Annotated in this window: 110 protein-coding genes, 3 tRNA genes and 1 pseudogene (1 of these 114 only partly in view); 58 read left to right on the top strand and 56 right to left on the bottom strand. The window is 65.6% G+C overall.

Annotation, left to right across the window (positions count from 1 at the left end):
* The 3 genes from OG326_RS10015 to OG326_RS10025 all read left to right on the top strand — a co-directional run.
* Positions 1–262: the final stretch of an HD domain-containing protein gene (locus OG326_RS10015; protein WP_327146428.1), read on the top strand. 281 nt of this gene lie to the left of the window's left edge; only the last 262 of its 543 coding nucleotides appear in the window; its start codon lies beyond the left edge, outside the window; it ends in the stop codon at positions 260–262.
* Between the two features lie 401 nt (positions 263–663).
* On the top strand, positions 664–1,572 hold the full coding sequence (locus OG326_RS10020) for a LysR family transcriptional regulator (protein ID WP_327144343.1): 909 nt from the start codon (positions 664–666) through the stop codon (positions 1,570–1,572).
* A gap of 93 nt (positions 1,573–1,665) precedes the next feature.
* Positions 1,666–1,932 (top strand): hypothetical protein, encoded by a 267-nt coding sequence (locus OG326_RS10025; protein WP_327144344.1) that lies wholly within the window; start codon positions 1,666–1,668, stop codon positions 1,930–1,932.
* A 31-nt stretch (positions 1,933–1,963) separates the two neighbouring features.
* Here OG326_RS10025 and OG326_RS10030 read toward each other — a convergent pair whose 3' ends face one another.
* Complete coding sequence (locus OG326_RS10030) at positions 1,964–2,536, bottom strand: hypothetical protein (RefSeq protein ID WP_327144345.1); 573 nt, start codon at positions 2,534–2,536, stop codon at positions 1,964–1,966.
* Between the two features lie 322 nt (positions 2,537–2,858).
* Here OG326_RS10030 and OG326_RS10035 point away from each other — a divergent pair, with 322 nt between their 5' ends.
* The 4 genes from OG326_RS10035 (at position 2,859) to OG326_RS10050 (ending at position 5,493) form a co-directional block, all read left to right on the top strand.
* Positions 2,859–3,368, top strand: coding sequence for a hypothetical protein (locus OG326_RS10035; RefSeq protein ID WP_327144346.1), 510 nt, complete (start codon positions 2,859–2,861; stop codon positions 3,366–3,368).
* Between the two features lie 46 nt (positions 3,369–3,414).
* Positions 3,415–4,185: an ANTAR domain-containing protein gene (locus tag OG326_RS10040; protein ID WP_327144347.1), complete on the top strand. Its 771-nt coding sequence runs from the start codon at positions 3,415–3,417 to the stop codon at positions 4,183–4,185.
* Positions 4,186–4,237: 52 nt separating this feature from the next.
* On the top strand, positions 4,238–4,975 hold the full coding sequence (locus OG326_RS10045) for a GAF and ANTAR domain-containing protein (protein ID WP_327144348.1): 738 nt from the start codon (positions 4,238–4,240) through the stop codon (positions 4,973–4,975).
* Between the two features lie 236 nt (positions 4,976–5,211).
* On the top strand, positions 5,212–5,493 hold the full coding sequence (locus OG326_RS10050; RefSeq protein WP_327144349.1) for a hypothetical protein: 282 nt from the start codon (positions 5,212–5,214) through the stop codon (positions 5,491–5,493).
* A 24-nt stretch (positions 5,494–5,517) separates the two neighbouring features.
* Here OG326_RS10050 and OG326_RS10055 read toward each other — a convergent pair whose 3' ends face one another.
* A complete protein-coding gene (locus OG326_RS10055; RefSeq protein ID WP_327144350.1) occupies positions 5,518–5,874 on the bottom strand; it encodes a hypothetical protein in 357 nt (118 codons plus the stop codon).
* Positions 5,875–6,087: 213 nt separating this feature from the next.
* Between OG326_RS10055 and OG326_RS10060 the strand changes: the two genes are divergently transcribed.
* Positions 6,088–6,720, top strand: coding sequence for a TetR/AcrR family transcriptional regulator (locus OG326_RS10060; RefSeq protein ID WP_327144351.1), 633 nt, complete (start codon positions 6,088–6,090; stop codon positions 6,718–6,720).
* Between the two features lie 3 nt (positions 6,721–6,723).
* Here OG326_RS10060 and OG326_RS10065 read toward each other — a convergent pair whose 3' ends face one another.
* Positions 6,724–7,305 (bottom strand): TetR/AcrR family transcriptional regulator, encoded by a 582-nt coding sequence (locus OG326_RS10065; protein ID WP_327144352.1) that lies wholly within the window; start codon positions 7,303–7,305, stop codon positions 6,724–6,726.
* Between the two features lie 101 nt (positions 7,306–7,406).
* Between OG326_RS10065 and OG326_RS10070 the strand changes: the two genes are divergently transcribed.
* Positions 7,407–8,444, top strand: a complete 1,038-nt coding sequence (locus tag OG326_RS10070) for a beta-ketoacyl-ACP synthase III (RefSeq protein WP_327144353.1) — start codon at positions 7,407–7,409, stop codon at positions 8,442–8,444.
* A 55-nt stretch (positions 8,445–8,499) separates the two neighbouring features.
* Here the strand turns inward: OG326_RS10070 and OG326_RS10075 are convergent, their stop codons facing one another.
* From OG326_RS10075 to OG326_RS10095, 5 genes are all read right to left on the bottom strand, one after another.
* Entirely contained in the window at positions 8,500–9,114 is a 615-nt protein-coding gene (locus tag OG326_RS10075; RefSeq protein ID WP_327144354.1) for a dihydrofolate reductase family protein, read from the bottom strand.
* A 32-nt stretch (positions 9,115–9,146) separates the two neighbouring features.
* Positions 9,147–10,046 (bottom strand): NmrA family NAD(P)-binding protein, encoded by a 900-nt coding sequence (locus tag OG326_RS10080; protein WP_327144355.1) that lies wholly within the window; start codon positions 10,044–10,046, stop codon positions 9,147–9,149.
* Complete coding sequence (locus OG326_RS10085; RefSeq protein ID WP_327144356.1) at positions 10,043–10,498, bottom strand: hypothetical protein; 456 nt, start codon at positions 10,496–10,498, stop codon at positions 10,043–10,045. Before OG326_RS10085 ends, OG326_RS10080 begins: the two co-directional genes overlap by 4 nt.
* An 81-nt stretch (positions 10,499–10,579) precedes the next feature.
* Positions 10,580–11,104 carry a MarR family winged helix-turn-helix transcriptional regulator gene (locus OG326_RS10090; protein ID WP_327144357.1) on the bottom strand — a complete coding sequence of 175 codons (525 nt, stop codon included), beginning with the start codon at positions 11,102–11,104 and terminating at the stop codon, positions 10,580–10,582.
* Positions 11,105–11,135: 31 nt separating this feature from the next.
* Positions 11,136–12,653 (bottom strand): ammonium transporter, encoded by a 1,518-nt coding sequence (locus tag OG326_RS10095; RefSeq protein WP_327144358.1) that lies wholly within the window; start codon positions 12,651–12,653, stop codon positions 11,136–11,138.
* A gap of 194 nt (positions 12,654–12,847) precedes the next feature.
* Between OG326_RS10095 and OG326_RS10100 the strand changes: the two genes are divergently transcribed.
* Positions 12,848–13,435 (top strand): SbtR family transcriptional regulator, encoded by a 588-nt coding sequence (locus OG326_RS10100; RefSeq protein WP_327144359.1) that lies wholly within the window; start codon positions 12,848–12,850, stop codon positions 13,433–13,435.
* 52 nt (positions 13,436–13,487) lie between these two features.
* On the opposite strand, the gene OG326_RS10105 is transcribed toward OG326_RS10100, so the two are convergent.
* Positions 13,488–13,751, bottom strand: a complete 264-nt coding sequence (locus OG326_RS10105) for a hypothetical protein (protein WP_442790936.1) — start codon at positions 13,749–13,751, stop codon at positions 13,488–13,490.
* Positions 13,752–14,094: 343 nt separating this feature from the next.
* On the opposite strand from OG326_RS10105, the gene OG326_RS10110 reads away from it, so the two are divergent.
* Genes OG326_RS10110 through OG326_RS10120 form a run of 3 tightly spaced genes read left to right on the top strand, consistent with a single transcriptional unit; the run spans position 14,095 to position 16,769 of the window.
* Positions 14,095–14,913, top strand: coding sequence for a SigB/SigF/SigG family RNA polymerase sigma factor (locus tag OG326_RS10110; protein WP_327144360.1), 819 nt, complete (start codon positions 14,095–14,097; stop codon positions 14,911–14,913).
* Positions 14,914–14,918: 5 nt separating this feature from the next.
* A complete protein-coding gene (locus tag OG326_RS10115) occupies positions 14,919–15,617 on the top strand; it encodes a DUF998 domain-containing protein (RefSeq protein ID WP_327144361.1) in 699 nt (232 codons plus the stop codon).
* 9 nt (positions 15,618–15,626) lie between these two features.
* Entirely contained in the window at positions 15,627–16,769 is a 1,143-nt protein-coding gene (locus OG326_RS10120; RefSeq protein WP_327144362.1) for a N(5)-(carboxyethyl)ornithine synthase, read from the top strand.
* Positions 16,770–16,772: 3 nt separating this feature from the next.
* Here the strand turns inward: OG326_RS10120 and OG326_RS10125 are convergent, their stop codons facing one another.
* A complete protein-coding gene (locus OG326_RS10125) occupies positions 16,773–17,741 on the bottom strand; it encodes a helix-turn-helix transcriptional regulator (protein ID WP_327144363.1) in 969 nt (322 codons plus the stop codon).
* A 62-nt stretch (positions 17,742–17,803) separates the two neighbouring features.
* On the opposite strand from OG326_RS10125, the gene OG326_RS10130 reads away from it, so the two are divergent.
* Positions 17,804–18,391 (top strand): DinB family protein, encoded by a 588-nt coding sequence (locus tag OG326_RS10130; RefSeq protein ID WP_327144364.1) that lies wholly within the window; start codon positions 17,804–17,806, stop codon positions 18,389–18,391.
* Entirely contained in the window at positions 18,388–18,780 is a 393-nt protein-coding gene (locus OG326_RS10135; RefSeq protein ID WP_327144365.1) for a RidA family protein, read from the top strand. The genes OG326_RS10130 and OG326_RS10135 overlap by 4 nt, the downstream gene beginning before the upstream one ends.
* 865 nt (positions 18,781–19,645) lie before the next feature.
* Here OG326_RS10135 and OG326_RS10140 read toward each other — a convergent pair.
* The 16 genes from OG326_RS10140 to OG326_RS10215 all read right to left on the bottom strand — a co-directional run bounded on the left by OG326_RS10140 (position 19,646) and on the right by OG326_RS10215 (position 32,985).
* Positions 19,646–22,114: a DEAD/DEAH box helicase family protein gene (locus tag OG326_RS10140; protein WP_327144366.1), complete on the bottom strand. Its 2,469-nt coding sequence runs from the start codon at positions 22,112–22,114 to the stop codon at positions 19,646–19,648.
* A gap of 612 nt (positions 22,115–22,726) precedes the next feature.
* Positions 22,727–23,410, bottom strand: coding sequence for a hypothetical protein (locus OG326_RS10145; RefSeq protein WP_327144367.1), 684 nt, complete (start codon positions 23,408–23,410; stop codon positions 22,727–22,729).
* 1,290 nt (positions 23,411–24,700) lie between these two features.
* Entirely contained in the window at positions 24,701–24,904 is a 204-nt protein-coding gene (locus OG326_RS10150; RefSeq protein ID WP_327144368.1) for a hypothetical protein, read from the bottom strand.
* 249 nt (positions 24,905–25,153) lie between these two features.
* On the bottom strand, positions 25,154–25,378 hold the full coding sequence (locus OG326_RS10155) for a hypothetical protein (RefSeq protein ID WP_327144369.1): 225 nt from the start codon (positions 25,376–25,378) through the stop codon (positions 25,154–25,156).
* Positions 25,378–25,767 carry a hypothetical protein gene (locus OG326_RS10160; protein ID WP_327144370.1) on the bottom strand — a complete coding sequence of 130 codons (390 nt, stop codon included), beginning with the start codon at positions 25,765–25,767 and terminating at the stop codon, positions 25,378–25,380. The genes OG326_RS10155 and OG326_RS10160 overlap by 1 nt, the downstream gene beginning before the upstream one ends.
* On the bottom strand, positions 25,767–26,201 hold the full coding sequence (locus tag OG326_RS10165; RefSeq protein WP_327144371.1) for a hypothetical protein: 435 nt from the start codon (positions 26,199–26,201) through the stop codon (positions 25,767–25,769). Before OG326_RS10165 ends, OG326_RS10160 begins: the two co-directional genes overlap by 1 nt.
* Before the next feature lie 2 nt (positions 26,202–26,203).
* Positions 26,204–26,461 (bottom strand): hypothetical protein, encoded by a 258-nt coding sequence (locus OG326_RS10170; protein ID WP_327144372.1) that lies wholly within the window; start codon positions 26,459–26,461, stop codon positions 26,204–26,206.
* Positions 26,458–26,934, bottom strand: a complete 477-nt coding sequence (locus OG326_RS10175) for a single-stranded DNA-binding protein (protein WP_327144373.1) — start codon at positions 26,932–26,934, stop codon at positions 26,458–26,460. Before OG326_RS10175 ends, OG326_RS10170 begins: the two co-directional genes overlap by 4 nt.
* A 193-nt stretch (positions 26,935–27,127) precedes the next feature.
* Positions 27,128–28,099, bottom strand: a complete 972-nt coding sequence (locus OG326_RS10180; protein WP_327144374.1) for a hypothetical protein — start codon at positions 28,097–28,099, stop codon at positions 27,128–27,130.
* A gap of 25 nt (positions 28,100–28,124) precedes the next feature.
* Complete coding sequence (locus tag OG326_RS10185) at positions 28,125–28,562, bottom strand: hypothetical protein (protein ID WP_327144375.1); 438 nt, start codon at positions 28,560–28,562, stop codon at positions 28,125–28,127.
* Positions 28,559–29,437, bottom strand: coding sequence for a terminase gpP N-terminus-related DNA-binding protein (locus OG326_RS10190; protein ID WP_327144376.1), 879 nt, complete (start codon positions 29,435–29,437; stop codon positions 28,559–28,561). Before OG326_RS10190 ends, OG326_RS10185 begins: the two co-directional genes overlap by 4 nt.
* Positions 29,438–29,487: 50 nt before the next feature.
* Positions 29,488–29,673 (bottom strand): hypothetical protein, encoded by a 186-nt coding sequence (locus tag OG326_RS10195; RefSeq protein WP_327144377.1) that lies wholly within the window; start codon positions 29,671–29,673, stop codon positions 29,488–29,490.
* Positions 29,670–30,017 (bottom strand): hypothetical protein, encoded by a 348-nt coding sequence (locus OG326_RS10200; protein WP_327144378.1) that lies wholly within the window; start codon positions 30,015–30,017, stop codon positions 29,670–29,672. Before OG326_RS10200 ends, OG326_RS10195 begins: the two co-directional genes overlap by 4 nt.
* 32 nt (positions 30,018–30,049) lie before the next feature.
* Positions 30,050–31,738 carry a hypothetical protein gene (locus OG326_RS10205; RefSeq protein WP_327144379.1) on the bottom strand — a complete coding sequence of 563 codons (1,689 nt, stop codon included), beginning with the start codon at positions 31,736–31,738 and terminating at the stop codon, positions 30,050–30,052.
* A 255-nt stretch (positions 31,739–31,993) separates the two neighbouring features.
* Positions 31,994–32,677 carry a hypothetical protein gene (locus OG326_RS10210; protein WP_327144380.1) on the bottom strand — a complete coding sequence of 228 codons (684 nt, stop codon included), beginning with the start codon at positions 32,675–32,677 and terminating at the stop codon, positions 31,994–31,996.
* A gap of 68 nt (positions 32,678–32,745) precedes the next feature.
* Positions 32,746–32,985, bottom strand: coding sequence for a hypothetical protein (locus OG326_RS10215; protein WP_327144381.1), 240 nt, complete (start codon positions 32,983–32,985; stop codon positions 32,746–32,748).
* Positions 32,986–33,601: 616 nt separating this feature from the next.
* On the opposite strand from OG326_RS10215, the gene OG326_RS10220 reads away from it, so the two are divergent.
* Together OG326_RS10220 and OG326_RS10225 are read left to right on the top strand one after the other, a co-directional pair.
* The gene (locus OG326_RS10220; protein WP_327144382.1) at positions 33,602–34,360 is read left to right on the top strand and encodes an XRE family transcriptional regulator; all 759 of its coding nucleotides are present in this window, start codon (positions 33,602–33,604) and stop codon (positions 34,358–34,360) included.
* Positions 34,357–34,827, top strand: a complete 471-nt coding sequence (locus OG326_RS10225) for an NUDIX hydrolase (RefSeq protein ID WP_327144383.1) — start codon at positions 34,357–34,359, stop codon at positions 34,825–34,827. The genes OG326_RS10220 and OG326_RS10225 overlap by 4 nt, the downstream gene beginning before the upstream one ends.
* On the opposite strand, the gene OG326_RS43000 is transcribed toward OG326_RS10225, so the two are convergent.
* The 3 genes from OG326_RS43000 to OG326_RS10235 all read right to left on the bottom strand — a co-directional run bounded on the left by OG326_RS43000 (position 34,815) and on the right by OG326_RS10235 (position 36,494).
* The gene (locus OG326_RS43000; protein ID WP_442790937.1) at positions 34,815–35,366 is read right to left on the bottom strand and encodes an HD domain-containing protein; all 552 of its coding nucleotides are present in this window, start codon (positions 35,364–35,366) and stop codon (positions 34,815–34,817) included. The genes OG326_RS10225 and OG326_RS43000 overlap by 13 nt on opposite strands.
* A gap of 23 nt (positions 35,367–35,389) precedes the next feature.
* The gene (locus OG326_RS10230) at positions 35,390–36,322 is read right to left on the bottom strand and encodes a tyrosine-type recombinase/integrase (RefSeq protein ID WP_327144384.1); all 933 of its coding nucleotides are present in this window, start codon (positions 36,320–36,322) and stop codon (positions 35,390–35,392) included.
* 98 nt (positions 36,323–36,420) lie between these two features.
* Positions 36,421–36,494 (bottom strand) — tRNA-Arg (locus OG326_RS10235).
* A 204-nt stretch (positions 36,495–36,698) separates the two neighbouring features.
* On the opposite strand from OG326_RS10235, the gene OG326_RS10240 reads away from it, so the two are divergent.
* The 8 genes from OG326_RS10240 to OG326_RS10275 all read left to right on the top strand — a co-directional run bounded on the left by OG326_RS10240 (position 36,699) and on the right by OG326_RS10275 (position 50,069).
* Complete coding sequence (locus OG326_RS10240) at positions 36,699–38,738, top strand: cytochrome c oxidase assembly protein (protein WP_327144385.1); 2,040 nt, start codon at positions 36,699–36,701, stop codon at positions 38,736–38,738.
* Positions 38,735–39,694, top strand: coding sequence for a threonine/serine dehydratase (locus OG326_RS10245; RefSeq protein ID WP_327144387.1), 960 nt, complete (start codon positions 38,735–38,737; stop codon positions 39,692–39,694). Before OG326_RS10240 ends, OG326_RS10245 begins: the two co-directional genes overlap by 4 nt.
* A gap of 122 nt (positions 39,695–39,816) precedes the next feature.
* Positions 39,817–40,263 carry a single-stranded DNA-binding protein gene (locus OG326_RS10250; RefSeq protein WP_405132827.1) on the top strand — a complete coding sequence of 149 codons (447 nt, stop codon included), beginning with the start codon at positions 39,817–39,819 and terminating at the stop codon, positions 40,261–40,263.
* A gap of 10 nt (positions 40,264–40,273) precedes the next feature.
* A complete protein-coding gene (ettA, locus tag OG326_RS10255; RefSeq protein ID WP_327144389.1) occupies positions 40,274–41,950 on the top strand; it encodes an energy-dependent translational throttle protein EttA in 1,677 nt (558 codons plus the stop codon).
* A gap of 370 nt (positions 41,951–42,320) precedes the next feature.
* Positions 42,321–47,222 carry an NAD-glutamate dehydrogenase gene (locus OG326_RS10260; protein WP_327144391.1) on the top strand — a complete coding sequence of 1,634 codons (4,902 nt, stop codon included), beginning with the start codon at positions 42,321–42,323 and terminating at the stop codon, positions 47,220–47,222.
* Between the two features lie 38 nt (positions 47,223–47,260).
* Entirely contained in the window at positions 47,261–47,710 is a 450-nt protein-coding gene (locus OG326_RS10265) for an acyl-CoA thioesterase (protein ID WP_297613057.1), read from the top strand.
* 16 nt (positions 47,711–47,726) lie between these two features.
* Positions 47,727–48,404 carry a hypothetical protein gene (locus OG326_RS10270; RefSeq protein WP_327144392.1) on the top strand — a complete coding sequence of 226 codons (678 nt, stop codon included), beginning with the start codon at positions 47,727–47,729 and terminating at the stop codon, positions 48,402–48,404.
* A gap of 87 nt (positions 48,405–48,491) precedes the next feature.
* Entirely contained in the window at positions 48,492–50,069 is a 1,578-nt protein-coding gene (locus OG326_RS10275) for an LCP family protein (RefSeq protein ID WP_327144393.1), read from the top strand.
* Between the two features lie 40 nt (positions 50,070–50,109).
* Here OG326_RS10275 and OG326_RS10280 read toward each other — a convergent pair whose 3' ends face one another.
* Positions 50,110–50,427 carry an AzlD domain-containing protein gene (locus OG326_RS10280; protein ID WP_327144394.1) on the bottom strand — a complete coding sequence of 106 codons (318 nt, stop codon included), beginning with the start codon at positions 50,425–50,427 and terminating at the stop codon, positions 50,110–50,112.
* Complete coding sequence (locus OG326_RS10285) at positions 50,428–51,135, bottom strand: AzlC family ABC transporter permease (RefSeq protein ID WP_327144395.1); 708 nt, start codon at positions 51,133–51,135, stop codon at positions 50,428–50,430.
* A gap of 75 nt (positions 51,136–51,210) precedes the next feature.
* Here OG326_RS10285 and OG326_RS10290 point away from each other — a divergent pair, with 75 nt between their 5' ends.
* Positions 51,211–51,783: a helix-turn-helix domain-containing protein gene (locus tag OG326_RS10290; RefSeq protein WP_327144396.1), complete on the top strand. Its 573-nt coding sequence runs from the start codon at positions 51,211–51,213 to the stop codon at positions 51,781–51,783.
* A 15-nt stretch (positions 51,784–51,798) separates the two neighbouring features.
* Here OG326_RS10290 and OG326_RS10295 read toward each other — a convergent pair whose 3' ends face one another.
* Complete coding sequence (locus OG326_RS10295) at positions 51,799–52,488, bottom strand: HNH endonuclease (RefSeq protein WP_327144397.1); 690 nt, start codon at positions 52,486–52,488, stop codon at positions 51,799–51,801.
* Between the two features lie 191 nt (positions 52,489–52,679).
* Between OG326_RS10295 and OG326_RS10300 the strand changes: the two genes are divergently transcribed.
* The 5 genes from OG326_RS10300 (at position 52,680) to OG326_RS10320 (ending at position 56,213) form a co-directional block, all read left to right on the top strand.
* Positions 52,680–53,093: a globin gene (locus tag OG326_RS10300; protein ID WP_327144398.1), complete on the top strand. Its 414-nt coding sequence runs from the start codon at positions 52,680–52,682 to the stop codon at positions 53,091–53,093.
* A gap of 166 nt (positions 53,094–53,259) precedes the next feature.
* Entirely contained in the window at positions 53,260–54,870 is a 1,611-nt protein-coding gene (locus tag OG326_RS10305; RefSeq protein ID WP_327146430.1) for a glycoside hydrolase family 13 protein, read from the top strand.
* Between the two features lie 74 nt (positions 54,871–54,944).
* Complete coding sequence (ctaJ, locus tag OG326_RS10310) at positions 54,945–55,223, top strand: aa3-type cytochrome oxidase subunit CtaJ (RefSeq protein WP_327144399.1); 279 nt, start codon at positions 54,945–54,947, stop codon at positions 55,221–55,223.
* A complete protein-coding gene (locus OG326_RS10315) occupies positions 55,210–55,677 on the top strand; it encodes a DUF5130 domain-containing protein (protein ID WP_327144400.1) in 468 nt (155 codons plus the stop codon). Before ctaJ ends, OG326_RS10315 begins: the two co-directional genes overlap by 14 nt.
* Before the next feature lie 89 nt (positions 55,678–55,766).
* A complete protein-coding gene (locus OG326_RS10320; protein ID WP_327144401.1) occupies positions 55,767–56,213 on the top strand; it encodes a helix-turn-helix domain-containing protein in 447 nt (148 codons plus the stop codon).
* Between the two features lie 21 nt (positions 56,214–56,234).
* On the opposite strand, the gene OG326_RS10325 is transcribed toward OG326_RS10320, so the two are convergent.
* The 3 genes from OG326_RS10325 to pepN form a co-directional block, all read right to left on the bottom strand.
* Positions 56,235–56,825 carry a ClpP family protease gene (locus tag OG326_RS10325; RefSeq protein ID WP_327144402.1) on the bottom strand — a complete coding sequence of 197 codons (591 nt, stop codon included), beginning with the start codon at positions 56,823–56,825 and terminating at the stop codon, positions 56,235–56,237.
* A complete protein-coding gene (locus OG326_RS10330; RefSeq protein WP_327144403.1) occupies positions 56,822–57,427 on the bottom strand; it encodes a ClpP family protease in 606 nt (201 codons plus the stop codon). Before OG326_RS10330 ends, OG326_RS10325 begins: the two co-directional genes overlap by 4 nt.
* A gap of 571 nt (positions 57,428–57,998) precedes the next feature.
* A complete protein-coding gene (gene pepN / locus OG326_RS10335; protein ID WP_327144404.1) occupies positions 57,999–60,590 on the bottom strand; it encodes an aminopeptidase N in 2,592 nt (863 codons plus the stop codon).
* A gap of 163 nt (positions 60,591–60,753) precedes the next feature.
* On the opposite strand from pepN, the gene OG326_RS10340 reads away from it, so the two are divergent.
* Positions 60,754–61,590: a phosphoribosylaminoimidazolesuccinocarboxamide synthase gene (locus OG326_RS10340; RefSeq protein WP_327144405.1), complete on the top strand. Its 837-nt coding sequence runs from the start codon at positions 60,754–60,756 to the stop codon at positions 61,588–61,590.
* Between the two features lie 7 nt (positions 61,591–61,597).
* Here OG326_RS10340 and OG326_RS10345 read toward each other — a convergent pair whose 3' ends face one another.
* A complete protein-coding gene (locus tag OG326_RS10345; RefSeq protein WP_327144406.1) occupies positions 61,598–62,275 on the bottom strand; it encodes an NAD(P)H oxidoreductase in 678 nt (225 codons plus the stop codon).
* A gap of 118 nt (positions 62,276–62,393) precedes the next feature.
* Here OG326_RS10345 and OG326_RS10350 point away from each other — a divergent pair, with 118 nt between their 5' ends.
* Positions 62,394–63,359, top strand: a complete 966-nt coding sequence (locus OG326_RS10350; RefSeq protein ID WP_327144407.1) for an AraC family transcriptional regulator — start codon at positions 62,394–62,396, stop codon at positions 63,357–63,359.
* A 48-nt stretch (positions 63,360–63,407) separates the two neighbouring features.
* Here the strand turns inward: OG326_RS10350 and OG326_RS10355 are convergent, their stop codons facing one another.
* The 3 genes from OG326_RS10355 to OG326_RS10365 all read right to left on the bottom strand — a co-directional run bounded on the left by OG326_RS10355 (position 63,408) and on the right by OG326_RS10365 (position 66,439).
* Positions 63,408–64,682, bottom strand: coding sequence for an RNA polymerase sigma factor (locus OG326_RS10355; protein ID WP_327144408.1), 1,275 nt, complete (start codon positions 64,680–64,682; stop codon positions 63,408–63,410).
* A 29-nt stretch (positions 64,683–64,711) separates the two neighbouring features.
* The gene (locus tag OG326_RS10360) at positions 64,712–65,113 is read right to left on the bottom strand and encodes a YciI family protein (RefSeq protein ID WP_327144409.1); all 402 of its coding nucleotides are present in this window, start codon (positions 65,111–65,113) and stop codon (positions 64,712–64,714) included.
* Positions 65,114–65,218: 105 nt separating this feature from the next.
* Entirely contained in the window at positions 65,219–66,439 is a 1,221-nt protein-coding gene (locus tag OG326_RS10365) for an NAD(P)/FAD-dependent oxidoreductase (protein WP_327144410.1), read from the bottom strand.
* A gap of 165 nt (positions 66,440–66,604) precedes the next feature.
* On the opposite strand from OG326_RS10365, the gene OG326_RS10370 reads away from it, so the two are divergent.
* The gene (locus OG326_RS10370) at positions 66,605–67,240 is read left to right on the top strand and encodes a mycothiol-dependent nitroreductase Rv2466c family protein (RefSeq protein ID WP_327144411.1); all 636 of its coding nucleotides are present in this window, start codon (positions 66,605–66,607) and stop codon (positions 67,238–67,240) included.
* A 76-nt stretch (positions 67,241–67,316) separates the two neighbouring features.
* On the opposite strand, the gene OG326_RS10375 is transcribed toward OG326_RS10370, so the two are convergent.
* Entirely contained in the window at positions 67,317–68,354 is a 1,038-nt protein-coding gene (locus OG326_RS10375) for a M48 family metallopeptidase (RefSeq protein WP_442791018.1), read from the bottom strand.
* Between the two features lie 164 nt (positions 68,355–68,518).
* Between OG326_RS10375 and OG326_RS10380 the strand changes: the two genes are divergently transcribed.
* From OG326_RS10380 to OG326_RS10405, 6 genes and pseudogenes are all read left to right on the top strand, one after another.
* Positions 68,519–68,989: a ribose-5-phosphate isomerase gene (locus OG326_RS10380; RefSeq protein ID WP_327144413.1), complete on the top strand. Its 471-nt coding sequence runs from the start codon at positions 68,519–68,521 to the stop codon at positions 68,987–68,989.
* Positions 68,990–68,992: 3 nt separating this feature from the next.
* Entirely contained in the window at positions 68,993–69,805 is an 813-nt protein-coding gene (locus OG326_RS10385; protein WP_327144414.1) for an Fpg/Nei family DNA glycosylase, read from the top strand.
* A gap of 335 nt (positions 69,806–70,140) precedes the next feature.
* Complete coding sequence (locus OG326_RS10390) at positions 70,141–73,743, top strand: hypothetical protein (protein WP_327144415.1); 3,603 nt, start codon at positions 70,141–70,143, stop codon at positions 73,741–73,743.
* Positions 73,740–74,510: a hypothetical protein gene (locus tag OG326_RS10395; protein ID WP_327144416.1), complete on the top strand. Its 771-nt coding sequence runs from the start codon at positions 73,740–73,742 to the stop codon at positions 74,508–74,510. The genes OG326_RS10390 and OG326_RS10395 overlap by 4 nt, the downstream gene beginning before the upstream one ends.
* 442 nt (positions 74,511–74,952) lie before the next feature.
* Positions 74,953–75,420 carry a DUF6301 family protein gene (locus OG326_RS10400; protein WP_327144417.1) on the top strand — a complete coding sequence of 156 codons (468 nt, stop codon included), beginning with the start codon at positions 74,953–74,955 and terminating at the stop codon, positions 75,418–75,420.
* Positions 75,421–75,690: 270 nt separating this feature from the next.
* Positions 75,691–76,014 (top strand): annotated as a pseudogene (locus tag OG326_RS10405) (zinc finger domain-containing protein); the annotation flags it as partial.
* Positions 76,015–76,078: 64 nt separating this feature from the next.
* Here OG326_RS10405 and OG326_RS10410 read toward each other — a convergent pair.
* Positions 76,079–76,423: a hypothetical protein gene (locus OG326_RS10410; protein WP_327146431.1), complete on the bottom strand. Its 345-nt coding sequence runs from the start codon at positions 76,421–76,423 to the stop codon at positions 76,079–76,081.
* A 332-nt stretch (positions 76,424–76,755) separates the two neighbouring features.
* On the opposite strand from OG326_RS10410, the gene OG326_RS10415 reads away from it, so the two are divergent.
* The 4 genes from OG326_RS10415 to OG326_RS10430 all read left to right on the top strand — a co-directional run bounded on the left by OG326_RS10415 (position 76,756) and on the right by OG326_RS10430 (position 80,914).
* Complete coding sequence (locus OG326_RS10415) at positions 76,756–78,159, top strand: hypothetical protein (RefSeq protein WP_327144418.1); 1,404 nt, start codon at positions 76,756–76,758, stop codon at positions 78,157–78,159.
* A gap of 8 nt (positions 78,160–78,167) precedes the next feature.
* A complete protein-coding gene (locus OG326_RS10420; RefSeq protein WP_327144419.1) occupies positions 78,168–78,650 on the top strand; it encodes a hypothetical protein in 483 nt (160 codons plus the stop codon).
* A 900-nt stretch (positions 78,651–79,550) separates the two neighbouring features.
* Positions 79,551–80,069, top strand: coding sequence for a hypothetical protein (locus OG326_RS10425; RefSeq protein ID WP_327144420.1), 519 nt, complete (start codon positions 79,551–79,553; stop codon positions 80,067–80,069).
* Between the two features lie 173 nt (positions 80,070–80,242).
* Positions 80,243–80,914, top strand: a complete 672-nt coding sequence (locus OG326_RS10430) for a carbohydrate-binding protein (RefSeq protein ID WP_327144421.1) — start codon at positions 80,243–80,245, stop codon at positions 80,912–80,914.
* 93 nt (positions 80,915–81,007) lie between these two features.
* On the opposite strand, the gene OG326_RS10435 is transcribed toward OG326_RS10430, so the two are convergent.
* On the bottom strand, positions 81,008–82,510 hold the full coding sequence (locus OG326_RS10435) for an MFS transporter (protein WP_327144422.1): 1,503 nt from the start codon (positions 82,508–82,510) through the stop codon (positions 81,008–81,010).
* A 90-nt stretch (positions 82,511–82,600) separates the two neighbouring features.
* Between OG326_RS10435 and OG326_RS10440 the strand changes: the two genes are divergently transcribed.
* Positions 82,601–83,257 carry a TetR/AcrR family transcriptional regulator gene (locus OG326_RS10440; RefSeq protein WP_327144423.1) on the top strand — a complete coding sequence of 219 codons (657 nt, stop codon included), beginning with the start codon at positions 82,601–82,603 and terminating at the stop codon, positions 83,255–83,257.
* A gap of 251 nt (positions 83,258–83,508) precedes the next feature.
* Here the strand turns inward: OG326_RS10440 and OG326_RS10445 are convergent, their stop codons facing one another.
* From OG326_RS10445 to OG326_RS10460, 4 genes are read right to left on the bottom strand one after another with little or no spacing between them, the layout of a single operon-like run.
* The gene (locus tag OG326_RS10445; protein WP_327144424.1) at positions 83,509–84,366 is read right to left on the bottom strand and encodes a metal ABC transporter permease; all 858 of its coding nucleotides are present in this window, start codon (positions 84,364–84,366) and stop codon (positions 83,509–83,511) included.
* Positions 84,363–85,256, bottom strand: a complete 894-nt coding sequence (locus tag OG326_RS10450) for a metal ABC transporter permease (RefSeq protein ID WP_327144425.1) — start codon at positions 85,254–85,256, stop codon at positions 84,363–84,365. Before OG326_RS10450 ends, OG326_RS10445 begins: the two co-directional genes overlap by 4 nt.
* Positions 85,257–85,261: 5 nt before the next feature.
* A complete protein-coding gene (locus OG326_RS10455) occupies positions 85,262–86,143 on the bottom strand; it encodes a metal ABC transporter ATP-binding protein (protein WP_327144426.1) in 882 nt (293 codons plus the stop codon).
* A 27-nt stretch (positions 86,144–86,170) separates the two neighbouring features.
* Positions 86,171–87,109, bottom strand: a complete 939-nt coding sequence (locus tag OG326_RS10460) for a metal ABC transporter solute-binding protein, Zn/Mn family (RefSeq protein WP_327144427.1) — start codon at positions 87,107–87,109, stop codon at positions 86,171–86,173.
* 295 nt (positions 87,110–87,404) lie between these two features.
* On the opposite strand from OG326_RS10460, the gene OG326_RS10465 reads away from it, so the two are divergent.
* Positions 87,405–88,220: an alpha/beta fold hydrolase gene (locus OG326_RS10465; protein WP_327144428.1), complete on the top strand. Its 816-nt coding sequence runs from the start codon at positions 87,405–87,407 to the stop codon at positions 88,218–88,220.
* 119 nt (positions 88,221–88,339) lie between these two features.
* A complete protein-coding gene (locus OG326_RS10470; RefSeq protein ID WP_327144429.1) occupies positions 88,340–88,714 on the top strand; it encodes a DUF427 domain-containing protein in 375 nt (124 codons plus the stop codon).
* Here the strand turns inward: OG326_RS10470 and OG326_RS10475 are convergent.
* The 4 genes from OG326_RS10475 to OG326_RS10490 all read right to left on the bottom strand — a co-directional run bounded on the left by OG326_RS10475 (position 88,678) and on the right by OG326_RS10490 (position 93,575).
* Positions 88,678–89,868, bottom strand: a complete 1,191-nt coding sequence (locus OG326_RS10475) for a glycosyltransferase 87 family protein (protein ID WP_327144430.1) — start codon at positions 89,866–89,868, stop codon at positions 88,678–88,680. The two genes, OG326_RS10470 and OG326_RS10475, sit on opposite strands and share 37 nt — an antisense overlap.
* Positions 89,869–89,983: 115 nt before the next feature.
* Positions 89,984–91,369 carry a phosphatase PAP2 family protein gene (locus tag OG326_RS10480; RefSeq protein WP_442791019.1) on the bottom strand — a complete coding sequence of 462 codons (1,386 nt, stop codon included), beginning with the start codon at positions 91,367–91,369 and terminating at the stop codon, positions 89,984–89,986.
* A 316-nt stretch (positions 91,370–91,685) separates the two neighbouring features.
* Positions 91,686–92,513: a DUF1542 domain-containing protein gene (locus OG326_RS10485; RefSeq protein ID WP_442790938.1), complete on the bottom strand. Its 828-nt coding sequence runs from the start codon at positions 92,511–92,513 to the stop codon at positions 91,686–91,688.
* Between the two features lie 63 nt (positions 92,514–92,576).
* Positions 92,577–93,575, bottom strand: a complete 999-nt coding sequence (locus tag OG326_RS10490; protein WP_327144433.1) for a GGDEF domain-containing protein — start codon at positions 93,573–93,575, stop codon at positions 92,577–92,579.
* Between the two features lie 418 nt (positions 93,576–93,993).
* On the opposite strand from OG326_RS10490, the gene OG326_RS10495 reads away from it, so the two are divergent.
* The 3 genes from OG326_RS10495 to OG326_RS10505 all read left to right on the top strand — a co-directional run bounded on the left by OG326_RS10495 (position 93,994) and on the right by OG326_RS10505 (position 95,229).
* Positions 93,994–94,064, top strand: a tRNA-Gly gene (locus OG326_RS10495).
* A 41-nt stretch (positions 94,065–94,105) separates the two neighbouring features.
* Positions 94,106–94,182: transfer RNA gene (locus OG326_RS10500), tRNA-Pro, on the top strand.
* Between the two features lie 216 nt (positions 94,183–94,398).
* Positions 94,399–95,229 carry a hypothetical protein gene (locus OG326_RS10505; RefSeq protein ID WP_327144434.1) on the top strand — a complete coding sequence of 277 codons (831 nt, stop codon included), beginning with the start codon at positions 94,399–94,401 and terminating at the stop codon, positions 95,227–95,229.
* Here the strand turns inward: OG326_RS10505 and OG326_RS10510 are convergent.
* The 3 genes from OG326_RS10510 to OG326_RS10520 form a co-directional block, all read right to left on the bottom strand.
* Positions 95,226–95,912: a GntR family transcriptional regulator gene (locus OG326_RS10510; RefSeq protein ID WP_327144435.1), complete on the bottom strand. Its 687-nt coding sequence runs from the start codon at positions 95,910–95,912 to the stop codon at positions 95,226–95,228. The genes OG326_RS10505 and OG326_RS10510 overlap by 4 nt on opposite strands.
* A 468-nt stretch (positions 95,913–96,380) precedes the next feature.
* On the bottom strand, positions 96,381–97,052 hold the full coding sequence (locus OG326_RS10515; RefSeq protein ID WP_327144436.1) for a response regulator transcription factor: 672 nt from the start codon (positions 97,050–97,052) through the stop codon (positions 96,381–96,383).
* A gap of 111 nt (positions 97,053–97,163) precedes the next feature.
* Entirely contained in the window at positions 97,164–98,048 is an 885-nt protein-coding gene (locus OG326_RS10520) for a pyruvate formate lyase family protein (RefSeq protein ID WP_327144437.1), read from the bottom strand.
* 120 nt (positions 98,049–98,168) lie between these two features.
* Between OG326_RS10520 and OG326_RS10525 the strand changes: the two genes are divergently transcribed.
* The gene (locus OG326_RS10525; protein ID WP_327144438.1) at positions 98,169–99,371 is read left to right on the top strand and encodes a GAF domain-containing sensor histidine kinase; all 1,203 of its coding nucleotides are present in this window, start codon (positions 98,169–98,171) and stop codon (positions 99,369–99,371) included.
* Positions 99,372–99,489: 118 nt separating this feature from the next.
* On the opposite strand, the gene OG326_RS10530 is transcribed toward OG326_RS10525, so the two are convergent.
* Positions 99,490–100,317 carry a hypothetical protein gene (locus tag OG326_RS10530; protein ID WP_327144439.1) on the bottom strand — a complete coding sequence of 276 codons (828 nt, stop codon included), beginning with the start codon at positions 100,315–100,317 and terminating at the stop codon, positions 99,490–99,492.
* 210 nt (positions 100,318–100,527) lie between these two features.
* On the opposite strand from OG326_RS10530, the gene OG326_RS10535 reads away from it, so the two are divergent.
* Together OG326_RS10535 and OG326_RS10540 are read left to right on the top strand one after the other, a co-directional pair.
* Positions 100,528–101,007, top strand: a complete 480-nt coding sequence (locus OG326_RS10535; RefSeq protein WP_327144440.1) for an NUDIX domain-containing protein — start codon at positions 100,528–100,530, stop codon at positions 101,005–101,007.
* A gap of 103 nt (positions 101,008–101,110) precedes the next feature.
* Complete coding sequence (locus OG326_RS10540) at positions 101,111–103,039, top strand: glycosyltransferase family 39 protein (RefSeq protein ID WP_327144441.1); 1,929 nt, start codon at positions 101,111–101,113, stop codon at positions 103,037–103,039.
* 110 nt (positions 103,040–103,149) lie between these two features.
* Here the strand turns inward: OG326_RS10540 and OG326_RS10545 are convergent, their stop codons facing one another.
* Together OG326_RS10545 and OG326_RS10550 are read right to left on the bottom strand one after the other, a co-directional pair.
* A complete protein-coding gene (locus OG326_RS10545) occupies positions 103,150–105,729 on the bottom strand; it encodes a polynucleotide kinase-phosphatase (protein WP_327144442.1) in 2,580 nt (859 codons plus the stop codon).
* Entirely contained in the window at positions 105,726–107,267 is a 1,542-nt protein-coding gene (locus tag OG326_RS10550) for a 3' terminal RNA ribose 2'-O-methyltransferase Hen1 (protein WP_327144443.1), read from the bottom strand. Before OG326_RS10550 ends, OG326_RS10545 begins: the two co-directional genes overlap by 4 nt.
* A gap of 200 nt (positions 107,268–107,467) precedes the next feature.
* Between OG326_RS10550 and OG326_RS10555 the strand changes: the two genes are divergently transcribed.
* The 5 genes from OG326_RS10555 (at position 107,468) to tig (ending at position 113,895) form a co-directional block, all read left to right on the top strand.
* On the top strand, positions 107,468–108,985 hold the full coding sequence (locus OG326_RS10555; RefSeq protein ID WP_327144444.1) for a serine/threonine-protein kinase: 1,518 nt from the start codon (positions 107,468–107,470) through the stop codon (positions 108,983–108,985).
* The gene (locus tag OG326_RS10560; protein ID WP_327144445.1) at positions 108,972–110,216 is read left to right on the top strand and encodes a DUF7373 family lipoprotein; all 1,245 of its coding nucleotides are present in this window, start codon (positions 108,972–108,974) and stop codon (positions 110,214–110,216) included. The genes OG326_RS10555 and OG326_RS10560 overlap by 14 nt, the downstream gene beginning before the upstream one ends.
* A 10-nt stretch (positions 110,217–110,226) precedes the next feature.
* Positions 110,227–111,693 (top strand): serine/threonine-protein kinase, encoded by a 1,467-nt coding sequence (locus OG326_RS10565; protein WP_327144446.1) that lies wholly within the window; start codon positions 110,227–110,229, stop codon positions 111,691–111,693.
* Positions 111,694–111,761: 68 nt separating this feature from the next.
* Positions 111,762–112,325, top strand: coding sequence for an FKBP-type peptidyl-prolyl cis-trans isomerase (locus OG326_RS10570; protein ID WP_327144447.1), 564 nt, complete (start codon positions 111,762–111,764; stop codon positions 112,323–112,325).
* 166 nt (positions 112,326–112,491) lie between these two features.
* Positions 112,492–113,895, top strand: coding sequence for a trigger factor (tig, locus tag OG326_RS10575; protein ID WP_327144448.1), 1,404 nt, complete (start codon positions 112,492–112,494; stop codon positions 113,893–113,895).
* The last annotated feature ends 131 nt before the right edge of the window (positions 113,896–114,026 follow it).

A 114,026-nucleotide genomic window follows, 5' to 3' on the forward strand; every position in this document is an offset into this window, starting at 1 on the left:
GCACGTCACCGCCAAGCGCTACCTCGCCGCCACCGATGCGGTTCACACCGCAGCCCTCTCCTCGTCCAGTCAGCGCACGCTCATCGCCCAGGGTGGGCCTATGACTTCCGAGGAAATCACCGCCTTCGAAGCCGACCCCGACTTCACCGCCGCCTTGGCCCTGCGCCGCGCCGACGACGCCGGCAAAGTCATCGGTCTGACGGTGCAATCGCTGGATTCGTGGCAGCCGGTAATCGCCCGGGTAGCAGCACAGTTGGGATAGCCGCCGATCCCCGAGCCAGGTCGATACCCGGCTGGACAGTGCGAATCGACCGCAGCCCCTCCGCCGTGGGCAGCGAACCTGTGCGTGGGATAGCTGCCGCTCCCCGAGTCAGGGCGATACCCGGCTGGACGGTGCGAATCGACCGCAGCCCCTCCGCCGTGGGCACCGAACCTGTGCGGACGCATGCGTGATGCGGGTGCGACACCGAGTCCGACGGGTGCGGCCGGGACGTAGGCAGTTCGACGGGTGCGGCCGGGACGTAGGCAGTTCGACGGGTGCGGCCGGGACGTAGGCAGTTCGACGGGTGCGGCCGGGACGTAGGCAGTTCGACGGGTGCGGCCGGAGGTGTCACTCGTGGCGTGGCGGTGGGCCGTTGCGGTGGTGGCACATAGGGTTGATCTATGTCGCTATCACCTCGGGTGCCCGATCTTGCCGCGCTGGATCTGCTGCTCTCGGTGATCGAGCTGGGGAGTTTGGGGCGGGCGGCGAAGGCGCACGGGATCAGTCAGCCGTCGGCCAGTTCGCGGATCAGGTATCTGGAGCAATTGGTGGGGATGCCGGTGCTGGAGCGGACCACGCTGGGGTCGCGGCCGACGGCGGCGGGGGCGCTGATCGCGGAGTGGGCGCGGGATGTGGTCGATGCGGCCGCTCGGCTGGATGCGGGCATCGACACCCTGCGGGCACAGCGGGATTCGCGGCTGCGCGTGGCGGCCAGTCAGACCATTGCCGAATACCTGTTCCCGAAATGGCTGATGGCCCTGCGCACTCGCATGCCGGACACCTCCATTGCCCTGGAATCCGGGAATTCGGCCGAGGTGGTGCGCGCAGTGCTGGACGGTCGTGCCGGAATCGGCTTTGTGGAGAGCCCACAGGTCCCCGCTGAGCTGGAGAGTCATCGGGTGGCGCGTGATCGCCTGGTGGTCGTGGTGGGTGCCGGACATCGCTGGGCGCGCGGCGGTGCTGTCACCGCGCAGGAGCTGGCGGGAACGGCGCTCATCTACCGGGAATCCGGCTCCGGCACCCGAATCTCGTTCGAGCGAGCCATGACTCGCGTTATTCCGGACTGGGAACCCACCGTGGCCCTCGAACTGTCCTCCACCACGGCCATCAAGACCGCCGTCGCCGACGGCATGGCCCCGGCGGTGCTCAGCTCGCTGGCGGTGGCGCGGGAATTGGCCGAGGGCGTGCTGGTATCGCCCGAAGTGACCGGTTTGGACCTGCATCGGGACCTGCGCGCGGTGTGGCCCAGGGGGCAGCGCCCCACCGGTCCCGCCCGCGATCTCTACGCCATCGCGAGCCGTCCGGTCTGACTTCTTTTACCTCCGCTCCAGAGCTTGCGCACAGCGAAGGCTCAAGTGCGCCAACGGCTCCCGCCCGGGTCACGGAGGGGTTATGGTCACGATATGGTGCGAACAGCCGTCGCCGCCGCCGACCCGGACGAGCCAGAGTCTCCGATGTCGGCTCAGCGTCCTCATTTGGAGGTTGTTCCGGGGGAGGCCGAGGGGGAGCCGCCGGAACCACTGCCGCTCGGTGCGAATCCGCTGGCGGCGGTGGACCTCGAGCGGCTGTCCGTGGCGGCCCGGCATCGAATCGCGGCCTTCATCCATCTCCAGATCGCCGCCCTGGAGGAAATGCCCGACCCACTGCCGGACGGCGGCGTCAATCCCTAACCGCCCCAGCGTGGTTGCGGTCCGGTGAGGTTCAGGCGCAGAAGTAGCAGGTGCCGCCCACGGGTAGCTGAATGAAGCACTGCGAGCAGACCGGCGCGCGCACCGGCTCCGGCGGGGCTTCGGGCGCCACCGTGGTCATGGTCATGCGGCGTTTGGCGGCAACCTTCGGAGTGAGCGGCGGCACACCTCCGTCGGCCGGAATCGCGGCGCCGTAGAACTGGTAGCACTGCCAACGGGCATAGGCAGCATGCAGTTCGAGATCCTCCGGAATCGGCAGCCCGGCCAGCTCGAGGACATACTTGTAGGCGTCCCCGACCGTGTGGTTCTGCTTCACGCACAGCGACGGCAGCGGCGGCTCGCCCGCGCGGTGGCAGCGCCGGGCCACCTTGCGCAGAATGGCATCCATCCAGGTGCGGGTGGGAGCCTCGGTGTGCACACCGGACACCTCCTGCACGCGCTCGGCCAACTCGTTCACAGTGACGAAATGTCCATACCCGGTTGCGGTTTCGGCCAGTTCGGTATGCGCGGCCAGAGCCCATGCCACCGTTGCCCCACGGAACGGCACCGCGGTCCCGTCACCTGCGCGCCATGCTCCAACCGTCACAGCTACGGAATCGTTCATCACCTGTCCAAGTTATCGCGTTGCGTGCCGCACAAGCCAATGGCCTCCCGCGACGACCGAACCGGATACGGCGGTGACCCGAGCAGACCCGAGAGGGGAAGTCGAAACCGCATACCGACCGGTGTGTGGTGAGTTTAACTGCGCGACAACGAGTTTTACATCGGTGTACAGACTACAGCGATAGAATAAACGAGGTTCGGTTCCACACCTACTCATAATTTTTCAGCGATCCGGGTGGGCTGAATTACTTCCGCTCCAGACCCCGGCGGTTCGATCGTCACTCGAACCTGCGCAAGGGGGCGTGATGTACAGCACCGAAAACAGCGGTGGCCCTACAGGATCGGGTGAGCATGCGACCAGAGTTCTCGCGTGCGGCCCGTCACAGCCGCCGGTGGCGAGTCGTCTCACCGCCGGTGCCATGCGCGCTGATCAGGCCGATGATGACGCCGTCGGCGGTGATGCCTTCCGGCAATGGACGGTGGTGGCGGTGGTCGTCAACGCCGACCGCGTCGGCCTGCTGCCCATCGGGATGGTGATGGCCGCCGACCTCGAATTGGCCGCGGACCAGGTCTGTCATCGGCTGCCCGCGCCGGACGGAAGCGGTGCGCGCTATCTGGTCGCCTCCCCGTGCACCCTCGAGGTGGATCTGCGCATGGGTCGTGTGATCACCGTGCCGCAGTTGACCTGGGTCAACCGCATGCAGTGGCGCGACGATGCCTGGAGTCTGAACGAATGGGTGCCCGCCGAGGGCGGCCTGCGCATGCTGGACCCACAGCGCTGGCGCGCCCCGCAGCGCCGTAGCGCGGAATCGTGACGCGCTATCGCGTTCACTGCGACAGCGCCGGTACGAGGCCGGCCGTATGAGGATCGCGCACACCGCGGTCGCCCAATTCCTGTCCACGCTGCGGGAGCTCGACGCCGACCCCGACGCACTGGTGCACGGTGATCGTCTGAGCGCGGCCTGCGTGCGCGTACTTCCGGTGGACGAGGCGACGCTGGCCCTGTCCATGCCGGGAAACCGCTGGGAGGTACTCGGGGCGGCGGGGGATACGGCCGCGCGATTGGCCGACGCCGAGGCCGCGACCGGTGAGGGACCCGGCCCCGACGCACACACCACCGGTGCTCCGATTCGTGTGCGAGACTTCGGGAGTGCCGTGGCCGAGGGCCGCTGGCCACTGCTGGCGCATTGGGACCGGTTACCGGAGGCCATCGGCTCGATTTGTTCGATTCCGCTCCGACTGGGTGCGATTCGAGTCGGATTCCTCGACCTGGTCGGCGCCGACCGGGTGATCCGCGAAGTCGAGGCGTATACCGATGCCCTCCAGGTCGCCGACATGATCGCCACCCTGCTGCTGGCGGCCGTCACGCCGCCGGCCAATAGCGGCTGGGACAGCACCGGGACCGCACTGGGGGCCTGGTGGGAACAGCCGCTCTCGGCTCGGGAGATCCACCAGGCCACCGGAATGGTTGCTGTACAACTGAATTCGACGGCCGCGGTGGCCTACGCGCGATTGGTCGGACATGCCTTCGCCACCGGCCGGACCCTGAGTGAGACCGCGGCCGCGGTGGTCGCCCGCCGACTGCGCTTTCCGGCCGATTACGACTCGGGTTCGGGGGCACCCGAGCACTGAGGCGCGCAGTAGTGCGCCTGGGGGTTGTGACGAGAGAAGAGGTGAGTGGCAGATGACAGGTCGAGACAGTGCGTTGACCGCTGCAATGATCCGCATGGTCGACACGCTGGTGGTCGATTACGACCCGGTGGAGCTGACTCAGGAACTTGTCGACACCAGTGTCGAACTGCTTCCGATCGATGCGGCCGGGCTGTTGCTCGCCGACAGAAACGGTGAGCTACAGGTATTCGCCTCCACCTCGGAGGAGACCCGGCTACTGGAGTTGCTGCAGGTCGAGTCCGCGGCGGGCCCCTGCCTGCAGGCCTATCGGACCGGAGAGCAAGTCCTGGTCGAGGACCTCGGCGAGGGGATGCAGCGCTGGCCCGCCTTCGCCGAACGTGCGGGCCTGGAGGGTTTTCGCGGCGTCTGCGCACTGCCTTTGCGATTGCGCAACGACCGGCTCGGCGCGCTGAATCTATTCACGGCTCGCGCCGGGGTGCTCGGGCCGGACGATGTGCGGATCGGCCAGACCCTCGCGGATTTCGCCACCATCGGCATTCTGCATGCCCGAATACTCGCCGACTCGATGGTGGTGAACGACCAACTCGGTATCGCCCTGAACAGCCGGGTGGTCATCGAACAGGCGAAGGGCATGCTCGCCGAACGCGCGCAACTCGATATGGATTCCGCGTTTCAGCTGCTGCGCAAGTACGCCCGCGATACCAATAGGCGGATGGCCGACGTCTCGCGCGGGCTGGTGGAACGCGCGGATGAACTCGAAGTCATTCTCAATCACCGGCTCCGGAAGTGACTTTCGGCCACAGCCGAGGGCTCGCTGAGAATGCCCCGGATCGAGGCGGGCGCGCGTAGAGTCTGTAGAGCACGTCTGACTACTCCGGACCTCGGTGGTCGACTTGCGTATGGCATGGCTATCTATTGGCACCGGCCGACGCGAAGTGGAGCACCGAATGAATGTCCGTCCTCTCGAACCGATTCCGGCCCGCAGAGAACCCCAGCCCCGTCGCACTGCGTGAACGGGGTGCGATCGTGACTGTCTCTCGGACATCGTATTTCGATCCCGTCGACCTTGCCGGGCTCCCGGAGGGCGCCGAATTCGCCGACGCCGGTGACCGCCTGGTGCGGCACCTCTTCGACGTCGGATTGCAATTGCATGCCCTCCGTACGGTTTTCGAGAAGTGCGGCGACGGTGCTATCGACCGGCGTGCCGCGCGGGACGCAGTCACCGACATGCTGGACGGTCTGGATTTGCTTATTCGCGACAGCAATCTGGCGATTCTCGCCGCCGACGGCGGTGCGGAGCGCGAATGATGGGGAGGTATCGCGAATAATGTTTCAGTGCCGGTGTTTACGCAGTGCCGGACCGCGTATCTGCAGTTCGGTCATGACAAAGCGATCGCGGGCCAGTGCCAGCATCGCCCGGCTGGTGTCGTGGATGAGCTGGTCGAGATCCTCGATCACATCCGAGACCGCGACACCGGCGGCGAGCACCTGCGCCTCGGTCGAGTCCCGGCGGTCGAAAATATCGCGTAGCTCGTGTAATTCGATGCCGACATCGAACAGCTGGCGTACCAGTCGTTCGCTGGATCTGGCGAACATCGCTGTCGCCAAGGAAGATTCCGTCGCCGGATTGTTGCCGATGGGTTGCGACGACACCGGCGCTTCCGGGAATGACGCTCCAAGGTCGGACATTTCGACCTCCTGGGTCGATTTCGCGAGATCCCGAGCGACGCTGCGGAACTCGGCGCGAAAGCACCTTCACTGTACGCCTGCTCATGGCCGGGATACCGGATCGGTGCAGCGTTCAACTCTCCTGTTGTGGCGGTTCCGGACCTTTCCCTCTGTAAACGTAGAGTCGGTGGCATAGTGGACGTCTGTTGGGTGGCGGTACGGATGGGAGGCGCAGTGGCTCGCAATGTCGACGGCAGGTCCACCTCGACCGGTGAGCTCTCGGCCCGGCGCGAGGCGATCTGCGCCGCCGCGCTGGACCTCGCCGCCGCGGGCGGCAATCGCGCGGTCACCCACCACGGTGTCGACGACCGCCTCGGCATCGCCCGCGGCTCGACGTCCTACTACTACCGCACGCGGCAGGAGCTGTTGCGGGCGGCGGTAATTCATCTCGCCGCCACCTCCCGGCGGGAATTCCAGGCGGCGCAGCAGGCCGCCGAACGGCAGCCGGTATCGATCGACCGCGCCGCGGATCTCATTGCCGGACAACTCGACCTGCTGCTCGGCCCGCGCCGGCGCGATGCGCTCGCGCGCTACGCCCTGGCGGCCGATGCCGCGGAGGACGAGGACCTGCGCGATGTCCTCGCGCGCTGCCTGTTCTCGGTGCCCGCGGCCACCGCGCTCATGGCCGCATCGGGCGTCCCGGATCCCGAGCAGGCCGCGCACGATCTGATCAGCCTGCTCGAGGGGCTGCTGTTCGACCGGCTGTACGGCAGTCGCTCCCGGCTCGGTATCGCGGCCGGCACGCCCGCCGGTGTGGCGGATCTGCGCGCTCCGGTCCGGCGCTGGCTCGGTGTCCTGCGGGGATAGCCGCTATCGAGCCTTCAGATGGTGGCGCAGCAGCACCGCGAGCTGATTGCGGGCATCGTCGAAGGGATGGCTGGATTTGAGGGCGCGGCTCTGCACGATCGCGCCCTCGATGACCGACAGCAGCAGTCCCGACAGTGAGCAGGCGGCGCCGCGTTCGATACCGGCCGCGACGAGGCCGTCGGCCAGGCGAGCGGTCCATTCGGCGAAGGCCTGGCCCGCGGCCGATTGCAGGGACGGATCCAATTCGTCCAGTGCGGCGGCCATCATGAAGGATCCGGCGCGGTAGTCGCTGGATTCGAGTTCGGTGCGCCAGAAGGCGAGCAGTTCGTCCAGCCAGCCTTCGGGGGAGGGCGCGGCGGGTAGTGCGTCGGCCATGCGGCTGACGTGCGAATACACCACCCGCGACACGATTCGTGCCGCCGCCTCCATCAATTCGCCCTTGCCGGAGGGGAAGTGCTGATAGAGCGAATTACGTGAGGCATTGCTGCGTTTGAGCAGTTCACTCAACCCGGCGGCGTGCACGCCGTGCTCCTGCACCGTGGCGATGGTGCTCGCGATCAATCGAGCACGCGGTCCCGCCGTCATCGAAGTTCCTCCAACCCTTGCTGCTCTTGCTCTTGCGTGCACCGATCGGTTCATGTTAGACCTATGCTTGTGAACCGATCGGTTCATATCGAGAGGATGTCATGCCCGCCCAAATCACCACCGCCGCTCCGGTCGCCCACGCAGCGCTTCTCGGTCTCGGTGTGTACCGGCCGCGCCGAGTTGTCCCGAATGCCGAAATCGTCGATCGCATCGACTCCTCCGACGAATGGATCAGAACCCGCTCCGGCATTGCCGCGCGCGGGTGGGCCGAACCCGACGAAACCATCGTCGCCATGAGCACCGCCGCCGCGCGTGACGCGCTTGCCGCCGCCGGGATTCCCGCCGAGCAGGTCGACGCGGTCATTCTGGCCACGTCCTCGCAGATGGTGCTCGGACCCTCGGCCGGCGCGGTGGTCGCCACCGAACTCGGTATGCAGGACACCGCCGCCTTCGACGTGTCGGCCGGCTGCGCGGGCTTCTGCTACGCCCTGGCCAATGCCGCGAATCTCGTGCGCGCGGGCCAGGCCCGGAACGTGCTGGTGATCGGCGTCGAACGGCTCTCCGATCTGCTCGACCCCACCGACCGGACCTGCGCCTTCATCTTCGCCGACGGCGCGGGTGCGGCCGTGGTGGGACCGTCCCAGGTCGAGGGCATCGGCCCGGTGGCCTGGGGCTCCGACGGCAGCCAGACCTCGGCCATCAAGCAGGACAAGGACTTCGCGCAGTACTTCGCCGAGGTCGCGGCGGCCGAGGCCGTCGGCGGCACCACCGAGCGGCCGTACATCCGCATGAACGGCACCGCGGTATTCCGCTGGGCCGTCACGTTTTTGGAGAAGGCGTGCCGTGATGCGCTGGATCGCGCGGGTGTCGGGGTGGAGGATCTCGACGCCTTCGTACCGCACCAGGCCAACAGCCGCATTACCGATGCGCTGACCCGTGCGCTGGGAATGCCCGACACCGTGGCGGTGGCCCGGGACATTGTCGAAACGGGAAATACCAGTGCCGCTTCGATTCCCATGGCGATGGAGCAGCTGCTGCGCTCCGGGGAAGCCAAGGCGGGCGATACGGCGCTGCTGCTCGGCTTCGGCGCCGGACTGGCCTATGCGGGTCAGGTCGTGCGATTGCCCGCCATCGGCTGAGCCGGACGACTCCTGCTCGCCGCGGTGCTACCCAGGCGAGCAGGAGTGGGTGCGCTTACTGCTCGTCCTGCGGCAGCTGGCCTTTCACGGCGTCGTAGGCGACCGGTGCGGGCGCGGCCGTCGGGCCGTACACCAGGTGCAGGACGCCCGTCTCGAACGCCTGCGAGGAGATCAGGCGCAGGGGGATGGACTCGCCCTCGCCGAACAGTCGCAGACCGCTGCGCAGCGCGACCGGGTGCACCAGCAGATGCAGTTCGTCGATCAGTCCGGCGGCCAGCAATTGCACGACGATGGACGGCGAACCGCTCATGCCGATATCCGTCGCACCCGGCTGCTGCTTCAGCTCGGTGACGGCCTCGACCAGTTCGCCCTTCAACTGCTCGGAATTGCGCCAGGTCAATTCCAGATCCTGATGTGAGACAACGATTTTCCGGGCATCGCCCAGCGCCGCCGCCATGCCCGCATCCGCGCCGCCCGCGGCCTCCCGCTCCGGCCAGGAGTCCGCGAAGCCCTCATAGGTGGTGCGGCCCAGCAGCAGTGTGTCCGCGCCCATCAGCTGAGCGCCAACCGCGGCGCCCATCTCGTCGTTGAAATACGGGAAATGCCAGTCCTGGGGCTCGCCGATAACACCGTCGAGCGAGATGAACAGTCCAGCCGTGATCTTGCGCATCGAATCTCTCCTGTTTCGTACCGTTTGTACTGTCACAGGTAAGACGGCGGCCGATCCGGAAATTCATCGCGCTCGAACAGGCCCGATTCCCGGCTTTCGGTGAGGAAGGCCTCCAGGGTGCGCGGCGGCTGGCCGAGCAGGCGGGTGACGGTATCGGTGGGGTGCTCCGGGCGGGTGCGTGCCAGCTGCTGGATTTCCATCACGTGCGTGGCCAGCCAGAGTGGCATATGGGCCTGGTCGAGGAGGGTCTGCCGGAAGTCGGTGGGTGGCAGGTCCACGTAGTGGATCCGCCGGTCCAGCAGGCGGCTGAGCAGCTCGGCCAACTTCGGGTGGCTGAAGGTCTCCGAACCCGTGAGTGTGTATGTGCCCCTGCTGATCTCGGGACGTGTCAGCACCTCTGCGGCGACATCACCGATATCGCGGCAGTCGATGTAATTGCATGCCGCATCGCGCATGGCGCCGACGATGATGCCCTGCTGGATGGTCGGAGCAAGGGTGAGCAGCTTCTGCATGAAGGCGTAGGGCCGCAGGATCGTGTGATCGATGCCGGACCTGAGCAGGTGCTGTTCGATGGCGTAGTGCCAGCGCGAGATGACAACGGGGGAGTCGGGTTCGGCGGCGGGCGCGGAGATCTTCACAATGTGCTCGATACCGCAGTGTGCGGCGAGATCGATGACACGGCTTTCGAATTCGACCTGCCGGGGGCCGTTGGTCATGGTGAGAAACAACTGCCGCACATCGGCGAAGGCGTTGCGCAGGGAGGCCGGATCGGCGGCATCGGCCCATCGGACATCCACCGGGATTGCCGCCGGCAGTTCCGCGCGCAGGCGTTCCGGTTCGCGGGTCAGTGCGCGGCACGGCACGCGGAGGTCCGTCAGCCGCCGCAGTAGCGCACCGCCGGTGCTGCCGGATGCTCCCATGATCGCGATCACGACATTTCCTTTCGATGAGCCGGTTTGCGTTGTGCCGGTCTGATTTTCGGCGTCTGCGCCGCACGCCAGCGCCAGGTTGTGATGAGGGCTGCCAGTGCCGCGGCGATCGGGAAGTCGATTCGAATCCGGTCGGGTAGGAGCGGCCATGAGTGCGTCGCGAACAACGCGCTCAGCTCGGCGAGCGCCGCCGCGGTGACCGTGAACCCCGCGACCAGGCACACTCGCGGGAGGCGCAGCAGCCATGGACGCCGGGATCCGAAGCGCTGCAACCAGGCTCCGGCCAGTACGGCGACGAGCGCCGAGGCGCCCGCGATCGAGGTGAGTGCCGCGATGACGAGATCGGTTCGCCCGGTGGCGATTCCGCCGATGCCCGCGCACAGGGCCGGGGCCGCGTAGGCGAAGAGGGCTTCTTGCCACAGCTGGAAGCGGGGTGGGGCCACAACCTCGATCATTTAATTAGGATCCTAACTATATGGGCATGATTCAGGCAGGGATTCTCCATGCGGTGTACCGGTGGGGAATGCCCGCTCAGTTCAGGGGGCGGTCAGCGCGCCGATGCCCTCGGTGATGCGGCCGAGCAGTTCGAGGAAGGTCGTGCGCTCCTGCGGGCTGAGCCCGCTCACCATGGCTTGCAGGCGGCCGAAATGTTCGGGCGCGATATCCCGCATCTTCTGCGCGCCCCGGGCGGTGAGGACGACCACCACGGCGCGGCCGTCCTCGGCCGAGGGGCGCCTGAGTACGAGCCCCTCCTGTTCCAGGCTGTCTATCAGGCCGGTTACCGTCGCCCGGGTCACCCCGAGGCTCGCCGCCAGCTGCGACGGCGACTTCTCGCCGGCGCTGTCCTCGAGATCGGCGAGCATCCGATAGCGTCCGGTAGACAGGCCGAACCGGGCGAAATGCGCCTCGGTGGCCTGCCCGAGCCGGGCGCCGGTGGCCAGCAGGCGCACCGCGACGAGCACCGCGCGCGGGTCGGCCTCGGACTCCAGTCCATAGCGCCGCAGCTGCTGCCGCGCCTGGTCCAGAGTGGGTGTGTCGATACCCGCCGCTTCGGTCGCCATGAATCTAATATGGAGCCTAACTATCCTGCCGTCAAGCTTCGGCCCGGCCTTCGTGGTGCGGCTCATAATCGCCCCGGAGTCGTCCCGGCCACTCCGGTTCGCGGCCGTCGCCCATCATCGGACGGACCGGCAGTCGCGGAGTGTTCATACCGGGCGGAGGAGCGACCCGCTGCGCCGGATTGCGCGGCGGAGGGTTTCGCGGTGCGGGAGGGACGCGCGGCGGGGGAGGGGTGCGCGGCGCGGTCGGCGTCAATGCCGGGGACGGCGCCGGGAAACCGAGATCGTAGGCGGATTCGGCATGCTCGGCCTCGTCGATGCCGCTCGCCTCGGCCTCGTGATCCACGCGGAAACCTATGAGCTTGTTGATGATCCAGCCCAGAATGTACGTGGCCACGAACGAATACCCCAGTACCGCGAAGGCGGCGATCGCCTGCCGCTGCAACTGGGTCCAGCCGCCGCCGAACAGCAGGCCGTTGCCGCCCCCGGAATTCACCGAGGCATCGGCGAAGAACCCGATGAGCAGCGTGCCCACCAGTCCGCCGACCAGATGAACGCCGACGACGTCGAGCGAATCGTCATAGCCGAAGACGAATTTCAGCCCCACCGCCAGCGCGCAGCACACACCGGCGGCGATCCCGATCGCCAGTGCGCCGATGCTGCCGACGAATCCGCACGCGGGCGTGACCGCCACCAGCCCGGCCACCGCACCGGACGCGGCGCCCAGCGTGGTCGGGCGGCCATCGCGCAACTGCTCGACAATGATCCAGGCCAGCGAGGCCACGCCCGTGGCAATGGTGGTGTTCGTGAAGGCCGTTGCCGCGAGATCGCCTGCGGCCAAGGCCGATCCGGCATTGAATCCGTACCAGCCGAACCACAGCAGCGAGGCGCCGAGCAGGGTGAAGGGCACATTGTGCGGCCGGGGAATGCTCCGCGGCCAGCCGTGCCGGTTGCCGATCACCAGCACCATGGCCAAGGCGGCCGCACCGGCATTGATATGCACCGCGGTACCGCCCGCGAAGTCGAATGCCTTCAGCCGGTTGTCGATCCACCCGCCCACATCCGAGGAATTTCCCGCGCTATCGGTGTTCGTGAACCCGCTCGCACTGAAAACCCAGTGCGCCACCGGGAAATACACCACGGTGGTCCAGGCCACGATGAACACCATCCACGCCCAGAACTTCGCCCGTCCCGCGATCGCGCCCGAAATCAGGGCGGTGGTGATGACGGCGAACATCAACTGGAACATGACGAACGCCATGGTCGGAATCTGATGCCCGGCGGGACCCGACAGCGTGCCCTGCGTATTTCGCAGGAACGCATGCGTCATCCGGCCCACCAGGCCCTGATACGCATCATTTCCGAACGACTCGCTGTAGCCGTACAGCAGCCACAGCGTCGTCACCGCCCCCAAACAGATGAAGTTCATCATCAGCATGTTCAGGACGCTCTTGCCGCCGACCATGCCGCCGTAGAAGAAAGCCAGCCCCGGCGTCATCAGCATGACGAGTGCCGCACTTGCCAGCACCCACGCCGTATCTCCCGAATTCACACTCGTACCTCATTACTCAACGGGATTCGCGTGAAGCATCGAGAGTGACTGTTTCGCGCAGGCGGCCGATCGTGTTTCGGCTCAGTGAATTCCCGCCGCGTCCGAATTTTCTCCGATCTGCGCCGCCGCGACCGGAGCCTGCGGCCGAGCGCCCAGCAGCAGACACGAGCCGATGCCGATCACCAGAATCGCCGATGGCAGCACCACTGGAAGCGGTTCTGGAGCAGCGCATCGAGCGGCTCACCGTGCTGGCGGTCGACTTTCGCACACTCCCGGATTCTGGGGTCGCGTTCTTCGATTTCTGTGTCGAGGTGATCGCTTCTGCGCCTGCGGAGGACGCCCCGTGTGATCTGCTGTCTCTCGCCGACGGCTGGCCGCGTGCGCGGGTGCACGGCGCCGGGGTGCGATTCCGGCAGGCGGTGACCCTGCTGCTGGCGGCCGCCCAGCGGGACGGTGCGGTTCGGCCGGATGTCCTCGTAACCGATGTGGTCGCGATCTTCACCGCCTGCGCGACCGTCCAGCGTCTGCACGATCAGGCCGCACCGATCGGCCGGACTACGGCGCTCATCTTGGATTCCTTGCGCGCCGAAAGGCCTTCGGCCGCAACGCTGAGCGCGATCTCGGCCCCGGAATCCCCGGTTGCGGACGGCTGTCGGAGTTGTGGGCGTGAGCTCTCGCGGGCGGGGACCGGCCGGCGGCCGCGGTACTGCTCGCCGGCCTGTCGCCAGCGGGCGCACCGCGAGCGCGCGCGGCTGTCGTCTGGTTCTTCTACCGTTGCGTGACAGTGGATTTGGAGTGCGGGCGGACCAAAGTCGGCTCGGAGGGTTTACGTGATTACGGGCTCGGCTGCGGGACGTTCACGTGGCAGTCGCCGATCTTGGGATTCATGCCGAGGTAGTTGAGTGGTCCGGCGATGATGGTCACCGCGATGGTGCTGGTGCTCGCGCAATTGGTGGGCGCGCTGTCGTAGTAATGCCGCTGGCCACCGGCAATGGCGCCGACGATCAGCCAGGCCAGTACCAGCACCATGAAGATGCTGCTCACTCCCGATCGACTGGCTCCGCGCGCACGCCAGCCGTCGTTTGCGTATTCTCTCATTTTCCCAACTCCGGGTAGTCGAATGTTGTACCGCGAGTGACGATTTCGTAGAGAAATCGGCACTCGGCGCATACTCCGGACCCTGTGATCCCGATATGAGCGGGGGCGGATCTGCTACCCCCCAAGTAGACGCCTCCGGGGTCGTGGTGTCAACAGTGTAGGTCTACAACTGACGGACTTGGTTCAACAATGTAGGTCTACGGTGTTGACGTTCCGTTGTCGAGGGCGTCTACTGAAAGGTGCCACCGATCCGAACGAAGGATTCGTGGACCGCGATGATCATCACTGCTGATGTTCGGGTACTGGGCCACCGCCGATTTCTCCCGGATCGAGGCACCACCAAATGACCTCTCAGTCGACGCTCACCGCCCCCTCGCGAGCACCCCGCACCCGCCGCGGTACCGACAGCTACGACAATCTCGAACCGCTGTTCGCGCAACTCGCGACGTTGAGCGATGCCGATCCCTACCGAAAACAGTTGCGGGACAACCTCATCGAGCGCTGTCTACCGTTGGCGGAGAATATCGCCCGCAAGTACGCCGGCCGCGGCGAGAACTACGAGGACCTGCTCCAGACCGCCCGCGTGGGCATGGTGGTCGCGATCAACCGATTCGACCCCGACTACGGCGCGTCATTCCTGTCCTTCGCAATACCGACGATCATGGGCGAGGTACGCCGCCACTTCCGCGACTACACCTGGGCGGTCCGAGTGCCGCGGCGGCTGAAAGAGCTGCAACTGACCATCGGCCTCGCCATCGACCGGCTGTTCCAGCGACTGGGCCACGTACCGACGGCCGCGGAGATCGCCGCGGAACTCGGCGCCGACCCGGACGAGGTCATGCAGGCGCTGATCGCGCGCAACGGCTACCGCAGCTCCTCGATCGACGCCTGCCTCGACAATGACAACGACTACACGCCGATATCGCTACTGGACGCTCTCGGCGGTGAACAGACGGACTTCCGCATGGTGGAGGACCTCATGGCAGTGAAGCCGCTGATCGAGGCACTGCCCGAACGCGACCGCCAGGTGCTGATCATGCGATTCTTCGATACCCAGCCGCAGGTCCGGATCGCCGAAACCCTGGGCGTCTCGCAGATGCAGATCTCGCGCATCTTGTCCCGAGTGCTGAACTCGTTGCAAGAGCAGGCATTACGCGACTGATTGCCTTGATTCCCCTGCAGCGCAACATCGATGGGGCAGTCGGCATGGTGGCCTGGCGGCCGCTCCGGCACACCCTCGCGGCCATCGCGTGGACGCTGACCTTCGCGTACATGGCGGCCGAGCTCACGACCGCCATCGCCTGGAAGACGGGCTACAGCTTCCGCTACGACACCATCAGCGATCTCGGAGTCACCGCCTGCACGCCGAGCATGTGCTCGCCGCTGCATCTGCTCATGAACGCGACTTTCGTGGCGCTCGGATTGCTGACCATCCTGGGCGCCATCGGATTTCGCGACTACATCCCGCCCGGGCGGCGTCAGATATGGATCGTCGCGCTGGCGGTCGTCATCGGACTCAGTACCGCCGCGACCGGAGTGTTTCCCTCCAGCGACGGCATTGTCATTCACGGCCTGGCGGTGCTGCCCGCGCTCGTCTCCCGGCATATCGTGCTGATCCTGCTGTCGATCTGGCTGTGGAAACAGCGCCGCCTCGTCGCGGTCTGGTCGGCCGTGTGCGCCGCGGCGGGAATCGCCGGCACGGTGCTGCTCACGATCGGTCTGCAGGTCGGCATTTCCGAACGACTCGTGTTCTACCCGCTGCCGGCCTGGATGGCCGTCACCGGCGCTGCTGTGGGTTTGCACGCCCTGTGGAGAGCAATCTCACCGCGGTGGAACCCGGCGGAGCGCGTTCCGGTGTACGGGTAGGCTCAATAGGTGAAGCAACTAACCATCGGTGTAGTTGCGACCTCCCGCAAAGAGGACGAGCACCGACTGGCGATCCATCCCGCGCACTTCGACCGGATCGACCCAGGGCTTCGCGACCGCGTCTTCCTCGAGCACGGTTACGGCGACCGCTTCGGCTACTCCGATGAGCATCTGGCGCCCCTGGTAGGCGGCCATCGCACCCGCGAAGAACTCTTCGCCGAGTGTGACGTTCTGCTGCTGCCCAAACCGCTTGCCGAAGACCTCGAGAATCTCCGCGCCGGACAGGTCGTCTGGGGATGGCCGCACTGCGTCCAGGACGAGCGTATGACGCAGCTCGCCATCGACCGCGGGCTGACCCTGATCGCCTGGGAGGCGATGAATCACTGGACGAAGGAAGGCAACTTCAACGTCCATGTCTTCCATAAGAACAATGAGCTGGCCGGTTACTGCTCGGTCCTGCACGCACTGCAGCTGCGCGGATCCAGCGGGGACTACGGCCGGCGGATGCGTGCGGCCGTAATCAGTTTCGGCGCCACCGCCCGCGGCGCCGTGCGCGCACTCTCGGCGCTGGGAATCAGCGATGTCACGGTGCTGACGCAGCGCAGTGTGTCCGCGGTCGCCTCACCTTTCGCATCGGTGCGCATGCAGCACTTCGCGCGTGATCCCTCGAATCCCAGCCGCACGCTCGCGCTGAAAGCGCCGGAACCCGGACCGCTCGCGGAAATGCTGGCCCAGTACGACATTGTCGTCAACTGCATCCTCCAGGACACCGAAGAGCCGCTGATGTTCGTCATGAACGAGGATCTGCCGCTGTTCGCGCGCGGAACGCTGTTCGTCGACGTCTCCTGTGACGAGGGGATGGGCTTCGAATGGGCGCGGCCGACCTCGTTCACGGATCCGATGTTCACCGTCGGCGACGATCTGCACTACTACGGGGTGGACCACAGCCCGTCCTACCTCTGGAACTCGGCCACGTGGGAGAACTCCGAAGCGCTGCTGGAGTATCTGCCGATCGTGATGTCCGGCTCCGATGCCTGGGACGGCAACGAAACCGTCCGGCGCGCAATCGAAATCCGTGAGGGCCGGGTGCAGAACCTTCGGATTCTGTCCTTCCAGCGGCGGGCCGCGGCGTATCCCTACGCGGTCGCCTGACGGTCAGGTGTCGTCCGGAGTCGTTGCGGCGGAAAGCAATCGCTCCGCCAGCGTGCGGCAGCGACTCCGGAGTTCCGGCGGATCGAGTATCTCGAAATCGTGGCCGAGCAGGATCATGTGCATGAGTACGGAGTCGAGGTTATCGGCGCCGCTGATCACCTCGCAGCATTCGGTCCCGTGTGGCCGGACGACAGCCGCCGATGCTGGAATCTGTTCGCGCACGATGTCACTCGGGGCATGCACCAGGAAGCGCGCCTGTTTGCTGTAGACCCGGCTCGCCACGCCCTCCTGTACGTGCGCGGCGGCGTCGGGCGCCGCGCGCGGGCGGAAATGCCAAGTGCGGGAAGACACCTCGGTCATTCTGTCGACGCGGAAGCTGCGCCAGTCATCGCGATCGAGGTCGTAGGCGAACAGATACCAGCGGCGGTCCGAGGCGACCAGGCGGTAGGGCTCGACCCGCCGCCGGGTGCTCCCGGAGGGATAGTCGAAGCCGATCTCGACCTCGTCGCGGCACGCCCGGGCCAGAGTCATGAGCACCTCGGGATCGACCAGCGCGCGGCCACCGCTGAAGGATTCGACCGACCCGGACAGCGCGCGCACCTCGTGCCGCAGCCGAATCGGCAATACCTGGTCGAGCTTGGTCAGCGCCCGCAGCGCGGCATCGCCGGCCCGCGCGACCGCACCACCCGCACCGGCCAGCAATGAGACCGCGGTGGCAATCGCCTCCTCGTCATCGAGCAGCAGCGGCGGCAACTCCTGCCCCGGCCCGAGCCGATATCCGCCGCCGACACCCTGACTCGCGTGTACCGGATAACCGAGCGCCCGCAGCCGCTCGACATCGCGCCGGACCGTGCGCGGCGTGATGTCGAGCCGCGCGGCGAGCTCCGGCCCGGTCCAGACCTGACGCTGCTGCAGCAGCCCGAGCAGTGTGAGCACCCGCTCCGTCGTCCCGCGCTCAGCGCCGTCGTCCATATCGCCCACATTGCCAGAAATAGCGGACCGATACTGTCCGCAATTGATGTGAGGGTGGCTGCATGGACATCGACGAACTCGACTGGAACCGGACACTGCGCGAGCAGTTCGAGTTCCACTGGAACCACCAGCTCCGGGCCCGCCTCGACGGCCTCGCCGACGACGAATACTTCTGGTCACCCGTGCCCGACGCCTGGAGTGTGCGCCCGCGCGGCACCTCGACAGCGCCCATGCAGGCCGGCGCCGGCGACTTCACCGTGGATTTCGGCTACCCCCAGCCGATTCCCGCCCCCTTCACCACCATCGCCTGGCGCCTCGGCCACGTCATAGTCGGCGTACTCGCCACCCGCAACGCCGCCCACTTCGGCGGCCCCGAGGTCTCCTACGAAACCTGGAAGTACGCCGAGACCGCATCCACCGCACTCGACCAACTCGAGGAACAATTGGACCTCTGGCTGACCGGAGTCCGCAGCCTCGGCGAACCCGGCCTCCAGGTCCGGGTCGGCCCGAAAGAACCCTTCCCGGACCTGCGCATGTCCGATCTGGTCCTGCACATCCACCGCGAACTCATCCACCACCTGTCCGAGGTCTGCCTCCTCCGCGACCTCTACCTGCACACGAACCCCAGCGCCCATGGAGAGAACCGATGACCGAAAAGCCCATCCACCTGGACCCCGCGGAACTCCACTACAACCCAGCCTTCACCCAGGGCGTGATCGCCCCCGCCGGCCGCACCCTCTACGTCGGCGGCCAACTGGGCACCGACAGCACCGGCGCCGTGCTCGAAGGCATTGAGGCCCAAACCATTCAAGCCATGAAAAACGTCCTGACCGTCCTCGCCGCCGCAGGCACCGGACCCGAAAATGTCGTCAAACTCAACATCTACCTCGTCGCGGGCGTCGATGTACAGGCGGGATTCGCTGCCTCCCAATCAGTCTGGGGCAACCACCGCACCGCCATCACCGTCATCTCCACCGCCACCCACGCCCGCCCCGGCGTACTGGTAGAGATCGACGCCATAGCGACCATCCCCGAATAGGACAAAACCAACAGAGACCACGATCCGCATGGTGATACCGAACCTCGGGCAGGCAACGCCCGAGGTTGCACCTACAACAATCCCTAGCCGTTTGGCTCCGTCGTGGTGTGGGTACCACTGAACCTGGCGACTACGTCGCAGGTCAGGGTGGAGAGGCGCCCCCGGCAGGAATCGAACCTGCGACCTAGGGATTAGAAGTTCCTACCCTTGGAACACTGTTCTGACCTGCATTGATGCAGCTCGTGGGGGAGCGAAACCCCAAAATCCCTAGGTGAGTTAGCCGAGGCTTCCTGATCTTGAAAAATCTTTACGGCCAAAAGGTTTCGCTTCCATCATCGCACTTGAACGAGTCGTGCCGTCGACACAGTGATCGTCATCGCCGCGCCCCAGATTCGAACCCTGCTTGTACGAGACAGTCGACGTTATCGAGCCGACTCCATCGCGTGCCAGATGCAGCCCAAGACCGCTGGTGTGTCAAACCAGTGCAAGGCTTAACCAGCCCTGACCGCGAAGACCTGCCAGCTTGGGCTTGAAACCCTGCAGATCAGGAGCTTTTGCGATTCTTGATACTGGACATAGTTGGACTCGGAAATCCACCTCTAGACATCTGTCTGCCCCAAATTTGCCCCACGCCAGACAACCTCCTGCCCCACGTTTCAAGCCGGAGGGATTCCCCGAGGAAACAGACCCTCGGCATGAAGTGGCATTCAACCTCGGGTGAACCGCTATTCAGCCCTGACAAGGGCGTGACAACCGGCCGCCGAGGCTTCAACGGCGTGGCCGCCCTTCCTGTCGATCGTGATTCGACTCGACTGGAGGTCAAACGGGCCGTACTCGTCGCCTGCGCTGCCCAGTGGCGTCCATTTTACTTCAAATAGTGCGCTGTATTGTCGCCGAAATCGAACACACGAAACCTATCCTTGTTGGGGGCGAGTTGCGATCCCATGCCCAGCATCGTCCAGAAAATATTCTTGGAGCCAATCTGCCTTAGAAATACGAGGTTCACAACTTCACGCACACTGATACCTGAATCCAACATTCCCGACGAAACCGCAACCCGGGGCATTTCGTCGATATTTCTGAATCTGTCAATAACTTCCGGCGCATACGCCGTAGTTGAGTTAATTGGAAGTATGAAATCATGCTCCATTTCCGGATAGTTCAACCGGAACCGACGAGCGATCATTTCCGCATGACGGATACTTTGAGCAAAGATTATAGTCTTTCCTACTCGGCCATCTTCTGCACGCATGCCATCGTTCGTTAGAACGCTCAAAGCGGCATCGATAGCCTCCTCACTCATAATCTGTCCGGCTGATCCTCTGTCCCAATGTGGCCCAATCTGGACTTTGACAAATTCGGGACCAACAAGATAGCCATCTCTTATCGCGTCATCGAATCCGTAGCTGGCCGTTAGATCACCGTACCGAATATCGAATAGCTCACGAATATTTCCATCCAAACCATCCGGAGGGCTGGACGTAAATCCCACTACCAACGCATCAAAGTAGTCTATTAATTTCTGATAGGGACGTGTGCCGACCGCCGCGATATCATCAATAACTATCAGGTCGAAGAACCCGTGGCCGTAGCCACTAGACCCTGCTTCATCATCGGGCGGCACTAGAGATGCGAACTTGTGAGGCGCTGCCACAAAGACACATGCATCTGATTCCTCGCGTATTTCGGTTGAAATTGAAATATCCGAAAGGTGCATACGCAGGATCTCCGAAATCTGGTGTTCAAGCATCTTTCGATGCGTGAGTACCAGAACACGCCTTGCCCAGCCTGCGCGAAAAAGAATATCAATCAGAGCTACGCTCGTCAGAGTCTTCCCGGAACCAGTCGGCATGCTTACCAGCGCCTTGCGCCTGCCTTGCTGATCAAAGGCGGTCAGAACCGCACGCACTATGCTGCTTTGATGTCTTCTTAGGGAGAGATTTTCAGCTACAACAGCATCATTCAAACTACGCTGATTCGAGCGCAAATCAATCCTACGGAGCAACTCTTCTTTTGTAAGGAAGCCGCTAATTCTACGAGGAGAAGCAGATATCTCGTCCCAGATAAATACTTCGCTGCCGTTCACGCAGAATAGAAAAGGTCGTCGACTAGATCGGTTCTCAAACTCGCGGCCATATGTTCGCAATTGCTCGAACATGATATTCAAATTGGACTTGCCAGACTTAACCTCGACAAGGGCGAGCGGTTTATCGGTATTGTCCCATAGCACGTAGTCGATGAAATAGGATTCTGGACCCTTACTCCTTTTTATCCTGTAATCTCGGCTTATCGTGGAGGTATCTATCCAGCCCGTTTCCGCAAGAAGTAGCTCGAACAAAACGTTTGACTCTACCTCAGCGCCCGGTTTACCCATCTGTTGGGTCAATGCAGCATCCACGGATGGGTATTTGAAAATTCTAGAATCCGAGGCAAGCGTATCGGTCATCGACGCTTTTGTAGACAGCCTTCCCGATTCGACCGTTTGGGAAATGTCAACATTATGCAAATTTGCCGAGCTCGAAAATGAGGTATCGAAAGCTGCTTCTCTATCCAGCAATTCGCCATAGTTTGATGAACTAGCACGGGAAAACCATTTCAATACGTCAAAGAGTGCTTCAATGGTGGTCAGTGCATCATCCAAACGAAATATCCGCGAACTATGTGCAGCCTCGCTTCCGCTCCGATAGATACTCTTTGCAGTCGATGCCACCCCATCCGGAATAGCGCCATTGCTAACAAGCCATGAAATAAGGGCAGACGTAGAGTTGCCGGTGAAAGCCTCCTCGTAGCCAGTAGCCTTCCCAAGCCACAGCATTGTCATTTCCAATGTCGATCGACAATACACACATGAGATTTTGGGATCGACCTGCACAAACTTCTCTGCACACAGTGCTTGATAGTAAATTTCCGGCCACTCTTTCTCAAGAAACCAGAAATTCGATTGTACGGAATGTTCTTGAGCAACAACGACAGTTCGTTCTGACGAATTTTTCAGATTGACAGGCTGGTCACGTAATGCCCACAGCCAAGCCTCAGTTCCAGACGTACCGTACGCTGCCGTGATCTCCACTCGATTACTTGAAGCGCTATCGGGCAGGAGGAGCCAGTTCGGGGAAACATCTAGTGCGAGAGCAAGGGCGACGAGGTCATCAACGTCAACTCGTCGCTGACCCTTCTCAATCTTTGCCAATGCGGACAAGTCGATTGGTCTGCCGAGTTCCGTCAGCCTGTCCGCCAATTGGTTCAAAGTGAGCCCATGCGACTGCCGCAGCTCCCGCAGCCTTACACCAAGCCGTAAACCACTAGGCCCCATGGCCCCAACTTGCTTTGCCATGACACCAACCATAACGCTGTTGGCGAAAATCGACAACCCGACGCGCAAAAATGTCTGACTTGACCAAACCCCCCGGTGGGGGGAGGCTATCGGCGGTGAGGACGGCGAAGCTGAAGCCGAAACGGCAACGGCCCCCTGCGGTAACAGGGGGCCGTCCTCGTCACGACCGTGCAGATTGGGCAGGAAGGACGAGGATGTCAACAGTAGCGGGCTCCAGCAGTCACCAGGGCGATGGGCCTAGCGGTGACCCGGGAGACAACGCCGGATCATTGATCTCGCTCCGATCGATGGTGATCATCGGACTATCGATGCTGGTTGGGTTAACCGCTGGCGCGGGTGCCGGCATACCTGCTGGACTCGGAGTTGCGGCTCTGCACGGGCCAACATCTGGTGTGCTGGTCGGGCTGATCTCAGGCGCAGCCACGTCAGTTATCACCGGATTGGCTGTTGCACACCGCCTTCATACGCTCGTCAGTCGCAGCCCTTCTTAGGGGTTGGTATTCAGAGCAATAGTTACCTACATCCTGCCATGCGGAACACTCCGTTACCGGGCCGGTGGAAGTAGGAGCGGAGTCCGCGCTGTGACATCGATGGCGCGGACTCCTTCTGCATTCAATCGGGCAGGTTTTCGAAGAGCGCTGACACGGAGTCGGCGGAGTTCCTTTCGTCGTCGCACCGAAACCTGTTTGCGCAGAGGCCACAGTAGATCGGCCCATCATTGAGCGTGCTGCGCGAAACGCGAATCTTACGACCACAGCCACATTCTGCCGGCAGCCCGTTGTTGGACTTGCGTCCGCTCTGCCGAACTGGCTCGCGCCGCCGGTAGGCCACCAAGGCGAAGGTCAACTCATCTAAATCTTCTCGGTACAGTTCCCGGGTCTGGTCCGGCACAGTGGTGACCGACCATCCGAGTTTCGGGTGCTGTTCGAGGACAAGCCCAAGTTCCTCACCTAGGGCGCGGTAGCGCTCGTTGTGCCAACGGCCCTGTCGGCTGGTGTCTTTGATGCCGCGGATGACCGCGACACCATGGCCGGCCTTGTGCAACAGGGTGCCGAGCACGTCGACCGCGCCCCTCTGGAGTCCTTCCCCGCCGATGAACAGCTCATGTAGCTCGTACTCACCGCGTACCCATCGGTCCGGCGCAAAGTGCCCGAGCGTGAGTTCGCTGCCACCGGTCGATCCAGACCCCACTGTGAGCACCACGTCAGGCACGTCGGAATGATGGGATCGGATTGCCGCCCACGCATTTTCGAGCGCGGCGACCAATAGGCCGGTGATGGTGTCGGAGTCGGTCATGGTCTCCGGGTCCTTCCGAAGAGTCTTGACACGTACGTGTCAACCTGCGGCCCAACGGTTTTGACACGTACATGTTAGCGGAAAATGGAGTCCCGGGAGAGCGTCGATTCCCTGGGCGTGCGCCGCGCTCTCGCCGGGGCAGGCTGCCCTTGGCCTGCCCCGCAACGCCTGCTCACCGCGCCGTAGTACCTCCCGATTCCAGTGGACGCGCCGACCGAATTTCCTGCACCGGACTGGTGGGTGATCACTTGGCCGCACGGGGAAATTCGGTCGAGTGGGCGCGCGGCCTCTGGAATCGCTGGAGGGGCGGCGCGGTTAAGATGCGGCGCGCGCCCAGGGTATCCCCGACCGCCGCAGTATTACCGGGCCACGCTCGCCACCGGGGCCAGGAACGAAACCTTGGACACCGGACCGGACTACGCGCTCCGTACGCCACCACGCACTCAACCGGCAGCTTCGCACCTTCGTTACCCGACGCCACCACCTACCCAACGGCAACGCTCTGCACCCAACGCAACCTACTTCTTTTACTTCTCCTGAAAATTCTTACTACTCACTTTCTCCTACCTTCCCGCCCTCTCACTACTCACTTCTTCACTCTCAGAGGACAGCAAATACACATTGTTGGGTGTATTTGCTGTCCTCTGAGAGTGAAGAACCTTTCCCCAGGTCAGAGGGCGGGAAGGTAGGAGACACGCCTGCACAACCTGGACACCGAGATGACCGGCATTTACCCACCTCGCGCAGCAGTGCGCGGGGTTATGCCGACCTTTGACACGCCAGGGGTACCGCCCGTGCCACGTTTTTGCCCGGCGTATGCCGCACCGGATATCTCGGTGACGCCCGGCGTGTCGCGTGGTTCGGGGACGCGGCGGACCCGGTGCCAGTTGGCTGTTCGAGCGCCTGTCACCTTCAGGGGCGGGGTGGGGGTGCGCGATGTTACGGGTGCCGCCCCTCCAGCGATTCCAGGGGCCGCGCGCCCACTCGACCGAATTTCCCCGCGCCCCATCATGATCACCCACCGGCCCGGCACAGGAAATTCGGTCGGCGCGTCCCCCAGAATCGGGAGGTACTGCGGCACCCACAGCGGGCAGATAAGCGGGCAGGCGGGGCCTGCCCGCCTTCTCCACGCACCCCCACCCCACCCCGTTCGAACCGCTGAAGTTCACCGGGATCATCGCGTCCGGTATCCGCGGCACGGGGTCGCCTGGTAGAAACAGGCACGGAGCCCGTGCCTGGTAGAAACAGGCACGGACTCCGTTTTTTGCTATTCAGTTGTGTCCGGATCGGTCAGCCGAACAAGGCCAGCTGGTTCTGGTGGGCTCTTCGGTCGCAGTCCTCGCGGTATGCCTTTGCTAGTCGCTGCGCCTTGGTCTTCGAGATATCGAAGTCCACGGCGATCGTGACCCACGTGCGGCCCCGCTCGTACTGCTCCTGAAGTTCCCGCCCGAGCGCCAGTTCCCGGCGGCTGACCGGCTTACTGGTTCGGGCCATGGTCGACACCACGACTCACGTCGTAGGGTCTGGTGATGCCGCAGTCGATGCATTCCTCGTTGAATTCATCTACCGCACGGCGGTTGTGGTGCTCACACTCCGTTGAGTAAGCATCATCTCGCTGGCATTCCCCATCGCCCGGACATCCGGCTTCTTCGCAGGCACTGCACAACACCGGGGTGAACAGATCTCCGACCACGATGTCGAAGCAGTCCCGGCACGCACAGAACCAATACCCCGATGTGCAGGTCATGAGGACCATTGCTCCCGCGGTTGGTTGCCGTGGCAGCGCACCCAGGCTTCCGGGATGAACCCGCCGAAGGTGAGCCACTGGTCCAGCGCGGCGACGGTCTGGGCGAGGTCGATGAGGATGCGGGCTGCGTCGTTGCAGTCGTAGTCCCTCTTCCACATGCCGAGTTCGTCGTATTGCTTGATCAATTCGCGGATCTCGTTCAGCGCCTTGTCCGGGTCCATCACCGCCGCCTTGCGGACGAGGGTGTCGGGCACCGGTCGTGTTGGGTTTGGAGCGCACCCAGGTCCCATTGCAGGCACTGCACCTGATCGAGCAGTTCCTTGCATCGGTCCCGGGAATCGTCACGCTCCCTGATCAACTCGGCGATATACACCGCGACCGCGGTCGCATCCCGAACAGCGAGGGTGCTGTCCTCGCGATGCTTCCCGACTTCCAGGGCCTCTGTGATGGCCATCAGCAGATCAGCGGCGTCCTTGCGGTCCGGTTGCACCGTGACCACCCGGAACTTGCCGTCGAGGTTGTAGAGGAACGTGAATCGAAACACCTCACGCGACTCCATCACCGCCATCAACTGATCGGTGTCCGGGGTGAGCGGATTGATCGATACCATCACGCCACTCCTTCCGGTCCGCGTGTGGCGGACTGGTTTTCCTGTGCCGCAACTCGTTCGAACGGGGACGGAAGCCCGTACTTCTGGGCGTCGCGAACCCATGCCGGCGCGGGCGAGGAACCATCGTCATTGATGGAATCCTGGTCCTCGACCTCGTTGTCGATGCCGCTGTGGTTGCTTTCTTCGAACTCGGTGATGGCCGCAGTCAGGTTGTCCCGCAAGGTGCGGGCCTCGCTGACCGTCAGATCGGCCAATACTCCTTCGAAAGAAGCGATCTTCCAACGGATTTCGATGTCACCGCGAATATCGGACTCCGACAGGAGCTCGACCTTGGCATCGGGCATGTTGTGCCAATGCGTGTTGAGACTGCCGTGTCCTCCAATGCCGTTCTTACCGTTGGATGCTGCGCGTGCGTCGGTGCTCAGATACGCCATGATCAGGCCATCCCTTCCGGCATGGTCACCGCGTCCGCGATGGCGTTGTTGAACATGTCCCGCAAGCTCATTGCTTGCACCGGGGACATCGCCATCATCATCGGTTCGTGGTCACCGGCACGGACGCCGAACATGACACTGTCGACTACCTCGTCGTAGCAGACATAGAACTCCATGCACATCACACTGAACTGCAACCCGCGGTCGCCATTGCCGTCGTCGCTGCCGTTGGTGTAATCGAAGAGGTTCCGCATGATCACGCCACCTCCTCCGGACTCGGCGCGGACGTCGCGTACGGGTCATCACTGGCCACGCCGCTCGGACCCGCCTTGCCTGCCTGGCCACCACCGTTGCGGTTGCCCGCGAGGGCAGTCCGCTTGATGGGCTTGGCCACCGCGTATTTCAGCGACACCCCGATCTCATCGGCGACCAGCTCGACAACCGTGCGCTTGACGCCCTCACGGTCCTCGTACGTACGCTGGCTCAACTTCCCGGAAACGATCACCCGAGATCCCTTGGACAGGGATTGGGCAACGTTTTCGGCGGCATCGCGCCACATCGTGCATCGTAGGAACAGCGCGGGGCCGTCCTTCCACTGGTTCGACTGGCGGTCGAATACCCGTGGTGTTGATGCGACCGTGAAGTTCACGACCATGTGCCCGCCGGTAATCTGGCGCAGCTCAGGAGTGTCGGTCAGATTACCGACGACGGTCAGGGTAGTTTCACCGGACATTGTTCTCACTTCTCCAAATCGGTTTTGGTTGTGTCCGTTGCTAATTGGTTGTCCGAAACAAATTCGGATCGGTAGGGGAAACATGAATAGGGTTGGGGTGTCAGCCGATTCGGCTGCGTGGGTGCGGTCGTGGCGGTGGATTCCTTTCTGGTGTTGTTGATAAAAACTCGGGGCAGACAGTCGGCAGCGCTGGTCACTGCTCGGCGTCCATCTGCGCGATATAGGGCACGTCCGGCGGCTCCGCCTCGGCCTGCTGCGGATGCTCGGCCGTCACGGTCTCGGCTTCGGCGTGCATCCCGGTATGCGGACCGGCTTCCGCCTCCGCATGCTGCTGTTCCTCGACACGGGGACCGGACGGCGATTGCGCGGCGGTAGCGTGGTTGCGGGCCTGCTGGGTCTTGCGAGGCGCGGCATGACCATTGGAAGAGGCTGTGGCCGTATTGGTTTCGCGGGGAATGATTTCCTCGATCCGCTCCTCCAGCCGCGCGAGGCGACCGGCCAGCTCGTCGAAACGCTGGATGTTCTCGCGGCGCAGTGCTGCTACATCCGGCCCCTGCACCTGAGTGCCCGCACTCGCGGTCTCGGTCGCGGTGAGCTTCTCCCGGTGCCGCACGACCTTGTGTTCGCTGACCGCGGCAGCATGGCGGGCACGCACCGCCTCATTACCGGCCACCGGTTCGAACACATTGCGGGCCACCGGTTTCGCCGGATCGGCGTCGACCTTGTCGAGGGTCTGCACCACCTGACCGCGCTCTTCGGCGGTGAGGACGGTCTCGTGGATGGTGTGCTCCACACTGGCCCGCAACCCCGACAGGTACGCGGTATCGCGGGCTTGTTTCTCTGCACTAGCTCCTGCGGCGGCGCGGGCGGCCGCGGCTTTGGATTCGCGCTGATAGTCCTGGGCGCGGGCCTGGTACCACTGCTGGGTCGTGTCGACCTGGTAGGTGTAGAGCTTCTGGGCTTCGCGGGCTTCGGCGTGCACCTGTTTCCACTGCGCCCGGCTGAGGCGGACTGATCCGTCGTGGGTGGCCTTGTTGAGCTGTTGCAACAGTTGGAACAGCAGCGTTGCCAGCTGTGGCCAGCTTCGTGCGATTTCGTCAGTTTCTTTACCGGACATTGCCATTCGGTCACCGCCGAAGATGGGAGTGCGTTCATTGCTGGGCATGGGATTTGGTTCCTTTCTGGATGGGTTATGCCGTTGCTGCGGCGGCTGGATTGCGGTCACGGGCGGCGCGCCAGACGCGTATGCGGGCACGCAGTGGACGGGAGTGTTCGAAGGCGAACCGCGATCCGGCCCCGAAGGCGGTAGTTCCGAAGTCGCGCAGTGTGTTGAAGGTGGTGGCCCAGTCGGGGCGGCCCACGCTGATCCAGATGCCGTAGCCGATCCAGCCCGCCAGCCACCACAGCAATGGCATGGTGGCCGCGGCCGGAGCGCCGGACTCAGAGATCAGCCACATCAGCGGCACTACGACCGCTATCGCAGTCAGAGCGGCGCGGGCATTACGGACCGTGCGCCATGCTCGGGTCGTCCATCTCGGGCGGATCAGGTCAGCCGCGGTGAGACCGGAGGACTCCATGAGCTCTTGCAGCTCCCCGTCCCAGTCGATGCTCTTGCCGTTGTTGGTCATGCGAGGACTCCTTCGTGGTTGTCGTGGTGGTTGGTGTCGAGCGCGGCCAGCCAGCCGGGAACCGGGACGCTGGGATCGGTGGCCGCTGTGTCCACTTCGCTGCCCTCGGGGGTGTCCAGGGTGTTGTCCGCGTGGCCACGGACCGGCTGTTCGTTGTCCGCCCCGGTGGCCACATAGCGGCGCACTGTCCGCTTGCTGACCGCGAGCTCGGCCGCGATACGGCCATGGGTCCACCCCTGCGCGTGGAGCTCCTGCGCCCGTGTCCGCCGGTTGTCCACCTCCGTGTCCACCGCCACGGCAGTCGTGTCCACCTGTCCGGCAGCGGATTCGGGGTGTCCAGTCACCGTGGCCACTGCCTCAGCGGTGGGGCGGACCGGCGGTGTGAGGGCTTCGATCTGGGTGGTTAGTGAAACCTCCCGGGGAACAGCTTGTTTCGGATTGAGAGTTCGAATCGGGCGCACGGCGGTGGTGTTCACCCTGGATCGGCCGATTGGTGTGGTGGCGGTGTCGGTCGGGGTCATCGACAGCAGCGCGAACCCGCACACCACCATCAGTCCATCTAGGGTGAGCGGCCCGAATTCGGCAGCGGGGTGCCCGTATCCCCAGGCCAGCAGCACATCTCGGACGTGCCCGTAAGAGATGACCGCTGAACCGAGTGCGACCGTGCCCGCTCCGCCGAACCGGGCTATCGCCCATGCGGGGCCGCGCCGCCATTGCGCGCGGGCGAGTACTTCGATGCTCAGCAGCAATCCGATCGGCCAGGCTGCCGCCCCGATTCGGGCCGCGATCACCAGCGCCAAGCTCGCGGGCATATGGACACCGGGCAGGAAGGTGTGCAGGACATTGGTGGCCACCGAGGTCAGGGACCCGAACACGAACCCGGTCCGTGCGACTCCTCGGCCTCGGGGTGGGGCGATCGGCGTGCTCATCGTGTCCATCCCCTGTCCGCCTCGTTGTCCGTGTCGGTAATGGGGTTGTCCGCCTTGGTGTCCGGGGTGGCCACGGTCGTCTGGGCGGGTTGTCCGGGGTGGCCATCACGGTGGACACCGTTGTTGTGGTGTCCGCTCTGGGTGGCCACGTAGGCGGCCACCGAGCGCAGGTAGTCGGTCATGCCGCACCGTCCTGGTTTTCGTCGAACCCGATATCGGCGCGGCGCGCACGCCCGGAATCCAGATCCCGGACCGCTTTCAGTGGCACCCGGGCCTTCGTGTTCCTGGCCCATCGCTGCGGGCGCGGGTCCGCCGGCAAGGGCGAGAGTTCGTCGGGGTCGACCGGGATGATGTGGGCCCATTGGGCTTTGAGGGCGTGCACCCACACCACGTCACCGACACCGAATTCCGCGAGCCGGTTCGGATCGATGAAGAAGGTTTCGCGGTTACCGAGAGTGCCTTCGTCACCGACCTTGCCGCCCTTGGCATGCCGGGTGTTCTCGGTGACCGGCCGTGACCCGAACACCTCCGAGACCTTCCCCGCACCTTCCAGGGCCATCAACAGGGCGCCGGAGGGGCACGATTCCAGCAGGCGGCGGCGTTCATCGGGGTTTGCCCGAGCCCGAATTGGTTCTGGGCGGCGAAGAACGCCACCACACCCATCCCCAACAGCCGTTCGGCGATATCGAACTGATTGATGCCACCGGTCTTGTCGGCCACCGCCGACATCTCATCGATGATCAAAACGATCTGCCGGTCATGCTCACCACACGCGAACTGGGCAATGAGTGTGGTCAGTGCGGCGACCTGGGCGCGGGCGTTGTCTCCGCGGACCGTGCCGGGCACGGTCGCATAGATGACATCGAAGGAATCCAGGGGGCGCCCGCCGTCGAAGCCCTCGCCGATCGCGGCGAAGATGTTGCGGAACTTGCCCGACACGTCCCCCACCGCGGGCGGCTTGGACTGCTCCAGGGCATCGATCTCGTTGAGGATCGAGTCGTGGTCCTTCCACGCCTCCTTCAGGTAAGCGACCGAAAGCCGGTCCAGGAACTCCTGTTTCGAGCGCGGTTTGCCCTCCGGTGCGGTGACCGCGAGCTTGGTGACGCGGACCCGGTTCTGTTTGAAGTGCTCCTCACCCAGGTTGCTGGATTGCACCGGGTTGATCATCGATTCGAGGGTGGCGCACATGTCCTCGACATTCATCGACCACAGATCGAGGCGATTGGTTATGGGCCACAACGCAATCCGGCTAGGAGTAACTCCGAGCCGGGCGGCGATCCGCACCACCTGACGGCCGGTTTGTAATCCGGGTTTGCCGCCTTTGCAGTCCACGAAGATCAGCAGCGGGCGCTTCTCCCCGGTCCGCACGTAGCGGTGCCAGTAGGCGCAGTACAAGCCGGTCCCGAGCCGTACCAGGGCGGTGGTCTTGCCTGCCTTCTGCGATTTGCCCAGCACCACCATGTGCCCGAGCCCCTCGATCGGCAGCTCCAACTTCGACCCATGCCGATCGGCCATCTGCGTGATCGTGGTCGACTGCGTCGCGTCGGTCCGCTCCGACAGCGGCCCGAGCACCACCTTCGCCTTCAGCCAGCCCGTTACCAGCGGCGCACCATATTTCGCGGCACGGCGCGCGGCAGCGGCCTTGCCCAATTGCTGGCGTCGTTGCAGGCGGCGGGTCTTCCACGGCGACCCGATGCCCTCGGTCCCGAGCCGGGACAGGAACCGTGCCCGATACAGCGCCGCACCAGCCCAGGCGAGCGGCAGGCACCCGGTAATCATCGCGATCATCGCTCCCGAGCCGGGGCCGGAGCGGGCGAACACCGTGCTGCCCTGCCACCACAACACAAGTGGTGCGAACCAGGAGTTCGCCACCCACATCGCCGCGACCGGCAGCACCAGCGCACCGAGCCCGTAGTTGCGGACCTGCCGCGCCTCCCACCGCCGCCAACCAGCGAACAGATTCATGCCCACGGCCAGCACCACCACGAACGCAAGCCCGAGTAGGGCGATACCCAGGGTGGCGAACACTTCGCCGACGCTGGAGATATGGAGGTGCCAGTTCGGTGCGTGCCAGCCGTTCGGCAGAGTCGCATTCTGGAACTGGCCCGGCGAATGCTGTTCTCCAGGAACCGTACTCACCGCAATAGGGGCTGGTGGTTGCGCGATCGCCGTGACCGGCATCGTCGGCACCGGGACGGTCGTCGGCACCGGCGCGGCGGTGGTGCCGCAGTCGTCGGGAGTGATCATCGGAACACATCCGCTCATCGCTGGCTCACCCCCTCGGGTGGAACCGCCCTGAGCAGGTCCTCCAACATGGCCCGGATGTCTTCCGCGGGCATTGAGCACCAGTCCCGAGAATCTCCGTTGGGCCACAACCCGATTCGCTCCGGGCTCACCCCCGAACGGCTCAGGGACTCCGCCACCCGGCGCACGATCCGTGCCGGGGGTTCACCGCCCGCAGGGTCCACGAAGATGATCAGTGGCTGTCTTTCGCTCGTCATGTCACCGCACTCCCTTCTTCGCCAAAGTGGCGTCCAGGTCATGGATTTCAAGATTCGGCAGGCTCTCCATGCCTCGCTTGTGCGCGATACGGGTCGCAGTGCCTTCCACCGCGCGGCGCAGGGTTTCCCCGCGGACGAAGTACAGGACGCCGGCCAACTCGTGCCGGTCCGCCGCGTCAAGGGCCGCGGTCATGGCTGCCGCCAATCGGCCTGACCCGCGCTTGCGGGAGAGTTCGACCTCGATCGCCCAGACCTTGTCCGGGTCGGTGAAGTCCTGGAACCAGGCATCATGAATATGGCCGTTGGGCTGCCCGGGATCGGAATTGAGATGCCGGTACAGCAGGCGCTCGCTGGTCCAGACCTCCGGATCGGTCTGCATCCCGGTCAACGCCAACCGCAACTCCGTCACCGCGGTCATGTGCGCCGCCGTCGACGGGCGCGGCCGCCACTCACCAGGATCGAAATCCAGGTAACCCCAAGCGGTTTCGCGAGTCGGGTAAATGACCAGCGGGCCCTGCGGCACCACCTCGACATCGTCGAAGTGTGTCGAGTGCCGCCACGGCCCCGGCGATCCGTAATCCAGGCGCGTCAGGTGAACCTGCCCGGACTCCTTCAACCGGCGCGCCATAGTGTGCGCACCCCGCATACTGCGCCCGGTGGCGGTCGCCATCGTCGTGACGAACATCCCCCGCTCCTGGCACAAGAACTCCAAGAACCGGGTCTCGTGCGGCTGCTGACGAAACTCCGGCACGCTCACCGCGTCACCGCCACACGCGGGCACCCAGCAGGCCACAGGGCAACCTGCGTCGACTCCGGTGCAGGGCACGCCACCACCGTCACCGGCTGCGAAGCATGCCGACCGAACAGCAGGACACCGCAGTACATCCCCACGGCGAACGCGAACACCAGAAAGAACAACCCGAACACGATCTGCGGTGACACCGGCACAGCCGTCCGGGTCTGCGGCTCGAACATAAAGTAGTCGCCGTTCATCGCCGACCACCTCGCCGCTTGTGCCCGAATGGGTTTGAGAAGGTCCAGACCAGACCCGCGACTCCGAGTAGCAGCAGCGCCACCAGCATTAGAACCGCCAGTTGGGGTACCAAGGCGCCAACGATCAGAACAGCGGCGAGTATCAAGAGCGAGGTTCGAATCATGCTGCATCACCACCGTTGTGCTGCTTCCGGCAGTTCCTGCGTCGCCGCGCTTGTACTGACTTTCGGCTGAGCCGCAGGTAGTGCTCTTTCCGTGCGTGCTCGGCCCGAAATGCCCGTTCATCTGGGGTCAGCAGCCCATCGGGGTCAACCGCACGTTCGAACTTGTCGAGTAACGCCTTGCGCGCGTTGGCAGTTCGCGCGGCTCGATCCTTCGTCTGTGCCCACGATGCGTGGGCTGCGATCCTTGCTTGCAGTACTCGATCGCCCTTGTCCTGAGTCACGTCTTTCGCCTCCGATCAGTTCCTTTGGGAATCTCCGAGCGAGCCATGTACTCGCTTGTGTCACAAGGAAACTGGATTGGGCATGGACGGCATCACCGTCGAACGGGACTTGTAGGGACGTCTGAATCGGCCTAAACTCGTCCCTAGAAATCCCTCCAGGGAGGTGGGGCTGTGACGAATGACCGGCTGGAAGATTCACTGCTGAGCAACGGTTTTACTCCGGAGAGTGCGGCATCTGCGATCGGCGTAGACGCGAAAACCGTTGAGCGATGGATCAATAAGGGTCGGACGCCGTACCCGAAACATCGCCGTGCGCTCGCGGCTCTTGTCCATGAGACCGAGAACTACCTCTGGCCTGATGCCATCGATGCCGAACGGCGGACGGAACTAGCCGAAGCTGAAGTGATCAAGGTCTATCCGCATCGGAGTGTGATCCCGGCAGATCTGTGGTCCCGGCTTCTGCGCGATTGCTCCGAGCGCATCGACGTGTTGGTCCTGGCGGGTTTGTTCCTTGCTGAAGAACCGGCCTTCGCCAAGATCATCAAAACAAAAGTGCGCCAGGGGCTCTCAGTGCGGATGCTGTTCGGTGATCCAGTGGCGGACGAAGCCTCAAAACGGAGCGGTGAGGAGAGTCTTGCGGTCGGTACGGTGCCCGCTCGAATCAGGAACGCGCTCGCCCTCGTGGAGCCATTAGGCGATGTGGATGGTGTCGAGATTCGATTCCATGGCACGACGCTTTACAACTCGATCTTTCGATTCGATGATGAAATGATCGTGAATATGCACGTCTTCGGACTGCCCGGTGCCTACGCTCCGGCGCTGCACCTGCGCAGACTGGCGACTGGCGACCTGTTCGAGACGTACATGACCAGTTTTGAACACGTTTGGTCGAACTCCGATGCTGCCGACTTTTCGAGGATCAGAGGATGAGTCGAACTGACTTCTATTACGACCCGAAGGCTCCGGCTGCGAACAGCATCAAGGCTGCCGTCAGCGCGTTGATTCGCAACGCCCGTGGCGAGATCCTTCTCATCCATCGGACGGACAACAGTAAGTACTCGATTCCGGGCGGTGAACTTGAAGTTGGCGAGACCCCGGCTCAGGCGGTAGTCCGCGAAGTGAAGGAGGAGACGGGGATCGATGTGAAGGTGACAGGATTGATCGGCGTCTTCTCCGATCCCGAACATGTCATCGCATACGACGATGGCGAAGTGCGCCAAGAGTTCTCGATCTGCTTCAGGGCCGATCCCATTGGCGGAGAACTTCGGACGAGCTCCGAGTCCAAAGCGGTCAAGTGGGTCGCACCCGATGCGCTCCAGGCACTCGATATCCACCCCTCCATCAAGCTCCGCCTTGATCGCGGACTCGAAGATCGAGCCGAGCCCTATTTCACCTGAGTCCGATCGGTGAGAAGTTTCTCCGTCCGATCGCCCGCGGCGATGAGCTCCTCTGACGCCTCAGAGACAGATCTCGTCACGACGTGGTCGGGGCCATACCGCCGCAGAACTTCTTTGATTCGCCGCCGCACATCGGTGGCTGTGCCGGTCGGCGTTGTGGTCATGTCTGCCCACCACAGGGCGTCGCGAAGTGAAGTACGTTCGTCTGTCCACGGAATCGCAATGTCTCGGTTCCGGCCTTCAACGCATGCGCACGAATGGTGGGCCACCAAGGCGCACAACCGCTCTGGCGCTCCGAGCTCCGTCAGGAACACCGCGCCGTCTACAGGATGAAAGCCCGTGTGAGCAAGATGAGGGGCGTATCCGACATCGTGCAGCCATGCCGCGGCTACAAGCAGATCTCCGTCATCCACAACGGCGCTGGCTCGCTCGGCCTGCCTAGCGACGCCCTGGGTATGCCTCCATCGGCGGGGGAGTTCTGCGAGCTGGACACGCGCAATGTCGGCTGCCCAGCTACGTAAATCGGCGGTGACGCTCACACCGCCCAACGGTAGAGGCAGTTCTACAGCTTGTCGCCCAGTCGGGCTTTCCTGTGAGCGTCACGAGCCCGAGTCTCAGCGGTTGCTCGTGCGTATCTGCCGATCATCTGCCGGGACCGCCAACCGGCCAGCATCATCAGGTCTTGCTCCTGGCCGCCGCTGGCTAGCCAGTTGTGGGCGAAGAAGTGGCGTAGCTGATGTGGGTGCAGATGGCCGATGCCGGCCGCCTCGCCGCGGCGGTAGAGCATCTGCTGAATGCCGGAACTGGTCATCCTGCCTCGCTGACCCAGCCATAGCGCCGGGTTATCGTTACCGGCTTGGGTGTGAGCCTTCCGAACACGAAGGTAGCGCCGCAGTGCGATTCGGGTCTTGTCACCGAAGGGCAGGATGCGCGGTCGGCGGCCCTTGCCGATGACCAGCACGGTGTTTTCGCCGAAGTCCAAGGCGTCGATGTCGAGCGTCGTGATCTCGTTGATCCGCGGGCCGATGTCGGTCATGAGCCTGATGATTGCGGTGTCACGCCGGTCAGCGAAGTCGGTGCCTTCGCACTCGGCAAGCAGTTGGCGAAGGGCATCAACGGTGGGGACCGGGATCGGTTTGTCCGGGACGTTCGGCGGGCTCATGCGGTCGAAGGGGTTGACGGTCAGGATCTCTTCGGCTTCGAGGTACTTGCAGAACTGCTGAAGGCTGCGGTACTGCCGGTTCGCATAGTCGGCGGTGACCGGCCGTCCCGTTCGGCGGTTCGGGCGGTTGAGCGTGTCCTCTACATAGCTGCCGATGTTGTCGCGGGTAAGCGCGTCCACCATCGGTTCGACGCCCTGGGTCTGGAGGAATGCGACGAAATACCCGATGTCGCGGCTGTACGTGTCGATCGTCGACTTCGTGCGATTCGCCCGTCGAAGCTCGGTTGTGAAGTCCTCCAACAGCTCCGCGATGGCGTCTAGATCCTGCCCCATCTCGCGATTCTAGCCGCGATAATCCCTAGCTGTTTGAGCGCTGTACGGGCTGGGTATCCCTGAGTCTGCGACTGTCGTCGCAGGTCAGGGTGGGAAAGCGCCCCCGGCAGGAATCGAACCTGCGACCTAGGGATTAGAAGGCCCTTGCTCTATCCAACTGAGCTACGGAGGCAGTGCGGGGCATCGTGGGCGATGCGGCCACCAAACACCTTGACCCATATTGATCGTGGTGTCCAGCGCGATAAGTATAGCGAGCGTCCAGATCGTGATTGCGTGGTTGCCTAGCAACCGTTCGGCGCGTCGGGCGGGCAGTGCAGACCAGAAGACCGTAAACCCCCGGGGAGTCCGGACCCTTACTCCGAACTACCCTGGGCGTATGTCGTCACCGCAGGACCCGCCCGCAGCCACTGACGCCTCAGCGAATCGGACGAGTTCGGGGGTGACATTCACGGCGATCGCCGCCATGGGTGGCGCGATCACCGCGGTGGTGGCGGCGATGGTGGTCGGGCTTTCGGCGTCGCAGGCGCTCAGTCTGCTGGGCATTCCGGATCCGGGGCCGCTGACCACCTACGGACTGCCTGCCGTGCGGGCCATCGCTGATCTTGCCGCGGCCGTCACCGTCGGGTCGCTGCTGTTCGCGGCGTTCTTCGTACCGCCGCAGGCGAGTGGACTGCTCGATGTCGGCGGGTATCGCGCGCTGCGGCGCGCGGGAAACGCGGCGCTGGTGTGGGCGGCTGCCGCGGCGTTGCTGGTACCGCTGACACTGTCGGACACCACCGGGCAACCCTTCCAGAACTCGCTGCGACCGGAAGCGGTCTGGCGCGCCGCCGATCAGGTCGATGTGGCCGGGTCATGGCGATTCACAGTGTTTTTCGTGGTGGCGCTCGCGGTCGGCTGCCGAGTGGCGTTGCGCTGGGGATGGACGCCGCCGCTATTGCTGCTCTCGGTGGTGTCATTGCTGCCGGTTGCGCTCACCGGCCATTCGTCGGCGGGCGGGGCGCACGATATCGCCACCAATAGTTTGATCCTGCACCTGCTTTCGACCTGCTTCTGGGTGGGCGGATTGTTCGCGGTGCTGGCCTACGCACTGCGCGAGGGCAAATACACGGCGCTGGCCGCCCGCCGATTCTCGAAGGTCGCCACTGTCTCCTATGTGATGATCGCCATCAGCGGTGTGATCAATGCCTGGATCCGGGTGCCGTGGTCGGATCTGTTCAGTACTACTTATGGCCGGCTCGTCGTAGCCAAGGCGACCGCGTTGATCGTGCTCGGCATCATCGGTTTCCTGCAGCGCCGGCGCGCGTTGCCCGCGCTCGACAAGGATCCGAACGATCGCGGCGCGCTCATCCGATTCGCGGGCGTGGAGGTGCTGATCTTCGCGGCCACCATCGGCCTCGCCGTCGGCCTGGGTCGCACGCCGCCGCCGGATCTGCGCAAGATCCCGACGCCGGCCGAGGTGGAGATCGGCTACAACCTGGCCGGACCGCCCAGCATCATGCGTCTCGCATTCGACTGGCGCTTCGATCTGATGTTCGGGACGCTCGCGATCGTGCTGGCTGTCCTCTATCTCTTGGGTGTGCGGCGCCTGCGCCAGCGCGGTGACGCATGGCCGGTGGGCCGGACCATCTCCTGGATCTCGGCATGTGCGGTGCTGTTGATCGCGACGAGTTCCGGCATCGGCCGCTATGCCCCGGCCATGTTCAGCGTGCATATGGGTCAGCACATGATGCTCTCCATGCTCGCCCCGATTCTGTTCGCGCTCGGCGGTCCGGTGCTGCTTGCCCTGCGTGCCCTGACGCCGGCCGGTCGCGATGCGCCTCCGGGACCGCGCGAATGGATTCTGGCGGCAGTGCACAACCCGGTGTCGCGCTTCATGACTCAGCCGGTGGTGGCCGCGGTCTTCTTCGTGTCCGGTTTTTATGTGCTGTATCTGGGCGGTGTCTTCGATCAGTTCGTCGGCTCGCACGGCGCGCACATTCTGATGAATGTGCACTTCCTGCTCAGCGGTTACCTCTTCTACTGGGTGGTCATCGGCATCGATCCCAAGCCGCGACAGGTGGAGCCGCTCACCCGGCTGGGCATGGTGTTCGGATCACTGCCCTTCCACGCCTTTTTCGGTATCGCGCTGATGAGCATGGAAACCGTGCTGGGCGGCTGGTTCTACCGGGCGCTCGGTCTGGGCTGGAACAACAACCTGCTCGAGGATCAGCACACCGGCGGTAGCCTCGCCTGGGCCAGCGGTGAAATCCCGCTGGTGGTGGTGATGCTGGCACTGCTCATCCAATGGTCACGCAGCGATAAGAAGCTGGCCACGAGGATCGACCGCGCCGCCGACCGCGACGATGATGCGGAACTCAATTCGTACAACGCCATGTACGCCGAGCTCGCCCGGCGTGATCGAGAGGTACGCAAGTGAGTGACGTCGCCCAGGCGACCGGGAGTATCAAGCGGCTCTATCGATCCGATGTGCGGCGGGCGCGCCGCATGCTCTACGGGCAGATTCGCAAGACGCCCGTGTTCCATACCGAGATCCTGGGCCCGCGCGGCCCGGTTCCGGTCACCTTGAAGCTCGAATATCTCCAGCACGGCGGCACCTTCAAGGTGCGCGGCTGTCTCAATGCGCTGCTGCAGGCCCGAGCAAGCGGCAGCAGTGTGGTGATCGCCTCCGGCGGCAATGCGGGTATTGCTGCGGCGCTGGCCAGTTCGCTGCGCGGGCTGTCCTGCACGGTGGTGGTGCCGGAGTCGGCGCCGCATACGAAGGTGGCGGCCATGTGGTCGCACGGGGCCGAAGTGCTGTGGCACGGAACGACTTACGCCGAGGCGCACCGCTATGCCTGCCAGCTGGCCAGGGAGCGCGGGGCCATGCAGCTGCACGCCTACGATCTGCCGGAGATCGTGGCCGGTGCGGGCGTGGTCGGACTGGAGATCGAGGAGCAGGTGCGGGGCCGTCCGCCGGTGCTGGTGGCGGTCGGCGGCGGCGGACTGGTCGCCGGGATCGCGGTGGCATTGGGCCTGCGTGGTCGGGTGATCGGGGTGGAACCGCAGGGTGCGCCGACCCTGCACGCCGCGCTGGCGGCGGGGCGTCCGGTGGATGTCGATGTGTCGAGTGTGGCCTCGGATGCGCTGGGCGCCAGCCGGATCGGTGATATCGCCATGGAGGTGGCGCAGCGGTACGCGGTGCGGTCGGTGCTGGTCAGCGATGATGCGATCGTGATGGCGCGCGAATATCTGTGGCGCGAATTCCGGATTGTCGTCGAGGCGGCCGGAGCTACGGCGCTGGCCGCGATTCAAAGTGGCGCGTACGTGCCCGCGCCGGGGGAGCGGCCGGTGGTTGTGCTCTGTGGTGCGAACACCGACTTGACGACGCTCTGATTCTCCGCCTGTTCACATCGCCCGAAGTTATCCACAATCGCGGAAATGCGCTGGTGCGCAGGTCGTCCGCACGTCACGCTTGAAGAGGAAGAGGGGACCGCGAAAGAGCAAGGGGGATGGCGATGTACGAGGCGAACACAGCGGTGATCGGTCGGGTGGTCACCCATCCGACACGACGCGAACTGGCGAATGGCGAGCAGGTGCTCAGTTTCCGGCTGGCGAGCACCAGCCGCCGATTCGATCAGGCCAGCGGCGACTGGGTCGACGGCGGGACGCTGTATCTGACCGTCAGCTGCTGGCGCAAACTGGTGGAGGGTGTCGAGGCGTCGCTGCAACGCGGCGATCCGATCATCGCCTACGGTCAACTCCGCTCGAACGAGTACACCACCAGGGATGGTGCGGAGCGCAGTGATCTCGAGATGCGCGCCCTCGCCCTCGGCCCCGACCTGGGCCGTTGCAGCGCCCCGGTGCTGCGCAAACACTTCGGCCGCAGCGACCGCCCCGAGGCGCCGCCGCAGCCTGCCACCGATGCCGACCGCGCCGGAGATCCGGCAACCCAACACAGTTAGGCTTGCCCATATGGCTGAGTTCATTTACCAGATGGTTAAGGTTCGAAAGGCGCATGGCGACAAGGTCGTGCTCGACAATGTGACCTTGAACTTCCTTCCGGGCGCGAAGATCGGTGTCGTCGGCCCGAACGGCGCCGGTAAGTCGAGCGTCCTGAAGATCATGGCGGGACTGGACCAGCCGAATAATGGTGAAGCCTGGCTGGCGCCCGGTGCGAGCGTCGGCATCCTCATGCAGGAGCCGGAACTCAACGAAAGCAAGACAGTTCGCGGCAATGTCGAGGAGGGCCTCGGCGAGATCAAGGTGAAGCTGGATCGCTTCAACGAGATCGCCGAGCTCATGGCGACCGATTACTCCGATGAGCTCATGGAAGAGATGGGCAAGCTGCAGGAGGATCTCGATCACGCCGATGCGTGGGATATCGACTCCCAGCTGGAGCAGGCCATGGACGCGCTGCGCTGCCCGCCGCCGGACGAGCCGGTCACCAACCTCTCCGGTGGTGAGCGCCGCCGCGTCGCGCTGTGCAAGCTGCTGCTGAGCCAGCCCGATCTGCTGCTGCTCGATGAGCCCACCAACCACCTCGACGCCGAATCCGTGCTGTGGCTGGAGCAGTTCCTGGCCAAGTACCCGGGCGCCGTCCTGGCCGTCACTCACGACCGGTACTTCCTCGACAATGTCGCGGAGTGGATCCTCGAGCTCGACCGCGGCCGCACCTTCCCGTACGAGGGCAACTACTCCACCTACCTGGAGAAGAAGGCCGAGCGCCTCGAGGTGCAGGGCAAGAAGGACCAGAAGCTGCAGAAGCGCCTCAAGGAGGAGCTGGCGTGGGTCCGGTCCAGTGCCAAGGCACGTCAGGCCAAGAGCAAGGCGCGTCTGACTCGCTACGACGAGATGGCTGCCGAGGCCGACAAGATGCGCAAGTTGGACTTCGAGGAGATCCAGATCCCGGCCGGCCCGCGTCTGGGCAATGTGGTTGTCGAGGTCGAGCACCTGGACAAGGGCTTCGGCGACCGCCAGCTCATCAAGGATCTGTCGTTCACCCTGCCGCGCAACGGCATTGTCGGCGTCATCGGACCCAACGGTGTGGGTAAGTCGACGCTGTTCAAGACCATTGTCGGCCTCGAGCAGGCGGACAGCGGCATTGTGCGCGTCGGCGAGACGGTCAAGCTGAGCTACGTCGACCAGAACCGCTCCGGCATCGACCCGCAGAAGAATGTGTGGGAGGTGGTTTCCGAGGGTCTGGACTTCATCCAGGTCGGCAATCAGGAAATGCCTTCCCGCGCTTATGTTTCCGCCTTCGGCTTCAAGGGCCCGGATCAGCAGAAGAAGGCCGGTGTGCTCTCCGGTGGTGAGCGCAACCGCCTGAACCTGGCGCTCACCCTCAAGCAGGGCGGCAATCTGATCCTGCTCGATGAGCCCACCAACGACCTCGACGTCGAGACCCTCGGCTCGCTGGAGAACGCGCTGGAGAACTTCGCCGGCTGTTCGGTGGTCATCTCCCACGATCGCTGGTTCCTGGACCGCACCTGCACCCACATCCTGGCGTGGGAGGGCAATGACGACAACGACGCCGCGTGGTTCTGGTTCGAGGGCAACTTCGAGGCCTATGAGGCGAACAAGATCGAGCGGATGGGCCAGGAGGCGGCGCGCCCGCACCGCGTCACCCACCGCAAGCTCACTCGCGGCTAGGTTCTACCGCAGCTGTCCTGCGGGTGTACGTTGCCGCAGGACAGCTTTCAGGCCGCCCGCTTCGAGTTGTTAGCTGACGGCTCGCTGTTCATCCGGGTGAGCACCTTTGCCCTCCCGGATGAACGGCAATCGAATAGCGAATTCAGCTGTTTCGCGAATGCATAAATGCGTGAAAACTGTTTTGGTGCAAGGTTTGTCGTACGTCACCTGGTCATTCCGGTCAGCTCCTACCATCGCCGTACCGCCCGGTTTGCCCGAACCGTGCGACGCGGGATGGCATTGAGGGGAATTCAGCCCGGCGCACCGAGCGTCCAGCTACTCTCGGACCGGCGTCGCTTTGGTACGGAACCTAATCCGAGGAGTTGGCGAAATGACGGTGTCGTCCGAATTGTCTAGCGCGGCCTGGGCTGCGAGTTTGCCCGCGTCGCTGCGAGGCGATCTGGTATCGCTCGAGGAGGCGTATTTCCGCCACGTCGATGCCGGTGATGCGGACTGCGCGGTACCCGCGACTTCGACCCAGATCTTCCGCTGCCATGTGGATCTCGCGATCAAGCGCACACCCGGTACCGCCAATGTGCGGGTCTACCACCACGATGACGACACCGATCTCGGTGCCGCCGTGCAGATGGTCACCGACGATATGCCGCTGCTGGTGGAATCGGTCACCTCATCGCTGACCCGCATGGGCATCAGCGTCAGTGAGGTGGTGCACCCGGTCTTCGAGGTCACCCGCAATGCCGACGGTCTGCTCGAAGCCGCAGTCCCGCATGAGGTCGACGGCAATGGCGGCACCGGTCTGCGGGAATCCTGGATGCATCTGCAGTTGCACCCCTCGACCAGCCGCGAGCTGCTCGAGAAGGTCGAGACCGCGCTCCCCGACGTGCTCACCGATGTGCGCCAGGTCATTTCGGACACCAAGGCCATGCGCGCGGCGCAGCAGCGGGTGGCCGATGAACTCGACGTCGCGGTCAAGGGCGAGAAATCTTCGTTCAGCGCAGCGGATCTCACCGATTGCGCGAATCTGCTGCGCTGGCTGGCCGACGGCCACTTCACCGTGCTCGGCTACGCGCGCTACGAGCGCACCATCGTCGACGGGCAGACCAAGTCGACCATCATGCCCGGCACCAGTCTGGGCGTGCTGCGTCCCAATGTCGGCACCGATTTCCGGGTGCCCGACAACAGCGGTGACCAGCCGCTGCTCATGCTCACCCAGGGTTTGGTGCCGGCCACCGTGCACCGCGCGGTCTACCCGTACTTCGTCGGCGTCGCCGAAATCGACGAAGGCGGAACGGTTCTCGGCGAGCACCTGTTCATCGGCGTCTTCACCGTCACCGCCCTGCACGAGAATGTGCTCGACATCCCGATGATCGAACGCCGGGTGCGGTCGGTCATCGAGGCCAGCGGCTTCGATCTGGAATCCTTCTCCGGGCAGGAAATGCTGGAGGTCATCCAGTCCTTCCCGCGCACCGAACTGTTCTCCTCCGACAGTGCCACGCTGCGCCGGACGGCCGGCGCGGTGCTGAATGTCGCTATGCGCCGCCAGGTTCGGCTCTTCATGCGCATGGACGGCTACGGCCGTTTCGTCTCCTGCATGGTCTATCTGCCCCGCGATCGCTACACCACCCGGGTGCGGCTGGAGATGCAGGACATTCTGGTCCGCGAACTGGGCGGCGTTTCCATCGACTATTCGGCGCGGGTCTCCGAGAGTGATCTCGCCAGTGTGTATTTCACCGTCCGCCTGCCCGATGAGGGCGGTGCGGCCGATTCGTCCGAGTCCAACCGGCTGCGTCTGCAGAACCTGCTCGCCGAGGCCAGTCGCACCTGGGAAGACCATCTGCGCGATGAGGTCGCCACCTCCACCGTGCTGGATCCGGCTGTGGTGCAGCGCTATACCGAGGCGCTGCCCGAAAGCTACAAGGAAGACTTCGAATCCGGGCGCGCGCTGGCCGATATCGTCCGGCTGCAGCAGCTGCAACCGGGCAGCATCGACCAATACCTGTACCGCCATGCCGATTCCACGCCCGGCTCCTGGCGGTTCACCCTCTATGTCGGCGGCAGCGGCATTTCGCTGAGCCAGGTGCTGCCGGTGCTGCAGAGCCTCGGCGTCGAGGTGATCGATGAGCGGCCGCATCAGCTCGACTTCGATCACGGCCCCGAACAGTGGATCTACGACTTCGGTCTGCTGGCCCGGCCGGAGCTGATGCGCAGTGCGCTGGACCGGAATATGGACGCCGAGCTGGTGGAGTCCTCCGCTCGCCTGGACGCGCTCGACGATCAGGTGCGCGGTCTGCGCGAGCGGTTCACCGCGGCATTCGAGGCACTCTGGTACGGCCGCGCCGAGGCTGACAGCCTCAATGAGCTGGTGCTGCGGGCCGAATTGAACTGGCGCACCGTATCGATTCTGCGTGCCTACGCGAAATACCTGCAGCAGGCCGGTTTCCCGTACAGCCAGGCCAATATCACCCGCGTGCTGCTCGCCTACCCGGACGCGGCGCGCATGTTCGTCGATCTGTTCGCCGCACTCTTCGATCCGGATTCCGCTGACGAGGAGCACGCCCGCGATCTGGAAGGTGCGGTGCGCCACCGCATCGACGAGGTGGTGAGTCTGGACGCCGACCGCATCCTGCGCGCCATTCTCGGGCTCATCAAGGCCACCCTGCGCACCAACTACTTCGTCACCGATGCCGAGGGGCAGCCGCGGGAGTACCTGTCCTTCAAGGTGGAACCGCGGGAGATCGTCGAATTGCCCAAGCCGCGGCCGCAATTCGAGATCTTCGTCTACTCACCCCGGGTCGAGGGTGTACACCTGCGCTTCGGTCCGGTCGCGCGCGGCGGGCTGCGCTGGTCGGATCGCCTGGAGGACTTCCGCACCGAGATCCTGGGCCTGGTGAAGGCGCAGGCGGTGAAGAACGCGGTGATCGTCCCGGTCGGCGCCAAGGGCGGATTTGTGGTGAAGCAGGCGCCGGCGGCCACCACCGATCCGGTGTCCGATCGGCAGTCGCTGCAGGCCGAGGGCATTGCCTGCTACCGCACGTTCATCTCCGGCCTGCTCGATGTCACTGACAATGTGGACCGCGCGACCGGCCGGGTGGTGCCGCCCGCGCGGGTGCGCCGCCGCGACGGTGACGACACCTATCTGGTCGTCGCCGCCGACAAGGGCACGGCGACGTTCTCCGATATCGCCAATGATGTTGCCGGGCAGTACGGTTTCTGGCTCGGCGACGCCTTCGCCTCCGGCGGTTCGGTGGGGTACGACCACAAGGCCATGGGCATTACCGCCCGCGGCGCGTGGGAGAGCGTGAAGCGGCACTTCGCCGAAATGGAAATCGACACCCAGACGCAGGACTTCACCGTTGTCGGCGTCGGCGATATGAGCGGTGACGTCTTCGGCAACGGCATGCTGCTGTCGCGGCACATCCGCCTGGTCGCCGCGTTCGACCACCGCAATATCTTCCTGGATCCCAACCCGGATCCGGAGGTCTCGTTCGTCGAGCGGGAGCGCATGTTCGCGCTGCCCCGCTCCTCGTGGGCGGATTACGATCGCTCGCTGATCAGCACGGGCGGCGGCGTCTACGACCGGACCGTGAAATCGATTCCGGTCAGCGAGCAGGTCCGCGAGGTGCTCGGGCTGGCCGCCGACGTGACGGCGCTGTCCCCGCCGGAGTTGATGCGCGCCATCCTGAAGGCTCCGGTACAGCTGCTCTGGAACGGTGGCATCGGCACCTATATCAAGGCCGCCGGCGAGACTAATGCCGACGTGGGCGACAAGTCCAATGACGCGATCCGGGTGAGCGGAAACGAATTGCGCGTCAAGGTGATCGGCGAGGGCGGCAATCTCGGTGCTACCGCGCTGGGCCGAATCGAGTTCTGCCGCAACGGCGGCAAGATGAATACCGATGCCCTGGACAATTCGGCCGGTGTGGACTGCTCCGACCACGAGGTCAATATCAAGGTCCTGCTCGACGGCGTGGTCTCCAGCGGAGAGCTGCCCGAGGCCGAGCGCAACCCGCTGCTCGCGTCCATGACCGACGAGGTCGCCGCACTGGTACTGCAGGACAACGTCTCCCAGAACTACCTCATGGGCATGTCGCGCGCCGAGGCGCCGCGCATGCTGAACGTGCACAAGCGCGTCATCGAGGAGCTCGAGGTGCGCCGGGGCCTGGATCGCGAGCTCGAGGCGCTGCCCAGTGAGATCGAGATCAAGCATCGCGTGGAGCAGGGCACCGGTCTGACCTCCCCGGAGCTGTCGAATCTGATGGCACACGTGAAGCTTTCGCTCAAGACGGATCTGCTGGCCGGTGATCTGCCCGACAGCCCCTACTTCTCCTCGCGGCTGACGCACTACTTCCCGACGCCGCTGCGCGACCGCTTCGGCGCCGCCATCAAGAAGCACCGCCTGCGTCGTGAGATCACCACCACCATGCTGGTGAACGAGGTGGTCGATCTGGGCGGCATCACCTACGCGCACCGCCTCAGTGAGGAGATCGGGGCCACCGCGTCGGATTCGGTGCGCGCCTTCACCGCCGCCACCCAGATCTTCGATCTGCATTCCATCTGGGATCGCATTCGCGACGCCGAGGTGTCCACCGGTATGAAGGACACCCTCGAACTCGAGACCAAGCGCACGCTGGACCGCGCCTCGCGCTGGCTGCTCAACAACCGCCCGCAGCCCATCGCGGTCGGCGCCGAGATCCACCGCTACGCCCAGGAGGTGCGCGGGCTCGCGCCCAAGGTGCCGGGCTGGCTGCGCGGTCATCACATCGACACGCTCAATGAGCAGTCACAGGCGCTCATCGGCCGGGGCGCGCCGTCGGAGTTGGCGACCGAGGTGTTCGGGCTGCTGAATCTCTTCCCCCTGCTCGATGTGATCGATATCGCCGATATCACCGATCGCCAGGGTGATGAGGTGGGTGCGCTGTACTACGCGCTCAACGATCACTTGAAGATCGATTGGCTGTTGCAGGCGGTCAGCCACCTGGAACGCGGTGACCGCTGGCACGCGCTGGCCCGCCTTGCGCTGCGCGACGATATGTACGGTTCACTGCGCTCGCTGACCCTCGATGTGCTCTCCGCCGGTGACCCGGAGGAGACGGCCGAGGAAAAAATTGCATACTGGGAGTCGAAAAACCAGTCCCGGCTGGGTCGTGCTCGCGCGGCCCTGTCGGAACTGTTCGAATCCGGAACCCACGACCTGGCCACGCTGTCGGTTGCGGCGCGGCAGGTGCGCAGCATGGTGAGCGGGGTGGGCGCCCAATCGGAGGTACCGCGTTGACGAGTGTCGATTCGCTGAACGGCCATGGAAAGGCGCCTGTGCTCAGCGCAGGGGATCCTGCTCTGCCCGGCTCGAAGCGCTTCCACACCAAGGTCGAGGTGCGCTGGTCGGATATGGATGCCTTCCAGCACATCAACCATGCCCGCATGGTGACCCTGCTGGAGGAAGCCCGTATTCCGTGGCTGTTCACCGACGACCGGCCCACCGTGCGGTTGCGTTCCGGCTGTGTGCTCGCCGATCTGCGGGTGCAGTACAAAGGCCAGCTGCGGCACGAGGATTCACCGCTGGATGTCTCCATGTGGATCGAACGGTTGCGTGCGGTGGACTTCACCGTCGGTTACGAGGTGCGCGCCGGCGGCGCCGATCCCGATTCCCCGGCGGCGGTGATCGCCTCCACCCAGCTCGCCGCCTTCGATATCGATACGCAGCGACTACGCCGCCTCGACCCGGCCGAGCGAGACTATTTGTCGCTGTGGCTGGCTGACTGATCCGAGTTCGACGACAGTGACGTCTGGAGAACTCACCCTGCACATTCCGGATCCGGCGGAGCGGGAGAACCTCGCCACCTTCCTCTCCCATACGATCCGCCTGGATCCGTCCGCGGTCGTCCGCCTGCGCCGGCGCGGGGACCGTTATGTATCGGCGTGGGCCGGAACCGGTTTCGAAGCCCTCGCGGTGCGCACCGTGGTGGCCGATCTCGGCATGGACGATATGACCGTTGCCGCCGATGCGGTGCTGTCCGGCCTGCACGGGCCGAGCGCGGGCGATCCGTTCACCCCGGGCTATGCCATGGATTCGGCCTGGCGCTCCGCGCTGCCACCGGAATCGGGTTTTGTCCACGTGGACGATGTCCCCGCGCGCATGCTCGTCGAATTGGCCGAGCGTGGCGCGCAATTGGCGCAGGACCACGGCAGCAGCCACGGTCCGCCCGCCGCCCTGCTGGAGCAGACGGTGCTGACCGTCTCCGGCGCCGGTGAAACCGTCGAGGTGCCCATGCGGGTGGTTTTCGCGCTCGCCGCAATGGATTTCATCCCGCACGGCGGCGAGAAGACCGAATCCCGGCGCATTGCCGCCGACGAGATCGTCCGCGTCCGTACTGCCCGCACCTGGCTGCGCCTCGATGCCCGCTACGGTTCGGTTGCCCGCCGCCGCGGGCCGGCCCTGCCGCTGCTAGCGCGCTGAAGAACACCTGGAAAGTAGCCGATGCCGGATCACCGTCGACACGCTCGTAAACCCGCGCCGCGCCGTAAACCCGCACGGTCTCGCCGTGTGAGCGCGCCTCCCAGCACCTCCGAGCGCCGGCTGCGCCTGGCAGGCCGCGCGTTCGTCGCGCTGGTGGCGCTGGTGGTCGTGATCGGAACGGGAGCGGCCTGGCGCGGGTACCACGATGTCGTCGCGGGCGTGACCACCTCGGGCGCCCTGGGTGATGCGCCGAAGTCGGACGGCAAGGATCAGAACATCCTCATCATGGGGCTGGACAGCCGCCTCGACGAGCAGGGAAAACCGCTGCCGCAGGATATGTACGACGCGCTGCACGCCGGTGACGACAGTGTCGGCGGCTACAACTCGAATGTGCTGATCCTGATCCACATTCCGGGTGACGGCTCGAAGGCGACGGGCATTTCCATTCCCCGCGACGACTATGTGCAACTGGCGACCGCCGCGTGCGCCCAGGCGCCGTGCAAGGGCAAGATCAAGCAGGCGTACGGACTGGCCTACGACCTGGCCAAGACCAAGCTGGAGGCCGCCGGCGTCAAAGACCTGGACCTCGAGCAGCAGGCTCGTGAGGTGGGCCGCAAGGCCGAGATCGATACCGTGCGAGCCTTTCTCGGCGGTGTGACGGTCGACCATTTCGTCGAGGTGACACTGGTGGCGTTCTTCCAGCTCGCGCAGGTGGTGCAGCCGATCACGGTCTGCCTGAACGAGAACACCTCCGATAATTTCTCCGGCGCCGACTTCCACAAGGGCAAACAGGATATCGACGCCTCGCAGGCCATGGCCTTCGTGCGGCAGCGCCGTGATCCGGACCCGGATCTCAATTTCACCGATCTCGATCGCACCCGGCGGCAGCAGGCGTTCATCGTCTCGCTCATGCACAGCCTGCAGAGCTCCGGGGCCATGTCCAATCCGAGCCGACTACGCGATCTGCTGAATGTGGCCAAGCAGAACATCGCGATCGACGACAAGCTGGATCTGGCGTCGTTCGCTCAGCACGCGTCCGCGCTGACCTCGGGCGGAATATCGCTGTTCACGCTGCCGGTCAAGGACTTCGGTACCGACGACGCGGGGGAGGACATCAATATCGTCGATGTCAGCGAGATTCGGGCCATTGCGCACAATCTGCTCAGCGGGTCCGGTTCGGGCACAACCACGAGCACGACGACAACATCGGCCACGCCCACCAATATCGCCGCGGCCGCCGGGGTCACGCTGAACGTGGTGAACAGCACCGGCACAACAGGTCTGGCCGCCCGCGTCGCGGACTCCTTCACCGCCTTGGGGTTCACCCGCGGCACGGTGGAGACCGGCGCGAATCTCAGCAACAGCACCATCACCTACGGTCGTGGCGCCGATGCCGCGGCGTCGGGGCTCGCCGACAAGCTCGGCATTACCGCGACCAAGTCGACCTCGGTGGACTCGGGGACGGTGCAGCTGACCATCGGAACCGATCTGACCAGCTCGGGGCCGATCGCCGATCTGGCCAAGTCGACCGATGACAGCACGACCGCCACCACGACCACCGTCCCGCCGCCGCCTCCGGTGTCGGCCACCGCGACCGGCAGCAAGGCGCCCGCTCCCACCGATCTGTCCAATATGGATGCGGACGGCATTCCCTGCGTCAAATAGCGTCCATTTCGCGGAGCTGTTGCGGGACCGAGCCCTTCGCTCAGTGCACGCCGAGCATTCGCAATCCGGCGGTGACCACGGCGGCGGCGAGAATTACCAGCAATAGTGGCGCGCGCCGCCAGGCCAGCACCGCGGCGACGAGAACCCCTGCGGGGAGCGCGAATCCGATCTTGCCGCTGCCGGAGGGCATGAGCGTTGTGACGGCCAGCGCGGTCAGCAGCACGATGGAGGCGATCTCCAGCAGCTTGATCGTGCGCGGCGAAATCTGCACGCGTTTGCGCAATGCGGGTCCCGCGAATCGGAATGCGAAGGTGCCCACGGCAAGTGCGCAGACACCCGCGAGGAGTGTGCTTGTCATCTATGCGGCCTCTACGGCATCAGCGGGGACGTTCTCGGCGGCACCGGCGCGCCGGACGACCAGCAGCACCGCGGTCAGCGCGAGCAGTACCGGCAGCCCGGCTCCCAGGAAGGGTGTGGTGACCGCCGCGACGGCAGCGCCGGCGAGAGCGGCTGTGCGGGTGAGGGGTTCGCGCAGCGCCGGGAGCACGAGGGTGACCAGCACCGCGGGGAAGACCGCGTCCAATCCGAAGGCACTGGGATTCGGCACGACCGAGCCGAGCGCCGCACCCACCGCCGCTCCGATCGGCCATGCCGTCAGTACGGCGAGGCCGCACAGCCAATAGGCGGCCCGGCGGCGCGGGCGGTCGGGCTGGGCCAGCGCCATGGCAACGGATTCGTCGTTCATGACGTGCGTGCCGAGCAGTCGCCGCCACCCGGTGCCGACCACATCGGGCACGGAGAGCCCGTAGGGGAGGTGCCGCGCATTGACCAGCAGACCGGCCAGCACCGCGGCGACCAGACTGCCGCCCGCGGTCAGAATGCCGATGAAGACGAACTCCGAGCCGCCCGCGACCACGGCCACGCTGAGCAGTATGGGTAGCCAGGTCGGGAATCCGGAGGTGACGGTGGTGGCGCCGTAGGAGACGCCGATCATGGCGACTGCCAGGCAGATCGCCGCGATACCGGTGAGAGCACCCCGATCCAGTGTTCGCCATATCGAACGCATGTTGTCTATATTGAACGCATGTCGCCCGGTTAGTCAAAGGGGTAGCGGTGACGCCGGGTACTGTGTGAATCCGATATGACCGTGTCCGACAGCTCCTCGTCCGCATCCCCGCAGGAGGCGATAGCCGCCGCCCTGCGTCGTGAACGCGCCCGCTCCGGGCTCTCGCTCACCGAGGTCGCGCGCCGCGCCGGAATCGCGAAATCCACACTCTCGCAACTGGAGTCGGGTGCGGGCAATCCGAGCATCGAAACCCTGTGGGCGCTGTGCACCGCGCTCGACATTCCGTTCTCGCGACTGCTCGATCCGCCGCGCCCGGCGGTGCAGGTGATCCGCGCGGGTGAGGGCGCACAGCTCGCCTCCTCGCAGTCGGAGTACCGGACCACGCTGCTGGCCGCGTCCCCGCCCACTGCCCGGCGCGATATCTACCGCATTACCGCCGAACCCGGCCACCCCCGGGACTCGGATCCGCACAGTCGCGGCGTGGTCGAGCACATTGTGCTGGGTGCGGGCCTCGCCAAGGCCGGCCCCGCCGACGCTCCCGTGGAACTGCAGCCCGGCGACTACATCTGCTACCCCGGTGATATGCCCCACGTCTTCGAGGCGCTGGTCCCCGGCACCTGGGCGCTGCTCGTCAGCGAATACAGCTGACCCGAACGCTCGGGGCTAGGCCGCGCCCTCGCCGAGGTACTGCAGCCAGGTGGGATCCAATTCCGAACTGGCAGTGAGCAATCGCCAGTGCGGGCCCTTGGGCGACACCAGTTGATGGTGCAGGGTCCAGCCCAGCTCGCTGAGCATCTTGTCCGCCTTGCGGTGATTGCACGGCGCGCACGAGGCGACGCAGTTTTCCCACGTGTGCGGCCCACCGCGACTGCGCGGAATCACATGGTCGATGGTCTCGGCCTTGCCGCCGCAGTAGGCGCAGCGATACCGATCGCGATGCATGAGCGCGGCGCGGGTCATGGGCACGCGGGCGCGATAGGGGACGTGCACGTAATTGCGTAGTCGGATCACCGAGGGCAGCGCGACCGAGGTGCCGGCGGAGTGCACAACCGGGCCTTCGGGATTGTCGTGCACGGTCTGGGCTTTGTCACAGATCAGGAGCACGACCGCGCGGCGCGCGGAAAGGGCGGTGAGGGGTTCGTACGTGGCGTTCAAAAGCAGAACGCGGCTCTTCGACCAGCTCATGCCGGGCGGGGCTTCGGGCGGTTGATGCGCGTGGTCAGCATGGGCGCCCGAGTGATAGTCGGACAAGATGTGCAGCGGAGTAGCCCCCGACCCACGATTGTGGACGTCGGCGGGCTGGAGTTGTCGATGCGTGCGCGCCTCGTGCCGGGCGCTGTGCCGCTGCTTCATGGGCCTACCCCGCGTTCGTGTTCGTCCGATGATGTGGTATCTCGGCAGACTGCCACCCAGTTGACCATGGAATCGCGCACATTGCACGGTGATTTCGCACATTGTCGGGCACAAACGGATGAACGGGACGTGACGGTATGGAACGGTCCCGAAACCGGCCCGCGCAGCCGCTCCGGCGGGTCGAGGGCAGAATGGACGCCGTGACTTCGGGCGAGCAAACGACAACATCTTTTTACGAGGCCGTGGGCGGGGCCGAGACCTTCCAGCGGCTGGTTGCTGCGTTTTATCGCGAGGTGGCGGCGGACGAGGTGCTGCGGCCGCTCTACCCCGAAGCGGACCTGGGTCCGGCCGAGCGGCGGCTGCGCATGTTCCTCGAGCAGTACTGGGGCGGCCCGCGCACCTACGGTGAGGAGCGCGGCCATCCGCGGCTGCGCATGCGGCACCATCCGTTCACGATCGGCCCGATCGAGCGGGACGCCTGGCTGCGCGCCATGCACATCGCGGTGGCCGAGATCGAGCCCGCCGTCCTCGATGACCAGCACCGCAGGCAGCTGCTCGACTATCTGGAGATGGCCGCCAATTCGCTCATGAACTCGCCCATCTGAATTCGTCTCGCAGAAGCTGTAGGCCCCCAGAGCCTTTCCGGTCCGACCAATCGCCCGCTGATCATTTGCTGAAACTGGACAAGTGTCGCCGTCGAGCACACCGACAGCGTCATGCTTTGGCACCATTACGGCTGTGACCGACAACTCCGCCGCCCTGCCCGGCGCTGTGCAACCTGCCGTGCCAGGCCCCGCGCCCCTCCCGGCGCCGTGGTGGCGATCCGCTGTGTTCTATCAGGTCTACCCCCGATCCTTCGCCGACTCCGACGGTGACGGCATCGGTGACCTGCCCGGATTACGGGAAAAGCTCGGGTATCTGGAACTGCTGGGGGTGGACGCGCTATGGATTTGCCCGGTCATGCGCTCACCCATGGCGGACGGCGGCTACGACGTGGCCGACCCGCGCGATATCGATCCGCTCTTCGGCGGCCTGCGGGCCATGGACGAGTTGATCGACGAGGCGCACCACCGGCATATGCGGGTCACCATGGATCTGGTGCCCAATCACACCAGCGATCAGCATGCGTGGTTCGTGGCCGCGCTGTCCTCCGCGCCGGGTAGTCCCGAACGCGACCGGTACTACTTCCGCGACGGCCGGGGCGCGGATGGCAGTGCGCCGCCGAACAATTGGCCCAGTATTTTCGGCGGCCCGGCCTGGACCCGCATCACCGAGGCCGACGGCAGACCCGGGCAGTGGTATCTGCATATCTTCGCCCCGGAACAGCCGGATTTGAACTGGGAAAACCCGGATGTGCCTGCCGATTTCGAGCAGACCATGCGTTTCTGGCTGCGCCGCGGTATCGACGGATTCCGTATCGATGTCGCGCACGGTATGGCCAAACCCGCTGGTCTACCGGATATGGAAGTCCCGCAGCGCCCTGTCGACGATACCCATCTGGTGGTGCACGACGACAATGATCCGCGCTTCAACAACCCCGCCGTGCACGAAATCCACAGACGCCTGCGCACTGTCATGGACGAGTTTCCGATCGCGGTATCCATCGGTGAGGTGTGGGTCGACGACAACACCAGATTCGGCGACTATGTCCGCCCCGACGAGCTACATCTGGCGTTCAATTTCCGATTGGCCGAGACTCCTTTCCATCCCGACAGAATCCGTGACGCCGTGGACAATTCGCTGCGCGCGGTCGCCGCGGTCGGCGCCAGTCCGACCTGGACACTGTCCAATCACGATATCGAGCGTGAGGTCACCCGCTACGGGGGCGGCGATATCGGGCAGGCGCGGGCGCGGGCGATGATCATGCTGGAGTTGGCGCTGCCGGGCGCCGTATTCATCTACAACGGTGCGGAATTGGGTCTGCCGAATATCGACGACCTGCCCGAGGCGGCGCTGCAGGATCCGACCTGGGAGCGCTCCGGACATACCGAGCGGGGCCGGGACGGCTGCCGGGTGCCGCTGCCCTGGGAGGGCGAGCAGCCACCGTTCGGCTTCACCACGGGGCGTCCGTGGTTGCCCATGCCGGCGTGGTGGGCGACGGCGACGGTGGAGAAACAGCTGGAGAGATTGGACTCCATGCTTTCGCTGTATCGGATGGCTATCGAATTGCGGTCGGTGCGGCCGGAATTCGGCGGACCAGGGCTGGAGTGGTACGGAAGTCCGCCCGGCTGCCTGGCTTTCCGGCGGGACGGCGGGTTGTTGTGCGTGCTCAACGCGACGGATGCGCCGATAACTCTGCCCGCGGGTGAGGTGGTGCTGACGAGCACTCCGATTACCGCTGGAAAACTTCCGGCGAACTCTGCGGCATGGCTGATTCAGTAAGGATTCCGACGACACGTGCGCGCGCACGGTTACCAGTCGGCATGGACGATCCGGGCATCCATTAACGTTGAGCCGTGAGCATTCTCCAGACAGTGCTGATCTATGTCGGCATCCCGGTGGCGATCTATCTGGTGATCGCCGGATTGTCGTTCCTCGGCAGCCCGCTGCCCGGCAAGAAGCCGGACCACTACGAACTCGGTGCGAAGTGGACCCAGCCTCCGGTGCTGTGGAGCGCTACCGACGAGGTGACCGGTGCCGGGCACCACGATGCTGAGTCGGCGCATGGCAATCATGCTGCTATCGAATCCGCCGCGGCGGACCTGATCGGAGGCCGGGCAAGTGGCAAGTTCTAATTGGCCTGCGGTGAACGAGGCCGACCTACCCCACGGTTACGCCGTCACCACCAGCGGCCGCGTCTCCGGTGTGCACGAAGCCGGCGATGTGTTCAGCGAGGTGCCGTTCAGCGACCATGAGCGGCTGCTCATGGACAATGCGCTGACCGACGCCACCCGTGCCACCAAGGTGCGGTTCAACATCTACATCGGTGATCTGGGCGCGGATTCCGGCGCGGGCGCGGACGCGGTCTTCCCGGCTACGCCCGAGGCCACCCGCTCGGTGCTCATCGCCGTCGATCCGAACGCCAAGGCCATCGAGGTGCGTTCCGGCGCCGACGTCGCCGAGCGTGCGAACGATCGGGTCTGCCAGCTGGGCGCGACCGCCGCGCTGAGCTCCTTCCGCCAGGGCGAACTCATCGACGGACTGGTGTCCGCGGTGCGCGTCATGGCCGCCGCCATCGGCCGGGTCTAAACACCCCACAGGCGCCGCGACGGTGCGCCGTTTTCCGCTCTGAGCAGAACGGTGCGCCGCGCGCGGGCCTGCCGCCTTACGCTCGGACCATGTCCGAGCAGCCGCGCCTTCATTCGATTCCCGGTGGACGTGCCGATCGCGCCGATGCGCCACGGCCGCACGCGGTTCGCGAACCGCTGGCCCGTCCCGGCTCCCGCCCCGCGCCCCCGGCCGCTCGTGAGCCGCTGTGGCGGGAGGTGCTCGGCGCCCGGCTGCGCACCCTGCGCCAGGACCAGGGCGAGAAGCTCACCGAAACCGCTGCCCGCGCGGGCATCTCACCCCAGTACCTCTCCGAGGTCGAGCGCGGCCGCAAGGAACCCTCCAGCGAAATGATCGCCGCCCTGGCCGGCGCCCTCGGCACCACCCTCGCCGACTTGACGGCCCAGGTAGCCGCGGCCCTGCACCGCCAGAGCCTCGCTCTCACCAGCTCGTCCCCGCAGCGCATGGCAGTACCTGCTCCCCAGCGCATCACGGGCCCGGTCATGCTGGCCGCCTGACCTTTCCACTCACCGTCGAAATCAGTCTCGGGGGTCGAGGATTCGGTCGATGAGGCCGTAGTCGAGGGCTGCGTGGGCGGTGAGGACGCGGTCGCGGTCGGTGTCGCGGCGGAGGTCCTCGAGGGGTTTGCCGGTGTGGTTGGAGAGGATCGCTTCGACTTCGGCCCGGAGGCGGACTACCTCGTCGGCTTGGAGAATCAGGTCGGGGATGGTGCCGCGGCCGCTGATCGCGGGCTGGTGCAGGACGACTCGGGCGTGCGGGAGCATGGTGCGGCGGCCCTTCGCGCCACCTGCCAGCAACACCGCGCCGACGGCGATGGCCTGGCCTACGCAGGTCGTCGCGACCGGGGACGAGATGTGCTGGATGGTGTCGTAGACCGCGAGCATCGAGGTGAGTTCGCCGCCCTCGCAATTGATGTAGAGGTTGATCTCCTGGCCCGGACTGTCGGCGTCCAGATGCAGCAGCTGTGCGATGAGAGCATTGGCCACCCCGGAGTCGATGGGGGTGCCGAGGTACACGATGCGCTCGGCCAGCAGATGCGAGTAGACGTCCATGATGCGTTCGCCGCGCGGATGCTGGGCGATGACATTCGGAATCGTGTAGCTGGTCATTGTGAGATCCCCACCCTGTGCCGTTGCGGAACGATCTGCCAGAAGGATTCGACGATCCCGTCGATGAACCCGTACTCCTGCGCCTGCGCCGCGGTGAACCACCTGTCGTGCAGGGAATCCTCGTAGACCTGGTCGAAGGGCTGCCCCGTGTCCTCGGCGATCAGCCCGAGCACGGTCTGCACGGTGTAGCGCAGATCATCGGCCTGCACCTCCACCTCGACCGCACTGCCGCCGATCCCGGCCGACCCCTGATGCATGAGAATCCGGGCGTGCGGCAGCGCGAACCGCCGCCCCGCCGTCCCGGACGACAGCAGGAATTGCCCTGCGCTGCAAGCCAATCCGAGCGCGAGCGTCGACACCTCGCAGGGCACCAGCCGCATCACATCCCGAATGGCCAGCATGGCGGGCACCGATCCGCCCGGCGAGTGAATCCACAGCGAGATCCCCGCCTCGGAATCCTCCGCCGCCAGCTGCAGCATCTGCGTCATGAGCAGTGCGCCGTTGTCATCATCGAGTGGCCCGTCCAGCACCAGAATCCGCCTGCTGAACAGCTGTTCCCTAGTGCGCCAGTTGAACATCGGCGCCTTGTCGTCTTGTGCCATGCCCCCACCGTGCCCCACCCCCACCCCGGTTTCCGCCGGTGCTGCCCACAGCGGATCTGCTCACAGCAGCACGCCCACACAGCCCATGTCCGTGTCACACAACACCTCTCGACGCTGTGCCGATACGACACAGCTGTGCCGCGGATGCGAATGCTGCGTCCGCCCTCGCGGCGCTGTGCTCATGTGCAGTGGATCGGCCGGAACGCAACAGCCCGTGCCCTGTCCTCACAACCCCTGTGAGGGCTGTTCGGATGGGACACGGGCTGTGCGGTTGATGCTGAAGCTGCGTCTACCTCCTCGGCGCGCTGCGTCCGGAATGCAACAGCTCGTGTCCTGTCGCCGCAACCCTTGTGAGGTCTGTTCGGATGGGACACGGGCTGTGTGGTCCATGCGGAGGCTGCGTCTACCTCCTTGGCGCGCTGCGTCCGGGTGCGGAGCGGCGGCCGGAATGCAACAGCCCGTGTCCTGTCCGCGCAACCCCTGTGAGGGCTGTTCGGATGGGGCACGGGCTGTTTGGTCGGTGGGAGGGCGCAGCCACTGCCTTTATGGGCGGAGGGGCTGCGGGTGGGGGTTACTGCTTGTCGAAGGTGCGGGCGCGGAGGGAGCGTTCGATGCCGGCCTTGCCTTCGACCACGAGGCGGCGCAGGGCCGGGGGGTGGTCGTCGGCGAGGAACTTGTCGGCTACGGCTACTGCCTCTTCGGTGATGGACCAGTGGGGGTAGAGGCCCACTACGACGGTTTGGGCGACTTCGCTGGAGCGGCGCTCCCAGACGGAGGCGATTTCGGCGAAGTAGCGTTCGACGTACGGCGTGAGCAGGTGGGACTGGCCCACCGGGGCGAAGCCGGCGACGATGGCGCGGGCGGTGATATTGGGCACGGAATCGTCTTCCATGACCGTTGCCCAGGCCTTGGCCTTGACCGGGATCTGCGGGCGCGCGGTGGCTGCCGCGGCGGCCTGGCGGCGGCCGGCGGCGGTCGGGTCGCGGTCCAATTCGGCGTCGATGACGGGGGTTTCGATGCCGTCGGCATCGAGCGCGCCGTTGGCGGCGAGGGATTGGATGAGCCGCCAGCGCAGATCGGTGTCGACCTCCAGGCCCGGGAGCCCGGCGGCGGCGGTATCGCCCTCGAGGACCTGTCGCAGCGCCTCGACGTGGCGGACCGACAGGTGTGCGCCGGTGAGCGCGTTGGCGAAGGCCAGCTGCTCATCGGAGCCCGGTGCGGCGGCCCGGGCCAGCTGCAGCAGGCGGTCGGCGAATTCGGGCCAGCCGGTTTCGGTGGCCCAGTTCGGGTCGGCGTAGGAGGACAGTGCGGTGTGCGCCTGCATGAGAAGGCGCTGCACCACACCGATTTCGGTCTCCGCGCCCACGCCGCGCTGCACCAGCGCCACGAAATCGCGGGCCCGCATCTCGGCCTGCCGGGTCATTTCCCAGGCCGCCGACCAGGCCAGCGTGCGGGGGAGCGGTTCGGCGATATCGGCGATGCGGTCGAGGACGGTATCGAGGGATCCGGCATCCAGGCGCACCGAGCAGTAGGTGAGATCGTCATCGTTGACCAGCACCAGCTTGCCCTGCGCGACGCCGACCAGCTCCGGCACCTCGGTGCGCTCGACCGGGTTCACGTCGAGCTCGATGCGCTTGGTGCGCACCAGCTTTCCGTCCTGATCGTCGTAGACGCCGATGGCCAGGCGATGCGTGCGCCGCTCGCCCGCACCCGGCGCCGCACCGTCCTGAATGACGGTGAAGGAGCTGTACTTACCGTCCGCGTCCACCTCGAACTCCGGGCGCAGGATGTTCAGGCCGGTGGTCTTGAGCCACTGCGCACCCCAGTCGGACAGATCGCGACCGGAGGCCTTCTCCAGCGCGCCGACCAGATCGTCGAAAGTGGCGTTGCCGTAGGCGTGCTGGGTGAAGTAGTCGCGCAGACCCGCCAGGAACGGCTCCTGGCCGACATAGGCGACAAGCTGCTTGAGCACCGAAGCGCCCTTGGCATAGGTGATTCCGTCGAAGTTCACCTCGACCGCGTGCAGGTCCGGGATATCGGCGGCGATCGGGTGGGTGGAGGGCAGCTGGTCCTGGCGGTACGCCCAGGACTTCTCGACATTGGCGAAAGTGGTCCAGGCATTGGTGTATTCGGTCGCGCCGACCTGGCAGAGCACCGAGGCGAAGGTGGCGAACGATTCGTTCAACCACAGGTCGTCCCACCACTTCATGGTGACCAGGTCGCCGAACCACATGTGCGCCATTTCGTGCAGCACCGTCTCGCAGCGGCGCTCGTACGAGGCACGAGTCACCTTGGAGCGGAAGACATAATCCTCGAGGAAGGTGACCGCGCCTGCGTTTTCCATTGCGCCCGCGTTGAATTCGGGGACGAACAGCTGGTCGTACTTGCCGAAGGCATACGGCACACCGAAATTGGTGTGATAGAAGCCGAAACCCTGCTTCGTCTCGGTGAAAAGCCGTTCGTGGTCCATGTATTCGGCCAGTGAGGCACGGCAGTACAGGCCCAGGGGGATCTCGCCGTGCTCGTCGGAGAAGCTGTCGGTCCACTTGGCGTACGGCCCGGCGATGAGCGCCACCAGATAGGTGCTCATGCGGGGTGTGGTGGCGAAGGTGTGCTCGACCACGGCGCCGATGGTGCGGGTCGCGATGCCCGCGCCATTGGAGATGACCTCCCAGTCCGACGGCGCGCTCACGATCATGTCGTAGGTCGCCTTGAGGTCCGGCTGATCGAAGCAGGCGAACATGCGCTTGGCATCGGCGGTTTCGAACTGCGAGTACAGGTACACCTTGTTATCGGTGGGATCGACGAACCGGTGCAGGCCCTCGCCGGTGTGCGAGTACTCGGCGTCGGCCTCGATGACCAGCTCATTGCGCGCGGCCAGACCGGTGAGCGTCAGGCCCTTCGACTCGTCGTAATCGCTGACGTCGACGGGGGCGCCGTTCAGGACGGCCGAGCGGAGGCCCGCGCCCACGAAGTCGATGAAGGTCTGTCCGCCCGGTGTCGCCGTGAACGTCACCGTGGAACGGGAGAAGAAGCGCTCACTCGTCGCGGCTTCGGCGCTGGTGGGTTGTCCGGTCAAATCCAATTCGACGCGGTAGTTCTCCACCTGGACCGTTGCTGCGCGTTCGATCGCCTGCTCGCGGGTGAGATTCGGTGCGGACAAGGGGGCTCCTTCGCTCTCGGAGAACTGTGCCGTGCAATAGGCCCGACCTTGCCAACAATGCCATGTCCGGCTATCCGATGGTGGGCAGATACGGCGGGGTGCGAGCCGGTGCGGGCCCGTCGGTAGGCTGTGCGGCGGCAGTGATCCAGCACGAGGAGGACAGTTGAAGCACATCCACGCCGGTAAAGTGCGCGACCTCTACGAGGACGGCGAATCGCTGATCCTGGTCGCCTCGGACCGGGTGTCGGTGTTCGACGTGGTGCTGCCCACCCCGATTCCGGAGAAGGGTGCGATGCTCACCCAGCTGTCGAACTGGTGGTTCGACTTCTTCGGTGATGTCCCCAATCACATTCTCTCCACTACCGATGTGCCCGCCGAGTTCGCGGGCCGCGGTGTGCGCGTGAAGCCGCTGAAGATGCTGAAGGTCGAATGCGTCGCACGCGGCTATCTGACCGGCGGCGGGCTGGCCGAGTACAAGCGCAGCGGCACGGTGTCCGGCATTGCGCTGCCGCCCGGTCTGCGGGACGGCGACAAGCTGCCCGAGCCGCTCTTCACCCCCTCCACGAAGGCCGATGAGGGCCATGACGAGCCCATCTCGTTCGCCGATGTGGTGAACCAGGAGGGCCGCGAGGTCGCCGAGCAGCTGCGCGATCTGACCCTGGGGATCTACTCCCGAGGCGCCGAGCACGCCGCCGGGCGCGGTGTCATCATTGCCGACACCAAGGTCGAATTCGGCTGGGACGGTGACGTTCTCACCCTCGGCGACGAGGTCCTCACCTCCGATTCCTCGCGCTTCTGGCCCGCCGACGACTACGAGCCCGGCCGCCCCCAGGCCTCCTTCGACAAGCAGTACGTCCGCGACTGGTCGGTGTCCACCGGCTGGAACAAGGAGTACCCCGGCCCCGATGTCCCCGCCGACGTCATCGACGTCACCCGCCAGAAGTACATGCAGGCTTACGAACTCATCACCGGCAACCCCTGGACCGGCATCTCCCTGTAGTCCCGAGTCAGGCCGGGACGCGGTCTGAGGTGAGGAACTCTGCGACGTATTCGGCTGCCTTGCTTTCGAATTCGGCGAAATGGGTGTCGCGGGCCGTGCCGGTGACGGCGTCGCCGATGTGGAGGGTGCCGTGGGCGTCCAGGCGCTGCGGGCGTTCCTCGGCGTCGGGGAGCAGTGCTATGCGGGAGTCGGAAAGGCCGCAGTAGTAGGCGATTCCGGCGCTGAGCTGGTTTTCGAGCATGGTGTGCATGACCGGGATCACGTCGTCGTCGGCGGTGGCGCCGGCCAGTCCGATCCACAGCATGCGCTTGCCCGCGAGCTTGGCTTTGCTGCGGCCGTAGGCGAATCCGTAGTTCCAGACGCGGTCGATCCAGCCCTTGAGCAGGGCGGGTGCGTAGGACCAGTACACGGGGAAGACCGCGATGATGAGGTCGGCGGCGAGAATGCGCCGCATATGCTCTTCGACCTCGGGGGAGTAGGGCTTGTCGCGGTCGTTCCAGTCGGGTTGATCGGCGGTGTTCATGCGCGGGTCGAAGCCCTCGGCGTGCAGATCGAGCAGATCGACCCGGTATCCGGCCGATTCCAGCTGGTACACCGTCCGGCGGGCGATGTGCGCGGTCAGCGAATCCTGCCGATGGTGGGACAGGACGACGAGAGCGGTGCGCTGGGATGCGTTGTGCGACAAGGGAAATCCTCCTGGGTCTGCGGTGCTGCCTGTCTTGTCTGCCCAGTACATCGTGGATTCCGTAGACGATCCATGGGTGAGAAGCTCCTGTGGATAGGAATTCGTCTACGCTCGAAGCGTGGATCCCTTGAGTCAGCTGCTGGGCGGTATTCGCGCCGAAGGTTCGGTGGTCACGCATGCGGTGCTCGCCGCCCCGTGGAGCATCCGTTTCCCCGACCGCGCCCCGCTGACCATGGTGACCGTGCTGCGCGGCGGCGGCACGCTCGTGCTGGCCGATGGCGCCTGCACCGAACTGATCGGCGGTGATACCGCGATCGTGCGCGATCTCGAACCCTTCCACTTCGCCGACCACCCGGACTCGCTCGGCCGCCCGCATACCGAGTACGAGATCGCCTGCTTCGCCGAGGAAGCCTGTGAGACAGGGGATTTGAGCGGCATCGCCTGGGGTGACGACTCCGAGAACGCGACCGTCCTGGTTGTCGGCGCGTATCACGCCCCGGCCCGCCGCCACGAACGTTTGGTGCGTGCCCTCCCGCCGGTGCTGGTGGTCGCCGATGACACCGATCTCTGTCCCTGGATGGAGGCGGCCGCCGCGGCCGCCGTCGGGCAGAGCGCCGGATCGCAGGCCATGATGGATCGCCTGCTGGACTGGGGCCTGGTGTGCACCCTGCGCAGCTGGTTCGAGAAGGCGGGTGCGGAGGCGCCGAGTTGGTATCGCGGCGTGAACGATGAACTCGTCGCGCCCGCACTGCAGGCCATGCATGCCCGCCCCGGGGTGCCCTGGACGGTGGCCTCCCTCGCCGCCACCTCCGGTGTCTCGCGGGCGTTGTTCGCCAAGCGCTTCGCCGCCGTCATGGGCCGCCCACCGCTGGCCTACCTCACCGAATTTCGCATGGACGAGGCCGAAGAACTGCTCTGCACAACGGATCTCACCGTGGTCCAGATCGCTAAATCACTCGGTTATGCCGACGCCTTCGGTTTCAGTGCCGCGTTCAAACGCCATAGAGGTATGAGCCCCAGCGTCTTTCGCACATCCACCGTGGCGCTCGCCCCGCGCCTCATGCCGTCACGGGTGGGCGGCTGACAGCCGGTTCCGGGATCTCACCGCGATAGGCCGCGATCTCGACGAGGATCAGGAGTTGCGGAGACGGGCGGCGCGGAGGGTGAGGTAGTCGCGTTCGGGGACGCTGGTGGTGCGGCGGGCGGCGGCGGTGTAGGCGGCGATGGCGGCGGGCGGGTCGCCTGCCATTTCGTAGAGGTGGCCGCGGACGGCTTCGAGGCGGTGCGAGCCCTTCAGGGTGTCGTCCAGAGTATTGGCGAGATCGAGGCCGGCCTGCGGGCCGTGGACCATGGCGAGGGCGACGGCGCGGTTGAGGGTGACCATGGGATTGGGCGTGAGGAGTTCGAGTCGGCTGTACAGCACCAGGATTCGATCCCACTCGGTGTCCTCGGCATGGCGGGCCTGGGCGTGCAGCGCCGCGATGGCCGCCTGGATCTGATACGGCCCGGTGAGTCCGCCGGGGAGCGTGGCGGTCACCAGTCGGATGCCCTCGACCATGGTGGCGCGGTGCCAGCGGCCGCGATCCTGTTCGGCGAGCGGGATGAGTTCACCGTGCGGCCCGGAGCGGGCGGCGCGGCGTGCATCGGTGAGCAGCAGTAATGCCAGCAGGCCGGTGACCTCGGAATTGTCCGGCAGCAGCCGGTGCAGGGCGCGGGCCAGCCGGATCGCTTCGGCGGAAAGATCATTGCGGCGCAGTGCGGAACCGGTGGTGCTGTGCCCCTCGGTGAAAATCAGGTAGAGCACGTGCAGAACCGCCCCGACCCGATCCCGCCATTGCTCCGGGTATCCGGATTCGTCCAGGGCCGCAGGGCTTTCGCCGCCGGGCAGCGTGAAGGGCCGATCCACGGCCGCGAGGCGCTTCTTGGCACGCGAGATGCGTTGCGCCATGGTCGCTTCCGGCAGCAGGAAGGCGCGGGCGATCTCATCGGTGGTGAGACCGCCGACCGCCCGCAGCGTCAGAGCGATCGCACTGGCGGGGGAGAGCACCGGATGGCAGCACAGGAAGAACAGCGTGAGCGTGTCGTCCCGATCCTCCAGGCCGTCGGACAGATCGACCGGCGTCGCGACTTCCCGCAGCGCCGTGGCGGTTTCGCGATTGCGCCGGGCCACCTCGGCCCGCACGGTGTCGACCAGGCGCCGCTGCGCCACCTGGATCAGCCAGCCGCGCGGATTCTCCGGCCGCCCCTCGGCGGGCCACTGGGTCGCCGCCGCCAGCATGGCCTCCTGCAGCGCGTCCTCCGCGGTGTCGAAATCGCCGTAGCGCCGAGTCAGCACGCCGAGCACCTGCGGCGCGAGTTCGCGCAGCAGGTCCTCGATTTCGTACTGGGATACCGGGAAGTCGGTCACATGCGTCTCAGAATCGTTGCCGCGCGGTCTTATTCGTCGCTGGCGGGTGCGGACATCACCGCGCGAACCTCGATGAGTTCACCGATCGGCTTACCACCGGGTCCGGGTGCGGCCGAGGCCTGCGCGGCGATCTCCAGCGCCCGCTCGGTGCTCTCGACATCGACGATCCAGTATCCGGCGAGGAATTCCTTGGTCTCCGGGAACGGCCCGTCGGTCACCACCGCGGCGGACCGCCCGTCCGAGCTGACCAGTCGCGCCTCGTCCGGCCCGGCCAGCCCCTGGGCGTCCACCAGCTCACCGGATTTGGCCAGCTCCGCGCCGAGCGCGCGCTGAAAGTCGATATGCGCCTCGATCTCCTCGGGCGTCCACTCATTGATCGGGGTATCGCAGTAGGCGGCGGGGCTGTAGGTCTTCAGCAGCATGTACTTCATGGTCGGCTCCTCGATGTCCGGTGCGCCGCGGTGGCGCGCTCGCGGATAGGTCGGAGCCTGACCCGCGATTTCGACACACTTCGGGATCTCGGATGGTGAGGGTCGTCACAGGGGTGTGCCGGTATCGGCCAGGCGGTCCGGATCGACGGCCTCCCCGCTCAGAATCAGCTCCTTGATCCGATCGGTCACATCCCACACATTCACATTCATTCCGGCCAGCACCCGGTTTCCGGAATCCAGCCAGAACGCCACGAACTCACGCTTACCGAGATCGCCGCGCACGACCACGCGGGCGTCCTGGTTCGCGCCGACATAGCCGGTGTATTCCATACCGAGGTCGTACTGATCGGTGAAGAAGTACGGCAGCCGGTCGTATACGGCGGGTTTGTCGAGCATGGTCGCGGCCGCGACGTCGGGCTGGTTGAGCGCATTCGCCCAGTGCTCCACCCGAATTCGCCGCCCGAGCAGCGGATGCTGCTGATCGGCGATATCGCCGACGGCGACAATATCCGGATCGCTGGTGGCCAGGCTCTCGTCCACCAGCACGCCCTCGTCGGTGGCCAGACCGGCGTCGACGGCGAGGTCGATATTGGGTCGCGCGCCGACCGCGACCAGCACCGCATCGGCCTCGATGACGGTGTCATCGGCCAATCGCACGCCGGTCGCCCGCCCGTTCGCGGTGGTGATCTCGGCCACCTTGGTCTCGAGGCGCAGGTCGACGCCGTGGTCCCGGTGCAGGTCGGCGAAGACCGTGCCGATCTGCGCGCCGAGCGCCGTCTGCAGCGGCGCGGCCAGCGTTTCCAGAACGGTGACCTCGACGCCGGCCGCCCGTGCGGCGGCGGTGACCTCCAGGCCGATCCATCCGGCGCCGATCACCACCAATCGCCGTGCGGTGCCGAACATTTCGAGCAGCGCCAGGGAATCCTCGGCGGTGCGCAGGGTGTAGACCCCCTCGGCGTCCGCGCCCGGGATCGGCAGACGGCGGGGCCGAGATCCGGTGGCCAGCGCCAATTTGTCGTAGGGCAGCGTTGTACCGTCCGGCAGCGCAATGGTTTTGGTGGTGCGGTCCAGAGCGGTCACCGTGGTGCCGAGCAGCACCTCGATATGGTGGTCGCGGTACCACTGCGCGGGATCGACAGTGCAGTCCTCCGGCGTCTTCTTGCCCAGCAGACACTCTTTCGACAGCGGCGGCCGCTCGTAGGGCAGCCGCTCCTCCGCGCTGACGAGGGTGACCGTGCCCTGGAAATCATTGGCGCGCAGCGCTTCCGCGAGCTTGGCGGCTGCCAGCCCACCACCTGCGATGACGAACCTGGAACCCGTGGTCATAACCCATGACCTCCCTGCGCCGCACATCCGCGGCTGCCGACGACGAGGCTGATAACCGACCCTAACGCGCGGCGGGGGCGCCTAGGCGGAAATAACGGCAACAAGGTGCATTGTTGCCCAAGGGGGACGGCCGCTTCCGGCCACCGATTGCGAAAGGGACTACCCGTGAGTGACACCAAGAAGGACCGGGTCGACTTCTGGTTCGATCCGCTGTGCCCGTGGTGCTGGATCACCTCCCGCTGGATCCTCGAGGTCGAGCAGGTCCGCGATATCGAGGTGAATTTCCATGTCATGAGCCTGGCCGTGCTCAACGAGGGCCGTGAGGGCCTGCCCGAGCGGTACGTGGAGATGATGAAGACCGCCTGGGGTCCGGTGCGTGTGGCGATCGCCGCCGCGCAGGCCAATGGCGACAAGGTGCTGTCCCCGCTGTACACCGCGCTGGGCACCCGCATCCATAATCGCCGCGCCGAGTACGAGGACCAGCCCGACTTCCTGAATGTGATCGTCGCCGAATCGCTGGCGGAGGTCGGCCTGCCCGCCGATCTCGCCGCGGCCGGCGCCAGTGGTGAGTACGACGAGGCGCTGCGCATCTCGCATCACGAGGGCATGGACAAGGTCGGCCCGGATGTCGGCACGCCGACCATCCATATCAATGGCGTCGCCTTCTTCGGCCCGGTGCTCTCGCGCATTCCGCGCGGTGAGGTCGCCGGCAAGGTGTGGGACGGTGCGGTCGCGCTGGCGTCCTACCCGCACTTCTTCGAGATCAAGCGCACTCGCAACGAGGACCCGGTCTTCGACTGAGTGGTTGCGCTACTGCCCTGAGCAATGCGAACGGGCCTGCTGTCCGGCAGGCCCGTTCGTGGCCGGACGCGAGGGCTCAGCGTGGTCCGAACTGTGCTGTCGGATCCCCGTATCCGCCCTGATAGGGCTGCTGCGTATAACCGCCCTGCGGTGGGTAGCCACCCTGTGGCGGGTAGCCGCCGCCGTAGGGCTGGAAGTTCGCCGGGGGCTGCATGGCCATGGGCGCGGAGGGTCGCAGGAAGAGCTTGCCGTGCCGGCTGCGGTCCCGCAGCGCCCACATGCGCCAGGTCAGCACCGGATGGCTGGACATCGCATTGACGATCCAGACGAAGAAGCCCTTCTCCTGCGGAGCCCGGTCCGCCATCTCGTCGAATCCGACGAGCGAATTCAGATATTTGCCGCCCGCGAGGGTCTGCATGGCGGTCGGCGCGCCCGCGTGCCGATTGCAGAAGCCGTGGTTGTCGGCCGTGTACTCCTGCGCGCGAATGAGCGAGCTGCCGAGCAGCGGCAGGAACGGGCCGAGGAACATGCCGAGCTGCCGCCAGTAGGACACATGCCCGGCGGCGATATGCCCGACCTCATGGCCGATGATGAAGGCCAGTGCGTCGGGTTGCCGTGCGGCGCCGCCGATTTCGAACAGATCGGCGTAGACGACCACGAACCGCCGGAAGCCGTGACCGGAGGCGAAGGCATTGATCTGACCATTGCCGAGCACCACGTACGCGTCCGGCACCTTGGCCATGCCGAAGCGTCCGGCCGCCTCCTGGACCATGCGGTAGCCCTCGGGGAACTGGGTGGGCGACATCTTCACGCCATTGACCCGCTGGGTCGAGAAGGTCATACCGCGCTGGGCCCACAGCAGCAGCGGCGCGAACGCCAGCAGCAGCACATACTGGTTGACGCTGCCGGTCACCAGCAGCAGCAATGCCAGCAGATACGCCAGCGCCGTGGCGACGACCACGACAACCAGCAGTGGAATCTCCCAGCTGTGCCGGGCGGGCATACCGAACGGCGACAGGCCGCGGGTCTGGTCGTGCGGCGGAATCTGCGGCGGCGAATACGGTTGCTGCTGCGCCCATCCGGGCGGGCCGGTCTGCGGATTCCATCCGGCCATACCCGTGACCGGATTCCATTCCGGATAGCTTCCGGTCGGCGGGCCCCCCGTATGTGCGTTCGGCGGTGGTGACTGATCGTCGGACGTCATGCTCAGAACTCTATGTGCCGGACGCGGTCATCCCCAGGTGAGCCGGTCTGCGGCGGCCTGACAGAATCGCAGCCATGCGCGTATACCTGGGTGCCGACCATGCCGGCTTCGAACTGAAGAACACTGTCAAGGCCCACCTCGAGGGCCAGGGCCACGATGTCGTCGATGTCGGCGCGCTGGAATACGACGCCCTCGACGATTACCCGGCCTTTTGCATCGAGGCCGCCCGCCGCACCGTGGCCGATCCGGGCAGCCTGGGCTTCGTCTTCGGCGGTTCCGGCAATGGCGAGCAGATCGCCGCCAACAAGGTGGCCGGCGCCCGCTGCGCCCTCACCTGGAGCGTGGAGACCGCGCAGCTCGCGCGCCAGCACAACAATGCGCAGCTGGCCGGCATCGGCGGCCGCATGCATACCGAAGCGGAAGCCCTCGCCATCGTGGACGCCTTCGTCAGCACCCAGTGGTCCGAGGAGCCGCGCCACCAGCGCCGCATCGACATCCTCGCCGAGTACGAGAAGACCGGTATCGCTCCGGCTCTGCCGAACTGACCTGTGCCCGAAGGACATACGCTGCACCGCCTGGCGAAGCTGCACCACAAGCGCTTCGCCGGCGGTGAGGTCCGAGTATCGAGCCCCCAGGGCCGCTTCGCCGACGGCGCCGCCCGCCTCGACGGCCAGGTGCTGACCCGCGCCGAAGCCTGGGGCAAACACCTACTGCACCACTACGATTCGGGCCTCATCGTCCACATCCACCTGGGCCTGTACGGCAAATTCACCGAATCCCCGTTCCCCCTGGGTGAACCGGTGGGCCAGGTCCGCATGCGCCTGATCGGCGCCGGCCGCACCGGAGACGTCTTCGGCACCGACCTGCGCGGCCCCACCGCCTGCGAAATCCTGCTCCCTCCCGAGGTCACCGCCCTCACCGACCGCCTCGGCCCCGACCCGCTCCGCAAGGACGCCGACCCGGACCGCGCCTGGCATCGCATCAGCCGCTCGCAGCGCCCGATCGGCGCACTGCTGATGGATCAGAAGGTCCTCGCGGGCGTCGGCAACGTCTACCGCGCGGAAATCCTTTTCCGCCACGGTATTTCCCCCGATCGTCCCGGCACCCAGCTCACTTATGAAGAGTGGCAAGCGATCTGGTCCGACCTCGTCGACCTGATGAAGGTAGGCGTCCGCCGCGGCGTAATGGTCGTAGTGCGCCCCGACGACGACCACGGCGCCCCGTCCTACGCCGCCGACCGCCCCCGCACCTACGTCTACCGCCGCGCCGGTGACCCCTGCCGCCTCTGCAGTACCCCGGTCCTCCACTCGGTCCTCGAAGGCCGAAACCTGTTCTGGTGTCCCACTTGCCAACCCTCCTGATCGAGGCGGGCAATGAGCCCTTCTACCTCGGTTTTCTGCAGAATTTCGCACGCGGTGGGACCGGGTAGGTCGGTGCCGTAGAGGTCACCGAGAAATGCGGTGCCAACTCGGCCAGGTCTGATCACAGTGCCGCCCTATCGGGGATGTGCTGTGCGCGCATGAATCCGCTGCTGAATGGTCAGTAGCAGGTGATTGTTGGTCACTTACCGCCAGGTGTCGCAACGCTGACCCTAAGCTGAGTACAGCGAAATTGACTGTGCCGCATCAAAGAATCGTAATGGTGCACCGGCGGCTGGATCGATATCCACGGCGGATATTGCCGTGGGATCAGTTGTGTGCCTGAGTTGTTCGATACGCGGCATAGCATCATCGCCGAACCCACCCCCCAATTTGACGGCGCGCGCATTCATCAGCTACTGACGCCGCTTCTACATCCCAAAGCCGAAGGCACCCAGCGCAAGCCGGTTGCCTTCGGCTTTCTTTATCACATATCGGAGTTTGCCATGGCAGTACCGGTTGGCCCTTCAGTCACAACCACCAATGACTGGGGCCAGAAGGTGACGACCACTCACCTGTCGGACGGGACCCTTCAGGTCGTCACCCAGGACGGTGGCGACGAGGGCGCCCATCGGCCCACGACCAAAACCGAAATCGTGCAGGACCCGGCCTGGGCAAATGTGTTCAGACCACCGCAGGATCAGGGGAAACCGCTACCCCCGCCGTACAAACCGAGGCCGTCTATCAGTCCAACCGAGCAGGCGATCCTCGGTGTCGACGCGAATGGCAATCCGACCACTGCCAGTGATCTACCGCCGACGACAATGAATCCGTACGATCCGAGCGGCCTCCTGGGCATTCAACTCGACGCTCACGGAAAGCCCATTGTCCCGGACAAGCCCTCCATCCCTTCGGGTGATAAGCCGGGTGGGTCGGCGGGCAACCAGAATACGGGCGGTCTTGGTGCGTCGCAACCAGATCCGGCCCTTGCCGACAAAATCAAGGGAATATACGGCTCTCCGGGTTCTACGGTGACCACGGGGTTGGGAACGAAGACAACCAAGACGGTCCAAAGTGATGGAACCACGATCATCACCACTCAGGGCGGCGGCTCCGACGGCGGTGACCGCCCGTGGATTCGAACGGAGATCGACTTCCCCGCGGAGTCGGGACGCCCTCCATTGATCGGCTATGGCGAGAGTGCCGTAACAACCGGGTACTGGACCAATCCTGATGGCACGACAACGACCCTTTTGGATCGCAATGGGCAGCACGAAGTACGCATCAACGGTCTGACAAACCACACCCCCTGGTCGCAAACTTATGACACCGACGACAAAGGCAACGTCGTCACCGCAACCAAGGTCGACGGGATAACGACCACTCAGAACAGTGGCACTCCCGGAGTGGCGAAGACGTCCCAGCGCCTGCCCGATGGTAGCGATCGGACGGTCACCACGGTCGATGGAAATATTGTCGCGATCGATAAATATGGGCTCGACGACAAAGGGAAATTTGTTCATACCCAAACAACTTACGATCCGAATGGCCTGGCAACCGTTACCCAGTTCGACAACCCTCAGCCGGGAGCCCAGAAGGTCACCCAACAACAAGGAAACGGTCAACTCGACACCCATTACGTCTACCCGGATGGAACGCACACCCCGGGCGGCCTCGACAGCCCCCCTGAGGATCGCGACGGAGTCCAAGGTGGGATCGACACCGTCAAGGGAATCTGGCACGACGGGACCATCGTCCTCGACACACTCCACAACATCTATGTCGCCCCGGTGGAAGACGCGATCGACCCCGGCACCAATCACCAAGCCCCAACACACGGCATCATCGAGACGGGACTCGCGGCTCTCGATATCGGCCTGCTCGCCGCCGACGGTCTCGGCGCGGCCGCTTCGGCTGTCGATCGCGCCGCCGCCATCGGCGCTGGTGCACGTGCAGCACGCGATGCGGTATTAGCAGGCGCGACCAAAGACGAAGCACTCGCCGCCGCTCGCGCTGCGATCAAGGACTACCGGAACGTACCGTCGGGCCTCGGTGACGGTACCGGCTTACCGCGCGGACACGGACCAAATCCTGACCTTCCGAATCCGAGTTCGCCGAATGTGGACGGTGCGGGACTGAACCCGCACGAAGCCCCTCCCACCGGAGACCGCCCCACCGCACCGGGTGCTGGCGGCCGGGGCAACGGTCTTCCTGATCCGGCCCCGAATGCGGATGGGCTTACCGACCGCACTCTGCCTGGCGAAGCCCCGGATCCGAATGCCCCGGACCCAGAGCTCTCACCGAACGACCCGAGCGCACAACCGAATACGTCGGGCCTCAACCCCACACCGCTCGACCCCCTCCTCGACGCGATGCAACAAGACTTGGGTGCCACCTGGGAGCAGGGCAAGAACCAGTTCCAACAATTCCTCGCGAACTCGAGGGCGAAACTCGACACCACCCTGGACGCAATCCTGGAACGGCAACCGGCCCTTGCCGGCGTCGTCAACAGCATCCGAAACGCCGAAGAAGGCCTCGGGCTCGGCGGAACCGAAGCAAGAAACGCCGGAGGCGCTTCCCGTGGTGGCGACCTCGATTCCCCCTCCAGTGGAGGGGGCGGTGGGGGGCGTGGTCCGGGCGACCGCGGACCCACAGACCCGCCCCCACAAGATGGTGGTCTCGGAGACGAGACTCCCGAAGATCGCCCGGCGATCGAATACAGGTACAACAGCGAGGACGGGCTCTGGTACGGCTACGACATAAACGAAAAACCACATGCGATGCCGAAAGGTGTTCAGCCGTTAGAGGGCGGAAGAAGCTGGCATGGCCCCAAACCCAATGGGGAAGGCAGTGGCTATGTCACGAAAGAAGACTGGGCAGTTTTCGGTCGAAGGCCGCGCCGCTATAGGGGCCAGGAATACACGGACCTCGCTGAGGAAGCGCGCAAAGCTACTCCTATACCGCCCGGCGCATCCCCCCACATGCTGCGAATCGGCGAGAACGGCGTCGAGGCCAGGGCTCTTCCTGGAGCGGATACGCTCAAGTCGCAGGCGCGGCGGTTTATCGGGGAAGGGCTGGACAGAGCCGAGATCGAAGTAGAAAACGTGGACAGGGCCAAGGTTGGTCGGGACCAGCAGACGATCGTCTCTGAGCAAGGATCCATCGGTGTGCGAATGGCTGACGGGACGACGGTAACAATCAACCCGGACTTCATCGTCTACGACCCTGAAACCAAAACAGTAAAGATCATCGACTCGAAGTTCGGCAAGGGCGCCGTCTATACCGACAACCAACTCGACGCATACCCCATCCTGGCAAAAGGAAACGTCAAGCTCAGCGATCTGAAGCTGTCGCAGTCTGTCAAGGACAAGCTCAGAGACCAGGGCATCAAACTGGATACTCAAATCTCTGGCGTCGAGACGCACCCGTGGAACAATGGCATCATGCCGGATCCGGCGGTCCTCGCCCGCGCAACAACAGATTTCGCAGACTCCGCCGCAGCCCTCCAGGCGGCGGGTGGCGAGCTTGGTGAATCTGCATCCCAGGCCTTGGCGTTTCTGAAGACATGGAACCAGGAGGCCAGTGGAGAAATACCCGGCAAGACACCACTGAGCTTCCCGATCGTCCCGGGAAAGAACCAACTCGGACCGATTGCGCTGCCTATATCGTCAACATTGACTCCGGCGATGCTAGGCCAGCGGCCCATCGACCCGGGCGCGTGGATCACAGGCGTGATTCGGAGCGGCTTGTCCGGGCTCGACAACGTGGCCGCTACTGTGTTCTCCAATGTTGCTCTGACCCAAGCGATCAATCCCATGGTATCCCAACGTAACGTCGACCAGTCGCAGACGATCACAATCTCGGTCCAAGGCACTGACCAGATTGTGGATGCGGATATCCGGAAGTGCCGGGCGTATCTCCCGTTGGGGCGACGGCTTTGAGCACCCACGATACGCTGGCGGGTGCGAACTATGAAGGGCGGAAAGCATTGGCTACCAGTAAAATTAAGAAATTTCAACAGTTGCTATCGGCCGAACTCTCACCCGCACTGGCGGACCAGGGGTTCCTGCCGGGGTCCGCTCCCCGAGGCATGGAGGGGTTGTGGTTCGCAAGCAAAAGCCCCTCCCTCCCGCACGCCACCGCGGCCGTCAAGGTCGTGGTGGAATCCAGAAGAGATTGGCTGGGTATGTCCGCGTACGCGCACTTGACATCTGACGCAGTAGCGGAAATTGTCCGCAATATGCCCGACCCCGCACGGGCGGCGGACAGTTCAGACGACAGCCCTTATCTCGGTTCTATCGAGTTGGTTGGTTTCGCTAGCTTTATCAAGCCGGCTCCTGCAGGCGAGTTCCTATTGGTCAATCCGTCAAGCGTCCCCCGCGCAGCCGATTGGTTCCTGCAATGCGTTCGTGGCCCCGTGGCGGAGTGGTTTCTTCAGCGGGACAGTGTGTCGAAGCTTGTCGATCTCGCCAAATTCCCGACGGCAGCGGCCGTAGACCGAAAGAGCCCCAGTTCGATGCGGCTGCGGGCGACGGTGATCCTCTGTGCACTGGAGGGCCGGTTGGCCGATGCTGCCGGGCTGATGAGGTGGTACTTGACAGAAGGACGATTCGACGGTCTCGATTCCCCGGAGCAGGCGTCAGCTTTCGATATTGCTCTGGGACAGCAGTTTCCAGGATACGCGGAAGCCCGAAAGATGATGGACTGAACAATCGTCGTCTTCGCTGGAGGCGCAGGGCGATCAGCTGCCGTCGACGAGAGCAGTATCTGTTTGAACCTGTTGTTGCACAGATGGATTGCGACTATGCCGCTGATACAGCGGGTCCAATTCTGAACAGGGAAATCCAGAGGCCGCAGCGATCGACCCCCAGTAGGTAGACAGCCAGCGAAGAACAGCGAGGCTGTTTGACATCCCCGGCTGCCCTCGGGACAGCTGGGGACACGCCTGAACCCAACGAGAACAACCAATTGGTTATGCAAATCTCGATCTCGCTCCATCCGGCGCTCAGCTGAAGCCCATCCCGCCGAGGCGGGAGAACCGTGCAGCCGCCAGATGAGTGGCCTGGTTCCGCTGACTACACCCACGGCATGGTTGACGGCAGCCATGGAGGCTGCCGTACCGCCAACCCACAACGAAATAGCATTCATTCATGCAGGTCGATATCCAAGGCGCGGTCGAAATCGCGCGCATCGCAACAGAACCCGACTGGGACTGGAGCACCGACGGACTTCGCCGGTTCTGTGCGGCCGCAGGCTGGGAGATCACCAATCAAAATGGTTCGGGCAGCGCATCGCTTCGAACCACCCTGAGAGTCGGTCGACCTAAGTCGCGCGTGTACGGCAACCCACGCAAGACCAACCTGATCACGACCTTCGTCACCGATGTAGCCGACCCCGCTACGCCGGGCCTGAGCGACTGGCTGGCTGGCACATTCGACCAGTTACGTGCCGCCTTCACCACCATCCTCGGGGAGCCCAGCCGATACGAACCCGGCCGCGAAGCGACGATCTCATGGGACCGGCCGAACCTGACGATAGAGCTGTCCATGATCTGGCAGGCGATCTCTATGCGTCTTGTAAGGCCGGACGGCTTCTTCGGCATCAACTACCAGGAATGATGGGAGCCGGGTCATACGACAGTCTGGAAACGCCGCCGGTCCGAGATATCTCAGACCGGCGGCCCGATGCATCGGCAGCTCATACCCCCCGGCCAGAGCAGTGCCTTGCTTGGCCATCGCAACTCCACCCCGCAGCCTTCGTCGACGCACTTGAGGAGGGCACCCATCTGGCGTGTTGGCACCTGGACGTGGGTACCCAGGGACGGCTGGCGTAGCAGTTGGTTGCACTGTTTTACAGGTCGGATAGGGTGAACTAATTCAATGTCTACCGGTGTCGGCAACGTCTACCGCGCGGAAATTCTGTTCCGCCACGGCATTTCACCGGATCGTCCCGGTGTGCAGCTCACTTATGAAGAGTGGCAATCGATCTGGTTCGACCTCGTGGACCTGATGAAGGTGGGCGTCCGCCGCGGCGTCATGGTCGTGGTCCGCCCCGAACACGACCACGGCGCCCCCTCCTATGCTGCCGACCGCCCCCGCACCTACGTCTACCGCCGCGCCGGCGACCCTTGCAGACTGTGTGGCACCACAGTCCTGCACACGGTCCTCGAGGGCCGAAACTTGTTCTGGTGCCCCGCCTGCCAGCCATCCTGACGGAGCGGGCGGACGCCGACACCGTGACCATCGCGCGGCAGGGGTGGTTGGACCGACGCCGCTGTCATCGTGACCGCATTTCAACCGTCGCGTCGGGCGGAATGATCCACCGCGCGTAGGTATCGTGCGGAGCGACTGTGATCACATCAACCATACGCACCAGTTCGCCGGGCACGGTTCCGCCGAAATGTTCCAGGTTCGGTACGACCACCGCTTCGGCATCCATCCGGCGGACGACGTCGATCAGCCGCTGAACCGGGTCCTCGACGCGGTCGCTGAACACCACGGTCTTGGCGAGGGCGTAGCCGAGTCGTTTCGCGAGGCTGCGGCTTTGCAATTCGTCCCACGGCTGACGTACGCCGGACACATCGCTGCGCAAATAGCCTATGGCTGTTGGGATTTCGAACATGGTCACCACCGCCTGATCGGCACGTAGGTGCGTTCGTGTTCCACCGCGAGGCGGGACAGGATGTCAGCGACGCTGGCCCCGGCACGGTGTCGAGCCGGATGGGTTGTGCGACTGGATGATAGGGCGGCCGCAAGAAGCACCGTGGCAGTCAGTGCGAAGGCGAGAATGAGGTCCATATCGGGCTCCTCCGGGGTCCGCTCGATGGTCGTGGTGAGCGCCTGATCGGGTGCTGCAATCAGCGTCTCTCCGCAGTTGCCGCGAATGAAGGTGACGCAGGTGCACGCAGGTATACGCTCGGTTCACGCATCTCCCGCAAATGCGAGGTAATGGGTATGCAAGAGGCATGGACCGGTGCCGACGCGACCGCGCTGCGCATGGCGCTCGGTGTTCCCCAACTCGAGTTCGCCACGCGCACCGGCGTGGCGCTGAGCACGGTGAAGAAGTGGGCGCGGCGTGGAACGACTGTCACGCTGCCGCCGTTCTTCGCCGAGTTGATGGATACACACCTCGCTCGTGCGACCCCGCAGCAGCGTGCTCGATTCCTAGACGCCAAACAGGAATGCATCCAGATCGTCCTTCCCGGCGACACCGATGATCGGACTGATTCCACTGCCGCACAGTGGGAACCGGGCATATGGACCGCCGACTGCGGGACGATCGCCGACGACCTCGCCAGAAAGGACCTGATGCTGGATCGCCGCCAGGCTGCCCGCGCCCTCCTCGGGGTGGTTGTCGGAGCCAATCTGCTCGAACCCATGGAACGCTGGTTGCTCTACGGAGCCGGCCAGGCCCCCGACCCGCCAGCGATCACGACGTATCGGGTCGGGGTGCAGGAGGTCGAGCAGTTGGAAAACGCCGCGCGTGTATTTCGTGAATGGGACGACCAATACGGTGGGGGTTTGCGCCGCAAAGCCGTCATCGGTCAGCTCAGTGAGGTCAATGAACTGCTCACACACACTCAACCTTCGGAGATTCGCCGTCGCCTCACGGCCGTGCTGGCGCATCTTTCCGAAACTGTCGCGACGATGTCGTGGGACTCCGGACAACAAGCCACCGCTCAGCGTTACTACGTGCTCGCGGTCCGGGCAGCATCTGCGGCAGGGGATTCGGCATTCGCCGCCAACGCCCTCGCTGGCATGGCTCGACAACTGCTGTACCTCGGCCGCACCGCCGACGCCCTGGAGCTCGTCCGCCTAGCGCAGGAACGGGCCGCCACCGCGCCCCCGACAGTCCAGGCGATGTTGCGCGCTCGCGAAGCGTGGGCCTACGCACACCTCGATCGCCCCTCGGCGTTTCACCGGGCCTGCGATCGAGCGCAGGAATCGATGGCCGACGCGACACCCTCGCTCGACCCCTATTGGATCGGATACTTCGACCACTCGGAGATGGCTGGCACCATCGGCGGGCGTCTGCTCGAAATGGCGCAGCGCACACCAGAATTCGCGAGCGAGGCCGTCGAACAGATAGACAGGGCAATCGAGCTGCGGCAACCGAACCGGTTGCGCAGCACGGCACTCGACCAGCTCGGGCTGGCGGAAGCCCGGCTGATTCAGGGCGAGGTCGAGGAAGCATGTCGTCTCGGGCATGCCGCCCTGTCCACGGTGGAACAAACCGCGTCCGATCGCGTGCGGGTCAAACTGCGGGAGATGTTCGCGCGTACCGAATACGTGGCGAACGTCCGCGCCGTGACGGAGTTGCGGGACAGAATGCGCGCGCTGGTTGCCGACCCGGTATAGAAGTGGGCATGACTCGCATCGGCGTCACCGGGCACATGAACATCACCGCGGATTCGGTCCCGCTGGTGTACGCGGAGATCGTCCGCCTCCTCTCTGATGCAGGAGATCCGGCCGAACTGATCGGTGTCAGCTGCATCGCGCGTGGGTCCGACAGCGTCTTCGCGCAAGCCGTGCTCGATGTCGGTGGTCGGCTGGAAGTTGTTCTTCCGTCCCGCAATTACCGGGAGCGCAAGGTGAAGCCGGACCATGCCGACCTGTTCGACATGTTGATGTCCCGCGCGGCGAACGTGCATGTGATGGACTTCGACGATGCAGGCACAGAGGCCTACGAAGCAGCCAACGAGTCCGTCGTTGGAACATGTGACCGGCTGATCGCGGTGTGGGACAGTCAGCCGAGCGTGCAGGGCGGAACCGGTACAGTCGTAAAACTTGCCAAGGACAGCAACATTCCCGTCGATATTATCTGGCCGAACGGCGCGGCTCGCAGTTGATAGCCAATCTGTTCGGATCAATCCTGAGTGTGGTTGATATTTCTAGGCGCTACGATCGACATCAAATAACAGCTTGCCTGCGATCAAAGAATGTAGCGCCCGCGCCGACACTGAGTACACGGCTTCGCCGCGTCTCTGCGGAATGATTCTGCTAACTCTAATGTGGGGACATTATCACCGCTGATGAGAATGAACCGCGGATCGTCGGCGGGTTCGGCGCGAATAGGCATGTTGGACATCCTCCCAAACATGCCCGTGTAGCACTACCAAATTGCGGTCCTATTGCGGCTCGTCAAGTCGCGGTCGAACAGCCGAAGGTCTTGTTCGTGGACTCGGCAGGGATGGAAGGTCGTATCCCTTACTCCTGGGAGTCTTTTTTGCGACAAGGTTCGCTGACGGGGCGGTACGCATCGTTGCGTGGTGGTCGTGGTCTCCCGAACGCGACCTCTGCGCCATCCAGCGCACGCTTGTGTAAGGCCGAAATCTCGGCTGGTGTCCGCCATCTGCCGAGCTGAATTTCGGTCCCGGTTGGAGGGAACTTGTCCGCTGGGGGCGACGCATGTACGGGGGACGTCGGACGCTGGTCGACCGCCAGGGTGATGGGGCACGTTTGTCGATCATGTTGCAGTCCAATCGGTTCCGCGCAACTCCGGCTTCCGTCGCCGAGGGACTCGATTCGTGGTTCCGGTAGGGATTTAATCTGCGGGTTTTTATCGATAGACGGTGGCATGGCTGTCTACCTAAGTTGGTCACACGCCCAGGTGATCTCTGGTGGCTTGAGTTCCCGCTGGTGCGAGAGGTTTTGCGGTACCGGTCGAAGTGCTGCGTGCACGACGATGCGGGGGGATGCTTGTCGGGGATCGCCGGGGTGGAATATCCCCACACGAGAGCAGCTATTTCATGCGAAACACCCTTTTGATCACCGGTTTCATCGGTATCGCACTTGCCGTTGGCGCTGGATCCGCTGCGGCGGAGCCGCTTTCGGTGGACGATGCGAGTGCGGCACCGGCTGACACCACTACAGTTGCGGCCCTGCCGCCGGGTGAGGCCTGCGCGCAGAGTTTCCTCAGCGGGTGGGCCAGGTCGGCGGTCACCGGCTCGGCCACCGGTTCGGCGACCGGCTACCTCGCCGGATCCTCCGCCGGGCCCCAGAGTGGTTCCGCCACTGGACTGGCTACCGGGATTGTCTCCGGGTTGGCCAGCGGTTCCGGAGGCGGACTCGCCAGCTGCGCCCTCGGCGAGCTGGGCAACGATCTGCCCGACGTCGCTACCGGCTCGACCAGCGGGCCGGGGCGTGGATACCTGACCGGCTCCGCAGGTGGCTTCGCTGCGGGCTCGAGCGATGGCCTGCCGAGCGGGCTGGGGCGCAGTGTTCTGGCAGGGCTGCTCGGTGCGGCAACCAGCGGTTCGAGTCGTTAGTCCTTCGCACCAGAACAGATTTCGGCGCTCCATCGCCGCGCCCGGACCGGCTGCCGGCATGTCCGATAGCACCGTCTGCCGCCTTCTGAAACTGTCATCGTTCGGTTGTCGGTGGGCGTTGCTAGTGTGCGAATTCCCTGGAGAACAGGGAAGGCATGAAGGATGGAGAAGCAATGCGGTACAAGGGGATTCGTCATGCGGGGACGGGGATCGTTGGTTTGGCCGGAGTGGTGTCCGCGGTAGTGGTGGGCAGTCCCGCTGGGTCAGCGGATATCACCGGCAGCGGTATCACCGTGCAGGGCGATGCGCACCAGACCGGTACGAGCTACAGCGTTTGTGTGCTCACTCCGGACTCGGCCAATGCGTGGGGGCAGATAACCACGAGGGTCAATTACTACGACGGAGATCAGGACCTCGGATTCAATACCGCCAATCCCGGCGCCGCCAACATATGCGATAACTGGACCCCTGCGGCAGAGGGTACGCACAACCTGCACGCGGTTCTGTCCTGGACCACTGTCGATATGTACGGCATGCCCACCGAGCACACCAGTTCCACCGACACGGTTGCGGTGCTCGTATCCGCGCCGGTTACCACTCCGCCGGCGACGACCACACCGCCGGTGACGACGACTCCGCCGGTCACGACCACACCGCCGGTGACCACTACTCCGCCGGTGACGACCACGACGACACCGGTGCCCGAATGGCAACTGAACGCGCACTACAACGTTGGTGACTTCGTCACCTACGAGGGCGTGAAGTACCGCTGCATCCAGGCGCACACCGCATACGCACCCAACTGGACTCCGCCGCTCACGCCCGCGCTCTGGCAGCAACTCTGAATTGCCGGCCGCCCACTCGGTTCACGATTCGACTCGTAACCGGTGGGCGGCCTGCCCGGTATGGTGCTCTGCACCGTCGCTCTCAACTATTGATCAGAGGCTCGTTGAGGCTGTGGCGAATTCACCGGCGCTCGCCAGGGCGCTGTCCTCCTCGATCTCGTGCTGGGTCAGGCGGCGGCCGGTGTGGCCCAGGCCGAATACCGCCAGCAGTGCGGCAAGCGCGAAGAAGACTGCGCCGGTGAGGAAGGCGATGCGGTAGGCGCCTTCGGCGGGCAGGGCCACGACCGCGCCGTTGGCGAGGGAGTGGCGCAGGGTGTCGCTGGTGAGGATGGTGACGACCAGTGCGCTGCCGATGGCGCCGCCCACCGTACGCATGATCGAGTTGATCGAGTTGGCGATTCCGGTCTCGTGCGGCGCCACATTCGCGACGAGCAGTGCGGGCATGGCGGAGTAGGCGATGGCGATCGCGGAGTTCGCGATGACCAGTGCGACAACAACTTCCACGCTTGTGGTGTGGAGCAGGGCCAGGGCGGTCAGGGCGCACAGGCCCAGGACGCTGGCCAGCAGCAGGACGTAGCGGGGGCCGATGCGCCCGACCAGGCGGCCGGCGATCGGGCCCATCAGCACCGAGGCGATGGCGCCGGGCAGCATGAAGGCCACACTGGTGCGGAGCACCGAGGCGTCGAACCCGAATCCGGTCAGTGCGCGCGGCGTCGCCACGAAGTAGGTCGCTCCCAGGAACACGCTGAACATCGCGAAACCGACGCAGAAGCTGGCCAGGTTGGTCACCGCGACCGGACGATGCGCCAGCAGGGCGGTCGCCACCAGCGGCTCGCGCAGCTTGGACTGCAACAGCAGGAATCCGGCCAGTACGACAATCGCGGCCACGAACAGCCCGATCACTTTCGCGCTGCCCCAGCCCCATTCGTGGCCCTGGGAGATCGGCAGCAGCAGGCAGACCAGGCCGAGGCCCAGTACCGCGGCGCCCACGTAATCGACGCGGCCGCCCTGGCCCGCGCGGCGCGGCAGGGTCAGGAACGCCAGCACCAGCACGACCGCGGTGAGGATGACGCACAGCCAGAAGATGCGACGGTAGTCCGCGCCGCCCTGTGTCAGCAGACCCGTCGCCACCAGGGCGACACCGCTGCCCACGCCCAGGGTCGAGGCGGTGACGGCCAATGCTCCGGTCAGGCGCTCGGCCGGAAGCTCATGCCGCAGCACGCTGATGGCGAGCGGGAACAGGCCGAAACTGGCGCCCTGCAAAGCCCTTCCGACGATGAGCAGATCGATGCTGTGTGCCGACGCGGCCAGCACGCTGCCGGCCAGTGTCACCACCAGAGTCGCCAGCACGACCGGCTTGTGGCCGTAGACATCGCCGAGGCGTCCGAGCAGCGGCGTGAACGCCGAGGCGGCCAGCATCGTCGCGGTGGTCACCCATCCGACGGTCGTGGCCGAGACGCCCAGCTGCAGACCGATCTGCGGCAGTGCGGGGACGGGCAGCGTCTGGACCAGGGCCAGCAGAAATACGGTGCTGGCCATGGTCAGCACGATCGCGGTCGGCGAGGAGGTGCGCCGAAGCTCGAGCGGGGAGGTCATTCGGAGGACCCTACGCCGGAATCGACACAGTGTCGATTATGATAGACGCCACGTCTACTAAGGGAATGGAAATCGCTCTATGGTGAGGTCATGGCGCAGCAGGGCGGACCCAAGGTGAACCAGACCCGAGGCACGGCCGAGGGCATCCGGCGGCGCGGCACCCTCTCGAAGGGCGATCAGCGCGAAGCCCAGATCCTGGACGCGACCCGCCGCCTGCTGACGAAGAAGCCGATGGCCAAACTGACCGTCGACGACATCACGCACGCCACCGACATCTCGCGCACCAGCTTCTACTTCTACTTCCCGTCCAAGCAGGCGGTCCTCGCGCGCCTGATGGAAGACGTGAGCGACAGCTACGCCCAAACCCACGTCTGGCTGCCCTCCACCGGCCCGCAGCGCGAACTCCTGCACGCCCAGCTCATCGGGGCGGCCGAGGTCTGGCACGACAACAGCGCGATCCTGGTCTGCTCACTGGAGGGTTACGACAGCAGCTATCCGCCGCTGACGGAATTCATCGCCGCCATCCAAGCCCGATTCACCAGCGCACTGGCCGCCAAAATCGACCGCGACCGCGCAGCCGGGCTGGCGCCCGAGGGCATCGACTCGGCAACCCTCGCAACCCTCGTCGCCCTGATGCGCGACGGCCGCCTCTCCCAACTGTCCGCTGCGCCCCGGAACGACGTGACTCAGGGCATCGACGACCTCGCCGAGGCAATCCTGCGCCTGATCTACGGCCGCCTGGATTGACGGAACTGCGGGGCGGGCCGAGGAGGATCGGAAGAATCCGGCCTGCGCGGTCAAAGATCGCACCAGGGCAACAATTTTTGCCGCAATGACAAGATCTTTGACCGCTCAGACCGCCTGAGCACCCGAAATCCCCTAGCGGGCAAGTGAAACGATCCCGCCCCATGCTCGACCACCAGATCCCCGCCGGTGAAGGCGTCGGCTTTCTCCGAATCCTGGTGGCGCCGATGAAAACGATGCCCGAGGGGTGGGGTTCAGGCGATCGATGGTCCGGGGTCGGCTCGGTGTCGGCGGAGATGGTCGAAGCAGACCGCGGCCAGGTAGCAGGATGTGGCGACGGACATGATGGTGAAGCTGGCGGGGGCGGCGGCGAAGCGGTAGGACAGGGCGATTCCTGCCCAAACGGCGGCTACGGCAAGTAGGGCGGATATCCAGAATGCTCGCCATGGGCGGTTCGTGAGCCGTGCGGCGGTGGCGGCGGGGGCGGCCAGTAGTCCGAGAACGACTATGGCGCCGACCAATTGGGTGGCTTCGGCGACGGTGGCGCCGACGATCGCCAGGAATATCGCGCCGAGGAGGCGGACCGGGACGCCTGCCACGGCCGCGACGGCGGGATCGACCGTTGCGAACAGGAGTGGGCGCGATATGGCCAGTAGTACCGCGGTGGCGGCGGCCGCGATCAGGGTGGCGGTAATGGCGGCGGTGGCGCTGATCCCGAAGATGCTGCCGAAGAGCACATTCACGTTGGCGCTGCCGTTACCGCCGCTGCGGTGGGTGGTGTAGTAGGCCAGGAACAGCACGCCCAGCCCCAGTATCCAGGAGAAGAACGCGCCGATCACGACCTCGTCGGTGCCACCGCGCACGCCGCCGACACCGAGTGCCAGGCCGACCGCCACCGTCGCTACGAAAAGCCCTGCGCGCGGGTTGATTCCAGCGGCGAGCGCCGCCATCGCACCGGTATACGCCACGTGGCCGAGCGCGTCACCGGCGAAGACTTCGCCGCGCTGCACGACGAAATAGCCTGCCAGCCCGCACAATATCGCCACCGCTGTTCCGGCGAGGAGCGCATGGTCGATGAACGGATGCGCCAGCATGGTCGAGACGGCGTTCACACGGGCACCTCCGCACGGCGGGTTCCGAACAGGTGAATCTGCCCGCGCCGATCGAGCCACGCTCTCAGGCCCGCGCTTGCCAGATAACACGCGAAAGCGAAAGTGCTGACCCAGAATCCGATCGGATACGGGGAGAAGTACGCGAATCCCATGCCCAGCCAGGTCACCAGGACGGCGATCGCGACCGACATCGCGACGCCGCGCCCGGGATGGCTGGTGAGCCGGTGCGCGGCGGCCGCCGGCGCCACCAGCAGTGCGAACACCAGCAGGCTGCCGGTGACCTGGCTGGTACCCGCCGCCGCGACGCCGAGCAGCAGCATGAACGCCGCCCCTATCGGTCGCACCGGAACGCCCTGGGCCGCAGCAGTTTCCGGGTCGATCGAGGCCCACAGCAGCGGCCGCCCGAGCAAGGTCAGTACCAGCAGGCACGGCGCGGCCGCGATCAGCAGCACAGTGACCTGTTGCGAGGTGATGCCGGCAATGGTGCCGAACAGCAGATTGGTCAGTCCGGATAAGAAGCCCTTGTAGAGGCTGACGAACAGCATTCCCGCGGCCAGCGCGAACGCCTGTACGGTGCCGATGACGGCCGACTGCTCGCCGGAGCCGCGCGAGCGGGTTGCCGGGGGCAGGGCCGCGATCACCAGCGCTGTCCCGACACAGGCCGCGAAATACCCGTACCCTGCGGCGATTCCGAGCCAGGTGGCCGCGGCCGCGCCCGGGAAACCGACCATGGCCAGGGTGTGCCCGGCGAAGCTTTCCCGCCGCAGCGCCATCATCCAGCCGATCGCTCCGGCCACCACCGCGACGATGGTTCCCGCACGCAGCGCATTGACCATGAACGGATAGGACAGCAGCTGCCGCAGATCCTCCACGAGGTTCCAGGTCGCCACCGGGTTCACTGTTCGGGCCCCGCGGCGGAATCGGAGATGCCGTGCCCGGCCGGCACATCCGGCTGCCCGACCACGAACAACCGCCCGGTGCTGTCGCGCAGCACCTCGATCCGGATGCCGTACAGCGCCGAAAGTCTTTCCCCGGTAATCACTTCCGCGGGCGTACCGGTCAGAGCCTGTCCGTGCGCCACGTATACGAGGCGATCGAGGTAGGGCAGGATCGGGTTCACGTCATGGGCGACCATGACGACCGCGACGTGTTCCTGTCGGCAGATGTCGCGGATCAGCGCACTGATGCCGGCTTGGCTGGGCACATCCAGGCTGTCGAGAGGTTCATCGAGCAGCAGCAGTCGCGGGCGCCGGATCAGCGCCTGCGCGATGAGCAACCGCTGCTGCTCACCGCCGGAGCACTGCCCGATCGGGCGATGCGCGTATGCCTGCGCTCCGACCAGTTCGATCACCGCTCGCAGGCGCTGCTGTCGTGCCCGATATCGTTCGGGCGTAACGAGTTTCGCCAGCCAGGGAATCGGCGTTCCCCAGCGCGCGCCGTCCAGGCCGAGGCGCACGATATCGATGCCGCGAATCCGCACGCTCGCATCGAACGCGCGTCGTTGCGGCAGGTATCCGATGCGTGAATTGTGCTGTCCCGCAGGGCCGCCGAGCACCTCGATGCTGCCCGCCACCGTCGGGGTCACACCGAGAATCGTCTTGATCAGCGTGGATTTGCCCGCACCGTTCGGGCCGAGCACGGCAATGAACTGCCCGGGTGCGATATCGAGGGATACCTCCGACCAGATGGTCCGGCCGCCGACCGCTGCCGCGGACCCCCTCATGCGGACCACGGGAGCGGGGGCGGAATCCGTTGGCGGAGCCTCGATATCGTTCATCGCGGCCCGCACCTTCGTGCCGGTCATCTACTTGCCGGTCGCCCTGTGCAGTGCGTCTTCCAGCGCCTGCAGCTGACCGGTCTGCCAATCCTGGAACGTGGCGTTCTCCGGGGAGAGGGTTTCGGTCACCGTCGTCTCCGCGATGCCCTGCCTATTGACCGCGTCGACCTGCGCCTGCACATCGGGGGTGCTGTTCTGGCTGTTGTAGACGTAGACCTTCACCGTTTTCGTCGCGATCTGCGCATCGATGGCCGACTTGTCCGCCGGTGCGGGATCGGTGCCCTCGCTGATCGCCTTCAGGAAGGTGGGCGGCGTGATCAGGTTGAGCCCCAGCGCATCCGAGAGCGGGGAGAAGATCGACTCACTCGCGCCTACCGGGGTGCCCGCGTACTTGGCCTTGATATCGGCGATGAGGCCCCTGTACTTCGACAGCGTGGCGTCGAGGAACTGCGTCTTCTGCGTGTCGAAGTAGGCGGCGTCGGCAGGGTCGGCCTTCTTGTAGTCGTCGGTGATCGCCTCGACCACCTTGGTGACCGAATCCGGTGAGTACCACTGGTGCGGGTTGCCGTCGTCGGCGACACCGAGTTGCTTACCGATGTCGAGCTCGACGCGGTCTTTGCCGGGGTTGGCCGCCAGCAGTTTGCCCGACCAGGCGTCGTAGCCGATCCCGTTGGCTATCACCACTTTTGCGCCCGCGATCGTGCGTGCGTCCGCCGGTGTCGGTTCGTAGGCGTGTGGATCGGTGTCCGGGTTGGTGATGATGCTGCTCTCGTGCACCTTGTCGCCGCCGAGCTGGGCAGCGATGCTGCCCCAGGCATTGATCGTCGCCACCACCTCGAGCTTCCCGCTCCCGCCGCCCGTATCGGGGGAGGTGGTCGACGAACCGCACCCCACCACGACCGCGGAAACCGCGACCGCCCCCAGTGCCGCCGCCATCACGCGCTTGCTGTTACCCGGTCGAGCCATGGTGTGTCCCTCATCAGATTTTGAAACTGGCAATCATTATCATTAAGGTAACAGCCGGATCGCCGATCATCCAAGCGAGCTTGACGTGTCCTCTGAAGACCGGGCGAACATCGTCGACCACTCGGTCGTCATCTTCTTCAACGACCTGGCCACACCCCCGGCCCCCGCCCCGGATGCCCCGCCCCTGCCGCCTGATTGATTCACCGCGCTCGCCTATCGACCGCCGAATTCGGTATCAGCGGGCGTGTCAGGTCGGGATCAGGGCGGTGTCAGCCGGGTTGGCGACAGTAGTCCTATGCGAAACACAGTGAAGAACACGAGCGACTCGATCTGGACCGGAATGGTTACTGTCGAGGACACCGCGCTGGCCGTCACCGATACCGGGGGGCCCGGGATTCCCGTGATCTACCTCAATGGCCAGTTCGCCACTCAGGGGTACTGGCGGAAGGTTGTCGAGGACCTCGGTCCCGGGTTTCGGCATATCACCTTCGACGAGCGGGCTCGCGGCAAGAAGTCGAAGGATTCGGCCGACTATTCGTTCGAAGCGTGCGTTCGCGACGTCGATGCGGTGCTCGCAGCGCGGGGTGTGGATCGGGTGCTGGTGGTGGGCTGGTCCTACGGTGCGTTTGTCGCGGCGTACTGGGCGAGCCGGAATCCGGACCGTGCCATCGGTGCGGTGCTGGTCGACGGGGCCCAGCCGAACGATTGGCTCGATGACGCCATGGAGCAGCGGATTCGGAAGCTGTTCAAGCGGATCGGCTGGTTCGCGCCGCTGCTGCGGCCCACAGGCCTGGTCCCGCGATTGAACGCCGAGCAGATGGCGGAGTGCAATATCGAACTGGGCAGGGTGGCCCGCGAGCGCACGCTCGGTCCGGTGCTGGACGCGATCACCGTGCCGACGCGGTACGTGCTCGCTTCGGGGGCATCCTTCGGAAGCAAGGGTGAGGAGCAGGAACTCATTCGTGCCAGCCTCGACGGGGTGACCGCCCGCAACTCGAACATCGAGATCAGCGCGAAGGTCGCCAGCAATCACGATGCGATCTTGAAGAAGGACTTCCATGCCGTCGGCGACGCCGCACGCGAGGTGGTCGCGGCCGCAGGCGCGGCCTGATGGACTCAGGGCGAGAACCGGCGGTGGACCGGGTGGGGACAGCCATCAGGAATGGTGGCGGTCTCCACCGGGTTCCATCTGATTACCGGTTGAGCCATCCCTACCAGCAGGAGTAAGCCATGACCGCACGCGAACGCCGAATCCCCGGACCCGACCACCCGATCACCGTCGAGAAGACAGGTCAGCGCGTGATCGCACGGGTCGGCGGACGTGTCATCGCCGACTCCGTCCAGGCCTTGACCCTGCAGGAGGGAAATTCCCCGGCGGTCCAGTACATCCCGATCGACGATGTCGACCAGGCGGTGCTCGCGCCCAGCACCGCCCAGACGTACTGCCCGTACAAGGGTGACGCGTCCTACTACAGCATCACCCTCCCCGAGGGGGACCTTGCCGACGTGGTGTGGTCCTACCGTGAGCCGTACGAGTCTGTCGCGGCCATCGCGGACCACGTCGCCTTCTACACCGATCGGGTGGACGTCGTAGTCGGGGACTGACTCTCGCGGAGGCGCAGTGTGAACAACTGCCACAGGCCCACCGCGAGCAGGGCGACGGTGGCGATGATGTAGGCGTCGCCCGGAAGATGTTGCCACCAGGACCAATTGAGCTCGCGGTGTTTCCCGTTGGGCACCAGTCCCGGGCCGACCATGAACAGCGTGGCGAATCCGGCGATGGCGGCGTACGGCGCGAAGCGCGGGTTGGTGGTTGTCCATGCCGCAGCAGTGACCAGGGCGGGCGCGACCCACACCCAGTGGTGGGTCCAGGACACCGGTGAGATCAGCAGCAGCACTGCGGCATTCACCAGCAGCGCGGTGACCGACAGCACCGTGATGGGTGTTGTCGGTGCGGCGGAAGCCTTTTCGGCGGTGAAGAGGTGCTGCATCAGCACCACGCCCGCGCAGACGACGGCCAGGCCGAGACCGAGCCAGACCACGGTGGCGGCCGAATGTGTCAGGCCCAGACGGAAAACCGTGCCCTTGATGGACTGATTGCCCACATAGTCCGGCGAGCCGATGCGGTTGGTATCGCTGACGGCGTGGAACCAGTACTGCCGTGATTCCTTGGGGAACAACAGGAATCCGGCTCCGACCACCGTCGCCGCGGTCGCCGCCGCCGTGCCCGCGGCCTTCCAATCCTTGCGAATCAGGAAGTACAGGATGAACGCCGCCGGGGTCAGTTTTGTCACCGCCGCGATGCCGATGAGCACTCCGCGCGGCCAGCGGGGCTTCACGGTCAGGCAGTCGAGGGCGACCGCCGCCATGAGGACCAGATTGATCTGACCGAACCACATGGTGGTCCGGACCGGTTCGATCGCGAGCATGACGGCGACCGCGGTCCCGGTCAGCATGACCTTGCTGCGCAGTTCCAGATCCGGTCGAACCCGCGACAGCACCAGCCACAGCGTGATTGTGAGACAGGCCAGCGAACTTGCCGTTACCAGCAGTTCGGCCAGCCAGAGCGGCACCACCGCCAGCGGAACCATCAAGAGCGCCGCGGACGGGGGATAGGTGAAGGGCAGATCGGTGTGCCCGCGCACCGGCAGCGTCGGACCGTACAGTCCGCCGTGATGCAGCCAGCCCAGCGTGCCGACCCGATAGACCTGGAGATCCAGAAAGCCGTGCAGCGCCGTGAAGAGAAGGGTCAGGGCCACCGATAGCAGAACTCCGACCACGATCGGAACAACGGGAAAGTACCTTCGGCCGTCGGACCCGGGTTTACGCAGCAAGCTTCGCTGCCCCGTCCGCATCGTGATCATCAGGCAGACACTAACCTTTCGGCTTTCGCGCGAGTTGTCCGGATTGCATTGTGGGAGTGGCCAGTAGATGGCTGGAGTCTGTCGCATCCCGGCCGCCCCAGTGCCCCAGACGGCTCCCGGCCGAGGCGAACCACGTCGCGTAGAAGACGAGCGAAACGGTAGCCAGCGCGCCCAGCACCGCCAACCCGGCAAGCACCGGGTACTCGGCCATGGTCACGGCGAGGAATCTGTAGGACAGCAGCAGTCCGGCGAGCGTCGTGACACCGAGCGAGACGATGCGCACGCGGTAGCGGTGCCAGCCGCTGTCCGGATCGCGCAGGATCGACTCCACCGTCAGGCACAGGACCACACCGGCCACCAGATCGCTGCCGTAGTGGTAGCCGAAGCCCAGCGTCGCGAGCAGCGTGCACACCAGCCAGAGCGCACCCGCCCAGCGCAACCACCGCGGTGCGTTGCGGGAGTGGATGAACAGCGCTGTCGCCCAGGCGGTATGCATCGACGGCATGCAATTGCGGGCGGTGGCGGTGTCGAAAAGCATCGGTTTCGGCGCGTATGTCAAGGCGGGCAGCGCATCTGGCCAGTTACCGAGTTGCAGGCCGTGGCCCAGCGGTCCGTAGGCGAAAACCGGGCCGACCACGGGGAACAGCACGTACCCGATCGGGCCGATGACGCCGAGCGCCAGGAAGGTGCGCAGCAGGCTGTGCTGCGGCCAGGGGCTCGTCGTCACATTGCGCAGCTGCCACACCGCGACCACCATCGCCGCCACCGGCAGCTGGATGTACACCACGTGCAGCACATGCGACGGTATGGGGCCCAGAGCTTCAAGTGCGCGGCCCACCACCCACGCCGGCTCTCCCAGCGCCCGATCGGCGAGCTGAACGTATTGGTCGAGGACCCGCGGACCGGCGATGATGCTGACCAGCAGCCAGGTGTCGGCGACCTTCGACGCCATGATCAACAGCACACCGAATGCGATGGCGTGCAAGGCCGTACGCCGCTGCCTGCCCTGCCAGCGGCACGCCGTCACCGTCAATGCGGTGAGGGCCAGGGTCGGGCCGGTGCCGATGGACACATGCCATCCGCACAGCACCTGCACACCCAGCGTCATCAGTTCCAGAATCGCCGCCGCGGCCAGACTGACCACCCTCGCGCGCGCGGGCACGCCCACGCACGCCAGCCCCAGCCCCGCCCAGGACACGGCCGCCGACTGCGGATTGCCCAGGTAATCGTCGAGCAGGCTGCGTAGCGGTCCCATCACCCCGTGCGTCGACGCCCACACCTGAACGACCGCCAGCAGCACCACTGCCGCGAGCACTCCGGCGGCAGGTATGACCCGAGAACCGGCCCCGCCGCCGGACAGCGACGAGCCGGAAACCTTCACCTCATGGTCGACCAGCACTGTAAATCGATAACACAGGTTAAACGGAGGCACAACTTCCGGTTACGGAAAGCTGTCCAGTATCCATCCAGCAAACGTCACCGGCAACCCCGCCGGGCGCACTCCGGCAGCCCCCACACGCCTATCGCCCGCCGCCGGACAACTCCGGCGGCCCAGCGCGTACCCGATGGCGAACCGGACGTGGTGACGCAGTCCTCATCGAACATACGAGAGGCAAGCGACACCGCCGAGGTCCTCGGGAAGTCGGCAGGCTGCTTCACTGCCTTCGAATGTACCCGCGGGGATAGCGGCCGCTGGACGCGGAAAGGTGGGGCTAGAAGCCGCCGCCGTCGAAGCTGTCCATGCCGCCGAAATCGCCGTAGTCGCCGAAATCGCTTCCGCCCAAGTCTGATCGGGGGTCGATGTAGCCGGGGTCGGCCGCGCCGCTGTCGTAGTTTCCGCTGTCGTAGGAGGCAGGGTCGCCGGTGTTCGCGTCCTGGCCGTCCTGGTAGCCGTCGCCATAGCCGTTTTCGAAGGCGGCGGCGTTGTAGTCGACGCCGGACATGCCGGTGAAGAGCGCGTCGAAGAGCAGGACCGAGCCGACGCCCCAGGCGCCCGCGACGAGGGCTGTGCGCCACCAGGGTTCGGAGTACCAGCCGGCGGGGACGGGGCGGCCCGCGACTCGGCCGCCGGGGTAATAGTTGGGGGTGTGGTCCGACGGGGTGGGGGAGGCCGTGAGGGTGCGGCCTTCGTAGTCGACGGTCCGGGGTTCGGTGACCTTGCCCGCGCTGCGCTGGCCGTCGAGTTCGGGGACGGCCGGGCCGGGATCCATGCCCATGGCGGAGCGGGCGGCGCTCACGTAGTAGAGCCCTTCCAGGGCGGTCTCTTTCGCGAGGCGCGCTTGGGCGGGGGTGGTGGCCTGCTCGATCTGTGCGCCCGCGGCATTGAATCGTTCCCCGGCGTCAGCCAGGGCCTGGCGGGAGGGATCGTCGGATCCGGTCAGGTTGTAGACCTGTCCGCCGAGCCGTTCGATGACCCGCCGCGCCTCGGCTTTCGCATCGGCGAGCTGGGTGTTCGCGCGGGTCTGCCTGCCGCGATTGACGACCAGTACCGCCAGCGCGGCGACCACGACGACAAGGAGTAGGACGACTACCGTAGCCACGCCCATCACCCTACGCGCAGCGATAACTGACCAATTGCTACGCGCTCTATGGCAGGACGGTCCTCACCCGGCGACAGCGGCGAATCGTGGACCCGGGGCGTCTGAATCGACCTCCTCGGGGTCGAGCTCGGAGACGGCGAACTGCCGCTTGCCCGCCGTCTTCGCCGAGTACATGGCGCGGTCGGCACTGCGCAGCAGATTCGGGAAGTCGCAATCGCGGCCGGGCGGGCAGAAGGCGGTGCCCACACTCGCCGACGCCGGGACCGGCCCGGCCGCCGTATAGACGGGCTCGCACAGCGCCGCGAGCACGCGCATGGCCAGTTCACCCAGCGCATTGCGGCGCGCGGGCAGCGCGACCACGAACTCGTCGCCGCCGTAGCGGGAGATCACCGTTTCCGGCGGGCAGGTGGCGCGCAGCCGCTGCGCGATGGTGACCAGCACCTCGTCACCGACCGAATGCCCGTAGCCGTCATTGATCTGCTTGAAATCGTCCAGATCGATGAGCAGCAGCCCCACCCCGCGCACCGGATCGGTGGCCATCAGCCGCACCCGCTCCTTGAGCAGCGAGCGATTGGCCAGATCGGTCAGCGCATCGTGCGTGGCCTCGTGCCGCAGCCTGGTCTGCAGTGCCGCGATTTCCTGCACCCGCACCGAGACCGCCTCCGAGAGACTGCGTTCCTGCTGCGCGAGCGCCCGCTGCTGCAGGGCTTCGGCATAACTGTCGATGGCCTGACTGGCGATGAACGGCCAGCGGGTGGCGATCAGCGATCCCGGTTCGCCGGGTGCGAGACCCAGCAGGGCCCGGCTGGCCGGTGCGAGCATGCGGGTGCGGTCGAACGGTGATTCCGCGAGCCGGCGGCCGATGGCGCGGGCCGCGGGTACCGGGAACGGTTCGGATCCGGCTAGTTCCAGCAGTTCACCGATGATGCGGGTGAAGATGCGTTCCACTTCCGCCGGGCCGAGCGCCGGCACGGTGGTGCCGGTCGGGTGCACTGCTCGTGCCCACTCCCGGATAGTGGCCCTGACGATGGTGCTGGTTCGGCTGTCGAGTCGGATGGGCATGCGCGCTCACCCGGCGAACGTGATGTCTGTGCCAGCGGCGCAGCCGATGACGCGGGCGCTGCCTGCGCCCGTGGTGCCCTTCGAATCGAACTCACTAACTCGCGGTCGGCATGTGTGGTGCACGCTCACCGCCCCCTTTCCAGATACCCCCGTCCGGACAAAAAGGATCCTAGCAAGCCACCCGGCATCGAAAGACCCTGTTTCCGAACGGGTTCCCGGTGCCTCGCGAATGGCGATCGATGTCTGATCGCTTTCGCACACTAGGCGTTACACCCAATTTCCGCGAGTCTCCGCGACGCGCCGGAAGGTTCGGTTCTACCGGCGATAACGTGGGCGAATGCGGCCCGATTGGCATTGGCGGAGCGAGGTTCGGTAGAGTGCTCAACGCATGCCGCACCGGGCTTCCGGTGCGCGGTACGCGGGTGTAGTTCAATGGTAGAACTTCAGCCTTCCAAGCTGATAGCGCGGGTTCGATTCCCGTCACCCGCTCTTCTCCCTGCTGGGAGCTTCGGCCTCGGCCGAACAGGTCACGGGGTGTAGCGCAGCTTGGTAGCGCATCCGCTTTGGGAGCGGAGGGTCGCAGGTTCAAATCCTGTCACCCCGACCATCTTTCATTCCATTCCACCCGATTCGGGTCGTATAGCCCGCTGGCACAACGGGACTGACCGGTTCGCAGTTGCCTCCGGATGTGACGCACACGTCAAAATCACCGCGCCGGGTCCGGCGTGTCCACCGCGGCGACATGGGCTGCGGCATCCTGATGGCGGACCCCGAGTTCGGGAACCTCGCGTGAAATCGCCGCGGCGGGGCGAAAATCTAAGGTGTGACGGATCTTTCGCTGAGCGCCGCGCGCCGGGAGCAACTGGCCGCACTACTGGGGGATGAGCGGCGGCTGCGGGAGGAGTATCCCAGGGTCGCGGATTATCTGGATACTGCGCCGTTGCTGGCGGGGAGCGGGGATGCGCGGGCCGATGCGGCCTTCGATCTGCGGTTCGTGCATTTCATGATCGGCGGCGACGGGGTCGGCGGCAATCCGTACTGGGACATTGTGGGGGACTCGGTGTCCGAGCAGGAGGGGCGCCGGGTGGTGAACGGCGGGCGGGCGCGGGGGAGTGCGCGGCTCGGGTACGCCCAGACGATTCTGCAGGCGGTGTACGCCTATGCGATTCCCGCGCCGGAGACGCTCGCCTGGGCGGCCGCGTTCTGTGCGGGCGGCCCGGTGGTGGAACTCGGTGCGGGGCGCGGGTATTGGGCGGCGCAGCTGGCGGGTGCGGGGCTCGCGGTGGCCGCCTACGACTCGGAGCCGCCGGATCGCCGTGAGAATGTGTCGTTCCCGGGGGCGGCGGGGCAGCGGGACCTCTGGTACCCCGTCGGTGATCTCGACGCGTACCCGGCCCGGGATCGATCGGGGCAGGTGCTGCTGCTGTGCTGGCCGCCGGGCTGGGGCAGTGCCATGGCCTCGCAGGCGCTCGCGGATTTCGCGCGGGCCGGGGGCGAGCGAGTGATCTTCATCGGTGAGCCGAAGGGCGGCAAGACCGGCGACGACGGCTTCTTCGACGCGCTGGCCGCGGGCTGGGAACTGGAATCGGAAGATGCGCAGTACGTCTCGTGGTGGAATCTGGCGGATGTGGCCCAGGGCTGGGTGCGCCGCTAACCGGTGCGGGCGATCTCCGGATCGAGGGTCATGCGGAAGACGAAGGCCCCGTATCGATCTCGCGGGTACGAGACGTCGCAGACCATCATGACGCGCTCATCGGGTGCGAGAAAGCGCTGGTGCACGGTCTTCACCAGATCGCCCGCCGGGGTATTGAGCCAGCTCGCGTGCGTCGAGCTCGGAAGTCGGTCGGCGACGGTCTCTTCGAGGAAGGCGGCGCCGTCCGTGCCATCGGTGCCGACCGGCTGGTACGAGTCCGAGATGGAGATCGGCCGCCCGGCCTCGCTGGCGCGCGTGACCACATGGGTGATCTCGGCGCCCGGATCGAGACCGAGGATCTCGGCGAGAATATCGGGGGCCGACATGCGCTTGCTGGCGCGTTCGACGCGCACCTCGTGCTCGGATTCCTGGCCGAAACTGGTTTCCGGGCTCTCCAATTGGCGTTCGGGCGCCACGCGCACCAGGTCGAGATGATCGGTGACGAAGGTGCCGCGCCGCTCGATGGTGCGCACCAGACCCTGACTGAGCAGCAGTTTGACCGCATGCCGAATGACGATCTGCGAGACCCCGTTCCGCTCGGCGATCTCGGCGAAACTCGGTAGCTGCGTGCCGGGTGGGAGCGCCCCGGTGCGGATCTGTCTCGCATACTTCCCGGCGATGGCGACATAGGCCGGTTCTGCCATGGGTTCGCTCCCTTCGAATCATGTTGTCCCCGTACAGGCCATCGTATTCCGTATACGCAGTTGTGGATGTGCACTCCGTGCTTATACTCAGATGGGTATACGCTACTTTGGCTTATCGATCAGGGGTGGTCATGAGGTTTCGCCCGACGGCGGTCGGATATTTGCGGAGCGATGTCAGCGGCATCCGCCAAGCGTGGGACGAGGAACAGATTCGCAGCCGGGCCCGGCGGCTGGGCTACGACTTCGCCAAACTGGTAGTGGCAGACGGCCGCTCGGGCCGGCATCTGACGGCCGCGCTCAAATCCGCCATCACGCGCTTGGACGCGGAGGCGGTCATCGTGCCCGATGCCACGCATTTCGAAGGGCACGTCATTCCCGACGACCTGGTGAAGGCCGCCGATGTGATCACCATCGAACCGGACGAAACCTATGCCCGCTGGGGCATTCCGCCCGCCCCGGCCGAGTGGTTCAGCGCGCCCAGTCGTCGCCGTGTTCGTGGCGCAGCTGCTCGGCCAGAATGGCGGCCTGCGAACGGCGGGCCAGCCCCAGTTTGGCCAGCAGGATCGAGACGTAGTTGCGGACGGTCTTCTCCGACAGGAAGGCCTGCGCGGCTATCTGCTTATTGCTCAGCCCCTGGCCGATCAGGGCCAGGATCTGCCGTTCCCGATCGGTCAGATCGATCTCGTCGAGACGATTGCCGGCGGCCGGGCGGTGCAGGCGAGCGGCGAGGTCGGCGGCGGTGCGGGGATCGATGAGGGATTCCCCGCCCGCCACCCGGCGCACGGCATCGACCAGCTGCGGACCGCGGAGCTGTTTGAGCACATAGCCTTTGGCGCCCGCGAGCACCGCGCCGAGCAGGGCTTCGTCATCGGAGAACGAGGTCAGCATGAGCACATTCAGGCCGGGCAGATCCGACAGCAGATCGCGGCAGACCGTGATGCCGTCGCCGTCCTCGAGCCGTACGTCCAGCACGGCCACATCGGGGCGGACGGCAGGCACCCGGCGCAAGGCTTCTGCGGCGGTGCCGGCTTCACCGGCGATCTCGATATCGCCCTCGGCCTCCAGCAGATCCTGCAGGCCGCGGCGGACGATCTCGTGATCGTCGAGCAGGAAGACCCGAATCTTTCCCGAACTGTCCACGGGGTCATCCTTGCAGGTCGGTGCGCTGTCAGCCGGTAGGCCGACAGTGTGGATGGCCGAGCGGGCGTCCGCTGCCACGGCGGGCCGCGGGGCACGGTGCGGGGGCAGGGTCTATCGTGCCGAGTCGAGGTTGCGGCGCGCTTGCAGGCAGCGGAAGCTGGTGCGGGTCACCGGCGTTCGGCCCTCGGCGTCGATCTCGCCGGAGAACGGTTCGCCGCTTTCCGAGGCGCTGAGGATGTGCAGTTTGATCAAGAAGTCGTCCATCAGTTCCTGGGCGTACTCCTCCGTGATCAGCCCGGATTCCAGATCCCGCTCCAGATAGATATCGAGGAAAGTGGCGGTGCGCCCCAGCGATAGTGTGGCGCCGCGCTGTTCCCGCACCGCCGCCAGATGGGCGAAATAGAGCCACTGGATGGCCTCCCGCCCGGTCGCCGCGGGCCGTCCGATATCGAATCCGTACGAGGCGGCCATGCTCTTCAATTCCCAGAGGGTGCGGATCCGCTCGCTGACTTCCGCACGCAGCCGGAAGGTTTCGGCGTCCGCCGGGCGCTCGTCCAGTACGGCTTTGCCTGCCGCCCGCTCCGCGAGGAGTCTGTCGACGCCGTACAGGGCGACAAGGCTGTAGTCGTCGAATGCGGCGTCATTCCGAGAGTCGCCATTCAAGAGGGTGTCGCGTTCGGTCGGCACATCGGTCGGCAAGCCGAGAATGAGTTCGGCATGGACGTCGAGGTAGCGCGGCGTGAGCGCGATGATGCTGGAGCGGGTGTGCTGGTCCACGTCGTCGCCGCCACGTTCGCGTTCGGCGGTGAAGAGAGCGCCGGCCTTGTCCCGAATATCGAGCGTGCGTGCGGTGGGCCCGCTCAGGAAGCCGTCGTCACCGGCGTACGGCGTGTAGTTCTGCTGGATGAAGTCGCGCACATCGATGGCGTCACGCCACAGGCCGCCGGTGAAGCCGTCCCACGCTCCGATGCGTCGCGCGGTTCCGATCGTCGTCATCACGGGCTCCTTTGCCGGCGCGGCTCGTCTGTGTCCGCGGCTCCGATTCCATGCTCGCCGCGCCGGACACTCGCCGGCAGAGACAAATGTCCCGAGGTTGCCGATGAGTAGCCTTTGGCTATGCCGACCGATCCGCTGGACGCCGTTCCGGAGGAATTGCGCGAACTCTCCGCGCCGCAGGAACGATTGCACGACCTGGTCGAGGCCATCTACAGCGTGGTCTCGGATCTGGATGTGGCCGGGGTACTGTGCCGATTGGTGACAGCGGCCACCCGGCTCGTTGATGCCGAATTCGGCGCCCTGGGTTTGCTGGGCGATGACGAGGATCTCCGGCTCGTCGAATTCGTCCAAGTCGGCGTGGATGCGGAGACGGTGCGGCATCTGGGGCACTGGCCGCGGGGCACCGGAGTGCTCGGGGTGGTGCTCGCGGGCGAGCATCCGGTGCGGCTGGACGATCTGACCACGCATCCGGCCTTCGAGGGCTGGCCGGACGGGCATCCGTTGATGACCAGCTTTCTCGGTGTGCCCGTGCGCATTCAGGGCCGTGTGCTCGGTGATCTGTATCTCGCGAACAAGCGCGGGGGCGTGTTCACCGCCGAGGACGAGCGCATTATCGAGGCGCTGGCCGTGGTCGCCGCCGTGAAGATCACCAATGCGCGCATGTACGAGCAGGTGCAGCAGGATGCTGTTCGCCGCCACGAGGATTCGATCAAAATCGCGGTGATGGAGGATCGCGACCGTATTGCCCGCGATCTACACGATTCGGTCATCCAGCGCATTTACGCCGCCGGGCTCACCGCGCAGGGCGCACTCCGTCTACAGCCCGGACCCGAGGTCGAGAATCGTCTCGAACGCATGGTCACCGCTCTCGATGACACCATTCAGGACATTCGGGCCACCATCTTCTCGATCCGGTCGCCCGCCGGGGTCTCCGGTGGATTGCGCAGTGAGATAACAGATCTGGTGAGTTCCGCCGCTCGCCATCTCGGCTGCGCTCCCACACTGCACCAGACCGGGCCGATCGATGCCGTCCCCGAGGCGACCGCCCGTCAGGCGCTCGCGGTACTGCGCGAATCGCTCTCCAATGTGGTGCGCCATGCGGACGCCACCCGGATCGACGTCACTGTCACCGCCGACCCCGGCGAACTGCGAGTCGCGGTGGCGGACAACGGTATCGGCCTGGGCGGCGCGCCCCGGCGCGGCGGCCTGCGCAATATCGCCGAACGCGCCGCCGCCCTGCGCGGCACCCTGGAACTGGCCCCGGGACTGGACAATCGCGGCACCGCGCTGCTGTGGCGAGTTCCGCTGCCGACCACCGAGTGATCGCGCCGCGCCCACCCGCAAACGAGCAACGAGTGTGTACCCGCGGTGATCACACCGGGATACACACTCGTGGTGCTGGACTTGGCCCGCGGATGGTCGTGCCGCGAACAGGGTTTCGCTATTTGGGCTGGTCGGCCTGCGCCGGGTCCGGCTGCGCCGCAGGCTGCGCGGCGGGCGCGGGCGGGGCCGCCGGAGTTGTCGTCTTGGGATCGGCCCACTTGGTGGTGCCGTCGGCGGCCTGCATGGTGGTCAGCAGGTCGACGCCATTGGCGATGAGGGCCGGGCCGCCGACGGTGATGCTGCCGATGATGCCGCCCACGGCGGCACCGGTGGTGAGGCCGGGAATGCAGCCCGCGACCAGGGTGACCACGCAGCCGACGGCCGCGCCGATCGCCGTGCCCACAAAGGTGCCGATGGTGGTGGCCAGGCCGAACTGCGAGCTGAAATCGCTGAGTGCGCGCGAGTTCTCGGTCGCCGAGGCAATGGGCTTGGCCGCGAGCGGCTGGCTGATGTTCAGGCCGGCCGGTTTGTCCGGGGTCAGCGCGAGGACGGTGCCGTCCTTCTGGAGCTCCGGCTTGACCGGGAGGCTGATGTCGCCGATGTGGAAATCGAGCGGCAGGGTGAGCAGTACACCGCCCTGACCGTCCTTCACATCGACCACATTCACCACGGTGGCCGGGTCGACGGGCTTGCCGTCATGATCGACGGCGATACCGTCCTTCTCGGTCAGCCGATCCTTGCCGCCGGACGCCAGTTCGGTGCCGAGGGCTTTGGAGAGCTCGAAGGTGCCGCCCCGGAGCGTTGTGATGACCGTTTTGTCCACCATCTTCGCCGAATAGGCGATATGCGGCGGGGCGGCAGCGGGCTCGGCATGCGCCGATCCGGTGGCCACGGTCAGTGCACCGATCAGGAGGGAGGCTGCCGCGGTGGCGCTGCGGAACTCCATGCGGAATCCAATCCATCATCAGGGGTGGGAATGTCCAACCAGCGAAGCTTAGTGGAACTCACAGGGGCCGATCACTTTTGGGCCAAAGGAGATACAGCGAAAATTAGCCGGCAGTGATCGAAAAATTATCGTCTACCCGGTCTGCTGAAGCGTCGCCAACTGTAGCGCCCCGAATGCGCGCATGTGTAGCGAACGAGGCAGACTGCGCACATGACGCTCAGGTACAGCGCGGGAGTCCTGCTCTTCCGCCGCACCCCGGCCCTCGAGGTACTGATCGGACATATGGGCGGACCGCTGTGGGCGCACAAGGATGCCTCCGCCTGGTCCATCCCCAAGGGGGAATTCGATCCCGCGCAGGAGCGGCCGCAGGACGCCGCCCGCCGCGAATTCACCGAGGAGCTGGGGCTTCCGGTCCCCGACGGTGCGTGGCTCCCGATCGGCGAGGTCGAATACGGCAGCGGTCGCAGTCGTAAACAGGTCACCGTGTGGGCGGTCGAGGCAGACCTCGATCCGGCGCTGGTGGTGCCCGGAAACTTCGAGATGGAATGGCCGCCGCGCTCGGGCCGCATCCAGGAGTTCCCGGAGATCGACCGTGCCGAGTGGTTCCCGCTCGAGATAGCGCAGGAGAAGCTCGGCAAGGGCCAGCGCCCGTTCCTCGATCGCCTCGGCGAACTCGCAGCGCGATCTTGAACCGCGGTTCGGGCGCCGGCTTCCCGGTGCGGAATCGCGCTCACAGCTATCTCCCAGTGCAATCGCAGCGCCGAGTGTGGTGCCGTCTTGGAGGTTGGCCTGCATGATCGATACAGCGATTACGTCGCCGGAAGCGCGACCCGGCGGTCCACAGCCGATCGCGGGGCGGGCGACCCGGCGTGAGTACGCGGCGCTCGCGGTGCTGCTGATCGGCACCGCCGCCGCGTACCTGTGGAGGCTGACCGCCAGCGGCTGGGCCAATTCGTTCTACGCCGCCGCCGTGCAGTCCGGGGCCAGATCGTGGAAGGCGTTCTTCTTCGGCTCCTCGGACTGGGCCAATGCCATCACCGTCGACAAGACGCCCGCGTCCTTCTGGCCCATGGAGCTGTCGGCCCGCCTGCTGGGTTTCAGCAGCTTCAGCATGCTGCTGCCGCAGGTGCTGCTCGGCGTGGCTTCGGTGGCGCTGCTGTGGGTGATCGTGCGGCGGTACTTCGGTGCGTCGGCCGGACTGCTGGCCGGCCTGGTACTGGCGCTGACTCCCGTTGCGGCACTGATGTTCCGGTACAACAATCCGGACGCCTTCCTGGTCTTCCTGATGATCGCGGCGGTGTGGGCCATGCTGCGGGCGGTCGAGGACGGCCGCTGGCGCTGGCTGCTGCTGTGCGGGGTGCTCGTCGGATTCGGTTTCCTGGCAAAGCAATTGCAGGTGATGCTGGTGCTGCCCGCGCTCGCGGCGACCTATCTGTTCGCCGGACCGCCGAAGCTGGGCAAGCGCATCGTGCAGCTGGTGGCGGCCGGTGCGGCCATGGTCGCCGGAGCCGGCTGGTGGGTACTGGTCGCTCAGCTCTGGCCCGCCGATGATCGACCGTATTTCGGTGGCTCCCAGCACAATTCGATTATCGAGCTGACTCTCGGATACAACGGCCTGGACCGGCTCAGCAATAACCGGAGCTTCGGTGACAACCCGGAGATGAAGGGGAAATTCAACCCGTTCGGCGGTCAGGCCGGTCTGCAGCGCCTGTTCAACGAGACGGTGGGCGGGCAGATCGCGTGGCTGATTCCGGCCTCGCTGGTGCTGCTGGCCGGGGCGATCCTGCTGTGCGGCAGGGCGCCTCGGACCGATCGCAAACGGGCCGCGCTACTGCTGTTCGGTGGCTGGGGTGTGGTGACCGCGCTGGTCTTCAGCCTCATGAGCGGAACGTTCCACGAGTACTACACGGTGGCACTGGCTCCCGCGCTCGCGGGAGTGGTGGGGATCGGCAGCGTGGTGCTGTGGCGGGAGCGCGATCGGGGCTGGGTGCGCGGCGCACTGGCGCTGAGCATGGCGCTCACGGCGCTGACGGCCTGGGTATTGCTCTCGCGCACCACGGATTTCGTGCCCTGGCTGCGCTGGGTGATCGTCGGCGTCGCGGTGGTGGCCGTCCTCGGACTGCTCGTCCGGACCGGTCGCACGCTGACGATCGTGACCCTCTCGGCCGCACTGTTCGCCGGACTGGCGGCCCCGGCCGCGTATGCGGTGGAGACCCTGCGCCTGCCGCACACCGGTGGGATCGTGCGGGGCGGTCCGCATCCCGATCCGGTCTTCCCGAACTTCGGGAATGCGGGCGGCGCTGACGAGCCGGAGGCGGAGGCGCCGGCGGCCAAGGAGCCCGCCCGGGGTTTCCCGTTCACGACCGCACCCACCGATAAGGTGCTGGCGCTGCTCGAGAGCAATGGCAATGCCTACACCTGGGTCGCCGCCACCATCGGCTCCAGTGATGCGGCCACCTATCAACTGGCCGCGGACTTCCCGGTCATGGCGGTGGGCGGGTTCAGCGGTGGCGATCCCGCGCCGACGCTGGAGAAATTCCAGCAGGACGTCGCCGAGAGCCGGATCCACTATTACATCGCGACCGAGGAGCGGCACGGTCCGCCGCAGCGGCAGGTCTCGGAGGGTTCGAAGATCACCGGCTGGGTAAAGGATCATTACACGGCCACCACTGTGGACGGGGTCATCATGTACGACCTGACCGTTCCGCGCGTGACCGGGTAGTGAGGGGCGGTGCGGGCCGGAGCCGGATGTTCCGGCCCGCACCGACGCTTTCGGCTGTGCCGCCGTGGATCGCCACAGCCGCCCTGGATCGCCACAGCCGCCGTGGATCTCTACAGCCGTGGATCGATCGGCTCGGTCTCCAGTGCCAGCACCGCGAACACCGCCTCGTGCACCCGCCACAGCGGTTCCCCGGCCGCGAGACGATCCAGCGACTCCAGGCCCAGCGCGTATTCCCGCAGTGCCAGTGAGCGTTTCCCGCCGAGCCCGCGCTGCCGCAGGCGGCGCAGGTTCTCCGGGCGCAGATACTCCGGCCCGTAGATGATCCGGAGGTATTCCGGCCCACGGCATTTCACGCCCGGCTGCACCGGACGGCTACTGCGGGTGCCGGTTCCGGTGACCAGTGCGCCGATCGGCTTGACCACCATGCCCTCGCCGCCCGCCGCGGTGAGCTCGCTCCACCACGCCGTCGCCGCGGCTTCACCCTCGGCATCGGCGAGATCGACGAGTAGCCGCCGAGTCGGTGTGAACAGGCCGGGATCGGCGGCGACCAGGCGGTCGATGAGCTCCAGATGCCAGTTGTGTTCGCGCACCGCATAGTTCGCGCCGTGCCCGGCGAGGATCTGGAACGGCGCGAGGCGCACACCCGCCAGTCCGTCGACCGGCCAGCAGTAGCGGCCGTACGCGGTGGTGAATGCCTGCGCGTCCGCTTCGCGCGCGCGGGTGCGCTCGGTCAGATCGGCTACGTCCACACCCCTTTCGCGCACGGCCGTCAGCATCTGGGCGGCCGCGCCCAGGGAAGCGCGCGCCGCCGCGCCGACCGCCGCGTACTGAGTGCGCAGCAGGCCCAGCGCCTTGGCCGACCAGGGCAGCAATTCGGTATCGAGCGCCAGCCACTCCGTATCGAGTTCCTCGAAGAGCCCGGCCTTTTCGGCCGCGACGCGCACGCCGTCGAGCAGCGCTTCGGTCTGAGCGGTGCTGTCGAAGAACGGACGGCCGGTGCGGGTGTACACCGCTCCGGTACTGCCGTCGTCCACGCCGAAGCGATCCCGGGCGGCTGCCGCCGAGCGCGCCACGACCACGACGGCGCGCGAGCCCATGTGCTTCTCCTCGCACATCACGGTCTCGACGCCTTCGGAGCGGTAGTACTCGAAGGCCTGTGCGGGGTGCTCCAGATGGCCCTCCACCGTCGACGTGGCACAGGATGACATGGTCGGCGGCAGATAGACCAGCCAGCGCGGATCGACGGCGAAGCGGCTCACCACCTCCAGTGCGGCGGCGGCCGCATCCTCCTGCACCCCTACGCGACCCAGGTGCCGGGTCTCCACCACGCGGCGGCCGATCACATCGTCCAGGTCCAGCACACCCGGATCGCGGTGCACCACACCGGTGCCGGGCACCAGGGTGGCGGGCTGCAGCGGGCGGGTCGGCTCGTACCAGACCTGTTCCGCCGCAACGGCCACCGGCTCCCGCTCCGGATAGCGCAGCGCGGTGAGCTGCCCGCCGAAGACCACGCCGGTGTCCAGGCACAGGGTGTTGTTGACCCAGACCAGAGTGGACATGGGCGTGTGCCCGTACAGGACCAGCGCCTGACCGCGGTAGTCATTGGCCCACGGGTAGCGCACCGGAAGCCCGTATTCGTCGGTCTCCCCGGTGGATTCGCCATACATGGCGAACTCGCGCACCCGCCCGGAACTACGGCCGTGGTACTCCTGCTTCAGGCCGGCGTGCGCCACGACCAGGTTGCCGCCGTCCAGTACATAGTGGCTGACCAGTCCGCGCATGAACTCCTGTGCGGTCTTGCGGAACTGCTCGCTCTCGGCTCCCAGCTGCGCCATCGATTCGGCGAGGCCGTGTGCGACCTTCACCTTGCGGCCGTCGAGCGCGCGCACCAGCTTGAATTCATGGTTTCCGGTGACGCACAGGGCATGTCCGGAACCGACCATGCCCATGACGAGGCGCAGCACGCCCGGTGTGTCCGGGCCGCGATCGACCAGGTCGCCGACGAATACGGCGGTGCGGCCCGCCGGGTGACTCGCGCCGACGGCTCGCCCGGCATCGTCGCGGCTCAGGACGTAGCCGAGTTCGCCCAGCAGCGTCTCCAATTCGCTCCGGCAGCCGTGCACATCGCCGATCACATCGAACGGCCCGGTGAGCTCGCGCTTGTCGTTCCACAGTCGCTCGTCGGCGACGGTGGCCGCCTCGATCTCCGCGACGCCGCGCAGCACGTGTACCTTCCGGAAGCCTTCGCGCTCCAGGAATTTCAGACTGCGCCGCAGGTCCCGGCTGTGCCGGGCCACCACGTGCGGACCCAGATCCGCGCGATCGGGCCGTCCCGCATTGCGTTCCACACAGATCTGATCCGGCACGTCCAGCACAATGGCCACCGGCAGCACATCGTGCGCCCGCGCCAATTCGATCAGCTGCTGCCGCGCTTTCGGCTGCACATTGGTCGCGTCGACCACGGTGCGCAGCCCGCGGCGCAGCCGCACCCCGGCCACATGGTGCAGCAGTGCGAAGGCGTCGGCGGTCGCCGACTGATCGGTCTCGTCATCGCTCACAATGCCGCGATAGGCATCCGAGGACAGGATCGCGGTCGATGGAAAGTGCTTGTGCGCGAACGTCGATTTCCCGGAACCGGTGCTGCCGATCAACACGACCAGTGACAGCACCGGGACAGCCAGTTCCGTCATGACGCGGCCCCCATTTCCTCGGTGGTCCTGGTGAATACGGCCAGCTGAGTGGACGCGCCGAATTCCGGATCCTCGGGGCCGACCGGCTCGAATCGCACGCTGTAGCCGTACGTTTCGCCCACCTGCCCGGCCCACTCCGCGAATTCCGCACGGCTCCACTCGAATCGGTGGTCCGAGTGCCGGAAGGTGCCCGCCGTCAAGGTTTCGTACAGCGCGTTGTACTCACTGTTCGGTGTCGTGACGATCACCGCGCGCGGCGCCGCGGCCCGGAACACCGTGTGCTCCAGCGCGCCCAGCCGAGGCGGATCCACATGCTCGATCACCTCCATGAGCACCGCGGCGTCATATCCCCGCAGCGACGCGTCCGCATACGTCAGCGCCCCCTGCCGCATGCTCACCCGCTGCGCCTGCCGCTCCGGCAACCGCCGCATCCGCCGCTGTGCAATCCGCAATGCCCGAATAGACACGTCCACCCCCACGATCTCACCGAAACTGCTGTCCGCCACCAACTCCCGCAACAATGCTCCCTCCCCGCACCCGAGATCCAGCACCCGGCTCGCCCCGACCTCCCGCAACGCCCCGATTACCGCCGCCCGCCGGAGCACTGCCAGCGACGGCCCCTGTTCGCCGACAGGTCCAGCGGCATCACAGGAAAGCGCGGCGTCCCGCGACACCGCGATATCGCACGGCCCATCGCCGAGCGCGAATCCGGCGGTGGCCGAGGCCAGTTCGGCCGCGAGGTCGTCGGAGTTCTCCTCCACCGCGCCGAGCTCCTCCGGCTCACGGTCGTCCAGTTCGGCGAGGCGGGCGAGCGCGGCGTGTACGAGGGAGTGCCGCCGGGCCAGATACCGGCGGGTGATCCAGGTGCGCTCGGGATGCGCTGCCAGCCAGCCCTCGCCGAAGCGCAGCAGTTTGTCGATCTCGGCGGTGTCGAGGAAATAGTGCTTGCTGCCATCGAGAACCGGCAGCAGCACATAGAGGTGGGCCAGGGCGTCGGCCAGCCGCAGCGTGCCGGTGAGTTCGAGCCGCAGATAGTGCGAGTCGCCCCATTCCGGGAACGCCGGATCCAGCGGCAGGGGAGTGGCGCTCACCGTCCAGCCCAGCGGTGCGAACACGCGCTCGGCATCCGCCGCGCCACCCCGGCACGGCACCGCGGGCAGTTCGATCCGCAGCGGCAGCGCGGTCTCGACCAGCTCCGGCCGCTGCGCGCACCGCCCGTGCAACGCCGAACCGAAGACCGTGGAGATGGCCACCGACACCAGCGAGGATGCCGCATAGGGCCGATCGTTCACATACTGCGCCAGACTGAATTCCGGTGCGCCCTTGGACTTTCCCCGCACCAGCCGCACCGGATCGATCTCCAGCAGCAGCGCCGCGGTGCACCTCTCCTCGGTGGCCTCCGGGTACAGCACATGCGCCACACCGTAGGACTGCTCGAAGCTCTGTATGCGCGCCGGATTCTTGTGCAGCAGAAAGCCCAGATCGGAGGCCGGCCAACCGGCGCCCTCGGGTCGCGTACAAGAAATCGTCAACAGCATTCTGGGATGCTCCCGCATGTCCACCACCCCGGCAAACCAATTAGCGTCTCGCATGTCCGGGTATCTACGGCGGCGCCCGTCCTCCGCCGGTGGTGCGCGCGCCGCGTTTTCCGGTCCGGAATTTCCGCATGCGCAGCTGCTCAGGCAATTTCGCCGCCGCCGCTTTGACGCGCCCAGGTGTGAGCCCCAAACTCTGGAGCGTGTTACCTGGGGAGATTTTCGGGGGTTACCGCATCGAGGGCAAGCTCGGTGCGGGTGGAATGGGAACGGTCTATCTCGCACGGCATCCTCGGCTGCCCCGCGAAGACGCCCTGAAGGTGCTGCCACCCGCCGCGAGCGCGGATCAGGAATTCCGGGCCCGCTTCCTGCGGGAGGCCGAATTGGCCGCGCGCCTGCGCCATCCGAATATCGTCGCCATTCACGACCGCGGCATGGACGACGGCTGCCTCTGGATCGCCATGCAGTACGTGCAGGGCTGCGACGCCTCCGATCTCATCGCTCGCGATCCCGCCGGGCTGCCACCGTGGCGCGCGGTGCACATCATCGAGGAAGCGGCGCGCGGCCTGGACGCCGCGCATGCCGCCGGCCTGCTGCACCGAGATGTCAAACCCGCCAATATCCTGATCGCCGTCAACCCGGACGGTTCGTACCGGGTGCTGGTGACGGACTTCGGAATCGCCAGGGCCGTAGGCGAATCCACGGTACTGACCGCGGCAGGCGAGGTGCTCGCCACGGTGTCCTACGCCGCACCCGAACAGATCAGTGCCGCGCCGGTCGACCATCGGGTCGACGTGTACGCGCTCGGCTGCACGCTGCATCAGCTTCTGACCGGATCCCTCCCGTTCCCGCGTCCGACGCCCGCGGCGGTCATGTACGCGCACCTCTGCGAGCCGCCGCCGCGCCCCTCGCTCCTCAATACCGCTGTTCCCACACAATTCGACGACGTCATCGCCCGTGCGATGGCGAAGGATCCGGCCGATCGGTATCCGAGCTGTGGTGCGCTCGCTCTGGCCGCCGCAGCGGCGCTGCGAGCGGAGCCCGCGCCGATAGCTCCGCCCCGGCGATCCCGCATCCGGAAGCGAACGGCCCTGCTGGCCATGGGTTTCGCGATTCTGGTTCTCGTCGCGGGCGGGGCCGTGGCCTGGCGCGCGACCTCCTCGCAGGTCTCGGCGGCCGGGACCTCGTCACGGGCCATCCCGCCACCGACCACGACGCCGGCGTCGGACACCTCCGGTCCATGGGGTGTCTACGGATTCGTGATCGCCACGTTCCCCGATCTCCTTCCCCCGACACCGGTCGACACCGGATATCGGGGAATTCACTGTCAGACAATGGATGAGGAAAAACCCTTCACGACCGCCGGGATTCCCGCGACCGCTCCGCTGGGCGTGAAAGGCGTCCTCGCCGCGCTGTACTGCGAGGGGGACGGCGACCCGCTGACGCAGCTGTATGTGGTGTGTTCCACCGAACACATACCGCTTCCGCAGGATGCCATCGCCACCTTCACCGGGCCGACGAAGTCGGAGCCGTGGACCCGAACCTCCGGGAGCGGGGTGCTCACCTGGGGAGCGGCGCAGATGGATACGGGAAATCTCTACGGTGAACTCGTTGTGGCCTTCGACAACGCGTCACGCAACTACTGCCAGCTCATCGCGTTCGGTGATCTGACGACCGGACAGGATCTGCACGACAGGTGGTGGCCGAATGTGCCGATCTGACAGCGCGGGGCGTGTTCTCGCCGGTCTCGCGGCGACCATGGTTCTGGTCAGCGGCTGCGGTGCGAACTCGGGCACTCCGCGTGCCGAGACACCGGATCTGACCCAGCTCGACGTCGGTGGATACAGTATCGAGCCGCTGGCCGAACCGCCCGATGGTGATGAAGCGTACGGCCGGCTGATCGAATCGGCCCGAATGGCAGACACTTTGGTCATTCCGTCGACCATCGACCCTGCCCTGACCTCGAACTGGGTCGCGCCGGTTCCCACCCCGATGCAAACGGTCGGCATTCTCGCGGATGCGGCGCGCGGGACTTTGATCTCGCACGGCATGGTCGCCGGGGTCAGCGTCGCGAGCGCCGATGTGCCCCTCGACTCGCTCCCTCGAGTAGGCACCTCGCGGGCGATGCGCATCACCGTTCTGCGCATGCGTGATGATGCGGCGGCTCAGGACGCCGCACGAGACGTCGACGCCGCGGATTTCGCCGTCAGCCCGGACAATGTGGCGGTCACGATTCCGAATCATGCCGAGGCGCACAGCCATTGGCGTCCGCAGGTTCCGACGCTCGCGGCGTCTCTGGCCCACGGTCCCTACCTCGTCACCGTGTTCATCGCGCAGCCGTCGACCACCGACCTGGCCGCCTTGACGGCCGCGGCGGCCGCCGCCTTCGCCGCCGAATTGCCGCCTCTGGATTCCCTCGCGCCGACCCCCGCCGACAAACTGTCCGCGCTCTCTCTCGACCGCGATGGCATGCTGCGCCGCATGGTGCCCGCCAGACCGGGAAAGTGGCCCTACCCCGGTTCGTCCCGGCAGGATTTCGGCAGCATCGCCGGATGGGGCGGATTCCGGCGTACGACCGGCATCGTTTTCGGGCCCGCGATCGCCCAGGCGGCATATCGGCAGGGCGATACCCACGACCTGCCCCGGGCCGAGCGGATAGCCCGCATCGGCCCGGAGACCCTGAGCCGCTTCGCCGATGCCGTCGCCGCGCGCAGCATCTTCCAGAAGATGGTCGTGTTCGACGCGTCGAACGGTTCCCCCGTCGCAGCGCCCAAGGGGGTTCCCGACGCGGTCTGTGTCCAGGACAGCACCGTTGCGGAGCTGGCCCGTGAACAGCAGTACGGGTGCGATGTGCTGGACGGGCGTTATCTCGCAAAGGTTTACGGCTCGAGCGCGCAGGCCGTCCAGCAGAAGGCCGCCGCGGAGTACGCACTGCTGGTGAAGACTCGATAGGGTTCGGACGATGCGGGGGTTGCCACCTGGTACGTCGGTTGCCGGGTACCAGATCGAGAGCACGCTGGGTTCGGGACGGACGGCGGAGGTCTACCTCGCCCGGCATCCGCGGTTGCCCAGGAGAAATGCCCTCAAGGTGCTCGGGTCCGCGAACGGCCCGGAATTCCGCGCCCGGTTCCTGCGTGAGGCGGAACTGGCCGCGCGCCTGGACCATCCCAATATCGTCGCCGTCCACGACTGCGGCGCGACCGGCGATCTGCTCTGGATCGCCATGCAATTCGTGGAGGGGTACGACGCGGCGACGCTGATCGAGCAGCATCCGGGCGGACTGGCGCCCGCGCACGCGGTGGCCCTCATCACCGATGCGGCACACGGGCTCGACGCCGCGCATCGCTCCGGACTGCTGCACCGTGATGTGAAGCCCGCCAATCTGCTCATCGAGGCGGGTGCGGGCGGAGCGGAACGTGTATTGGTGGCCGACTTCGGAATCGCCTGTGTGACAGACGAATCTGTGACGCTGCCCGGAGCGGTGGCGGGAACACTCGCGTATCTGTCGCCGGAGCAGATCCGGGGAGATCGCGCGGATCACCGGGCGGACATCTATGCGCTCGGCTGCACCCTGTACCAACTGCTCACCGGCACGGTGCCGTTCCCGCACGAGACGGCGGCCGCGCTGATGCATGCCCATCTCACCGCGCCCGTACCGCAACCCAGCCGCGTGAATCCCGCTGTGCCAGTGGGTTTCGACAACGTACTCCGGTGCGCGCTGGCCAAGGATCCTCGGGAGCGTTACGACAGCTGCGGTGCGCTCGCCTGGGCGGCGGCCGCCGCGCTGCGGGGTGACGCTGCCCCGATTGTCGTGCGCCCTCGTCGCCGGCGCGCCCGCATCGCCCTCGGCGCGGTGCTGGCGCTGGCACTCGCCGCGACCACGGCGACGATCGTGCTGAGATCCCACTCGGAGAATCCGGGTGCGAGGGCCGCTGTGACGCAGCCATCGTCCAGCACCGCAGCGGTCTCTGCTTGGGGCGCATACGGTTTCATCGTCGACGCGTTCCGGGAGCTGCTGCCGGCCACGCCGGACAGCAGGGGATACCAGGGCCTCAGCTGCGCTCCGATGGACGAGAACGCGACTGTGGCGCCACTCGACCATGTGGGGTCCTCGGCGCATCTGCTGTGCATGGGCGACGGTCACCCGGTCTCCGAACTGACCGTCGACTGTTCCGGCGACCGCACGGCTATCGCCGCCTCGGACCGCATACCGCCGGGTGCGGTCGACGGGACGGCCGCGTGGAGCCGCCCCTCGGGGTCGGGGAGCATCAGCTGGAGTACGGCGAATCCGGCCGCTGCCCGCGACAAGGGTGGTGAGTTGACCGTGTTCTTCGATGGTCCGTCCCGAAATTTCTGTGGCCTGGCGATCAGCTCCACGAATTCCGGCCGAGATCTCTACGACCAGTGGTGGCCCACCGCACCGATCTGAGCGACCGTGTAGTTTCGGCCCGGTGCCGCAAGTCTTTGCGGCGGTCCGAGACTCGGTGAGGAGCGGGAATGCGGTTGTTGGGCAAGGTCGGATCGATCGGCGCGGTTGCGGCGGCGGTGCTGTTGATGGCGGGCTGCGGCAGTAGCAACGACACCAAGGCGGATTCGACGAGCACCGCCGCGAGCTCCGCCGCGCAGGCGAGCACCGCCGCGCAGAGCACCGGGCGCGAGTGCACCGCCGACGACGTCAAGGTCGACGGCGGGTTCGGCACCGCACCCAAGATCACCATTCCGACCGACTGCGATCCGCCCAAGACCCTGATCGTCAAGGATCTGGTCGCGGGCAGCGGTCCGGGCGCGCAGGCCGGGCAGCAGCTGACCATGAACTACACCCTGATCACCTGGTCGGACAAGAAGAAGCTGGACAGCTCCTTCGATCGCGGCGAGACCTTCCCACTCAACCTGGGCGCCGGCGAGGTCATCAAGGGCTGGGATCAGGGCCTGATCGGCGTCCAGCAGGGCGCCCGCCGACTGCTCATCGTGCCGCCGAACCTCGGCTACGGCGCGGGCGGCCACGGCATCAAGCCGAACGAGACGCTGGTGTTCGTCACCGATGCGGTCAAGGTCGGTTAGCTAGGGCGCGAGCGCTGTACCAGGGCGACTGGGCTTCGGACCAGTCGCCGGGGCGGCGTCTGCCCTGACCGGTTACCCGCCTTCGGCACCGGTCAACTAACCTGGTCGGGATGCGATCGGGGGGACCGAACATCAGACCACTAATACGAATGCAAGGAGCATGTCCGTGAAGAGCACCGTCGAGCAGCTGAGCCCGACCCGGGTCCGGATCAACGTCGAGGTGCCCTTCGAGGAGCTGAAGCCGGACTTCGACAAGGCATACAAGGCGCTCGCAGGGCAGATCAAGATCCCCGGCTTCCGTCCGGGTAAGGCCCCTGCCAAGCTCATCGAAGCGCGCGTCGGCCGTGGCGCGGTCCTGGAGCAGGTCGTCAACGACGTGCTCCCGAAGCGCTACAGCGATGCTGTGATCGCCACCGAGGTCAAGGTCATCGGCCAGCCCGAGATCGAGATCACCAAGATCGAAGACGGCGACGAGCTCACCTTCACCGCCGAGGTGGATGTGCGCCCGGAGATCACCCTCCCCGACTTCTCGACCATCGCCGTCACCGTCGATCCGATCGAGATCAAGGACGAGGACATCGAGGAGCAGCTCAGCTCGCTGCGCCAGCGCTTCGGCACCCTGAATGCCGTCGAGCGCGAGATCCAGGACGGCGACTTCGTCTCCATCGACCTGTCGGCCACCGTCGACGGCGTCGAGGTCGAAGAGGCCTCCACCACCGGTCTGTCGCACGAGGTCGGTTCCGGCCAGCTCATCGAGGGCCTCGATGAGACCCTGATCGGCCTCAAGGCCACCGAGGCGAAGGACTTCACCTCGAAGCTCGTCGCCGGTGAGCACGCGGGCCAGGATGCGGTCATCACCGTCACCGTGCAGTCGGTCAAGGAGCGCGAGCTGCCCGAGGCGGACGACGAGTTCGCCCAGCTGGCAAGCGAATTCGACACCATCGACGAGCTGAAGGCCGACCTCAAGACCCGCGTCGAGCGCGTCAAGAAGGTCGAGCAGGCCGGCGCCATCCGCGACAAGGTCCTTGAGACCCTGCTGGAGACCGTCGAGATCCCGCTGCCGGAGAAGGTCGTCCAGGCCGAGATCGACGCCGTGGTCCACGACGCCGTGCACGGTTTCGACCACGACGAGGCCAAGCTGGCCGAGGCGCTCGAGGCCGAGGGCTCCTCCCGCGAGGAGTTCGACAAGGACACCAAGGAGTCGGCCGAGAAGTCGGTCAAGACCCAGCTGCTGCTGGATGCCGTCGCCGAGGCGGAGAACACCCAGGTCGGCCAGGACGAGCTGTACGAGCGGATCATCTTCCAGGCGCAGCGCTACGGCATGTCGCCCGATCAGTTCATCCAGCAGATCCAGCAGGCCGGTCAGCTGGGCGCCGTGTTCGCCGACGTGCGCCGCGGTAAGGCCCTCGCCGGTGTGGTCGTCGCCGCGACCGTCACCGACACCGACGGCAATGCCGTGGACACCGCGGAAATGTTCGGCAACCCTGCCGAAGAGGCCGAGGAAGTTTCCGCCGAGGAGCTGGCCGAGGTCGCCGACGCGACCGAAGCCGCCGAGGCCGAGGTCAAGTAATAATATCGAAAGGCCCGCGCTACCTGGGGATTCGAGGGTGTGAACCCCGAGAGTCCCCCCGAGGAGCGGGCCGCGTCAGCGCCCACGTAAGTTTTGCGCTGTGAGCGAAGCAGGGCGGTACCGGGAGTTCG

It is taken from the genome of Nocardia sp. NBC_01327 (genome assembly GCF_035958815.1).
Lineage (GTDB): Bacteria > Actinomycetota > Actinomycetes > Mycobacteriales > Mycobacteriaceae > Nocardia.

What these genes read in the sequence shown, in the direction of transcription:
- OG326_RS10210 (WP_327144380.1), bottom strand. Translation starts at nt 32,677, where the DNA reads ATGTTCGTCACGACGATGGCGACCGCCACCGGGCGCAGTATGCGGGGT.
- OG326_RS10490 (WP_327144433.1), bottom strand. Translation starts at nt 93,575, where the DNA reads ATGCCCATCCGACTCGACAGCCGAACCAGCACCATCGTCAGGGCCACT.
- OG326_RS10550 (WP_327144443.1), bottom strand. Translation starts at nt 107,267, where the DNA reads ATGCTGTTGACGATTTCTTGTACGCGACCCGAGGGCGCCGGTTGGCCG.
- OG326_RS10520 (WP_327144437.1), bottom strand. Translation starts at nt 98,048, where the DNA reads ATGACGACGATCGGAACCGCGCGACGCATCGGAGCGTGGGACGGCTTC.
- OG326_RS10325 (WP_327144402.1), bottom strand. Translation starts at nt 56,825, where the DNA reads ATGACCAGCTACACGATTCCGAATGTCATCGCCCAGCATCCGCGCGGC.
- OG326_RS10430 (WP_327144421.1), top strand. Translation starts at nt 80,243, where the DNA reads ATGCGGTACAAGGGGATTCGTCATGCGGGGACGGGGATCGTTGGTTTG.
- OG326_RS10125 (WP_327144363.1), bottom strand. Translation starts at nt 17,741, where the DNA reads ATGGACGACGGCGCTGAGCGCGGGACGACGGAGCGGGTGCTCACACTG.
- OG326_RS10330 (WP_327144403.1), bottom strand. Translation starts at nt 57,427, where the DNA reads ATGGCACAAGACGACAAGGCGCCGATGTTCAACTGGCGCACTAGGGAA.
- OG326_RS10215 (WP_327144381.1), bottom strand. Translation starts at nt 32,985, where the DNA reads ATGAACGGCGACTACTTTATGTTCGAGCCGCAGACCCGGACGGCTGTG.
- OG326_RS10300 (WP_327144398.1), top strand. Translation starts at nt 52,680, where the DNA reads ATGGACGCCGTGACTTCGGGCGAGCAAACGACAACATCTTTTTACGAG.
- OG326_RS10150 (WP_327144368.1), bottom strand. Translation starts at nt 24,904, where the DNA reads ATGGCCCGAACCAGTAAGCCGGTCAGCCGCCGGGAACTGGCGCTCGGG.
- OG326_RS10180 (WP_327144374.1), bottom strand. Translation starts at nt 28,099, where the DNA reads ATGCCCAGCAATGAACGCACTCCCATCTTCGGCGGTGACCGAATGGCA.
- OG326_RS10100 (WP_327144359.1), top strand. Translation starts at nt 12,848, where the DNA reads ATGGCAGCACCACTGGAAGCGGTTCTGGAGCAGCGCATCGAGCGGCTC.
- OG326_RS10565 (WP_327144446.1), top strand. Translation starts at nt 110,227, where the DNA reads ATGCGGGGGTTGCCACCTGGTACGTCGGTTGCCGGGTACCAGATCGAG.
- OG326_RS10070 (WP_327144353.1), top strand. Translation starts at nt 7,407, where the DNA reads ATGCCCGCCCAAATCACCACCGCCGCTCCGGTCGCCCACGCAGCGCTT.
- OG326_RS10540 (WP_327144441.1), top strand. Translation starts at nt 101,111, where the DNA reads ATGATCGATACAGCGATTACGTCGCCGGAAGCGCGACCCGGCGGTCCA.
- OG326_RS10055 (WP_327144350.1), bottom strand. Translation starts at nt 5,874, where the DNA reads ATGTCCGACCTTGGAGCGTCATTCCCGGAAGCGCCGGTGTCGTCGCAA.
- OG326_RS10415 (WP_327144418.1), top strand. Translation starts at nt 76,756, where the DNA reads ATGCAAGAGGCATGGACCGGTGCCGACGCGACCGCGCTGCGCATGGCG.
- OG326_RS10160 (WP_327144370.1), bottom strand. Translation starts at nt 25,767, where the DNA reads ATGGTATCGATCAATCCGCTCACCCCGGACACCGATCAGTTGATGGCG.
- OG326_RS10135 (WP_327144365.1), top strand. Translation starts at nt 18,388, where the DNA reads ATGACCGAAAAGCCCATCCACCTGGACCCCGCGGAACTCCACTACAAC.
- OG326_RS10185 (WP_327144375.1), bottom strand. Translation starts at nt 28,562, where the DNA reads ATGACCAACAACGGCAAGAGCATCGACTGGGACGGGGAGCTGCAAGAG.
- OG326_RS10285 (WP_327144395.1), bottom strand. Translation starts at nt 51,135, where the DNA reads ATGCGTTCGATATGGCGAACACTGGATCGGGGTGCTCTCACCGGTATC.
- OG326_RS10250 (WP_405132827.1), top strand. Translation starts at nt 39,817, where the DNA reads ATGTACGAGGCGAACACAGCGGTGATCGGTCGGGTGGTCACCCATCCG.
- OG326_RS10025 (WP_327144344.1), top strand. Translation starts at nt 1,666, where the DNA reads ATGGTGCGAACAGCCGTCGCCGCCGCCGACCCGGACGAGCCAGAGTCT.
- OG326_RS10205 (WP_327144379.1), bottom strand. Translation starts at nt 31,738, where the DNA reads ATGATCACTCCCGACGACTGCGGCACCACCGCCGCGCCGGTGCCGACG.
- OG326_RS10295 (WP_327144397.1), bottom strand. Translation starts at nt 52,488, where the DNA reads ATGAAGCAGCGGCACAGCGCCCGGCACGAGGCGCGCACGCATCGACAA.
- OG326_RS10380 (WP_327144413.1), top strand. Translation starts at nt 68,519, where the DNA reads ATGCGCGTATACCTGGGTGCCGACCATGCCGGCTTCGAACTGAAGAAC.
- OG326_RS10320 (WP_327144401.1), top strand. Translation starts at nt 55,767, where the DNA reads ATGTCCGAGCAGCCGCGCCTTCATTCGATTCCCGGTGGACGTGCCGAT.
- OG326_RS10165 (WP_327144371.1), bottom strand. Translation starts at nt 26,201, where the DNA reads ATGGCGTATCTGAGCACCGACGCACGCGCAGCATCCAACGGTAAGAAC.
- OG326_RS10260 (WP_327144391.1), top strand. Translation starts at nt 42,321, where the DNA reads ATGACGGTGTCGTCCGAATTGTCTAGCGCGGCCTGGGCTGCGAGTTTG.
- OG326_RS10140 (WP_327144366.1), bottom strand. Translation starts at nt 22,114, where the DNA reads ATGGCAAAGCAAGTTGGGGCCATGGGGCCTAGTGGTTTACGGCTTGGT.
- OG326_RS10085 (WP_327144356.1), bottom strand. Translation starts at nt 10,498, where the DNA reads ATGATCGAGGTTGTGGCCCCACCCCGCTTCCAGCTGTGGCAAGAAGCC.
- OG326_RS10145 (WP_327144367.1), bottom strand. Translation starts at nt 23,410, where the DNA reads ATGACCGACTCCGACACCATCACCGGCCTATTGGTCGCCGCGCTCGAA.
- OG326_RS10075 (WP_327144354.1), bottom strand. Translation starts at nt 9,114, where the DNA reads ATGCGCAAGATCACGGCTGGACTGTTCATCTCGCTCGACGGTGTTATC.
- OG326_RS10040 (WP_327144347.1), top strand. Translation starts at nt 3,415, where the DNA reads ATGAGGATCGCGCACACCGCGGTCGCCCAATTCCTGTCCACGCTGCGG.
- OG326_RS10240 (WP_327144385.1), top strand. Translation starts at nt 36,699, where the DNA reads ATGTCGTCACCGCAGGACCCGCCCGCAGCCACTGACGCCTCAGCGAAT.
- OG326_RS10470 (WP_327144429.1), top strand. Translation starts at nt 88,340, where the DNA reads ATGACCGCACGCGAACGCCGAATCCCCGGACCCGACCACCCGATCACC.
- OG326_RS10440 (WP_327144423.1), top strand. Translation starts at nt 82,601, where the DNA reads ATGGCGCAGCAGGGCGGACCCAAGGTGAACCAGACCCGAGGCACGGCC.
- OG326_RS10225 (WP_327144383.1), top strand. Translation starts at nt 34,357, where the DNA reads ATGAGTCGAACTGACTTCTATTACGACCCGAAGGCTCCGGCTGCGAAC.
- OG326_RS10105 (WP_442790936.1), bottom strand. Translation starts at nt 13,751, where the DNA reads ATGAGAGAATACGCAAACGACGGCTGGCGTGCGCGCGGAGCCAGTCGA.
- OG326_RS10035 (WP_327144346.1), top strand. Translation starts at nt 2,859, where the DNA reads ATGTACAGCACCGAAAACAGCGGTGGCCCTACAGGATCGGGTGAGCAT.
- OG326_RS10510 (WP_327144435.1), bottom strand. Translation starts at nt 95,912, where the DNA reads ATGGCAGAACCGGCCTATGTCGCCATCGCCGGGAAGTATGCGAGACAG.
- OG326_RS10460 (WP_327144427.1), bottom strand. Translation starts at nt 87,109, where the DNA reads ATGGCTCGACCGGGTAACAGCAAGCGCGTGATGGCGGCGGCACTGGGG.
- OG326_RS10455 (WP_327144426.1), bottom strand. Translation starts at nt 86,143, where the DNA reads ATGAACGATATCGAGGCTCCGCCAACGGATTCCGCCCCCGCTCCCGTG.
- OG326_RS10375 (WP_442791018.1), bottom strand. Translation starts at nt 68,354, where the DNA reads ATGGCCGGATGGAATCCGCAGACCGGCCCGCCCGGATGGGCGCAGCAG.
- OG326_RS10290 (WP_327144396.1), top strand. Translation starts at nt 51,211, where the DNA reads ATGACCGTGTCCGACAGCTCCTCGTCCGCATCCCCGCAGGAGGCGATA.
- OG326_RS10130 (WP_327144364.1), top strand. Translation starts at nt 17,804, where the DNA reads ATGGACATCGACGAACTCGACTGGAACCGGACACTGCGCGAGCAGTTC.
- OG326_RS10360 (WP_327144409.1), bottom strand. Translation starts at nt 65,113, where the DNA reads ATGAAGTACATGCTGCTGAAGACCTACAGCCCCGCCGCCTACTGCGAT.
- OG326_RS10230 (WP_327144384.1), bottom strand. Translation starts at nt 36,322, where the DNA reads ATGGGGCAGGATCTAGACGCCATCGCGGAGCTGTTGGAGGACTTCACA.
- OG326_RS10175 (WP_327144373.1), bottom strand. Translation starts at nt 26,934, where the DNA reads ATGTCCGGTGAAACTACCCTGACCGTCGTCGGTAATCTGACCGACACT.
- OG326_RS10435 (WP_327144422.1), bottom strand. Translation starts at nt 82,510, where the DNA reads ATGACCTCCCCGCTCGAGCTTCGGCGCACCTCCTCGCCGACCGCGATC.
- OG326_RS10280 (WP_327144394.1), bottom strand. Translation starts at nt 50,427, where the DNA reads ATGACAAGCACACTCCTCGCGGGTGTCTGCGCACTTGCCGTGGGCACC.
- OG326_RS10090 (WP_327144357.1), bottom strand. Translation starts at nt 11,104, where the DNA reads ATGGCGACCGAAGCGGCGGGTATCGACACACCCACTCTGGACCAGGCG.
- OG326_RS10420 (WP_327144419.1), top strand. Translation starts at nt 78,168, where the DNA reads ATGACTCGCATCGGCGTCACCGGGCACATGAACATCACCGCGGATTCG.
- OG326_RS10400 (WP_327144417.1), top strand. Translation starts at nt 74,953, where the DNA reads ATGCAGGTCGATATCCAAGGCGCGGTCGAAATCGCGCGCATCGCAACA.
- OG326_RS10525 (WP_327144438.1), top strand. Translation starts at nt 98,169, where the DNA reads ATGCCGACCGATCCGCTGGACGCCGTTCCGGAGGAATTGCGCGAACTC.
- OG326_RS10110 (WP_327144360.1), top strand. Translation starts at nt 14,095, where the DNA reads ATGACCTCTCAGTCGACGCTCACCGCCCCCTCGCGAGCACCCCGCACC.
- ettA (WP_327144389.1), top strand. Translation starts at nt 40,274, where the DNA reads ATGGCTGAGTTCATTTACCAGATGGTTAAGGTTCGAAAGGCGCATGGC.
- OG326_RS10155 (WP_327144369.1), bottom strand. Translation starts at nt 25,378, where the DNA reads ATGGACCCGGACAAGGCGCTGAACGAGATCCGCGAATTGATCAAGCAA.
- OG326_RS10570 (WP_327144447.1), top strand. Translation starts at nt 111,762, where the DNA reads ATGCGGTTGTTGGGCAAGGTCGGATCGATCGGCGCGGTTGCGGCGGCG.
- OG326_RS10195 (WP_327144377.1), bottom strand. Translation starts at nt 29,673, where the DNA reads ATGACCGACTACCTGCGCTCGGTGGCCGCCTACGTGGCCACCCAGAGC.
- OG326_RS10535 (WP_327144440.1), top strand. Translation starts at nt 100,528, where the DNA reads ATGACGCTCAGGTACAGCGCGGGAGTCCTGCTCTTCCGCCGCACCCCG.
- OG326_RS10065 (WP_327144352.1), bottom strand. Translation starts at nt 7,305, where the DNA reads ATGACGGCGGGACCGCGTGCTCGATTGATCGCGAGCACCATCGCCACG.
- OG326_RS10545 (WP_327144442.1), bottom strand. Translation starts at nt 105,729, where the DNA reads ATGACGGAACTGGCTGTCCCGGTGCTGTCACTGGTCGTGTTGATCGGC.
- OG326_RS10365 (WP_327144410.1), bottom strand. Translation starts at nt 66,439, where the DNA reads ATGACCACGGGTTCCAGGTTCGTCATCGCAGGTGGTGGGCTGGCAGCC.
- OG326_RS10560 (WP_327144445.1), top strand. Translation starts at nt 108,972, where the DNA reads ATGTGCCGATCTGACAGCGCGGGGCGTGTTCTCGCCGGTCTCGCGGCG.
- OG326_RS10530 (WP_327144439.1), bottom strand. Translation starts at nt 100,317, where the DNA reads ATGGAGTTCCGCAGCGCCACCGCGGCAGCCTCCCTCCTGATCGGTGCA.
- OG326_RS10020 (WP_327144343.1), top strand. Translation starts at nt 664, where the DNA reads ATGTCGCTATCACCTCGGGTGCCCGATCTTGCCGCGCTGGATCTGCTG.
- OG326_RS10425 (WP_327144420.1), top strand. Translation starts at nt 79,551, where the DNA reads ATGCGAAACACCCTTTTGATCACCGGTTTCATCGGTATCGCACTTGCC.
- OG326_RS10045 (WP_327144348.1), top strand. Translation starts at nt 4,238, where the DNA reads ATGACAGGTCGAGACAGTGCGTTGACCGCTGCAATGATCCGCATGGTC.
- OG326_RS10410 (WP_327146431.1), bottom strand. Translation starts at nt 76,423, where the DNA reads ATGTTCGAAATCCCAACAGCCATAGGCTATTTGCGCAGCGATGTGTCC.
- OG326_RS10465 (WP_327144428.1), top strand. Translation starts at nt 87,405, where the DNA reads ATGCGAAACACAGTGAAGAACACGAGCGACTCGATCTGGACCGGAATG.